We start from the raw sequence: 115,343 nt of genomic DNA, 5'->3' as shown, positions 1-115,343 counted from the left end.
CGATCATTTCCTTGCCCATGCTGCCCATAAGTCCATCGACCGCACGGATACATTCCTCAGAGGTATGAAAGCCACGAATGACCTCGACCGTTTTTTTGGTTGGCACCGGATTCATAAAATGAGTGCCGATAACCTGCGGCGCACGTGTGGTCACGGCGGCCAGCTTTGTAATGGAGATGCAGGATGTGTTAATCATAAAAATGCAATCTTGCTGGCAGATGCCATCAATAAGCTCGTAAATGCTGCGCTTGACGTCCCAATTTTCCGTAGCGTTCTCAATGACAAAGCTGACGTCGCTGAGATTATGATGCTCCATCGTAAATACGATGCGATCCATAATTTGCTCTGAAGCCTCCAAGTTTCCCGAGGAGCCGAACAGCCCACGGAATCGCAGCTGGGTGGCAATTTCCTCCCTCGCCTGTTCAAGCTTCGCTTGCTCAATGTCTACAAGCACCACCGATAAGCCTGATTGGGCGAGCGCTTGGGCAACCCCTCTTCCCATTACACCTGCTCCGATTACCCCGATTTTCACAGCGATCTCCACTTCTTTCTTCATTGGATTTTAATAGGTCTGCTCCCTAGCCAGCTAGCCGGCCAGCAAGATAGCAAGACAGCCTTCCTGCTGGCTAGCAAAATGTTGTCTAGTAAGTCGATTGGGTACCTTCCAGCTCAAACGTCTGGGGATGTATGCCCACAAGCTTTGCCGCATATTCGCGTTCCAGCGCGAGTGCCGAATCCAGCTGCTGGTTCAGCATAACGGCAGATTTGGCGCTTAATTTGGCGGCAAACACCGCTTTTGCCACTAGAGCCCGAATTTGCTTCCAAGCTTCCAGGCTCTCTTCAACCGCGCCTTGCAGCTCCATATACCCACCGGCTAATTTCTCATAGCGATATAGGTCTACGAGCTTGGCATTTACAATTTGATTAAGCGTATCAAGCAAGCTTTCGCCATAATCTTTGATCAGTTGCCCATCCCGCAGCGCTTGTTTAACCTTCTCTAGAAAGCTGTACAGCGACTGCATGCTGCTGTCTAGAAGCTGCTGGCGATGTGCCGCGGCGGAAGCAGTCGTTTCTACTAAGCTATCTGTTTGAGGCACTACATCATCGGAATGAATAGCTGAAAATTCATAATAAACAGGTATTTCGCTTCCAAAATGGTCCATAAAGCCAAGATGCCCCTGCAGCGCATCCTCGTAGCTCACCCATCTTTTCTCATAGGTCAGCCTTTCAATATGGTCATGCTCTATGACGCCGAACATCTGCCTGCTGTCATCAAAGCCGAATACGAGCCATGAATGCGGCCAATGCTGCTTTTTGTACGTTTCAGCCCGGTTTGAGGCGTAGTAGCAGTCAATTCGTACAATAACCGGCTTATTGCTGAGGACAGCTCGCTTGAGCTCCTCGATTACGGAATGTCCGACCGTTCTCGTTTCCGTCCGAATGCCTAATCCTAGCAAAAGCTGCTCTATTGGCCTTGCCGCTGCGTAATCTACCTGAAAGTGAACCGTATCCTCATCATATCGATAGATAACCGTATCATTGGCGAGAATCGGCAGCAGGCTTTGCTGGTAGTAGGACAGAATGGGAAACAGCGAGTGATAGAAGCACTCCTTGTAAAATAAATCGTTAAACGGTTGGATCCGTTCATCATGCTTGAGCGTCAGCAATGCCGCACTAGCAAATGATTCAGATTCAAATGCCGCTCGGCTTTTTGGCGAAAAGATTGCTGCTCCTGCTCCTTCGCCATTCATCCGCCGCAGAAAGCCCCTAATCGTCGGGTAGCGGTAAATCTCCTCGCTTTCGAAGGAAAATCCCGCTTTCTCCAGCTCTACCTCCAGCTTCAACGCTTTTAGCGAATGGCCGCCGACATTAAAGAAGTCGTCGGTTACGCCAATCGTCTCTACCTCCAGCACAGCCTTCCAAATGCGGAGCAGCTTCTCCTCCTGCTCATCTGCTGGCGGCTCGCCGATGGAAAGTCCGCTGACCTTTTCATAAGGGCTGGGCAGCTGCTTCCGGTCTATTTTCCCGTTTGGTGTATATGGAAGCTCGCTCAGCGGAATATAGAATGAGGGCAGCATATAATCAGGCAGCCGGGAAGCTATTGCGCTTCTTATGCCTTCCGCCAACAGAGCCGCCGTGGAAACATAGTAGGCGCAAAGAATGTGGCTTCCTTCACCATCCTCCTGTGCAATGCACACAGCCGCTTTAATCTGCTCTAGGCTTAATAGGGCAGATTCGATCTCGCCAAGCTCGACTCTAAACCCTCTAATTTTCACTTGATGATCCATGCGCCCCAGAAATTCAATATCCCCGCCGGGCAGCCTTCGTGCCAGATCGCCTGTCCGGTACATCTTCCCACCGTTTCCATAAGGACATGGTACGAATTTGTCAGCCGTCAGCTCCTCCCGCTTCCAGTAGCCCATCGCGACGCCGTCTCCGGCGATACAAAGCTCTCCAGCCACGCCTTCCGGCAGCAGACGCAGAAGCGGGTCGACAATATACATTTGCGTATTGGCGATAGGTGCCCCAAGCGTTATGCCGCTCGCATTCGTCACATCCTTGACAGAGGACCAAACCGTAGTCTCTGTTGGGCCGTACATATTGTAAATGCTTGCCCCGCCGCACCGTTCCCGAAGCTGGTGAAGCAGCTCATCGGGGAAGGCTTCCCCGCCTACCATAAGCGTCGTTATCTGCTCCAAGCCTGCTTCTGCCGAATTATCGTTCAGCAGCAGTTGAATCCGGGAAGGCGTCGCCTGCAGCAGCTCGATCCGATTGTGCGCAAGCCACCGCTGGAGCATGGCCGGATTATGCTGCTCCTCCTCGCCCGCAATAACAACAATTAGTCCCTGCGTCAGCGGCAGGAGTGTCTCCAGCACGAAAATATCGAAGCAGAGCGTCGTAACGGCAGCAATGGTTTTTCCTTCTGTGAAGGCAGGGATTCGGCCTGTAATGCCCGTTATAAAATTAACGACTGCCCTGTGCGGAACCAGCACCCCTTTCGGCAGGCCAGTAGAGCCGGACGTATAGATTAAATAAGCGGCATCCTCCGGGTCATTCACATTTGAAAGCAGAGGATCGAGCTCTCCATATACCCGATTGTCGTCGAGATTGACGGTTTCCCCCTGAAAATCAACATGGCTGATCAATCCATCCTGTGTAAGCAGGACGCCTGCGCCGCTATCGGCCAGCATATGCCTAATCCGGTCCGGCGGATAAGCCGGATCAATAGGCAAATAGGCGCCCCCAGCCTTCAACACCGCCAAAATCGCGATCATCATTTCCAAAGACCGATTCGTCATGACAGCGGCAACTCGGTGCCTTCCAATGCCCTTGCTGCGAAGCAGGCAAGCGAGCCGGTCCGAACGATCCTTAAGCTCCCCGTAAGTAAGCTCCATCCTGCCAAAACGCAGCGCGGTCCAATCCGCAGTATTCATCGCTTGGCTGTCAAACAGCTCATGTACCGTTTTATCCTTTGGATAACGTATAGCCGCCGGATTTAACCGCTCAAGCGACTCTATTTCCCCCTGTGAAAGCAAGCGTATCTGGTTCAGCGGAATATCCGTTTGCTGAATCACCTCTTCCAGAAAACCGACAAAATGATCAAACATCCGTTCCATATATCGCTGCGAATACATGGAACGTTCATAGAGCAGCTCCAGCTGCAGGCGATCGCCCTCCATAATGAAATAAAAGGTAACCGCAGCTTTCGAGTCCTGCATGTATAAAGGAGCATGCAGCGTATTCAGGGCAACGACCGTTTTGAAGGCAGGGACCGCTGCTTCGGGATTGTGCTTAAGCAGTCTGATAATGGCTTGGAAGGGAATGTGCTTGTACTTCCTTGCCTCCTGCACCGTTTGGCTAACTTGCTGTATATATTCTTTGAACGGCAATGCTTCATCGACATGCACCTGCAGGGCGATCAGCCGGTTGGGGGCAGTGTTTTCTACCGTTTGTTGTCCGGATGGCATGCCAGTGGTCACGATCCGTTCCCCCGTATATCGATGAAGCAAATAGAGTACACCTGAAAGCAAAAACGCATACAAGCCTTGCTGGGAGTACCTGCATAAGGGCAGCAGCCGTTCGGTCAATTCAGGCGGAATCGGGCCTTTGACCAAATCGACCGCTCCCGGGCGCAAGCCAGCATCCTTGAGGTCGCCCTCAAAAGCATTCGGCTCAGCGGAAGGATCAAGCTTGCTAAGCCAATACTCTCTCTCCTCCTGCCATTTGCCGCTCGTCAACAGCATATTTTCCGAATAGGAATCCATATCCATTCCCTCCCTTCTTTTCTACATGGTTGATGGGGATGGCCGCCTAAAAATTAAAGGAGATTTCCTCATCATCCTCATATAACGGCTCCTCGGTTCTACCGCTGGCCAGTTCAATGTTCTGCAGAAGGATATCGGGCTGCTTCGCGATAGCCTCAAGAATGCTCAAGTAATCCTTCAGCATTCGCTCCGCTGTCTGTCGATCATACAGCCGCATGTTGTACTCCAGCCTCAGGCGAAGCATCCCGCCCTGCTCCATAGCCTCCAGCGTCAGTTCATAATCGGTCAGATTATAAACTTCATCGATAGAATGGCCAATCGCCCTTTCATCAACAGGAACATTTTGATAAATAAACACCGTATCGAACAGCGGGTGGCGGTTTGCGCTTCGCTTTACATTCAAATGATGGATCAGCTCGTCAAGCGGGTAATCCTGATTGTCGAAAGCCTGCACTGCGCTTGCTTTTATATGTTCCAAACAGCTTAAGAAGGTCAGTTCCTTACGGGGAGCAAGCCGCATCGCCAGCATATTGATGAACATGCCGAGAATTTTGTCCATTTCCCGCTTTGGCCGTCCCGTAACCGGTGATCCGATGACCAGGTCGTCTTGCGCGGAATACTTGGACAGCAGCACGGCATAAGCGGCAAGCAGCAGCATATACATCGTCGCTCCAGATACGCTTGACTGCTGTTTCAGCTTTTCCGTCAGCTCACGGTCAACCAAGCTCATGACGATACCGCCCTCAAAAACAAAATGCTCGGGCCTTGGCTGATCTGTCGGCAGCCGCAGCACAGGGATTTCGCCCGTAAACGTCTCTTCCCAGAAAAGCTGCTGGCGCTTCATTTGCTCCGTCTGCATGAAGGAGAACTGCCATTCCACATAATCCTTGTATTGGTACGGCAGGGCCGGCGGCGATTCACCTTTGTACAGCTGAACAAGCTCCCGCATGAAAATTTCCATGGATACGCCATCTGTAATAATGTGGTGGGCATCGTAAAGCAGATAATATTTTTCCTCCTCGACCTTCACGAGGCCAAGCCGGAAAAACGGCGGTTCATTCAAATTAAACGGCTGCTTGAACCGATTAATAATGTCTTTCGCCTCAGCTTCATCTGCCTCCCAGTACCCCATCTCGAATGGGACTTGTTCCCTGATTACTTGGACAATTTCCCCATCCATGCTCGTAACAGCTGTTCGCAGCAACTCATGCCTATCAATCATGCGGCGCACAGCCAGCTCCATCCGCTCGGGCTCCACCCGGATGTTCAGCACCGAAACTCTGAACTGATTGGCGCTTGTCAGCTGCGGCTCCCGTTTAAAGCCAAGGAACATGCGTTTCTGGGCATGGGATGCTGGATAGTACGGCTTAATAGCTGCATTCTGCATAGGCGGATACTGGCTCGAGCGGATGGGGTCCCGACTGGCGGATTGCTTTTGCAGATGCTCCGCCAATTGAACGACAGTCGAATATTCGAATAGATCGCTGATCGTCACCATTTCGAACGTATGCGTCTCAATCTCGCCCTGGAGCTTCATTAATACGAGTGAATCTGCACCCATTTCAAAGAAATTGTCATAGATGTCGATCTCCTCATAGCCGAGGACAAGCTTGCAGCATAAGGCAAGCTTCTGCTCCAGCTCAGAGTAGCTGCCGGCCTCCCGGCCAAGCATGACAACGCCTTCCGCGCTGCGTTCCTTCTTCTGCACATTGCCGTCGCTTTGCTTCCGCTTGCTGTCTTTCTTCGCCGCAATCCGCTTCCGAATCGAATCGGAGCAAGATACACCGGAGCGTTCAAGCAGCATAGCACCTGCGCCATCGTAGTGGATTTGTCCTATTAGCGCTCTACTTGCACCGCTTTGCAGCAAAGAAGCGAAGCCTTCAAGCGCTAGCTCAGTCGGCAGCGTCCTGAAAATCGTATCGAATACGTGCCCGCCATCAAAGGCCATCCCAGTCTCTTTCCACGTCGTCCAGTTCACAGTAAGCGTACGCCCGCCTCTTCTTTGCCGATAAGGAGCATAAGCATCCAAATAGGCGTTGGCTGCCGCATAATCCCCTTGCCCGAAGGCACTGAATATGGTCGCGACTGACGAGAACATAATAAAGAAATCAAGTTTCTGGTCTTTCGTAAGCGCATCTAGCACCCATGTGCCATACACCTTCGGAGCGTAGATGGCATTGAACATATCATCGCCTCTGTCAGCAAGCGGCCCGTCATTCGAGACGCCCGCACCGTGCACGATGCCCCGTATTTGTCCATACTTGCTTTTCAAATCAGCAATAACCTTCTCCATAGCGCTATAGTCGGCTGCATCGGCACTGATGCATTCTACCGTCGCACCAAGCCTCTCCAGCTCCTTCACTATGCGAAGCCGCTTTCTAAGCTTGTCTGAAGCCTCGCTGCCTTCTAAAACAGCTTGCCATTCCGAGCTCGGCGGCAGCGGAGTGCGGCTAATCAAAGCCAAATTGACCTTGCTCTGAGCTGCAAACCACTTTGCCACTTCCAGCCCAATGCCGCCTAAGCCGCCTGTAATCAGGTATATCCCTTGCTCCTGCAATTCCAAGCGGCGGCTGGTTTCTAACTGAACGTCTCGCAGCTCAGCAAATATTTCGGTATATCTGTCACCGTTTCGAAGCGCGACACCATACACGTCATTGGCCTGAAGCTCTCCGATTATCTGTCCGAGCGGAACCGATTCCTCTATATCCATATATTTGCATGACACATTTGAGAGCTCCTTGGCCATAACCTTGCCCATGCCGTAAACAGAAGCATGATCGGGTATAAGCAGCTTCTCTGCGCCGGTAGCTTCTACAGCATTTCTAGTGAGGATATGCAGCGCAAGCGGCTGCTGAATTTCCGCCTGCACCAGCGCTTTTGTCAAATAAAACAGACTGTAGGCACCGCTTGCCTGCCGCCGCTTAAGCGTCTCCAGCGAATCGCTGACGTCATGTGCGTCCAGCGCCAATAGATGAATGATTTGGCCAAACGGCACATCCTTCAATGCTTGCATAAGCTGGAGATAGCTTGCCTTGGAACCGTCTATCTGGTAGCCTTCGCCGTTAGAATTTGCTGTGCAGCCAAAGGGCCCATCATCCTCTGCAAGCTTCACCTCGATAACGAGCCTGCCGCTTTCCCGCAAGGATGCAGAAATGGTCTGTCCGACTCCCGCCGCATCCATAAATACGACGGCTGCTCCGTCAATGCCGGATGGTTCGGGGCTTCTGCTGCACTTGCGCCACTGCATGGCGTAGTGCAGCGCAGCTTCAGCACCATCCTTTTCGCCCCGCTGCGGCATATTAAGATCAAGCCAGCAGCGCTGTTTCTCAAAGGCGTAGGTTGGCGCATACGTTTTGCAGCGGGCTTCGCCTTGATACAGCTCCTCCCAATTGACATCCGCGCCGCGGACATACAGGCTGCCAATGTCATGGAGCAGTTGCTTGTCCTTTTTTCCGGTGCCGATAAATTGCCGGACCTTCTCGGAAGCGGTGCGGGTCAGCTCCGCATGCTGCGGCTTTTTAATTTCATTTTCAGCCAGAACCTGCTTATTGCCGGAGACAACCTTATGCCTGCCGTAGCGGATATCATCGTGAATGGTTTCATCAAGAGAATGGTCTGCTAACAGAGCGACTTTGCGCATTAGGTCGGCGGCATCCTCGAAAATGATGGCAATGCGGTGCGCATAATGCCCCCGGCCGGTGTTAGCCGTATAGCACAAATCCCGCAGCGGGATTTGTGCTTCCCGGTTTAAGTACTGCTCGTAGCCAGATACGATTCCAAGCAGCGGCGCGATGCTTTTGGCCGATATCGCAAGGACATGAGGCAGCCCAGCGTATACATCGTCTGCGCGCTCCGACTGCTGCGGTGGAGCATACTCCTCTAGAACAATATGGCAATTGGTTCCACTCAGGCCGAAGGCGCTGATGCCCGCTCTGCGTGGATGCTCCCCAGCCTCCCACTCCCGCAATTGGGTGTTGACATAGACTGGCGAATCGCTAAAGCCAATCGTTGCATTAGGGCGGTTGAAATGGGCCGTAGCCGGTATTTTGCGATGCTTTAACGACATAGCGGCTTTGATAACACCGGCAATGCCGGCACATTCGTACAAGTGGCCCACGTTCGTCTTAACGGTGCTGACTGCGCAAAATTGCTTGCGGTTCGTATGCTTTCGGAACGCCCTGTACAACCCTTCTATTTCGAGCGGATCGCCAAGCCTTGTTGCTGTTCCATGCACCTCAATGTAAGACAACGTCTCTGGATCAATGCCTGCGTCCTGCCACGCCTTAAGCAGCACCTCAGCCTGGGCAGCCGAATTGGGAGCGGTTATACCGATGGAAGTGCCGTCCTGGTTAATGGCACTCCCTTTTATAACAGCATATATCCGGTCCCCATCCTTTACGGCCTGGCTAAGCGGTTTTAGCAAAACAGCAGCACTGCCCTCTCCCCAGCCAGCACCCTCGGCCTCAGCGTCAAACGTTCGCGTTCGTCCGTCCACCGCTTCAACTCCCAGCTTCAGGCCTGAGTTGTCGATCGGCAGAAGATTAAGCCTGATGCCGCCTGCAATCGCCATTTTGCAATCGCCGTTATGAATAGCTTTGCTGGCTAGATGAATCGCAACCGACGAGGAGGAGCAGGCTGTATCCAAAATGAGCGTCGGCCCCTTCAAATCAAGCATGTAGGAAATTCTCGTCGGAAGCATGGCGGCAATGTTGCCTGTTAATGCCGTTGCTGCTGATTCCGGCTCGGTTTCCAGTATCATGGAATGATAGCTCGAGCTGCTGGAATAGCCGACGTATACGCCTGTATGGCTTCCAACAAGCTTATTCCCGCCATAGCCAGCGTCCTCAATCGCTTCCCAGGCCGTTTGCAAAAAGATGCGCTGGGAAGGATCCATCAGAGCGGCCTCATTGGGCGTAATGCGGAAAAAGCTGTAGTCGAAGGAAGCTATATCGTGCATGTACGCGCCCGGCGAATATTTTAATTCCCAGCCCATTTCATCCAGCATATTGGTCAGGTAGCCGTCAATGTCAGCACTTCTCTCTTTCGGAAAAGCTCCTACTAAATCAACGCCGGAGGCGATTTGCCGCCAGAACTCCTCTGAGGAGTCAGTGCCCGCAATATGGGAGGCCATCCCGATAATGGCGATGTCCTCCTTGCGGCTCTCCTCTTGCACTGCCTGCGCCTGCCTAAGCAGCGTGACCATGCGGATGGCATCTTCTTTTTCGATTTTTCCTTCGGTAGCTCTCTTGAGAATATAGTGGTAAAGCTTATCCATAGCCTTTTACCCTCCGGGCGTCCAAAGTTGCTGCGCCAATTACTTTTTCCTCGTATCGCTGCTGTTCTGGCCGGTTTTCGTCAGCTGGTCAATCGCTTGTTCAATGGATAGTGTGCCATTGCCCAGTTCCTCCATTAGCCGCTTCGTATCTTCCTCCAGGCTTGCTCCTGCACTTACCTGCTGCAATACTTGCGACATCTCGCGGTCGTACGCAAGATGTTCCAGAGCTTCTGTGCCTGCTGCATTCTGCTCCTCTTCATCCTCCCGCATATACTGCTGCAGCTTGCTGACGGAAGTGTATTCAAACAAATCCAGCAATCTGACCTTGCCCGGATAATGCTTTTCCAGAGAAGCGTGAACTCTGCCAAGCAAAATCGAGTCGCCGCCAAGCTCGAAGAAATTATCGTCCATGTCGATTTCATTAAAGCCAAGAACCTGGCAATAGATTTCCGCCAGCTTCGTTTCCAGATCGGTGTAATCGCCGTCTTTTCCAGTAAGCTTGATTTCGCCCTCGAAGCGTCTTTGCGAAGCCAGCTGCCTGGCCTCCCACCGTTTCTGGGACCCCGTTATGGCAGCATCAATCGGCGCATCCAGGAGCTGCGGAACGAGACCAAGCTCCCACAGCAGATCCGAGCCGTAGTTAAGCTCCCCAATTAAAACGTTCGATACGCTCCGGTTCAAAGCTTCGTCCAAACCGCGCATAGCCACTGCTGTAGGAAGTGCCTTGAAGGCGCCGTCTGCATTGACGCCGAACTCCACCGCCATACCGGTTTCCTTCCACGCAACCCAGTTGATGGACAGCGCTTTTTGCTGGTTCAACGTTTTGTATTTGGCAAATGCATCCAAAAACGTATTAGCTGCACAGTAATCCCCTTGCCCCGGCACTGCGAAACGCGAGCTCATGGAGGAGAACATGAGGAAGAAATCAGGCCGATCCTGCTCGGTCAGCTTGTCGAGAATCCACGTTCCGAACACCTTCGGATGGACGACCTCGTTGAACACCTGCTCTTCCTTCAAATAAAGGAAGCCATCACCGCCTACACCGGCGCCATGGACAATGCCATTAATGCGTCCATAACGTGCGCGTAGCCCGCCGACCAACTCTTCCATTTGCTGCATATTAGCGATATCGAGACTGTAGCATTCGACATGTGCACCCATTGCTTCAATCTCACGTACCGCTTTTATTCTCTGGATAGCCTTGCGGTCGGTTCTGCTGTTGCGGTCGATCATATCATCCCATGTTGCTTTGTCTGGCAAAGGCGTACGGTTAATGAGCGCAATATTGACTTTCTTTCTCGCCGCCAAATATTTGGCTGTCTCAATGCCCATGCCGCCTGTCCCGCCTGTAATGAGGTAGATCCCTTCTTCCTTGACCTCGATCGGCTGCTCATTTGCCTCTTGCACGCGGTATTCCTTGAAAATTTCGGCATAGCGCTCATTGTCGCGAAAAGCGACCATATAATACGACGGTGCTGCCCCTATTTCGCGTATAATCGTATCCAAACTCGTTGCTTCATCGATATCAATAGCGCGGCACAGCATGCTCGGCAGCTCTTGCCTTGCGGATTTTCCGAGTGCCAGGAGCGGTGCATTCCACGGATTGACCCGGGGTTCACGTCCGCTTACAACATCGACATAATCAGAAATGATAACCGTATCGGTTACAGCGCTTAATCCTACTTGGGCTACCGCTTTGGACAAATAAAACAGGCTGTAGACGCCTCTATACTGCGTTTCATTAAAGCTGTTCCAGTCAACCGCCATGCCTTCCGGCACGATGCTGAACAGATGGATGATTTTGCTCCACGTTGTGCCCTTGTTATCTTTCAGCAGCAACACATAATCGTCCACTGTACCGCTTACGTGATAGCTGCCGTCATCGAGCTTGGCATATTGCTTTCGCAAATAAACTTGAACGGTCTTGGTTCCTCTCCGGTTCCACTCAGCAGCAAGCGATTGTCCCAAGCCCTTCTCATCCATAAAGATAAGAACTGGTCCGGCCTGGCTTGTCTGCTCTGCCATCAGCTGCTCCTGTCTTACCCACTGCCCCCCGTAATACAAGCCGCCAGCCGTTACTTCAGTCACAGCCTGCTCGTATTCAGGAATCTCAACCCAGCAGCGCTCTCTTTCGAACGGGTAGGTTGGGAGGCTGATTCGATGCAGCTCTTCACCGAAGTAGAAAGGTTCCCAATCGGTTTCCACCCCTTGTACGTAAAGCTCGCAAATGTTCGGCAGGCTGCTGGCATCAGTGCGTTCCCCATCTACATAACCGTCGACCAATTGTCCGAACTGCTTCGTCATGCTTATTCGCTGGCTTTCTGTAATTTCGCCTTCGGATTTTTTCGCTTTCGTTTCCGAGACGATTTTATGGAAGCCGTAGAACAACCAAGGCTGTTTTACGTTTTCGAAACCGTATTCGTCCACTTCCGCAAGCTTCCGGTTGAAATCCTCCGCGTCGTTTACGATAAGAACCAGCCTGTGCGCGTAGTGGCCGCGTCCCGTGTTTGCGGTATAACAGGCGTTGCGGAAGGCAGCCGCTGAACCGTCGCCAAAACGCTGCGATTTGTATTGGCTGACGAGGCGCCGAAGAGCGGTATCCGTCAGTGCGGAGAGCGTGAACAGCTGCGGACGTTGACTAAGCTCCTCTTCGCCTTGCAGATGCGAGGTTTCAGCGCCCAAATACTCTTCCATAACGACATGGCAGTTCGTTCCACTCATGCCAAAGCCGCTTACACCGCATCTTCGCGGATGGCCTTCCGGCTCCCACAATTTGCGGGTTGCATTGACATACACAGGCGAGTTCATAAAGTCGATTTTTCGGTTCGGACGGTTAAAATACAGATTTGGCGGCAGCTCTTTGTTTTTCAGCGTCAAAACCGCTTTAATGACGCCCGCGATGCCCGCAGCCTCTGATAAATGCGTTAAATTCGTTTTTGAAGATCCGACCGCGCAAAATTGTTTCTTCTGGGTATACCGTTTAAAAGCGCGCTGGATACCCTGAATTTCGATCGGGTCTCCCAACTGGGTGCCCGTTCCGTGCGTTTCAATGTACGTAACCGTTTCAGGATCAATCGCGGCATCTTCCCATGCCTGAATAATAACTTCCTCCTGAGCAGCCGGGTTCGGCGCAGTCAAGCCAGCGGAGCTTCCATCTTGGTTCGATGCGCTTCCCTTGATGACAGCGTAAATATTATCCCTGTCCTGTATCGCCTTCTGCAGCGGCTTGAGCAGTATCGCCCCAACCCCTTCGCCTGTTCCCGTCCCTTCGGAGAGCTCATCAAACGCCCTTGTTTTGCCGTCTGTCGACTCCATGCCGATGCCTCTTGGCGAGCCCTTGCGGAAAATAGGCATCATGTTCAGCCGTACCCCGCCGGCAATCGCCATTTCGCAGTCGCCCATGCGTATTGATTTGCAAGCCAAATGCACGGAGGTCAAGGAGGAAGAACAAGCCGTATCAACAACGACGCTCGGGCCCTTCAAATCGAACAGATATGAAACTCTGCCTGTCGCTACCGAAGCCGTATTGCCAACTAGCGAAGCGCCTTCCGACTGCGGCTCGACCTCGCTAATAATGCGGTGGAAATAGACCATATTGGACGCAAATCCGAGGTAAACCCCCGTTTTCGTGCCATAAATCTTTTTGCCTCCGTAGCCGGCATCTTCGATGGCATGCCATGCTGTCTGCAAAAATAAGCGATGGTTCGGATCGGTCGTGCTCGCTTCCTTCGGAGACATTCGGAAAAAGCGATAGTCGAACTTGTCGATTTCGTCCAAATAACTGCCCATCTCGTAATCGACCGCATTGAGCGGCCAACCTTTGAAGGCAACGTATTTTTCCATATCCTTTCTTCTAACATCCGGATAGCCGCTGCCGTTATCAACGCCAGCCTGCAGCGCTCCCCAAAATTCCTCGTTCGTGCTCGCCTTCGGGAACTGGAATGACATGCCGATTACTGCAATATCGCTGTCCGTTGACAAAGCTTCACGCGCAGCGATCGTCTGCTGAGGCATGCTGCTCTCCGTATCCTGCTCTACGATATATTCCGCCAGCTTGGAAATCGTCGAATGCTCGAACATGTCCGCAACCGATAACAAGCCGGTGTAGCGTTTATCCAGCTCCGCATGGATGCGCATCAGCAATATGGAGTCGGCTCCAAGCTCAAAGAAATTGTCGTTAATGTCGATCTCGGCATAGCCGAGCGCATTTTGGCAAACCGCAGCAATCGTTTTTTCGGTTTCGTTGTAGGCTGCCCCGTCACGGCCGGTCAGTTGTACTTCACTGCTCTTTGCCGCTCCCTTCGGCTTCGCAGCCTTATTGGAAGTGGAGCCAGCGCTGGCAAGCTGCTGCTTATGATAGTCGAGTCTGCGCTGCAGCGGCTCTGACAGCCTGACCGTAGCTTTTTCCAGCAATAAAATGCCCAACCGGTCATAGTTGAAGCTGCCGATTAACGCTCGGCGGCTTTGCTTGTTCAGCAATGCGGTAAACCCTTCAATGCCGCTGGCCGTTGGCAGCGTCTGGAAGATGGTGCTCACCGCCACTCCGCTATTTTTCGCCATGCCGGTTTCCTTCCACGTCGTCCAGTTAATCGTCAGCGTCTTCTTGCCCTGCTTGCTCCGATAATGAGTGAATGAGTCCATATAAGCGTTAGCTGCCACATAATCGCTTTGGGTCGAACCGTAATATATGGTAGCGACGGATGAGAACATGGCGAAGAAATCAAGCTGATCATCCTCCGTACATTTGTTCAGAAGCCACGTTCCGTTTACTTTAGGCAGCAGTACGTCGCGTATAACGTTTTCCTGCTTGTCCTTCAGCAGCTGGTCGATAGCCACGCCCGCGCTGTGAACGATACCGTCAATTTTTCCATACACGCTGCGAACATCCGAAAGCATTGCTCTAAGCTCCGGCTCATCAGAAATGTTTGCCTGATACAGCTTGACCTGTGCTCCAGCTGCTTCCAACTCGCGAATGGCGTTAATTTTGCTGATTAAAAGCAGATCCGTCCCGGTCTGGACAATCGCATCCCAGCGTTCCCGCTCAGGCATCGCCGACCGGTTCACGAGGATCAGATTAATGGAAGAGGCACTTGCAGCTAGCGACTTTGCCACCTCAAGACCGATTCCTCCTGTTCCTCCCGTTATGATGTAAACGCCCTGCTCCTTAATCGTTACAGGCTCATCCGCGATGCGATCGAGCTCCATTTGGGCAAATTGCTCCACGTAACGGCCATTTGCGCGGAAAGCGACCCCATACGGCGATGATCCTGCGCCATACATAATCTCCTCATTAAGCTGCACCGCATCCGTATCCTGATCCATATCAATGCTTCGGACATTGAATGGCGGATGCTCCTTCGTCACAACCTTGCCGAAGCCAATCGCGGTTGCGTGTTCCGGGCGAATGAGCGTTTCCACACCGCTCACCTCTTGGGCATTGTCTGTTAGAAGAACAACGTCAAGCGGCTGCTTTCCGTTCGTATGCAGCCAAGCCTTATATAGATAGAAAAGACTGTATAATCCGCGTTTTTGGCTCTCATCCAGCTGCTCTACGCGGTCGATTGGAGCGATAGTATCCAAACTGAGCATATGGACGATTTGCGTGAGCGTTTCGGCACCAATATTTTCAAAAAGTCTAATATAATCGTCCTGCGTGTTGCGAATTGTATAAGAACCGGAATGGTGCTGGATGTATTCCTCGCCTAGCGAGACATTAATAATGGCCCTTTGCTCCCGCGCACATGCTGCCTCCAAGCCTTCAGCGATTTGCTTATGGCAATCGCTTCTTCCGCCAAGGAGCAGGACAGCGCCAGCCAAATCTGCTCCGGTTTGGGACGAACGCTCCTCTGGCGTCCATACCGGCGCGAAGTAGAAGCCATCCTCCTGTGCTTCTGCTGACGTCTCCAGCTCGGGAAACTCCAGCCAGCATCGCGAATTTTGCAGGGCATAGGTCGGCAGGCTGACGCGCTGCCTCCGTTCTCCTTCATAGAGCCCGCTCCAGCTCACATCGCCGCCGCTTGCATAAGCGGAGCAAAGCAAATGCAGCGTATGCTCATCGGATTTTCCAGACGCAATCCAGCTCTCTAAATGCTGGTCTGCCTCGCTGCCAAGTCGGCGCTTCTCCTGCTCATCGATTTCGCCTAGTTTCGGCGTTGCGTTGGCACGTGCTACCCGGTGAACTCCATAGCAGGCCCAAGGGGCCGTGAAAGACTCCAGATCGGCTTCCAGGCAAGCACGGATTTTAACCTGCAAATCGTCCAAATCAGCAGCCATTAGCGCCAGGCGGTAAGCATACGTACTGCGGCCCGTATTGGCCGTGTAGCATATATCGGAAAGCGAAGAGTTCCCTCCACTTTGCTGCAAATATTCATTGTAAAGCTGCAGCATCTCCCGCAGCGCTTTACTGCTTCTCGCCGAAAGCGTAAACACCTCTGGCCCCGCAGATGCAAGCTCTGTAGCCACTTGCTCCGGCGCTTCCTCCAACACGAGATGGCAGTTGGTGCCGCTCATGCCAAAACCGCTCACTCCGCCCCTTCTTGGGTGCCCGTCCGTTTCCCAATCACGAAGCTTCGTATTGACATACAAAGGCGAATCCGTGAAAGCGATTGAAGAATGGGGCTTTTGAAAATAAATCGTTGGCGGCAGCTTTTTATATTTCAGCGACAGCGCCATTTTGACAATGCTCGCGATGCCTGCCGCCTCGCTTAAATGTCCGATATTCGTCTTGACAGAGCTGATTGCGCAAAACTGTTTCTTGTTCGTATATTTTTTAAAGGCGCCTTCAATGCCCCTAATTTCAATCGGATCACCGAGAATCGTGCCTGTTCCATGTGTTTCAATATAGTCAAGCGTCTCCGGGTCGATGTTCGCTTCCTCCCACGCCTGCTGGATGACCGAGGTTTGCGATGCCGGATTCGGCACAGTAATGCCTGCGGTCTGGCCGTCATGATTGGCTGCATTGCCTTTAATGACGGCATAAATATGATCGCCGTCTTTAAGCGCCTTCTTCAAAGGCTTGAGCAGCAACGCTCCTGCACCTTCGCCGACGCCGGAGCCGTCGGCCGTATCGTCGAACGCCCGGGTTCTCCAATCGCCCGACTCAATGCCAATGCGAATGTTCTCGTCATCGACTGGAATAATATTCAGCTTAATTCCGCCAGCGATAGCCTGGTCGCATTGTCCTTGCTTAATCGCTTGGCAAGCAAGCTCAATGGCCACTAATGCCGACGAGCAGGCCGTATCTACAACGAGCGCAGGCCCTTTCAAATTTAACAAATAGGAAATGCGGGTTGCCGCCATCGCCTGCATATTCCCCACCGTAGCAATTGGTATCAGCGTCGGATCGATATCCATAATCATTTTGCAATACAGATCCTTCGGGCTTTGCGTATAGCCGAGATAAACGCCGGTTTTGCTGCCTGTCAGTTTATCGCCACCGTAGCCGGCATCCTCAATCGCCTTCCACGCCTGCTCCAGAAAAATACGCTGATGCGGGTCGGTCAAGCTAGCTTCCCTTGGTGACATGCGGAAAAACTCATAGTCAAAGCCGTCAATATCCTCCAAATAGCCATATTCGGGATAAATGATTTTATCCTTGTCAAGCTGCTTAAATTTGATATAATCGTCGGTGTCATTTCTCCGGTTTTGCGGAATTTGCTTGACGGTGTCGATCCCATTTTCAATATTGCTCCAGTATTCATGGATATCACGGGCTCCTGGAAGTCTCGCAGACATGCCGATAATGGCGATGTCATCCTCTACCTTCGCTCCACCCTGCTTCAGCATGGCAATCATCTCGACAGCCGTTTCCTTGTCGATGTTGCCGCTTGTCGTCTGATTCACGATAAATGTAAAAATATTGTTCTGCACGATTTTCCCCTTTTCCTACAGATCTTCAATCACGTGAATGGCTTCTTCCAGACTCATATTGCCCTCTGCAAGCTTCCCGAATATGTCTCTTGCTTCCTGGCGAACGTCCTTGGCTGCAGCAACCAGCTGCTGCTCCTGCTCCTCTTTGTTAATATGCTGCGCTAGCCGCTGGACGGAAGGAAACTCAAACATGTCGGTAATCGTCACCTTGCCCGGATACTCCGTGTCAATCAATTTATGAATTCTCATCAGCAGCAGCGAGTCCCCGCCGAGCTCGAACAAAGTATCATGAATGTCAATTTCCGGATAGCCAAGAATGGTGCTGAAAATGTTGGCTACCTCCTGCTCGACCGCATTATAGCCATCTCCCTGCTTGCCCCGAAGCGCGGCTTTCGAAGGTTTTGTGCTGTTGTTCACAGGGCTGCTGCCTTTCGGTAAAATAATGAGTCTGCCTTGGTCGAGCATGGCGGCATCATAATTTCCATTGGAGATGATTTTATGCCCTTCCTGCTCGGTATTTCCGTTCAACAACCCGCTGACCCGATCATTCAGCTCTTCGGTTAAGTGAAATGGAAACGCCAAAAGCAAGGACAAATATTCCGGACTTTCGTTCATTTCTCCGATGAGCACCCTCGTCATATTCCGCTGCAGCGCCGTATCCATGCTTTCAATCGCTTGCACGGTAGGCAGCGCCTTATAGAAGGAATCGACGTTGATGCCGAAGCGGACGGACATGCCCGCCTCCTTCCAGGAAACCCAGTTTAACGCCAGCGCATGGCGCTCCTGCTTTCTCCTGTAGGCAGCAAATGCGTCCAAATAAGCGTTTCCAGACACGTAGTCGCCTTGTCCAGCCTCTCCAACCATCGAAACGCCAGAGGAGTGCATAATGAAAAAGTCGAGCTGGTCTTGCCGGGTAAGCCTGTCCAATATCCAGGTTCCCGCCACTTTCGGCTCCAGCACGTTTTTGAAAATGTTTAAATCCTTCTTGAACAAATAACCCGCACCAGCTATGCCAGCGCCATGAATGACGCCATTTATTCGTCCAAACTTCTCTCTCAGCCCGCCGATTAGCGCCGCCATTACTGCATAGTCCGCTATGTCCGCACTATGAAGCGTAATACGGCCGCCCATCGCTTCAATTTCTTGAAGCTTTTGTATTTTACGAATCGTATCCTCGTCCTCGCCGCCTGCAACAACGGCTGCCCACTCCTCCTTCGGAGGAAGCTGGGAACGGTTCACAAGGGCCACATTTACATTCGCCTTGGAAGCCAAATACTTGGCGTTTTCAAGCCCAATGCCTCCGGTGCCACCTGTTATGAGGTATACGCCAGTATCGTGAATGGCTGTTTCAGCTTCTTCAAGCTTGAGCGGATCAATCGGGCCGTACTCCTCCGTATGCCGGCAGCCTTCTCGATAAGCCACGTGATATTGCTTCGTAAAATGCTCCAATTCCAGCCATATGGCATCCACTGGCGTGGAATCATCAACATCAATCGCTTTGCATACGATTTGCGCAAACTCCTGTGGAATAACCTTCCCTAACCCAACGAGCGTTGCCCATTCTGGGCTTAATTCAGCTTCCCGCCCCGTTGCGGCATGCAGCAGCTTCGTAAACAGCAGCATATGCCGTTTGGACCTCGGGTCATGCCTCATGATGGACCTTGTTAAATAGAGCAGACTGTATATCCCGTACTGCTGGGTTTGCTCCAGCTCTTCCAGCGTTTCGGGAGCAGCACTTTTGGAAAGTCCGCTCATATGCAAAATATGGGTAACGGGACGCCCAACCAAGTCAACCATGAGCTTGTCATAATCGTCCTCACGGCTCGCAAGCGTATAGCGGCAATCGTCATGCCGCTTGAAGCGATGCCCAAGGGAAGCAACGATGACATTCCGCCCTTGTGCCCGCAGCTTGTCGATCATCGACTGCACGAATGGGGAACGGGCTTCGTCCTCGATAAGGAGCACATCGGCCATTGGTGCGTGGTCCGCGTCCTCTGACAGCGCTTCTGCTCTCCAATTAAACCCGTAGAATAGACCACGCTCTGCTTCTTCCGCTAAGGCTTGTACTGGCTGCTGCAGCGGCGCATCCATCCAGCATCTGCTCCGCTCGAAAGGGTAAGCAGGAAGCGAGGTCTTGGAGGGCTTCACTTCTCCAGCTAGCATTTCCCAATCCACATCTGCGCCTTTGACATACAGCTGTGCTACTTGCTCGATTAAGCTGCTGGACGCATCCGGCTCAGCCCAGTATGCAGCTATCAACACCGCCGCTTCTGCGCTTAACCGTTCTTGCTCCTTTGCAGGCAGATCGTTTGCTTCAAGCGCTTCCTTCGCGGAATCGATGAGCCGGTGAACCCCGTAATATACTGCGCCTTCGGCTTCATCAAGACGAGCGCTGACCAGCTTGTCCCGCAAATCCGCTACGCTTGTCGGAAGCAGCGCTAACCGATGCGAGTAATGGCCTCTGCCCGAATTCGCGGTATAGCAAACTTCCTCTAAATTCAGCTGGCTATTATGCGCCAAAAATTCCGAGTAAAGATGAATTAATTCAAGCAGTACCTGTTCTGACTTGGCAGATAACGTAAACAGATGAGGTGCCCCCGATTCCTGTACAGAAGCAGCTTGAGCTGGAGCCTCCTCCAACACGACATGGCAATTCGTTCCACTAATGCCGAAGGCGCTTACACCGCATCTGCGCGGCGCTACATCCGTTTCCCAAGCACGCAGCTTTGCGCTTACATACACCGGCGAGTCTTCAAACGGTATTGACCGGTTCGGATGATTAAAATGAATCGAAGGCGGCAGCTGCTTCGTCCGCAAAGCCATCACAGCTTTTATGACGCTTACGATGCCAGCAGCCTCGCTTAAATGACCGATATTCGTTTTCACGGAGCTGACCGCGCAAAACTGCTTTTTGCTCGTATGCTTGCGGAAAGCCGAATGTATACCTTGAATTTCAATCGGATCACCCAAATTGGTGCCCGTGCCGTGAGTCTCAATGTAAGCAATCGTTTCAGGGTCAATTCCAGCATTTTCCCACGCCTGCAAAATAACGTCCGTCTGCGCTTGCGGGTTTGGCGCGGTAAGTCCTGCGGACCTGCCATCCTGATTGGTGGCGCTCCCTTTAATGACCGCATAGATGACATCCTTATCTCTTAAGGCATCTTTCAGCGGCTTGAGAACGATTGCGCCAATGCCTTCCCCTACCCCAGAACCGTTCGAATGGTTGTCGAACGTTCTTGACACCCCGTCGGTCGATTCTATGCCCGTTTGCATATAATCTTTGCTGAGCGGCACCGTATTAATGTTGATGCCGCCGGCAATGGCCATTTCGCAAGTGCGGCTGCGCAGCGCCTGGCAGGCCGAATCTATTGCGACAAGCGATGAGGAGCAAGCTGTATCAATGACCATGCTAGTCCCCTTCAAATCGAGCAAATAAGAAATTCTGCCCGAGATGACGGCGTTCAAGTTTCCAACCAAACCTATCGAAAGAGCAGTCGGATCAATGTCCTCAATCATTTTGGCGTACATGTCCCTATAATTGCTGGCATATCCGACAAACACGCCTGTCTTCGAGCCCTCCAGCCTGCTTCCTCCGTAGCCCGCATCCTCAACAGCCTGCCAGCTTGTTTCCAGAAACATTCTCTGGCACGGGTCCATCAAGCTTGCTTCACGAGGGGAAAGCTTAAAAAACTTATAATCAAATTTATCGATTTCTGGCAAATAAGCGCTTTTGTTATAACGGATTTCCTCCTCGGGCACCCCCTTGAATCGAAGGTAGCGGCTAATATCGCCGCTGCGTGTATCTGGAAAGCCGGTAATGCAATCAACACCGCTCTCGACCACGTCCCAAAATTCCTCTATCGTACTCGCAGACGGGAGTTTGGCAGCCATGCCGATAATGGCGATATCACCCGCATCCGTTACGGCTTCTGTTTCCAGCAGCTTAATTAAATCAATGGCTACCTGCCTGTCTATCTTTTTGTCCTGAACACCCTGTACCAAATATTTGTACGCCTTATCCATATTCTCACCTCTCTTTGGAGCCAAGCTTGGAGAGCACCTGTTCAAGATCGAGATCCCCATTATCAAGCTCGTCAAACATCCGGTTTAATTCGTCATCCTGCAGTGCCGTCCGATTGCTTACTGGAGCAGCTGCTGCGACCACCCCTGCTTGTCGCCGTTCGATATGCTTAGCCAGCTTATGAACCGTCGGATACTCAAACATATCAGTAATGACAACCTCCTCGGTGTAAAGCTGTGAAAGCTTCTGATGAATCTGCCGAATCATTAGCGAGTCAGCACCCATTTCGAAAAAGCTTTCGTGGATGTCGATCTCGGAAAATCCGAGCACCCCTTTGCAAGTTTGAGCGACCTGCCGCTCGGTCTCGCTGAACGCATCATGCTCGCTTCCAATCAGCTTAACCGCTGCGTATCCGGCAGATTTGGATGATCTTTCCGGCGTTTGCGCCAAACGTTCGTTCAACGCATCCAGGCTTGCCGTAATGTCATCTGACAATTGAATTGCATAATTATGCAGCCATAACGCCATTCTGCTCTCCAAATTCAGCTCCCCGATCAGTACGTTGCTTTGTCGTGTTTGCCATACAGCATCCAGCAGCTCCATCGCACGGGCAGCCTGTATCGTCTTGAAAATGGTATCCGCCTGAAAATTGTGATCGGAAGCCATCCCCTTGCCTTGCCATGTCGTCCAATTGATCGTCAATCTTCTTCTTCCATCGCTTGATGGCGCCATACTATAGGCATCGAGGTAGGCGTTTGCCGCAAGATAGTCGCTTTGATAGCCAGTCTCGAACATCGTTGCAATAGAGGAATACATAAGGAAAAAATCAAGTTGATCTTGCAAAGTCAGCTGATCCAGCAGCCATGTGCCGTAGATTTTGGCACGAATGACTTGCTCAAATGTATCCAAGCTTTTCTCCATTATGGACTCGGTGCGGGCAATTCCTGCGCCGTGTACAATTCCTTTGATTTCCCCATGCGTTAGCCGGATGTGTTCCAGCATGGCTGCGGTTTCATCGTATTGGGATACATCACATCGGTACAAAATCACTTCTGAGCCGCCAGCTTCGATCTCCCGAATGCTCGCGATTTTCTCACATAGCTTACGATCCTCATTGTTCAGCAATATGCTATCCCATGTCGGCCGATCAGGCAGTTCAGAACGATTGATTAACACCAGTTTTATGCGGCCTTTGCGGCTTAGCCATTTTGCCGTTTCAAGGCCAATTCCGCCTGTACCGCCCGTTATCAAATAGACGCCTCCGGCTTGAACGGTTAGCTCTTCGCTGCTGGACTCATTCAGGCTGCTGCATGGTTCAAACAACTCGACATAGCGAACGCCGTTTCGAAAAGCTACAAGTCTGGCGTCTGAATTTATCGATAATTCAGATAAAATCTCCTCCAGCTGCACCTCTCCGTCCATGTCGATGCTGCGGCAGCGTATATTCGCATGCTCTTTGGAAAGGGCTTTGGCTAGCCCAAGCAGCGGTGCATTTTCCGGTCGGAGCTGACGTTCTTCCCCCGTAATGCGGCAGGCATTTTCAGTCAGTACAATGACTTCCGTATCGTGCTCGAAGCCGCAGGCTGCCCATGCCTTCATCAGCAGGAACAAGCTCATAGCGCCTCTTTGCTGACTTGCTTTCAGCTCATCTATGCTGGAAATGACGCTCCCCGCCAGGCTGCCGCAATGAATGATTTGAGCAATGCCTTGCTCCGCTTCCTCCTGCAATAGCTGACTATAACGGTCCAGCCATGTTGCTTCAATCGCACCCATCTCTTCTGTAGCGGACAAATCAGGAATCTCCGCTAACAGCACCTGCCTGCCCTGGTCTCTTAACGCGCTGGCCAAACGGTCTGCAAAGCCTTCGCTGTCCTTGACGATCACCGTCACACCAGCAGCAAGCTCTGCCGCAGAAACGGCTAACCGCTCCTGCTGTTTCCAGCTCATCGTAAAGGTGGCTGGCTGTTTTTTCATATCAGCGTCAGCGGAAGCTGCCTTGAGCAAAGTTTGCTTTGCAAACTTAGGGAACTCTGCCCAGCATTTCGTCCTCTCAAACGGATAAACTGGCAGTTGAACTTTGGCGTGGGTCTGTTCCGCATAGAGCTGTTCCCACGGGATATCTGCACCCTGTACATAAAGCTCGCATAGCTGCTGTAACGCTTCGGTATGGTCCAGTGCTGGCGCATTTTCCAATGCCAAGACGGCTTGTTCTCCTTCTCGACTGAGCTCGCTTTTTCTCGCCTCTGTAATGTCGCCTGGGTTCCGAATGCTGCGCTCGTCGCTTACCGCCCGGTATTCGCCGTAATAAACACCCTCCTTCGGAAGCGAGCTAAAGGTTTCCTGCTCGGCCAAAAGCTTCAGCTTTCTAGACAGGTCAGCCGCATCAGCGACGATCAGGGCGAGGCGGTGGGAATAATGTCCTCTTCCCGTATTCGCCGTATAGCAAATATCAGCAAGTGACCCGACGTTGCCATCCACAAAGCGACCGGCATACTGCCCTGCCAACCTTATAAGCGATCCTCTGCTAGCTGCGGACAAGGTCAATAATTGAACCGAAGCTTTCGGCTCATCTGCCTCTTCCGGTGCAGCGGCTTCCGGTCTGTACTCCTCAATAATCATGTGGCAGTTCGTGCCGCTTAGGCCAAAGGAGCTGATCGCGCCTCTCATCGGTTGCTCATCATTTTCCCATTTTCTTGATTGGGCGTTGATGAACAGAGGTGAATCCTGCAGATCGATTTTAGGATTCGGCGTTTGGAAGTACAGGGTCGGCGGTATTTCGCGATGCTTGAGCGCCATGACAGCTTTTATAATGGATGCCATTCCAGCCCCTTCATTCAGATGGCCGATGTTTGATTTAACCGAACCGATTGCACAAAACTGCTTTTTGTCCGTATAAGTCTCGATTGCCTGCTTCAGCCCGCTGAATTCGATTGGATCGCCAAGCGCAGTCCCTGTGCCATGCGCTTCGAAAAAGGCAATCGACTCCGGATGAATGCCCGCCTTCTCCCACGCCCGCGTAATAACGTCCGTCTGTGCAGCTGGATTTGGCGCGGTTATGCCCATCGATGCGCCGTCCTGATTGATGGCGCTCCCTTTAATAACGGCATGGATATGGTCACCATCTGCCTTGGCTTTGCTGAGCGGCTTGAGAATAATGGCCGCTGTCCCTTCGCCGCTGCCTGAGCCATCGGCGTAGGCGTCGAAGGCGCGTGTTTTTCCATCCGTAGATTCAATGCCGATTTTGTTATGCTCATGGTCGAGCGGAATGAGAAACAGCTTGACACCGCCAACTATCGCCATGTCGCAGTCGCCGCCCCGGATCGCATTGCTCGCCAGATGAACAGCAACTAAGGAGGAGGAGCAGGCGGTATCCACGACCATGGTTGGCCCCTTCAAATCCAGCAAATGGGAAATGCGGCTTGGAAGCATCGCTGATACGTTGCCGACAATGGCTTCCGACATCATGACGGGGTCCACATCGGTGAGCATCTTCTGATACGAATCGCGAATAATGTTGGCAAATCCGACATAAATGCCGGTTCGGCTGCCACGCAGCTTATCTCCCCCATACCCCGCATCCTCAATGGCATGCCAGGCCTTCTGCATAAACACCCTCTGGCACGGGTCCGTCAAATTAGCTTCCTTGGGCGATATTCGGAAAAATCGGTAATCAAACTCGTCGATACCTTCCACATAAGCGCAGTCCATATAGCCGGGATGTCCATCTGGAGCTTGCCCTATAGCTGCCAGATAATCGTCTGCGTATGAGCGCCGCTCTTGCGGGATAGGCCCCGTGCAATCTACGGCATTGCTGATGTTCGTCCAATATTGGTCAACCGTATCCGCTCCTGGAAACAGCGCGGACATTCCGATTATCGCGATATCATCATCATGCGCGGCAGGAACATCTGCAGCAGAGGTATTGCGCTTGACTACTTTGTTCACTGCTTTGTTATCTTCCTTAGTCAAAAATGACGCCAGCTTGGCTATTGAAGCGTATGCAAACAAATCAGCTATTGAGGTTTGTCCCGTGTACCGCTGATCTACAAGCTTATGCAGCCGGTGCAGCTGCACGGAATCTCCACCAAGTTCAAAGAAAGTATCGTTGATGCTCAGCTCCTCGTATCCGAGTACTTCGCGGTACAAGCCCGCCAGCGTCTGCTCCACTTCGGAGTAGGAGCCGTTTTTGCTGCCTAACAGCTTCACCTTCACTTCCTGCATGGGCAGCGGCTTGCTTTGAACAGCCTGCTCACTGCTGCTGTCACTAAACATGATAGCTCGCAGCTTTTCTGGCAAATGGAATACATCTTTGCTGAACAGTTCCAAACCGCTCGGGTTAGACGTGTTCACTTCCCCAATTAATACACGGGTGATAGCCTTGCTGATGACTTTATCGAAGCCTTGGAGCGCTAACGTTGCGGGCAGCGTTTTGAAAATGCTGTCGATCGTTTCACTCGTTCCTTCTCCCATTCGCGCCCCATCCCATACGACCCAGTTGATGGAAAGAGCGGGCTTGCCGAGCTTTCTTCTATAATCAGCAAAAGCATCAAGATAGCAGTTTGCAGCTGTATAATCGCCTTGACCCATTTCGCCAACAAGCGCCACGCCTGACGAAAATAATACAAAGAAGTCGAGGTCATCCTGCTCCGTTACTTTATCTAAAACCCAGGTGCCCATCACTTTCGGGTTCAGCACTTCCTCGAATACGGCTGTGTCCTTGCGGATGAGAAAGCCTCTGCCCGCTACGCCCGCCGCATGAATGACGCCGTTTATTTTTCCATAGGTTTGCCGCAGCCTCTCCATGGTGGCGCTCATTTCATCCAAGGAGGTGACGTTAAGCGAGATGCACTCCACCTGTGCTCCAGTGGCAGCTATTTCATGCAGCTTCTTAATGGTGTCATGCAGCCGTGATCCGCCATCCTGCTCCAAATACGTGGGCCAGTCCTCCTGCTTCGGCAGCGGGGAGCGGTTTAACAGCGCCACATTTATTTTTCCTTTGGACGCCAAATGCTTGGCCGTAAGCAGTCCGAGGTTGCCGGCGCCGCCTGTAATGACGTAAACGCCTTCCTCCTTAATGGAAACGGGATCATCAGGCAATTGCTCAACATCGGTCTCTTCCATTATTTCTGCAAAACGCTTGCCATCCCGATAGGCGATTTGATAAGTCGTTTTGTTGCGGCCCAGCTCCGAAATAACATCGCGGGCAGTTGTCAAGGCATCCATATCTATCGCTTTGCAAGTAATATGCGGGTATTCAATGCCAATGACTTTACCCAAGCCGAATAGTGGCGAGTTTTCTGGCTTCAAGCACGTTTCCTCACCGGTAACCCGGTTTACATAGTCGGCTGCGATAATGATTTCATGATTATGCCCAACGCCGGCATTCAGGAGTGCTTTAGTCAAGTGGAACAAGCTGTACACACCTAAGCTTTGTCTTTCACTTAGCTGCTCCGCCGACATCATCCCATCTGGTCCGTTGCAGCAAAGCAGATGCAGTATTTTCGTAAACTTCACATGTTTAAGTGCTTCCGTCAGTTTGTCGTAATCTTCCTCGTTCTCGCTGATCATGTAGGATTGCGGGCTAACCACCTGATAGTGTGTCCCCCGTTTAACCTGTATGCAATGAACGCCTTCCTCCTCTAGCTGCTGGGTAAGCTGCTGCCATTCGCCCAAAATAATGACCGTTTCTCCCCGCATAGCGCGGGTAAGTTGATCCGCCGCCTCCTCCATCCACTTCATCGTGTAATAGAGTGCGTTTGCGCGTTCAGCAGGCGCACGTTCGGGGATTTGCAGCCAGCTGCGCTTCCGCTCAAACGGGTAAACGGGTATATGCGCCCTTTTCGCCCGGCTTCCCCTGTACATCGCGGACCATCCAATGGCTGCCCCAGCCGTATACAGCTCTGCGATTTGATGAAGCAGCTCTGGGCGCTCAAGTTCGGCAGCGGTTTTCAACTGTTTGACAAGCTGCTCGGCTAGCTGTACGAAAGGAGTATGATCACCTGCCGGCTTCGCTGTGCCGTAAGAGAACCAGGAAGCATCCAATCCGGATAAATGCTGCTGCTGTGCGATTAGCTGCTTTAGCTTCCCTTTCAGATCCGCAATATTTGAAGCGACAATAGCTAAACGAATCGGATGGTGATCGCGTCCTGCTGCCAGCGTATAGCTAATATCCTTAAGGCTGGCCCGATGTTCCCCATCAAAATATTCGTCCATATGCAGAAGCAGCGTATGCAGCGCTTCCCCGCTTTTTGCCGATAGCGGAATGATATAAGGCTGCTCTGGCGCGCCAGCCACCTGATCAGCGTTCGCGGGCTGAGCGATATATTCTTCCAGCACGACATGGCAATTGGTACCGGACAAGCCGAATGAGCTGACACCGCAGCGCCTTGGCGCCTCTCCTTGAGCCCATGGCTTCTGCGACGTGTTTATGTATACTGGCGAATCAATAAACGGAATTTGTTTATTCGGCGTCTTAAAGTGAATGCTTGGCGGAAGCAGCTGGTGCTTTAGTGCCAGCGCGGCTTTAATGAGCCCCGCAATTCCTGCACAATCATACAGATGGCCGATATTCGTCTTCACGGACCCGATGGCGCAAAACTGTTTTTTGTCCGTATATTTTGCGAATGCTTTGCTTATTCCTTCGATCTCAATCGGGTCACCCAGCTTTGTCCCCGTACCGTGTGTTTCGATATAGGCAAGCGTTGCTGGATCAATGCCCGCTTCCTTCCAAGCCTTATTTAGAACGGCTGTTTGAGCGGACGGATTTGGAGCCGTAATTCCCATGGAAGCGCCATCCTGATTCACCGCGCTGCCCTTAATGACACAATAGATGGAATCGCCGTCCCGCTTAGCTTTGCTAAGGGGCTTAAGCAGAACAACGGCTGCGCCTTCCCCCATTCCCGATCCGTCGGCTCCGTCGTCAAAGGCGCGGGTTTCATCGTCCGTAGACTCGATACCCAGCTTCGCATGATTTTTGTTTTGCGGAAGCAGGTTAATGCGGACTGCGCCAGCAAGCGCCATTTCACAGTCTCCCTTGCGAAGCGCCTGGCAAGCCAGATCGACAGCAATAAGCGAGGAGGAGCACGCTGTGTCCACGGTCATGCTTGGCCCTTTAAGGTTAAGCAAATAGGAAATCCGGCTCGGAATGATGGAAGACAAATTTCCCGGCATCGCTGCCGATATCAGAGAGGGATCAACGGCTTCAATCATCTCCCGGTATACATAGCTTTCAACGTCTCCGATATGTCCGGCATACACCCCGATATTGCTGCCTGCCAGCTGCTGCGGCCCATATCCTGCATCTTCGAACACATTCCATGCTGCTTCCAGAAACACACGCTGGCGAGGATTCATCAATAGCGCTTCTTTGGGCGGAATGTTGAAGAAAGAATAGTCAAATGCGTCGATATCCTCGAGATAGGCGCCGTTGGAGTAGGGTATTTCCGATTTACCCGAAAATCGGACAAACCGATCAGCATCCTCCCGGCGCTTTTCCGGAAATTTCGTTACGCAGCTTACCCCATTTTTAATATTTTGCCAGAACGCCTCTGTATTGCGAGCATTTGGAAAACGCGTATAAATGCCGATGATGGCAATGTCATGGTTGCTCACTTCCTTTATAGCTGCCGTTGGCAGTTCGTCCTGGCTTCTTAGACGCAATTGCGTCAAATCCGGCGATTTCGTCTTCAACTTCATCCCCCTGTTCTTCAGCGGTTCGCTAGACCGAAACCTTATCGCTATTTTCCACGATGTCAGCGAGCAACAGCATGTATTGGGTAAAAAGCTCCTTTATTTTGTGCTCCTTCAGTTTTCGCGAGTTAAAGCCGCACAGCACCTCAACTTGCTCATCGTATTCTGCAAGCTCGATCACAAGATCAAACACTTCGAGCCATTGGCCTTGGGCGGATGAGCCATCAGCATGAATAACGAAGAGCGGCAAAATCCGAAGCTCCTCACTTTGCTGAATGCGATCCAAATCCTTAGCGGCATAGACGGATTCATCGCCGTCCCCATTGTCATCACCATTGCCGTTGCGGGCTTCCAGCTTCGTTGCAGCGAGCTCAATCAGCCTCTCAAAGGAATCCACCTCTGCAAAATCGATAGTCAGCGAGCGGAACTGATTTTCATCAGCCGCCACTTGAACATGAATAGTTTCCTCACCGGATGCCAGCTTTAGCAAATAGAGAAAACCGGACAACAGGATATGCTTGAGGTCCGTCCTTGCCTCATCGGCTATGGCTTGAAGCACCCTGCATGTTTCGTTATCCAGTTCAGCCTCAAAGGCTGAAACGACCTGGCTGCCCTCTTTGTTAAAGTAGGCTTCATCCATACTGACGGATGGCAGGCTTAGACTGCCGCCGCGGTCGATGAACGCGGTCAGCTTAGCAATCGTCGGATATTTGTACAGGTCAGGAACGGATACGCTGCAGCCATGCCATTTTTCCAGCTCATCGGAAAGCTGGGTGAGAATCAGCGAATTGCCTCCGCTCTCATTAAAATGGTCGTGAATACCGAGCTCCCGCCCGAGCAAGTCCTGGCAGAGCCTCAGCAGCATCTGCTCTGTATTTTCGAAGGCAGCCTGCTTGCTCTTGATGCTCTCCATATCATGAATGATGAAATCGAACTGCCCGCTTGCATATTGCTCGCCCAGCTTATAGCGCTGGATTTTTCCACTCGTTGTTTTAGGTATCGATTTCACAGGGATAACATGGTCGATAAATAGGCCCATCTTCCGGTGAATATGCTGCTTAACTCGGCTCGCAAGCTCGCAGAACGCCTCCAGATTTTTACCTCTGTAGAGTAGGAACAGGCACGCTTCCTCCGTATCCTTAGTCGTTCCACCCGTTCCACAGGCTGCCACATTCCAGAGCTCGACCCCGTCAACTTCCTCTGCTACTCTCTCAATGTCGTGGGAGAAAACATTTTGCCCGTTGACGAACAATATGTCCTTTGCCCTTCCGACAACGATTAGCCGCCCATTCTGCATAAATCCAATATCCGCTGTATTCAGCCACTCGTCTGCCTGCCTTTCAGCAGCTTCTGGTTCGTTGTAATACCCTCTGGTGACGCTCGGCCCTTTAATGAAAATGTAACCGACTGTGGACATCGGAAGCGGGCTGCCCTGCTCATCAGCAATCATGATTTCACAGCTTTCAATCGGACCGCCTACGTCCACATAAAGCAGGCTTCCCGGTTCACCTCGCTTAAGCAAACGAACGGTCTCTCCAATCCGGAGAAATCTCCGGTCTACAGCCACATACTTGAACGGCTCATTTTGCGGGGTAAAGCACACGCCAACCGTTCCCTCTGCAAGCCCGTATGCCGGCCTCATGGCCGTCTGCGGGAGATTATATTTGGCCAGCTGCTCCATAAAACGCTCGCTAATTTCCGTTGAAATGGGCTCGGCGCCGTTGCAGAGGCAGGAAAGGCCAGATAAATCCCAGCCGTAGTCATGCTCTTGATCATAAAAGGCCAAAAAATATTTATAGCCGAAATTAGGGCTGTACAGCCGATTAACGCGGTGCTTATTCGCCTTCTCTATCCAGAGCAGCGGGTTAAGAATAAACAGCTTCGTCCGCATAATAAACTGCGAGGATTGTGTATAGGCATGCAATAGATGCATCGCAATTAATCCCATGTCATGCGTAAGCGGCATCCAGCTTAAAACCCGTTCTCCAGCATCTATATGCCATATTTTCTGCATGGCAGCGACGTTGGCCATTACGTTGCTATGGGTCAGCACAACGCCCTTCGGGTCTCCCGTCGATCCAGAAGAGAACTGTATAAAGGCGATATCATCCGGCTCAGCCTCCATCAGATCTGCACTGCTCTCTCCTTTTAAGGATGCTATGTCTATAAATCTACCTTTTATGGCGTCCACGCTAGGAGCAAATTTTTGGCTTTCCTCTGCGAATGAAGTCATACCCTTCATCGTCGCTTCACTGCCCATAAAATGCGGGTTGCTTAATTTGCCCCACACCTTACAAACCTTCAGCTTCGTTTCGTCATTGGTCGCTACGGTTACCGGGACGGCGATAATCCGCCCCAGTATGCAAGCCCAGAAAACTTCAAGAAACAGCCGATTATCCTGTATTTGCAATAACAGCTCGTGTCCCGCTTGTACCCCGTAATGACGCAAATCATGAAGGAGACATAATGAACGCTCGTACAGCTGGCGGTAGGAGACAAACTCCTCCTCGTCTGCCTCGTTGATAAATGTGATTCCCCGGTCAACCATTTCACGGTTTGCTGCGAAAATATGATGCATGAGCCGGTGCTTGTCCATAACCGCTGGCTCACCCCCATTCGTTTTATAGGTTCAGCGCAAGGCTTTATGCTCTCGCTTCATGCACACTGCTAAGCAATGTGCGATTAATATGTTGAATGACCGTATCAAAGCTGTCATTAATATAAAAATGTCCGCCCATAAATTTATGAATTGAAAATTCACCCGTCGTGTGCTTGCCCCATTCAGCAAAATCCCGCTTATTGACATCCCAGTCTTTCACGCCTGTCATCGCATCAATAGCTGTGGACAACGGCTCTCTGCTGCTGTCATAAACATAGGACTCCATTGCATAAAAATCGGCTCGCAATATCGGAATAAAAGCATCCGCAAGCAGCGGGTTTTCAAACAGCTCCGGAGATGTTCCTCCAAGCTCCAGCAGACGCTCTTTCAGCTGCTCATCTGGCGTGCTTGGATTGACCAAATCCGGTCTCTGAATATGAGGAGCCCATCTGCCTGATACGAATATCATCGCAGGGTCATGGCGTTGCTGCTCCCTCAGCTTATGCGATAATTCAAAGGCCAGCATGCTTCCCATGCTGTGGCCAAAAAAAGCATAAGGCCCATCGTCAATAATGCTGTCGATTTGCTTATACACGTCTTCAATCGCCTCATCAAAGGTGTTGTACAAAGGATCTCTTGGCCGGGCGCCCCTGCCTGCAAGCTTCACAGGCACGAAATCGATTTGGTCAGAAATATGTTTTTTCCACTTGTAATAGTACATAGATGAGGCACCGGCAAAAGGAAAGGCAAGCAGCTTCAGCTTCTTCATCCTGCTGCCTTACAGCTTAGCCGAGAGGGCTGCTACGCGCTCGGATGGTCTAAGATGAACGAGACGGAGCGACCAAAGCTCAATAAAATGCTCTGCTATTTCCGGTTTCGTCAGCGTGGTGCCGCCCAGCTCATCGGCAAGCTCGTCCAGCGATTTTTGACCGTCTGAATGCTCGAGCATAAGGAATATTTCCTCCGGTATCGCTTTTTTGTACTTATCGCCAAAATGAAGTCGGACTTCATGAAGCGTGCGTTTCGTCCCGTCAGCGGAATAGCCGATCGATTTTTTTAATTCGGAATTGACCAGCCTCGTCGGTACCATATGCAAATAATCGGCCTTATCTACTTCCTTCTTGTCTACCATATAATCGCCGATAGCCAAGTAGTGGATATTCGTCGTCAGGAAGCTTGCGATGGCATCCTCCTCCGAGTCTACGATTGGCTCTACATTGTTATTGAACGACGTGTTCAGCAAAATCGGCACCCCGGTCAGCTTGCGGAATTCATTAATGAGCTCCCAATACCGTTCATTCGTTTCCTTGGAAACGGTTTGAATGCGTGCCGTGCCATCCACATGGGTAACCGCTCCAAGCAGCGGCTGCTTATCCTCTTTCGTCATCAGTACGAAATTCATATATGAATAAGGCGCTTTCGTCTGCGGCATCTCGTAGTAGTCGCCCACATGCTCTTCTAAAATAGATGGCGCAAACGGCCGATATCCCTCACGCTTTTTCACCATCTCGTTAATAATGCTCTTGTTCTCCGCTGGCCTTGGATCAGCAAGAATGCTGCGGTTTCCTAGCGCGCGCGGACCAAATTCGGCACGACCTTGAACCCAGCCGAAGACGGCCCCTTCCGCTATTCGCTTGGCTGTCTCTTCAGCGATATTGTCCACCTTGCGGAAGCTGACGAAACGTTCCCACCGTTTTAAAATGTGCTCCAAGCCCTCATTGCCTTGAATTTCGCTTCCCCAATAGAGATGCTTCAGCTTCTCCAGCGGCTTGTCAGGCGCAAATTTATTGGATACGAACAAGGCGCCGCCCAGCGCATTGCCCGCATCATGTGCAGCAGGCTGTACAAAAACCTCTTCGAAAAGCCCAGCATATAATACTTTTCCATTCATCGAACAGTTATGCGCTACACCGCCTGCCATGGCAAGCTTCGTATGTCCGGTTGCCTGCTGATAATGCGTCAGCATATGCATGACAATCGTTTCGAGCGCCTCCTGCAGGGAGGCGGCCAAATCCATATGCTCCTGAGTGATTGGCCCGCCCTTCTTTCTTGGCGTCATAAAATCGAAAAGCGCAGTAGACCAGGCCAAATTGATTTTGAACTTGCCTTCGGGAAGCAGGACATACGCTTTTCTGAGCATCCGTCTGAATTTGCTTGGATCGCCATACGGCGCGAGTCCCATTACTTTATATTCATCGTGCTGGTGATAGCCCAGCATGCGGATAACCGAAATATAGAAGGAGCCTAAGCTGTTGGCATTGGTGATGCGGTCAAGGATTTTGAAGCTCGTACCTTCGGAGCTTATAATATAGCCGGCATAGCCCTCCTGCGATTCTCCATCAATCGTAACCGTTAGACTTCGATCAAAGCCTGACATGAAATGTGCGCTGGCTGCATGGCAGATGTGGTGGTCAACAAAAACGATATTATTCGAATCGTATTTCGTTCCGTCAATCTGGTAAAAGAAATCTACCAGCAGCTCTCTCGTATTTTTATGCAGAGAATCACGATAGAAAAAATCATCCCGCACAAGCAGGTCGGTTTCCTGCTCTCTCGTCGTAATGACTACTTTGTCAATATCCGCAAACGTAATGCCTAGCCGCTTCAAGCATAAATAGATCGTCTGCAGCGGCGCCTTGCCGGTATGCTTCACTCGATTCAGCCTTTCTTCCTCTGAGGCGGCAATCACCACCCCGTCTTTAATAAGAACAGCAGCCGAGTCGTGTGCAATTCCGCCGTTTCCAAACACCTTCAAATCCTCATGCGGCAATTCTATGCCGCCATTAAGACCTAATACGAGCATATTCATCCTCCTACCTATTCACTTTACTTGGTTTGCCTTCCCCGCTTTTTAATGCAGCCTTTAAACGGTAGCCAGAGCAACGGTTTCAAATGGCCGTAAATAAATCAGCCGCAAAGACCATAATTCGATCACTTCGTCTACGATATCCTCTTCCGACTTCCCGCCGCATCCAGCAAGCTCAATCAGCTCTGCCAGCGTCTTCTCCCCGTCAGATTGCTCTAGCAGATCGTACATCTCTTCCGATAAAGCTGTCTTATATTTATCCCCAAAGTGGAGGCGTATTTCGTAAGCGGTTTCCTTGTTTCCTTCTGCTGTATAGCCGACCGACTGCTTCAGTTCTGAGCTGAATGGACGCTTTGGCACAAACTTCAAAAACTCTTCCTTGCCGACCGTTTTTTTATCGATGACGTAGTCTCCGATAATCAATGTGTTAATGTTGGTTGTCAGGAAGCTGACAATCGCATCCTCTTCCGAATCGACAATCGGTTCCGCATTGTTGTTAAACGATGTATTCAGCAGCACCGGCACACCCGTCAGCTTGCGGAATTCATCAATTAAGTGCCAGTACTTCTCGTTCGTTTCACGAGATACCGTTTGGATGCGCGCCGTGCCGTCAACGTGAGTAACCGCGCCAAGTAGCTCCTGCTTGTCCTCCCTCGTCTTGAGCACGAAATTCATGTAGGAGTAGGGGGCTTTCGTCTGTGGCAGCACATAATAATCGTCTGCATACTCTTCCAATATGGAAGGGGCAAACGGCCGGTAGCCCTCCCGTTTTTTCACCATTGCATTAATAATGCTTTTGTTTTCCGCTGGACGCGGATCAGCCAAGATGCTCCGGTTGCCTAGCGCCCGGGGGCCAAACTCCGAGCGTCCCTGCACCCAACCGATAACCGCTCCCTCCGCAATAAGCTTAGCCGCAACTTCGACAACACGATCCACTTTGCGATATGTAATGAATCGCTCCCACTGCTGCAAAATTTCGAGAACGCTGTCATTGCTCTGAATGGCGCTTCCCCAGTAGAGATGCCGCAGCGTTTCTGTCTGTGTGCTAGGAGCCAGCTTGCGGGACTGCAACAGTGCTCCTCCCAGCGCATTGCCCGCATCATGGGCGGCAGGCTGTACAAACACCTCGTCGAATAAGCCAGAGTACAAAATTTTCCCATTTAACGTACAGTTGTGCGCTACGCCGCCAGCCATGCACAGCTTCTTGCGCCCAGTCGCCTGCTGATAATGGACAAGCATATGCATGACGACGTTTTCGAGCGCTTCCTGTAGAGCAGCCGCGATGTCCTTGTGCTCCTGTGTAAACAACTCCCCCTTCATCCGCGGGCTTGACATTGAATCCATAAGCACATAATAGAAGCTTCTATTAAGCTGGAATTTTCCTTCAGGAAGCAAAGTGAAGGCTTTCTTGAACAGCCTTCTGAATTTGGAAGGATCTCCATATGGAGCGAGTCCCATTACTTTATATTCATCATGAGTCTTATAGCCGAGAAATTCGATAATCTGCGTATAAAAAGAACCTAAGCTGTCATCGTTGGAAATATGGCCGAGCGGTTTGAGCGAATCTCCATCAGCATCAAGCACAATTCCAGCATTTCCTTCCAATGAAGCACCATCTATTGTAACGATGAGCGCTTCTTCAAACCCAGACATATAATAGGCGCTTGCAGCATGGCAGTAGTGGTGATTTTCAAACACCACATTCTCTTTTTTAAAATCCGTATCAAAAAATTGCTTTAGTCGCTCGACCACCCACGCCTGCGGATCGCTGTAAGGAAATTGCCGATACTCATGTCGGTGGGTTGTCATCTCGTATTTAAACTGGGTTTCCGAGTAAAAATAGACGATTTTGTCCACATCGTCCAAACGTATTCCACCCAGCTCCAGACAACGGCGAATTGATAAAATAGGCATCTTCCCTGTGTGCTTAATCCGATTCAGACGCTCTTCCTCATAGGCGGCAACAACTTGCCCATTTTCAATTAATACGGCTGAAGCATCATGAACCTCTGAATTCAATATGGTCGTTATAAACCCGTCCTCATGAGGGAAATCGATCCCCCCGCTAATGCCAAGTATCCTCATTATTTCACCTTCCTTATTTCTTCAACATTTTGTGAGCGGCCACGTTGGCGCCAGCTCCTAGCACTCAAGCTTCTTGCTGAAGTTCCTGTGGAATCCACTCCTGGGTTCGCTTCTGCGTGTGATGCAGGCGGCTGTATGCGCCTCCAGCTGCCAGGAGCTCGTCATGCTTGCCCTGCTCCATAATCCTTCCACGGTCAACGACTACAATCGTGTCCGCTTGCTCAATGGTGGACAGCCGGTGGGCGATGGCAATCGTCGTTTTCCCTTCCATCAGCCGCTCGATTCCTTGCTGGACCGCTAGCTCTGAATCGCTGTCCAGTGCCGATGTTGCCTCGTCAAGCAGCAAAATAGGGGCATTTTTCAATATGGCTCGGGCAATGGCTATTCGCTGCTTTTGACCACCGGACAGCCTCACGCCTCTTTCACCAACCACAGTGTTGTAGCCATCTGCCTGTTCCGTAATAAAATCATGGGCAAATGCTGCACGCGCTGCCTCTATAACCTCGTCAGTCGTGGCGTCCATTTTTCCGTAGCGGATATTTTGCTCAATCGTTCCTTCGAACAGATACGGGTCCTGGGAAACGTAGGCCATCTTATTCCTAAGCTCCTCAAGCGAATAATCTGCAAAGCTTTTGCCCGCAATTTGAATATCGCCTTCCGAGAACGGATAAAAGCCGAGCAGCAGCTTCATTATGGTGCTTTTGCCGCCCCCGCTGGGCCCTACAAGCGCGACAAGCTGTCCTTTGTCCACCTGAAGATTCAAGCGGTTTAGCACATTTTCGTCTTTGTGGTAGGCAAACGATACGTTTTTGAAATTCAGCATATTGTCTTCGTTTGAGCTTGCGACAGCAGCTTCCTTCGAGACAGCTGCGTATCGCCCAGGTTCTTCTGCCACATCCAGCAGGTCAAATACCCGGTCAGCCCCCGCCAGCGAGGATTGCAAATTGGCCCAGAAAACACCTAAATTGCGGAAGAGATTCGTTACGTTCTCCAGCAGTAAAATAACCCCCAGCAAGCTGCCGATTGTCAGCTGGCCGTTAATCAGCATAAAGGCTCCAATAATAAAGGCACCGCCATTATTGATCCAAAGCAGAAAATAATTGGTGCTTGTTAAATAGGCGCTTTTTTTCGCTCGCATTAAAAACAAGTCGGCAAGCCGAGTCGTCGTCTCCTTGTACTTGCGATTCATCCCATCGACCATCTGAAACGTTCTGCTCACCTGCGTGCCAGCAACGAGATTCGTTAACCGCTCAAGCTGAACACCGGACTGCTCCTGAATTTCGGTGCTGATCGTTCTAAACGGCTTTGCGTATCTTGCATTCACAAACGTAGACAGCAGTCCTAAAAAAATCATGGCAACAGCGAATCTCCAGTCCAGATAAAACATAATAACGGCTGATATTGTCCCGGTAGCCATTAAGGAAAGAAGCGTAAGTGCTTCTCCAGAGAAGGCATTTTCCATTGTCTGCAAATCATTTGTAATTCTAGACAGGCTGTCACCGCTATGGCTGTTCTCGTAATAAGTAACAGGAAGCTTCTCCATATGATGAAAGACGCGAAGCCGCATGCTGTTCATGATCGTCTTGACCGTTTTACCGTACCAATATTGGAAAAGTGGCGTTAGGATGCACATAGCAACGACGATGAGCATGAACTGGATGCTAAGCGTCATAACCGCATCCATATTCTTCTCCGTTATCGCATCGAGAAAAGTAGAGACCAGCATGGCTGTAATAATCGATACGCTTGAGCTCATGAGACCGAAACCCAGAAAACTGAGAATAAAAGATAGTTTACGCCGACCAAGCAATCGGGCAAGTCTCGCGATTTGTTGTTTATTGCTTTTTTCCAAGCAACTACGCCCCCTCTTGACCAAGCCCGTACGGCTGGTCTCCACGATTGCTTGCCTGATTGTTGTATAGACGATAATAAGTGCCGTTTTTGGCAAGCAGCTCTTCATGTGTGCCGCTTTCTTCAATTCGCCCCTCGTTCAGTACAAAAATGTGGTCTGCATTCATGACCGTAGACAAGCGATGTGCGACGACCAAAACCGTTTTGTTTCGCATAATCCGGTTAATGGATTGTTGAACAAGCTGTTCGGATTCGGAATCAAGTGCCGAAGTCGCCTCATCCAGCAGCAAAATGGGAGCATCCTTTAATATGGCCCTGGCAATCGCTATCCGCTGCTTTTGTCCGCCTGATAGCTTTACTCCCCGTTCACCGACAAGCGTATCGTACCCTTGTGGAAGTACCCGTATAAATTCATGGATATTAGCAAGCTTAGCTGCGCTTTCTACGTCTTCCATGCTGTAGCCGTCATCCGTGCACGCAATATTTTCAGCGATGGAGCCTGGAAAAAGGAATGTATCCTGCGAAACATGTGAAATGAGCGCCCTTGCGGATGATAGCTTCCAATCAGTGAGCGGCTCGTTGTACAGCTTGATTTGTCCACCCTTATAATCATAAAAGCCGGTGATAAGTTTAAAGATGGTCGATTTGCCTGAACCGCTTGGCCCAACTAGGGCGACCGTTTTACCTTGCGGCAATGTAAAGCTGACCTCGTCAAGCACCTTCGAATGTTCGTCATAGGAAAAAGTAACCTGTTCAAATTCAAGCGCAGGAGCTGACGACGAGAGGTTTTCCGGCTGCTTGCCATCCATCCGTTCTGTTTCAGCATCGAGCAATTCAAACAGATGATCGACAACGCCAGCTGTTATTTTGAATCGGCTAATCTGATTTGGAATTTCTCCCATCCCGGACACGAGATAATTGATGAACTGCACAAACGCGATTAAAGCGCCTATTAAAAGCTGTCCTTGGCTAACCAAATATCCACCGAACAGAAAGAACACAACCAGCGGAGCCGTTCGGACAAATACACTGAGTGCCCCAATAGCAGCAACGCGTTTCTCGATTTTCAAAAAATGTTCAAGCAGCTTGTCAAGCAGCAGCTGGCACTTTTGATACACAACCTGTACCAGATTGTAAGACTTGATCATATAGATCCCGCCAATTGTATCTTGAACAACTGTGCTCATCTGAGCCATGCTTTGCTGCACATCTGCCGCATATTGATTTAACGGGCGGCTGATTTTTTCACTCAAAAAGGTCATAAACAGCAACATGCCGAAGCAAAACAGCGTAAGCTGCCAATTCATATAAAACATAGCCGCTATACAGGCAACGACCCTGACAATATGAAAAATAAGAGCGGCAAAATCATTGTAAATATATCCTTCAATTTGATTGATGCTGTTCGTCATTCTGGAGCTAAAGTCACCCGAGTGGCGAGCTTCCATATACGAAATAGGGAGTTTATTAATATGCTCGCTAACTTTATTTTTCAAATCTCGGGTTACAAAGGCGCTGTAGCGTCCCGATGAATAAACGCTGAAAAAATTCACAATGATGCCTGTCACTATAAAAAGGAGGATTAATTTTACAGCCTGCATCACACCATCCATATCACCCGTCTGGGTGGACGAAAATAAAAGGTTAATAATGTAGATGAGCAAAATATCATTTGCCGCTATGATGATCGTGCTTATCAGCTTGAGCGCTATCCAAAACCGATAGGGCTTAAGAAAAACAAACAACCGGCGCATCGAGACGAAAGCAGAGTTACGACTTGCTATTTGCATAATTGCCCTCCACTATAGGGTAATATCGCCGCACAGAGCCCCGCGAGCGGAGAAAATTAATGATCTTGCCCTTCTACTAGCTTTTGTACGCCGTCCTTAAAGTGGCCCAAGGTAGCAAAATGGTCGATAATTAAAATTTCATTTTCAAACTCGACATCAAATTCATTTTCCAATGCGACGATTAATTTAACAAAGGAAATCGAGTTTAGGCCCACTGTTTCTAAATCTGATTGCAATACACTCTCATCAATAGTCAACAGCTCAATATTTTTTTGCAAAATTTCATTAAACCTCGCATTAAAATCCGCTACTTTTACTTCTCCACTCATCATTTAACCTCCCTAAAATCGTTCATTTTCACTTACAAGGCTGCCTTAAATCATTCCTCCATCGACAATAATCGTCTGTCCATATATGTAGCTTGCATCGTCAGAAGCTAGAAATAAGGCTACCTTTGCAATTTCATCAGCCTCGCCTAACCGGCCGCAGGCAATTTTATCGACAAAATGACGGCGCACGCGATCGGGAACTTTCCCGAGCATATCCGTAACGATGTATCCTGGTGCAATGGCGTTCACACGGATGTTTTTTCCAGAAACTTCTCTTGATAGTGATCGAGTCAAGCCAATAAGGCCCGCCTTGGACGCGCTATAATTCGTCTGACTTGAGGCACCCGCCAATGCGGAAACGGAGGAAATATTCACGATGACTCCGCGCCTCTTGCTGATCATCGAAGGCAGCACTGCTTTGCAGCAATTGTAGGCTCCCTTCAAATTTGTATTAATGACCTTATCCCAAGAGGCTTCCTCCATCAGCATCAGAAAACCATCTTCCGTTACGCCGGCATTGTTGACCAGCACATCAATTTTCCCAAACTCCTGAACAGCCTCCTCGATTACAGCAAGCGTATTCATATGATCGGACACGTCTAGCGCAAACGCCTTCGCCTTGCCCCCATTTTCCTGCAAGGAAGCTTCCAGCTCCGCAGCTTCGTCCTCACTGCTTTTATAGGTAAAGAGAACGGTAGCCCCTTCGCTAGCAAAAGCTTGTACGATGGCGTATCCGATTCCTCTTGCTCCTCCGGTAATAAAGACGACTTTATCGGCAAATTTCAATGGCTCACCTCCGGACCGTTCCAAGGATGACGCTGTGCAAGCATCCGTTGACATCATATCCATTTACTAATAAATATTCGTAATCGCCTATACGCGGCTCATGATGGACGATATCCAGCTCTAAAGCGGCATCCGGCTCGGTGCAGCCTGCGGTTAAAGGCATGCTCCCTTTGGCAATGGCAAGAGCCCCTGCTGCAACATTCAGCATAAACGAGGCGCCGAGCGTTTCACCCGTTGCTCCCTTAATCGAAGAAACCGGTATGGAAGCGGCACGCTGCCCAAAAACTTCATGAATGGCTTTGGCTTCTGCCCTGTCGGTATAACGTCCGCCTCCGGCAGCCAGCAAAATGCCATCAATAACGCTCGGAGAAATCGAGGCATGCTTGAGCGCCATATCCATCACACGAGCGAATTGCTTAAAATCTGCATCGGCACGGTCTTTACCTAGGTATCCGCTGCCGATTAAACTTGCATATCCAATAACCTCGCACACGATGCGTTCTGGACTGCGAACCAAGACGCTCTCGGTCTCAAGCAGCAATGCAGCGGCACCCTCGGTCATTCTCGTACCGCTTCTATTCCTGTCCAGAGGCTGGCACAAATAGTTTTCATCCTTAGTTGTATAATCCTGCTGTTGAAAGGAGTCAAGCAGCTCTTGGCAATATTCCTCTACTCCGCCGCATAATATCGCATCCGCCTTGCCGCTTTTGAGCAGATCAGAGGCATAGGCAATCGCATTGCTGCCCGTTAACACGGTGCTCGCGCCCTTTAGCTTTAAACTCAAGCAAACATGTCCGATTCCCGAGTTGTATACCGTACTAGCGAATACGGTCGGACTAACCATATCGACGCCACCTGACAAAATTTGATTGCTGAGGGCCAGGTTAGATACCAATGGACCGTATCCCGTTGTAAAAACAGTACCAATTCGGTTATGATCCAGTTGCTCCTGCTCGATCAAAGCTTCATCCAGCACTTGTTTCGAAGCGCTCATGGTCAACCGGGAAAACCGATCCATCCGTCTAGCGACCCGGTTTTCAATATTTTGCGGAATATCCACGGGCAGCTTAAGCTCATCCGGCCTGATTCCCGCCTGTGCGTTTATGCCTTCCCAATATTCATCTGCACCGGACCCTGCACAGCTTATCGCTCCTACAGCCGTAACAAATATTTTATGCATATGGATTCTCCCAAATTTATGAAATTATGCTCCAAGCAGCTAAACACCGCTTGTTTTAATCGGAATAGCTTAAGGTCAGCATCCCGGAGGCGACAACTTTATCTCCGACTGAAGCCGTACATTTGATCTGGTGAAAGGTATGGAAAGACTCGACTAACTCTGCTTCTACCGCAAATGTATCGCCTGGCACAACTGGCTGTAGAAACTTGATTTGGTTAACTGCACTTAAATAAAATTTGCGGGCTGCCCCGCTCTCCCCGTTGTAAAAAATAAATCCGCCGACCTGCGCCATCGTCTCAATCATGAGAACGCCTGGATAAATAGGTTCATCCGGGAAATGTCCAACTGTCCAAGGCTCGTTATAGCTTATGTTTTTGTAGCCTTTGGAGCGCTTCATATAAAGGGCCTCGGTAATTCGGTCTACCATCACAAACGGGTAGCGATGAGGCAAGCCTTTTGCAATATCAATGGTTTCCATCCATGACAGCTCCCAGCATGTGGTGTGTATAAGGAAAATTCAAGCCGATAGATGCTTAGACCTTTCCAACAACTATACTTGCAGAATGGCCGAAGAAAGCGTATGAGTTGGACATCGCATATTGGATCGACCGTTCCTCATAGTTCCCTTTAACAATCTGGAGTTCCTGAAAAGGTTCAGGCTGCTCCTTCAGAAATGCAGTTGGAGGCACAATCCCGCGATCTATAGCGAGCAAGGTTGCCGCCAGCTCAACGCTTCCCGCAGCTCCCAAACAATGTCCGGTAACCGCCTTCGTTGAAGATATCATAACCTGGGACTGCTTCTCCTCGGTTCCAAAAACTTTGGACAGCGCTCGCATTTCCATTAAGTCATTCAGCTCCGTCGCTGTTCCATGGGCATTAACATAATCAATGTCACCTGGCTCTAAACCGGCATCCTCCAGAGCCATCAGCATCGTCCGCACAGCCCCTTCCCCTTCGGGATCGGGACTTGTAATATGATAGGCATCATTGCTTAAGCCGTATCCCAGCAGCTCGCCGTAAATATGGGCTCCTCTTGCCTTCGCTCCATCAAGCGTTTCCAAAATAAAGACAGCCGCTCCTTCTCCCAGTGACATGCCATCCCTGTTCTTATCAAACGGCACACAGCCACCCAGGCTCATGGACTGGAGACTGTGAAACCCGGCAATATAGTTGTCCGATAAGGGCTCTGCCCCAACAACGACCATTAAATCCGCTATTCCGTTGCGAATGGCGTCAAGAGCTATTCCTGCTCCCGCAGTTCCAGCGGCGCAGGCCGACATCGTTGTGTAGGCTTGGCCCCTTATATCTATATACGAAACAATATGTGAGAGCAAAGATGGAATTTCGATCAGTCCATCGGGATCATTCCACTTCTGCTCCCGGTTATTTTGAATGTATCTCATCGTTTTAATATGGCCGGGCACAGATTCTGAAAGGGACAAGCCCGCTCTAGTTTCCAGCTTGCTGATGTCCTCCTTCGTCAGCCCGCTGTCTGCCAAAGCTTCATCAAGTGCGGCATACGTCATTTGAACGGCCCGCTCATCCTCTTCCATCTCTCGATACAGCTCGTCAACGCTGCCAGCGACCTCGCCACTAACGCCAAGCTTTTTCAGCTTTTCATGAGCCCGAAGCCCGCTGGCACCATTCACAATCGACTGGAAGAAGGCTTCTCTGTTAGAGCCGCCTGGCGCAATGATGCCAATTCCGGTTACTACGGCTTGCGGTCTGCTCATCGATTAATCCCCGATCGTGCTGCGGATAATATTCGCTATGGAACGAACGCTTTTGAAAACGGACATATCGCTGCTTTGCGGCTTAACGCCAAAAAGCTCCTTCAGTCCAACCGCAAGCTCCAAAGCATCAACGGAATCCAGGTCTAGCCCTTCTCCCTGTTCATTAACATCAAAAAGCGGATCATCATCGTTGATTTCTTCCGGGGAGATATCCAGTCCAAACTTAGTAACAATCATGTTTTTAATTTGATTTTCAATCGATAGCTGTACGTTTTCCATTGTTTCAGCTCCTTTATTGGATAAAAGATTGCATGTCATTCCAGAGGCAGCATAAATAGCCGTCAAAATATAAAGCGCTTTCATTGTCTAGGGATAGACATTGCTCGGCACTCACTCCTCAAATGGAAATGACATAGGCAGTGCAGCTTAAAACAGCAGGCTTCAATTGTACAAACTCATCTGGATGAATGTGCGTTAGAAAGGAAAACAATAGGTGTGGGTGGGTTGAGAGAAGATCATTCATAGTTGAATGTGTCGCTAAAGGAGTAGACGACTATATCTCTTGAGGAATGCTGCTTAACGAAGATGCGGTCGTCGATGCAACCAATAGCGCCGTTAATAAAGTTATACCATAATTCTATGTTTTTTTACAATATTTATTTTTATGTACATATTTAGATTTAAGTTACAAATCATGTAACTTTTATTTGTCGCTGATGCTGTCATCACGTTCTAATTTTGGCGAATAAACGCCGATGTTTAAATGAAATCGCTCTAAAAATTGCTGATACTAGTCGTTCCGCACTTAATAAGCGTGCAAAAATTTTGAAACCCATTTCATTTTACAAGAGATACTATCGGACCTTGGAGTGATATGCTTAGCTGCGTGAAGGCAAAAAGACGCTCTAGAGGGGGCGGAATATGCCTAGGGGCATGCCCACTTACGGTGGAAAAAACGGAACTATTCCCAATATACCACAAACACCATCCACATAATACCATAAAAATACGTCATTAAATCACCCAAAAATTGGACATTTCAAGCGAGTTTCAGGGGTTACTCCCTGCATAATGATAGACTTGGTGGACACAGCAGCCGCTATTCCTACCAAATCACGGGTTTGGCACATTCTACGGACTCAGGAGCCGCTAATGCGCTGCCAAAAGCCATTTTGACTAGATTATAGGGCAATAGCGGCTTTCCTGTCCGCCTGCGGCCTGAAAATGGATCAAAAGCTAAAATTGCGGAACCTCAGTCCGCCAAAAAAGGAGCGAGCGTCTCAGGCTGCTCCGCCTCTTGTGGAAGATCGCTGGGATGTCTGCGTTTCAGGCTCCTTTATATGCTCGCCTCTCCTCTGTCCGGATCCTCAATCCGCTGAATATACCCCTTTTAAATATCTTTTTGTGTGGAAGGCACCACCTTCTTCAGCCCGTAAGGCAGCATGTGCTTCTCGAGCTAATATTCTAACCGTATGACCTGATCAGTGCACTTTTATAATGATGAACGCCGCCTAGCGGCACAGCAAAAAGGACGACATTTCCCCGTCATCCACTCGCAGCGGGTTATCGCCCTTTTTCGATAAAATCCAACATAAGGCTGACCTCACGGATGTGAGGCCAACCTTCCAGTTGTTTTTCCAATTACTTACTTATTTATGACTACGCATTTCCTATTCGTTGTTTTCCATCCATTGGAAATGGAAGCTGCCTTGTTGATCGAGACGCTCAAACGTATGCGCTCCGAAATAATCACGCTGTGCTTGCAGCAGGTTAGCCGGCAGTCTTTCTGTACGGTAGCTGTCATAATAAGCTAGTGCCGATGCGAAAGCAGGAACTGGAATCCCTCTTGTTACGGCAATGGCAATCACTTTTCTCCAAGCCTCTTGGTAGTTATCTACGATGCCGCCGAAATAATCATCAAGGAACAAGTTTTTCAGTTCCGGATCACGGTCATACGCATCTTTAATGTTTTGCAGGAAGCCGGCACGAATAATGCAGCCGCCACGGAAAATCATTGCAATACTGCCGTAGTTCAGGTTCCAGTTGTACTGGTCAGAAGCAGCGCGCATTTGCGCGAAGCCTTGGGCGTACGAAGCGATTTTGCTCGCGAATAGCGCTTTGCGGACCGCTTCAATAAACTCTTGCGAATCGCCGTCATAGCTCGATACCGCAGGGCCGTTCAGCTTCTTGCTTGCCGCTATGCGCTCCTCTTTCATCGCAGAAATAAAGCGCGAGAATACGGACTCGGTAATGATCGACAATGGAACGCCGAGATCAAGAGCGCTTTGGCTCGTCCATTTGCCAGTTCCTTTTTGGCCTGCGGAATCGAGAATTACATCGACCATCGGCTTGCCTGTAGCCGGGTCTGTTTTCGAGAAAATGTCAGCTGTAATTTCGATCAAATAGCTGTCCAGCTCGCCATTATTCCACTCGGTGAAAATGTTATGCAGCTCGGACGTGTTTACACCGAGTACATCTTTCAACAAATGGTATGCTTCGCCAATCAGCTGCATGTCGCCATACTCGATGCCGTTGTGCACCATTTTCACATAGTGTCCAGCGCCGCCTTCACCAATGTAAGTAGAGCAAGCATCGCCATTCACTTTCGCCGAAATAGCTGTCAAGATCGGCTCAACGAGCTCATAAGCGTCTTTTTGACCGCCTGGCATAATTGCCGGACCTTTAAGCGCGCCCTCTTCGCCGCCGGAAACGCCCGCACCGATAAAGCGGAAGCCTTTAGCTGAAAGCTCTTCATTTCTTCTTTGCGTATCAGGGAAATAAGCGTTGCCGCCGTCAATCAAAATGTCCCCTTGGTCTAGAAAAGGTACAAGCTGATTAATCGTATCGTCAGTTGGCGCGCCTGCTTTGACCATTATTAAAATTCTGCGCGGCGTTTCAAGCGAGTTTACAAATTCTTCGACGCTGTATGCACCTACAAAATTTTTGCCTTTTGCTTCTTCCAGAAGCTCATTTGTTTTTTCTGGGGAACGGTTGTATAGCGCAACCGAGAACCCTCTGCTTTCAATGTTTAAAGCGAGGTTTTTGCCCATAACGGCAAGACCAACGACACCAATTTGCTGTTTGCTCACGGAAATCTGCCTCCCAATCCTATTCAAGCTCTTTTTATATAAGCGTAAACGGCTGTCGCCATTTTCAAAATAAATGCCATATTACATATTACTTATCGCTTCAAACTCCCCTTCTTACAGGGAAGTTTTTTTCCAGTCAGCAGCAAATTTCTCCATGCCTTGATCGGTAAGCGGGTGCTTCGAAATTTGCTCGATAACCGCGAATGGCACAGTTGCAATATGCGCGCCAGCCATCGCTACGCGAGTAACGTGATCCGGGTGGCGAACCGAAGCTGCAATAATTTGCGCATCCAGCTGGTGCGTGCGGAACAATTCAGCAATTTTAGAAACCAATAGAACGCCATCTTCGGAAATATCGTCCAGACGACCAAGGAACGGGGAAACATAGGTTGCGCCAGCACGAGCAGCCAACAGCGCTTGGTTCACTGTGAAAATAAGCGTTACGTTCGTTTTTACGCCTTTTTTCGTCAGGTAACGGCAAGTTTCTAGTCCAGCAAGGTTCATCGGAAGCTTGATTGTAATGTTTTTATCGTTGTTGTTGATTTTGATTAGCTCGTCCGCTTCAGCGATCATTTCTTCAGCTGTAATCGCGTTAGGCGTTACTTCTGCAGAAACGGATTCAACCTCAGGCACGATTTGCAAAATTTCAGCAATACGGTCTTCAAATTTCACGCCTTCTTTAGCAACTAAAGACGGGTTAGTGGTAACACCGGACAAAACTCCAATTTTATAAGCTTTCTTAATATCTTCCACATTAGCCGTATCGATAAAAAATTTCATAGTCAATTACCTCCGTTTTTTGGGTTCATTTTTGATTTACATTTTAATTTTAAATTTGATTGCCCTGCATTTCAATTATTTCAATAATTCTTTTGCCAGGCTAACGACATTTTCCGTTGAGAAGCCAAAGTATTCCATCACCTGGTTGCCCGGGCCTGACGCCCCAAACGTATCAATGGACAACACTTTGCCGCTTGGCCCTGCATAACGCTCCCAGCCGAGCGAAATACCCGCTTCAATGGCGATACGGTTCGATACGGCATCAGGGAGAACGCTTTGCTTGTAAGCTGCTGGCTGACGCTCAAACAGCTCTCTGCTCGGCATAGCCACGACGCGAACGGATACGTTATCGTTCTCCAGCTCGGTTTTAGCACTTACGGCAAGCGATACCTCAGAACCTGTAGCGATCAAAATGACGTCAGGCTTCTCATTCGTTTCTGTCAGCACATAAGCGCCTTTAGCTACTTCTGCAACGTTAGCTTTCGTCGCTTCATAGATCGGCAGATTTTGTCTGCTCAGCACGAGCGCAACCGGACCATCATTTTGCTGCAAAGCATAAGCCCAAGCACTTGCCGTTTCATTGGCATCCGTTGGACGAATGACAGTGAGCCCTGGAATGGTGCGAAGCGCAGCCAAATGCTCAACTGGCTCATGCGTAGGACCATCTTCGCCGACTGCGATGGAATCATGCGTGAATACATACGTAACAGGCAGCTTCTGCAAGGCAGCCAGACGAATCGACGGGCGCAAATAATCGCTGAATACGAAGAAGGTGCTCACAAATGGTTTTACGCCGCCATGCAGCGCCATGCCATTGCCCGCCGCGCCCATTGCATGCTCGCGAACGCCGAAATAAATATTGCGTCCTGCATACGATTTAACCGCGAACGTCTCTTCGCCTTTAATGTCCGTCATCGTGGAATGCGATAGATCTGCACTGCCTCCGAAGATGGAAGGAACGGTCTTCACATAATGATTGATGGCTTCACCGCTCGCTACGCGAGTTGAAAGTGTTTTGGAGGCATCGAAGGTCAAAATGTCAGCCGCATCAATCGTTACGGAACCATCGATGACTTGAGCCAGTTCCTTGCCTTGCGCCGGATATTGTGCAGTGTAGGAAGCAAGCTGTTTGTTCCATTCCGCCTCTTTAGCTGCACCCGCAAGCTTCAACTGCTCGTAATGCGCTTTGACCTCAGCCGGAACGGTGAACTCTTCTTCATACTGCCAGCCATAAGCGGCTTTCGTTGCGATTGCTTCTTCCTTGCCAAGCGGATTGCCATGCGCTTTATTCGTGCCCGCTACTTTGCTTCCGTAACCGATAATCGTCCGGATTTCAATAAGCGTTGGCTGTGAATCGTTGTGCTTGGCAGCTGCAATTGCCTCAGCGATGGCCGAAGTGTCATTGCCATCTTCCACGCGGAGATATTGCCAATTCGCAGATTCCGCTCTTTTTTGAATATTCTCCCCAAAAGAAAGGTTTAATTCTCCGTCGAGGGAAATATCGTTTGAATCATAGAGCACGATCAATTTGTCCAGCTTCATATGGCCAGCCATCGACATAGCCTCGTAGGAAATCCCTTCCATCAAGCAGCCGTCGCCAACGAGCGCATACGTATAATGGTCGATGATTGGGAAACCATCCTGATTGAATTTTGCAGCCAGATGCGCCTCTGCCATTGCCATGCCGACAGCCATTGCAACCCCTTGGCCTAGAGGGCCAGTCGTCGCATCTACGCCATCCGTATGTCCAAACTCAGGATGGCCTGGCGTCTTGCTGTTCAGCTTGCGGAATTGCTTCAAATCGTCAAGCGACACTTCATAGCCGGATAAGTGCAGCAGGCTGTAAAGCAGCGCTGAACCATGGCCCGCCGAAAGCACGAAACGGTCGCGGTTGAACCATTTGGCATGACCGGGATTGTGGCTTAAAAATTTGGACCATAACGTGTACGCCATTGGTGCTGCCCCCATAGGAAGGCCCGGATGACCGGAATTGGCGCTGTTAATGGCGTCAATCGATAAAGTACGAATCGTGTCAATCGCTAACTGATCAATGGTTTGTGTGATAGGCATATTGTTGTCCTTTCTCTGTTTCAGATTGTTGTTCCAGCTTGGAATCGAACCACCAGTGGTAGCCATCCTGCGCTAGCAAAGCATCGGATTCCGCTGGCCCATAAGTACCAGCCGCATAATGATGAAGAGGAACCTGATTTTCTGCGAAAGCTTCCAAAATAGGCTGAACCCAGGCCCACGACATTTCAACTTCATCCCAATGCGCAAAAAACGTAGGGTTGCCGTTCAAAGCATCGTGAATCAAATTTTCATAAGCTTCTGGAAGCTCTTCCTTGTTCGGGTGAAAATCGATTTGAATCGGCTTGAATTCACCATTTTGCTGCGAATCCTTGGAATTGAGCTGAAGCGTAATGCTTTCATTAGGGCTCATTTCAATGACGAGCAGATTCGGAGCCACCCCTTCTTCGTTTACGGAAGGAGCTTGTTTTAACGGCTCTTTAAATTCAATGACGATTCGCGTCGATTTTTCCTTCATTCTTTTGCCGGTACGAATGTAGAAAGGAACGCCCCGCCAAAAGAAATCATCAATCTGCAATTTTGCTGCGATAAAGGTGTCATTCATCGAAGTTTCGGCAATCCCCGGCTCAGACTTATAGCCGACAACCGGCTTGCCCTGAATGCTGCCAGCGCTGTATTGTCCGCGAACGATGCTGAGGGCAACATCTTTCTTTTGCAGCGGTTCAAGAGCTTCCATCACCTGTTTCTTCTTAGAACGAACCTTTTCAGGGTCGCTCTTCTGAGGAAGCTGGATCGCCGTCATCATAAGCAATTGCAGCAAATGGTTTTGGAACATGTCTCTTAGTGCGCCGACATGATCGTAATAACCGGCTCTTTCCTCTACGCCGACCGTTTCATTCGCTGTAATTTGCACATTGGCAATGTAATGATTGTTCCACAGCGCCTGAATGACCGGGTTCGTCTGCTGCAAAGCCTCAAGACGCTGCACCATCGGCTTGCCGAGATAATGATCGATCCGAAAAACTTCTTTTTCCTCAAAAGACCGGCTAAGGCTTTCATTCAAATCGCGTGCAGATTGCAAATCATGGCCGAAAGGCTTCTCAATGACGAGACGCTTCCAGCCCTGCGCAGAGCCAAGCCCGCTAGCCTGAATGTTGGAGGCAATCGTTTCGAAAAATTCAGGCCCAACCGATAAATAAAACAGGCGATTCGGGGCAAGATTTAAAGCTTCCTCCCGCTGTTCAATCATGTGAAGCAGCTTCTGGTAATCTTCCTTATGGTCTATGTTCAGAACTTGGTAACGGAAAGCTTTTAAAAAAGCTTTTACGCTCGCCTCGTCCTTTATTTCCCGTCTGGAAAAATCACGGAGAGATTGCTCGACATTTGCCTGAAAGGTTTCATGCGTCAGCTCTCTTCGTCCAAGGCCAATCAAGGAGAATGCTTGCGGCAGTTTCTGCTCGATGAACAAATTATACAAAGCGGGGTAGATTTTTCTTTTCGCTAAATCCCCTGTCGCTCCAAACAACACAAAAGTGGTTGGCTCCATCTTCCGTTCTCCTTCCAATTCGTTAGCTATGGTTTCTTTTTCTTAGTTACACTATAATACGTTTAAGAGCCATACAAGTAATTAATATATTTAAGAGGAGGTATAGACCACATCTATGATCAATAATTACGAATTATATAAGGTTTTTTATTGGGCCGCTAAAACAGGCAGCTTAACGAAAGCTGCTAATGCGCTGTACCTCACGCAACCGAGTGTCAGCCACGCCATTAAGCAGCTGGAAAACAGCTTCGGCATCACTTTGTTTTATCGAAATTCCAAAGGAGTTGCGCTAACGCAGGAAGGTACGATCTTGTACTCCTACATCGAGCAGTCGCAAATATTGATAACCCTTGCAGAGGAAAAAATGGCTGCACTGAAAAATCTAGAGAGCGGCGAGCTGCGTATTGGCGGCAGCGATTCGCTGTTCAAGCATTATTTGCTGCCGTATTTGGAAAACTTTCATTATATGTATCCCGAAATTAGGCTTCATCTTAATCACGGCACGACGCCGGAAGTGATTTCTTTCCTGAAGGAAGGCAAAATAGACCTTGGAGTCGTTCGCATGCCGATTGTCGATTCCCAGCTGGAAGTGCGTGAAAGCATTCAGCTGAAGGATTGTTTTGTTGCAGGGGAGCGCTACGCGAAGCTGAAAAATGAAGTTTTGACGCTGGACCAATTGTTACAGCATCCCGTCATTCTTTTCTCCCGCAATAGCCGGGCGCGAATGGCCATTACAGAGCTTTTTCAAAGCTTCGGTTATATGCTGAAGCCTGAAATCGAGGTCGGCAGCGTCGATTTGCTGATCGAATTTGCCCGGAGAGGACTCGGCATTTCGTATGTAACGCGGGAATTTGTATCGAAGGAGCTAGAGGAAGGCTCGCTCTTCGAAATTCAATTGGATGTGCAGCTGCCTCCCTCCCATGTTGGCATAATGAAAATGCGGAATTTGCCGCTGTCGAGTACAGCTAGCCGATTTATTGAGCTTGTGCATTAAAGCTTTGTATATAAAATAAAAAGAGAAGAATTGAAAGTTAACTTTCGCTCCTTCTCTTTTTGAGTCCTCTTGCAAATTTAATTTGTTCCTTTTTTGCCTGATCATTTAAAAGCCCGATGGATTTATAAGATAACTCCCGCAGCGACTCTTCGTCCATTTTGGCAAGTACTCGCATAGCCGTGTCCATAATGTCGCTTTCCTCATGAGCAAGTTCGTTTTCTTTCATGAATTTTTCTAAATCATTGCGATTAATTGGATTTTCAAATTTCAGTCCAAAATGTTGGGCGGCGTATACAAAATCTTTATCGTTATTACTATAAAGCTGTGCATCTAAATCAATGCTTGTGGCTGCAATAATAGCGTCAGGCGATGGAAGCTTTTTGCCTTCTGACTCGAACCACAATATACGAATATCAGCTGCATTTTTAGCAACATTATCATTAATATGAACCATCAAACCCTCAGACTTTGGGTATTCAATATATTCTTCAATAACATCCTTATACGATAAATCTTTTTGTGTTCTGGGAATGGACAATAGTTCTACTTGGACGATTGTAGGCATTAAAAGCTCTATATCAAAGCGAAGTTCGTTAATAAGTTGAACAGCAGGTTGATATCCCCATGAAGCATAGATATAAATATTCGTGTCACAAATAACCTTCTGCTTATTTGACATCAAGTTCCTCCATGTCCGCATCTTCATCACTGATAGGATAAAGATCCTCGTCTTTCTCGGCCGGTTTTACTTTACTAAGCGCTTCTTTGGTTCGACGTACTGCTTCAATTTGTTTTTGATATTTGGGCACAGCAAATTGAGAGCGCACAATTAAATTTTTGCTGCTTCCAGGTGTCTCAAGCTTCTCAGTATCTATCTTCCCAAGCTTGATCCATTTGTAAACACCTTGGACGCTAATTCCGAACATCTCGGCGACTTCATCGGCACTGACATATTTGCTATTCTTCTCTTGATGCTCTAACGGGACGGCTAGTACATTTCGAGCTTGAATATAATCTTGTGCCTTCCTGATTCGAATAATCGCAGCGGCTCTTCGTAACGTTTCAAGTTCTTCTTCAACTAAAGTAACACTCGTTGTGAATACTTCAATCTCTTGAGCCAGCTCTTCACTTGTTTTTGCCATGCTGTTCACCTCCCATTCATTTTACTATACTTTTCAATCAATATAAATATTAAACCAAACAAACGAATTAAACTTATTAAACCAGCACTTTAAAGATCAAATATACCGAATTTGGCTTTGTTTCTAATCTTCCCCTCGATTAATCGCCCAAATATCCTCCACCATTACTTTGTATTTCAAGCAATCCCGCCCTCTTAAGCTCCTCGGCGTGAATTTCTGACAATGCTTCCAATAAACCCATGCCACGCTCAGTCACCTTTATAAAGATGCTTCTTTTATCCTCAGAATTCGGGAACCGGCTTACGAGCTCTAAATCTTCACAGCGCTTAATGAGCTCCAGGCAGGCATGCGGCGTAATTTGCAAACGCTCGGCCAGCTCTTTCGGCGTCGCATAGTCCCTCTCTGGAAATCCCATGATAGCTAACATAAGTTGATGGTATTGGGGAGTTAAACCTTTGCTTCTCGCTGCCTCTTCACTAAACCGAATAAACTTGCGAATGCGATATCGAAATAAAGCCAATTCTTCATAAACCTGCTTGGACAAACGGTTATTGGTCATATAAGGGCTCCTGCTTTTCTTCTAGTCTATCCCATAGCTGTCATTCATTCAATCACAACGATGAAGTGAAAATCATACCCTGATAAAGTCAAGTTTCCTCACCCAATGTAGAGTCAAACAAACAAAATTAAAATAAAAACGTTTTCATGTTATATAACATAACACAAACTCATTGACTTAGATCGTAGTGCGATATATATTGAGCATATCTAGTTATAATCCGTTAAGTTTGAAATCAAAAACTCACTTCTTTATCACACTCCTATTAACTTCTAACGCTGGTGGTGAACCTGCTTGCCTACTGAAAAAATAAAAAGCGTCTGCCCTTATTGCGGTGTTGGATGCGGCATTATACTTGAGGTATCGGAAAATCGTGTCATTAAAGTAACGGGAGACAAAGAGCATCCTACCAATTTCGGGCGATTGTGCACGAAAGGCAACACGTGCGCCGAAGCGATTTCGGAGTCAGGACGAATGGAATACGCTTATGAACGCCTCTCGCGCAAGGGCGAGCTGCAAAAATTAGCTATTGACGAAGCGATAAGCAAAACAGCAGCACAGCTGCGTTCCATACTTGACGAGCATGGGCCAAATGCCCTTTCCTTTTATGTATCCGGCCAGATGTCACTGGAGTCGCAGTATTTAATTAATAAGCTCGCCAAAGGCTTCGTGGGCACGAACAATATTGAATCCAATTCCAGGCTCTGTATGGCAAGCGCCGGCAGCGGTTATAAGCTGTCTCTTGGAGCGGATGGTCCGCCAGGCTCCTATCAGGATTTTGACCAAAGCGATCTTTTTTTCGTCATTGGCGCAAATATGGCTGACTGCCACCCTATTTTGTTTCTGCGAATGATGGATCGAATAAAAGCGGGTGCGAGGCTCATTGTCGTTGACCCGCGCCGCAATGCTACGGCCGATAAAGCATCCCTATATATGCAAATAAAACCGGGAACCGACCTGGCTCTGCTAAACGGACTTTTGCATCTACTGGTGAAAAATAATGATATTGACGAAGCATTTATTGCTGACTTTACTTCCGGCTGGGAACCGATGATTGCGTTTTTAGACGATTACCCTCCGGATAAAGTAGCTGAAATAACGGGCATCCCGGAGGAACATATTCGCAAGGCCGCGGCTTGGATCGGCGAATCGCCGAATTGGATGAGCTGCTGGACGATGGGCCTCAATCAAAGCACACACGGTACTTGGCACACGAATGCAATTTGTAATTTGCATTTGGCTACCGGCAAAATATGTCGTCCAGGCAGCGGCCCCTTCTCCCTCACCGGTCAACCCAACGCAATGGGCGGCCGCGAGATGGGCTATATGGGACCCGGCTTGCCCGGCCAGCGTTCCGTCCTCGTAGAAAAGGAACGTGATTTTATCGAGAGCCTGTGGAGGCTGCCATCAGGAACCCTTACAACCGAGGTAGGTACAGGAACCGTCTCGATGTTTGAGCAAATGCAAGCTGGTCAAATTAAGGCATGCTGGATTATTTGCACGAATCCCGTAGTGACGGTTCCCAATCGAAGAAACATCATTGCCGGTTTAGAGAAAGCCGAGCTTGTCATTACACAGGATGCTTTCCTTGAAACGGAAACGAATGCCTATGCGGATATTATGCTGCCCGGCGCGTTATGGTCTGAGGCTGAAGGCGTGATGATCAACTCCGAGCGTAATTTGACGTTGATGCAGAAGGCGGTAAAGCCGCCCGGCGAGGTGCTGCCCGATTGGCAGATCATCGCTCGTGTAGCATGTGAAATGGGCTTTGCCGACGCTTTTTCATATAGCAGCTCCGAGGAGGTTTATCAGGAAATTCAACAGGCTTGGAATCCCAAGACCGGCTACGATATTCGCGGCGCATCCTATGAGCGGCTACGCAGTACACCGCTGCAATGGCCGTGCGCTCCTGAAAGCGAAGCGGATCGCAACCCTATCCGCTATATCAACAATGGAATCAGCCAAACGTTGAAGCTCAAGGAAGATGGCAGTCTGCCGAGACTTGTATTTCCGACCGAAAGCGGCAAAGGCATCTTTCTCGCCCGCCCCTTTTTGCCTCCGGCTGAGCTTCCCGATATGGAATTCCCCTTTATCTTGAACACGGGACGCGTACAGCATCAATGGCACACAATGACGAAAACCGGTAAAATAGCCAAGCTGAATAAACTGAACCCAGGTCCCTTCGTGGAAATTCATCCCGAGGATGCGGCCACTCTTGGCATTACAGCTGATAATCAAGTCGAGATTCGCTCTAAGCGGGGGGTTGCTATTTTACCAGCTGTCATAACCGATCGGGTTCGTCCCGGCAATTGCTTTGCCCCGTTTCATTGGAATGATATTTTCGGCAAAAATCTGGCTATTAATGATGTGACCAACGATGCTATTGATCCGATCTCCTTTCAACCTGAATTTAAATTTTGCGCAGTGTCTCTTATTCGAGTCGCCGCTTCCGCAGAGGCTGCGCCGATTATTCATTCTGATGAGGAAATAACAGCCTCCCACTCGGCATTCCGCAGTGCGAGCAACGTTTATGAGGAGGAGATTTACATGTCTAAAGTCGATACGCTCGCCAGTATGCTTGGCATTGAATCAACATCTGTTATGACGCTGGAAAACCATGAAAAAACGTATGTGACCGGTTTTATTGCCAGCCTAAAAACGAGCGAGCTCCAGAGCGCGCCTGGCATCCCTGTTCTTCCTCCATCCGCGCCGCTGGAAGCCTCCAAAAAGCTATTTCTCGATGGGCTGCTCGCAGGCATGTTCTCCCGCACTTACTTGTCGGAATCCGGCGCAGCCTTGAGCGCTGCGGCAAGTACCGGGCAAGCGACGCTAGAACCGCCTGCACCATTTGTCCACATAAAAGATGCAGAAGCTTTGCGGATTACGATTGTATGGGCGTCTCAAACCGGAAATGCCGAGGAAGCCGCTCAAGCTTGCGCCAAGCAATTACTGGCAGCGGGTCATCATGTCCAGCTGTTAAACATGGATGACTACGATATGAAGAATCTTGCTAATGAACAGTATGTGCTATGCATCGCGAGTACATTTGGGGCAGGCGACCCGCCTGACAATGGCACCGGCTTCTGGCACTCCCTTCAAGCTGACGATGCGCCTAAGCTGCCGGGAGTGACATTCGCTGTACTCGGCTTCGGTGATTCCAGCTATGACTTATTTTGCGGGTTTGGACAACAATTGGATGCCCGATTCGAGCATTTAGGAGCCAAGCGCCTAATGCCGCGAACAGATTGCGATACTGATTTTCAAGAGCAGGTATCTGCATGGATCATATCGCTTGAAACAGCTTTGCAAAAAGCTCAGAAGGGCACCAGAACAAATGGCGCTGCGTCTTCTTCTGCACATGAGACTGCCATACAGGTTCACTATGATCGGAACCAGCCGCTTACAACCATCTTGCTCGCCAACAAGCCGTTAAGCAAGGAAGGCTCTGAGAAAGATACCCGCCATTATATTTTTGATTTAAAAAATACCGGGCTGCACTATGAGTCCGGTGACGCTTTAGGCGTTTGGCCAACTAATGCTCCTGCACTTGTGGATGAGGTATTGGAAGCTGTAAAGCTGAGCCCTTCCGAGAAAGTGTCCATAAAAGATATCGGAGAAATTTCATTGAGCCTCGCCCTTACCCAGCATTACGATATTACCCGAATCACTCCGAGCATTTTGCAAGCCGTATGCGAACGCACAAATAACGATGTTTTATCCCGGCTTTTAAGGAAGGAAAATCAGGAAGAATTAAAGCAATGGCTGTGGGGACGTCAGCTCGCCGATCTGCTGCAGGAATTCCCTTTCCCGATTCAAGCAGCTGAGCTTGTTCAACTGCTGAAGCCGTTGCAGCCGCGACTCTATTCCATTTCTTCCAGTTCAAAAATGAATCCGGATGAAGTTCATATTACCGTATCCACCGTTCGTTATCCGTTCAATGGCAAGCAGCGAAATGGCTTATGCTCCACCTTTCTGGCTGACCATGCGGAGAAAGCAGCTGGCGTACCCATCTTTGTTCAGAAAACCTCCCATTTCCGCCTGCCAAGCGATACTGATAAACCCGTCATCATGGTTGGCCCCGGAACAGGCATCGGCCCCTTCCGCGGTTTTTTGCAGGAGCGTCAAGCGACAGGCGCCAAAGGGAAAAACTGGCTGATCTTCGGAGAACAGCGCGCGGAATGCGACTTTTATTATAAGGAGGAGCTGGAAGCGATGCAGCAACGCGGCATTCTCCATCGTTTGGATACCGCCTTCTCACGAGATCAAGCAGAAAAAATATATGTACAGCATCGCATGATTGAGCACGGCGCTGAATTATGGTCCTGGCTGCAGGCAGGTGCCTATTTCTATGTATGTGGGGATGCCAGCAAAATGGCAAAGGACGTAGACACCGCACTGAAACAAGTCATTGAGCAGCACGGCGGAAAATCGGCGGCTGAAGCGGAGCAATATGTGAAGGAAATGGCCAAAGAGCAACGATATGCCCGCGATGTTTATTGAGCTAGTGCATACAGGGAGAGACGACCGCAACTATTGGCGGTCGTCTTTATTTTTCACACCTCCTATACTCTATCAAAATTACAAAAACTAGAATACTTGAATTAGAGTATAAATTTCTGGTATATTTGTAAATAACAATGGTAATTTGAATTGACCTGATGACTCTCTATTCCAGCAGCCTTACTATTGCGATGAATCAAAATCGTACAACAGTTTTCACCGCAGCGACTAAAGGAGGAATATGCAATGAATAACCATGTCATTTCTTTAGCTGATATTACGAGCTTTCAGTCTAAAGAAGAAGAGTTCAGCCCTTATAGTTGGTATCGCCGCATGTTGAATCAAGACCCGGTCATTTTTAATGAAGGATCAAATGCCTACCATGTATTCAAGTACGATTATGTGAAAACGGTGCTTAGTGATTTCAAAAACTTTTCCAGCGTTAGAACACGCAGCATCGTCCAGGTCGGTTATCAGAGCAATGACGACAAAGATAAAGAAATGGTCAAAACGTTTCCCGATCAGCTTGATATTCACAATGTTGATCCGCCAGAGCATCGTAAACGGAGATCCCTGCTCGCCGCTGCTTTCACACCAAGAAGCCTGCGGTTATGGGAACCGCGCATTCAGGCTGCTGTCGATGAATTAGTGGCCCAATTTGCCGATCAATCACAGGTGGATATCGTTGAAGCCTACACAAGCGTATTGCCAGTTGTCGTCATGTCCGACCTGCTTGGCGTCCCTTCCAAGGACCGCCTCTTATTCAAAGCATGGGTAGACAAGCTGTTTTTGCCGACAACTCATGAAAACTTCGATGAGATTAATGAATTGAAAAAGAAGGCCGGCGACGAATATTATCAATACCTTTACCCGCTCGTTGTAGCGAAGAGATCCCATTTAGAAGATGATATTATATCCGACTTAATTAGAGTAGAAGTAGATGGCGGGCATTTTACAGATGATGAGATTGTACGCACGACGATGTTTTTACTTGGGGCGGGGATTGAAACAACGAGCAATCTGCTGGCTAATTCCTTTTATGCTTTTTTATACGACCAGCCCGAGCTGTATCAGGAACTCAGAAATAATCCCGAGCTTGTTTCTGACGCGGTTGAAGAGCTGCTCCGGTTTCGGTTTCACATTAGCAAAATGGACCGGACTGTGAAGGAGGATAATGATGTGCTAGGGGTTCCGCTCAAAAAAGGGGATACCATCGTGGCTTGGATGAGCGCAGCGAATATGGATGAAAGCATGTTTGAAGATCCTTTTACATTGAACATTCACCGGGAAAATAACAATAAGCAGCTCGCATTTGGCTATGGCGCCCACTTTTGTCTAGGAGCACCTCTAGCAAGGCTGGAAGCCACTCTCGTTCTTACTACCTTTTTAAAAACATTTTCCAAAATTGAGCCCGATACAACCTTTATTTTGGAAGACAGCCTTGTTCCTAGTGCTGCCGGACAAAGCTTGACTCGATTGCCTATCCAGCTTTTTAAATAAAAAATACCGTTTGATGCTGCTTCATTCGTTTCATGCAAAAAAACTGCCTAAGCAAGCTGCCTTCGATATGGAATCGGAGTCAGCTTGTCCACGCAAACCTATACATAAACCTCTTCATCGAGTGAAGATAAAATGCCTTCATCAAACAATTCAATTAAAACATTGGCAATTTGTGGATCGAAATGCATGCCGCTTTGCTTTTTCACCTCTTCAATCGTTTCCTGAATCGTCCAGGCTCTCTTATAGGGACGTTCATGTGTAAGCGCATCATAAAAATCGGCAAGCGCTACAATTCGTGCTTCCAGAGGTATTTCTTCCCCATTCAGACCAAACGGATAGCCGGAACCATCCCATTTTTCGTGATGGGATTTCGCTATAATCCCCGCCAGCTTCAGGATAGAAAATGTGCTTCCTTCCAAAATGCTGGACCCAATAATCGTATGAGCCTTCATTTGCTCAAATTCATGAGGCTCAAAACGCCCGGGCTTCAGCAAAATCTCATCGGGAATACCGATTTTTCCGATATCATGCAGCGGTGCCGCTTTGCGAATACGATCAGCGTCCTCTTCCGAAAGCCCCAAACGGCTGGCAATAAGCTCCGCAAGCCGTCCGACCCGCAGCGTATGCCTGCCCGTCATATCATCGCGATATTCTCCCGCGCGCCCAAGCAGCAGCAACATTTCCAGCTTTGCCTTTTGCAGCTCCTCCGTCCGCTCCAACACTCTCATTTCCAACGTATTTTTATGCTGTTGAATCTGATTGTGCAGCTGACGGGTTTTGAGCAAATTATTAATTCGCAAAATGACCTCGGTCCGGTCATACGGTTTAGTCAAAAAGTCATTCACTCCCGCCTCCAGGCAGCGCCTCTTCACTTCAGGAGTGACATCAGCGGTAAGCATCAAAACGGGCAAATAACTGTCGGCCGAAAGCTGCTCACGAATGAGTGTCAATACCTGCAGTCCATCCATGCCCGGCATATGCATGTCCAACAGGATAATGTCCGGCTCAATTTCCAATAGCTTTTGCTGAATCTGGAGAGGATCCATTATACTATATATATGAGTAAACCCTGAGCGGACCAGAATCCGTTCTAAAAGCGTAATGTTGAGCTCCTGGTCGTCCACGATTAATATTTTTGCGCGTGAAATGTCCTCCATCGTTCTTCTCCATTCTGTATTCGTGAAATGCCTGCTTACGCTTTTTCTTTCTCCAAAGCAGCCTTCATCTTCTCTAGCAGCCGCTCAAGCACAACCGGTTTCGTATCAAAATCGTCACAGCCCGCCTGATAGGCCTTATCCTCATCGTTCGTCATCGCATGAGCGGTCAAGGCGATAACGGGAATATGCTTCGTAAGAGCTGAGCTTTTGAGCATGCGGGTTGCCTCCCATCCATCAAGCACCGGCAAGCTCAAATCCATCAATATTAAATCCGGAACCATCTCTTCAGCGAGATCTACCCCTTGCCTGCCATCTTCAGCCGTTATGATGCGATACCCTTTGCGCTCCAGCCGCCGGGATAACATATCGCGATTCATCTCATTATCTTCAATCAGCAGAACGGTGTTCATCGTTTAGCAGCCTCCCCATTACACCATTTGATTAAGCACTTTAGCCTGCTCTCCCAGCTTGCCTGCGGCCTCACTAATTCCTGTAAAGTCCCCTACAGCCTGCTCGATTTCATGCTTGCTGCTTATAATCGCTTCTCTGGAGCTTTTTGAGCTACCGCTAACCTTGTCCACCTGCTTTGAAATTCCTTCCAGCGAATTTTGAATTTCGCTAGCAGCCCCTTGAACATGCTGGGCAAGCTTTTTGACTTCCATCGCTACAATATTAAACCCGCGGCCATGCTCCCCTGCGTGCGCAGCTTCAATCGCTGCATTCAAGGCAAGCAAATTCGTCTGTGACGCAAAATCCCGAATCGTCTGGACAATCCCTCGCACAGCTTGCGTTTGCTGCTCCAGCGTTTGCAGAAAATCGATTTGAATCGCATTATCGCTCACAACATGCTCAATAACCGAGGCGACTTGCTCGCTGCGATTGATGCCTCTTTGGGTCCGCTCCAGCAAATCCGCTGCCATCTGCTGCAATTCGTCGGTCATTTTGACTACGGCCTGCTCGCGCGCAGAAATATCTGTTGCAACCTTTACGACGGCAAATGGAACGCCCTCTTCATCACAAACAGGCATATAGGTCGCTTCAAGCCAAATACTCGCTCCGTCCTTTGCCAACCGAACAATTTTCTCTTGAAAGGCTGTGCCTTTGCGCAAATTTTCCCAGAACTGCTTGTATTCAGCACTATTGGCAAACTCGGGCCTGCAAAACTGCCGATGATTTTTCCCTGGCAATTCATGAGCTGCATAACCCATCGCCTTGGCAAACTGCTCATTTGCCCACAGCACCTCTCCTTGCAAATTAAATTCGATCATCGCCAGCGACTGCTCTAATGCGGATAGAACCGCCTTCCCATCAAGCACCTGCGTACTTTGGGAAACTAATTTCACAACGTCATTCACTTGCTATTCCTCCTATTAAAATTATCTATCAGGTTGATTCATGATTCGCTTGCGGTGCAGCCTCTGTTTTATTCTCCTTGGCAAGAGCCATCAATCGGCGAATTTCCGAAAGCAGCGAATGGTATTCGAGTTTTTCTTTTTGGATAATATTTTTGGCATAGCTGTTTAATTTTTGCCGTTCTTCCTGTGTAATCGACTTAGCTGTCACAACGACAACCGGAATCTCGTTCCATTCCCCGTGCTTGCGCAGCTCCGAAATAAATTGAAAACCATCCATTTCCGGCATCATAAGATCTAGTAAAATAAGGGAAGGCATTTCTCTTGCCATATGCTCTAGTGCGAGCCTCCCATTACGGGCTTGCGCAACGACATATCCTTCTCTCTGTAAAAGCTTGGTCATCAGCTCGCTTGTCGTCGCATCATCCTCAATGACGAGAATTTGGTGATCGTCGCTTTGCTTAATATATTTGTCCATCACCCGGATCATCCGTTCCCGTTCAACCGGCTTGGTTAAATACTCGGAAACGCCCAGCGTGTAGCCCTGCTGTCTGTCGCTAGTCATCGACCAGATAACGACGGGTATATCGGCAAGTTCGGCATCATTTTTAAGGGCATTAAGCACACTCCAGCCATCCATATTGGGCATAAGAATATCTAAGCAAATGACTTTTGGCCGCAGTTTTTTGGCCAGCCGCAGCCCCTCTGAACCATTATTCGCAAATGCTAGCGTCCACCCTGTTTTGGCTAGGTAACGCTCCATCAGCTCCCGATTGAACACCTCGTCATCAATTAGCAAAATGCTCGTTTGTCCATGCTCATCTACCGTATGTACAGGTAGTTCAGCTATAGGATAAGACAAATGAACGAGGGTATCCTCCATCGTATTCGGCAGCCAGCAAATAAACGTTGTCCCTACGCCAAAGCTGCTTTCTACCTGAATATCGCCGCCCATAATTTGGCTAAACCGCTGGCTTATAGCTAGTCCAAGCCCTGTGCCGCCATATTTGCGGGTAGTAGAAGCATCGGCTTGGGTGAAGGGTTGAAACAGCTTTTTCAGTTGATCTGGGGTCATGCCTATTCCCGTATCCTGAACGCTAAAGCTGTAGCCTTCTCGCTGATTGCGCGTTTCCTTCCGCACCTCAAAGGTAATAAACCCCGATTCCGTAAACTTGTTGGCATTGCTCAGCAAATTAAAGAGAATTTGCCGCAGCTTTGTAATGTCGGCGGTAATGTTGCCATTTTCTCCGCAATTCATTTGCAGCTTATTTCCCTTCCCAATCGCAAGCGGACGTATCGTAGTCAGTACATCCTGCATTAAGCTCGGTAGGCTGCAGGTCTCCGGGTGCAGTTCCATTTTGCCGGCTTCAATTTTAGAAATATCTAAAATATCGTTAATGAGCGCCAGCAGATGGTTGCCAGCCTTGCTGATTTTAGAGAGGTCCTCGACGAAAACAGACTCGCCAAGCTCCTCCGCTTCTTCCTGAAGCATCTCGCTGTAGCCAATGATCGCGTTCAGTGGAGTACGAAGCTCGTGACTCATATTGGCCAAAAACTGGCTTTTAATCAAGCTCGCTTCAATCGCCTCGTCATGCGCTTTGGCAAGCTGTTCCGTTCGTTCGGCAAGCGCAGTTTCTGCCTTGACCCGATCGGTAATATCGGTACGAATGGAGATGAACTGATGAGGAATGCCATCTTCACCGAGAAAAGGCACAATCGTCGTATTCATCCAATATTCACTGCCGTCCTTAGCGCGGTTTTTGACCTCGCCTTTCCATACATGGCCTTGTTTAATCGTTTCCCACATCACTTTGAAAAAAGCTTTCGGATGAAAACCCGAATTAATGACCCGATGCGTTTTCCCGATTAATTCTTCTCGTTCATACTTGGAAATGACACAAAACTTCTCATTTACGTAAGTAATAACTCCCTTATTGTCCGTAATGGCAACAATTGAGGATTCATCCAATGCATTTTCAATATCGCGCAAGCTTTCCATGTTTTGCATTAATTTCAGTTCATTGTGTTTGCGTGTCGTGATATCGCTGCCAATCGCCATATATTTATAAACAATGCCGTCATCATCAGTGAACGGCAGAATCGTCATATTCACCCAATATACGCTGCCATCCTTGGCCCGATTTTTCACTTCTCCCTTCCACACTTGCCCGTCGCTGATCGTTGCCCACAGCTCTTTAAAAAACGCTTGTGAATGAAAGTCGGCATTTAAGACCTTATGGCTGGAGCCGATCATTTCATCTCTCGTATATTTTGAAATCTCACAAAAATAATCATTGGCAAAATGGATGATACCTTGTGCATCCGTTATCGAAACGATCGAGGATTGTTCTAGAGCAGATAAAGCGTAGTTTATATCTTTTATGTCTTTGAGTTCTTTTAACATCTGTGTTTCTCCCATCCTACGCAAGTAAGTCTACTCATTACTATACGACAATATTTTGAAACATTTTTGAAAGATGAGAATCGCCCTGCTTTTTTTATAGGAGAGGCCTGATTATTAGAGCTTTTCCTGTCTCAGTCCATCTGTTCATACGCTTCTCCAACGATCAAACCACAACCGGATGGAGTCGTGCGGCTCCATATCCAGCTCCTGTAGCAGCATTTTTCGCAATAGCTCATACTGGGCTTCGACCGAACGCCGATCCTCAAGAGAATCATAAATGCGCATCAGCTCAAAATAAAGACTTTCTTCCGTTGGAAGCACACTTTGCATTTCTAAATAATGTTCGGCAGCCGCTGGGAGATTATTGCTTTCAATAAAATAATTCGCAATTTGTTTGGCATGCGACAGCCATTTCATCCGGAGCCGCTGCTTCTCGGTCTCTGCCCACAAGTAAGCATATTCTGCGAGATAATCGCCTTTATACTGGGCGGACAATTGCTTATGCTGCTCCAGCGATTCGCTCGTCAAAGGCGGAGCAGCATCCATTTGCCGCTCCCATTCCTCAATATCAAGCGGGAAGCCGTTTAAATCCAGCCGGTAGCCTTCATCGACGTTTTCAATGCGAATGTTCAACTGCTCATCCTGTAGCAATTTGCGAATTTGATAAATCGCCGTATATAATTGCGTAATTCCTTTTTTCCAATCAATATCCGACCATAATTGGTCGACCAGCGTCTGTTTGCGGATAGGCTTTCCGCGCAAATGCAGCAGCAAGCTGAATAGTTCCTGAGCCTTTAACGTCTTCCAGCGCAGCGTTGCCGAGCCGCCCGTCGCCCGCTCAAACTGCAAAGAACGAAAGCATTGAACCCGGACCCAGTCCTGACGGGGCGCAGCGGGCAGCTGACTGCCTGCTCTTTGCAGCAGCCGTTCGGTTGTTTGAGCTAGGCGCTTCAGCTGAATGGGCTTCAATAGATAGTCTACAGCGTTAAGATCAAATGCCTTAACCGCATATTCTTCATATACGGTTACAAATACAATTTGCGTATGCGGGCGCTGCTGCAAAATTTTCTCCGCCAGCGCTATGCCGCTCATCTCCGGCATTTCAATATCCAGAAAGACAGCATCCGGTGCCAGTCTGCTGATATCGGCAAGCGCCAGCCTTGGATTGCGATAGGAGCCGATCATTTCAAGCTCTGCAAAGCACGCAAGCTCCTCGGCCAAATGACTTAATGCTAGCGGTTCATCATCAACCAGTATAACTTTCATGTATACCTACCTTCTCCATGGGCAATCGGATGCATATTTCCGTACCTTCTCCCGGACGGCTGGAAATCGTTAATCCGTAACCAAATAATTGTTTCATCCTGCGGTCAATATTGGCCAGGCCAATTCCACCAGTTAGGGGCGCTGCTTCCGCATGGGGCGGCAACTCAGCTGGCATGCCAACCCCATTATCCTTCACCGTAATCAGGATGTCTCCGCCTTCCTGCCAGACACAAATTTCAAGATGCCCGCCATCCGCTCTGCGCATAATGCCATGCCGAACCGCATTTTCCACCAAAGGCTGAATCGTCAAGGGCGGAATCCAGAAAGACAGCTCTGTCATCACTTGAATATCAAACGTCAGCCAATCCTCGAAACGAACCTTCTCAATATGCAGGTATGATTTCACCAGCTTCAGCTCACGCTCAAAAGGCACCAGCGGCTCGGAGCTGTCAAAACGAAAGCTTTCCCGCAAATAATGCCCGAATTCCGTCAATAAATCCGTCATTTTCTCCGGCTGTTTTTTACTTAAAGCGGCAATCGAATTTAACGTATTAAATAAAAAATGAGGCTTGATTTGCGCCTGTAAAAAGGCCAGCTCCATCTGAATACGCGCGCCGACCGAGCGCTTCAATTGCACCAGCGTCAAAATCCGCACTCGAAGCTCTGACCACTCGACAGGCTTCACCAGAAAATCATTCGCTCCCGCTTGGCTCGCCGCTATCGCGTGATCGGAATAGCCAGCGGACGTCATGAGAAGAATGGGAAGCTCAAAGCTGGTAAAATGCTCACGGATATTCCGGCATACGTCAAGCCCCGACATATCCTGCAAGATGCGTTCTACAATTACGAGATCCGTATCCCGCATATGGTGAAGTCGCTTAAGCGCTTCTCTGCCTTTTTTAACAATGGTTACTCGGTATTGATCCATGGCAAGCAGCTTCACCAAAACATTGATGTTTAATGAATCGTCGCTTACGATCAGAATTTCAGCTCTTTCTGTTTCCTGACTCTCATATAGCTTGCGACTTCTTAATCGCTGATCCACTAGCCCCTGTGCCTGCAAGGACAGATCCACACTGTTTCCATGAAATTCAGGAAAGCTGCCGGCACTGGATCCTGCCAATAGCTCTATAGCAATCGGAAGCGATAGACCGATGACAACCTCCTGGGCCAAGCCAGAGGCGACGCTGATTCTCCCTTGATGCAGCTTAACCAGCGCATGGACAAGGAATAGTCCCAGATGCTCATCATAGGGCAGCGGTCTGCTCGCTTCGTCCTCCAGATGCAGCATTTTCACAAGAGTCGCGGCTGTATCGTCCGTTATCCCCGTTCCCTGCATGATGATTTCAAGTTCCATCCGATTGCTAAGCACGCTTGCCTTCGTTGTAATTGTACCTTCAATGGTCAACTTCAGAGCGGACTGTATAAGTCCGGTCAATATTTGCTGCAAACGCTGCTCATCCGCTACAATTGGCGGCAAGCCCTGTGGAATCGTATTCATTAATGTAATCGAATCGCTAAATACCAAGTAGCGGGTACGTTCAATGACTTCACCTACAACAGATGGCAAATGAATCGGACGAACCGTAAGCGCAATGCCCGCTTCAAGCAAACGGGCAAAATCCATCATATCGTCTACCAGCCTTCTCATCGTCCAGCCTACTGAAGTAATCAGCCGCAAATCATGAATTTGCTCCATGGACAAGCTCTCATCCGCATGCAGACGCGCTTCTGCAACGCCAATCATGGCATTTAAAGGCGTAATCATCTGTTCGGAAATACCCGTCATAAATTCAGACTTAAACCGATTCACCCGATGGAGTTCCAAAGTAAGCGCCTCATTTTTTTGATAAGCCCGAAAAAACTGGTGCAAAAACAAATACGAAATTGCGATGCTAAACCCGATCATTTGCACAAAATACCATAGGGTTAACTCACCAAAGCCAAACAGCACTAGCGAATTAAGCAAGGCTTGTGCCGAAAAGAGGCAAAACGACCAAAACTCATAGCGATTTTGCTCGTCCCCGCTGCGTAAGTTTCGTAAAACTACGAGAAGGATATATATATGTACAATAAAAGAGACCATTAGCCACAGAGGCAGCAAGCGGGTAGAAATAGCCGTCGGCATGACGAGTATACAGGCAGCCATTGCGGAGGAGATGACGAGCAAACCTCTCTTGAACAGGCGGTTGACGCGCTGCTCATGTCGTACAGCTAAGTACATGAACATGCCTACCAATATGGAGATTGAACATAGCCAATATACGGTGACCGTCATTCGGTAAGGCATTTCCGGCCAAATGGCCAGCAGCCACCTCGTCCCTTGAACAGAGTTTAATAGCGCCGTACATAAGAAAAAGAAGGATAAATAGATCCAGCCGCTGCCCCGGTCCTGTAGATGCAGCACACCAAAATAAAGGCCAAACACGATAAAAAAAGCAATGGTGCCAAATTCGAAAGCGGCAAATTGCTGCTGCTCCTGAACGATTAAATCTGGCGGCCCCATCCGAATCGCTTGAATGATACCCCCACTTGTTGCATGATCGAAATTAGCTACCTGTACGAAAATATCTATGCTATCCGTTCTAATTTGCGTATAGGCAATATACGGCTTGATTTTCCCCTTATACTGCTTTAAACCATCATCAAGGGCGCCGCTCGCTCCAATTTCTTCTCCATTGATCAACAACCGATGCGCGCTGCGGATAAGCGGTACCTGAAAGGCTTGAAGCTCTGGCTGATGCTCGCCAAATTGTATGCGAAGATGATAGGTGCCATATCCGAAAGCTTGACTATCGTACATATTCAAGAGCATATTGCTCCAATTTCCAGGAACATGCGCCTGTTTGGATAACGGGCCTGTCTTTGCTTCTGCCATGTCCCCCCACAGCTGCTCCGGATAAAAGTCCCACTCCCCCTTCAGCTTAATGACCTTCTGACCGAACCCGTCCCATTTACTTAAGTCGAGCACGCCATTTCTAGCTTCCGGCTGTTCATCCCACTTCAATTGAGAGGCAACATTAGCCCCAATAAGCAATAGCAGAATAAATCCTAACATGCCAAATAATGCTTTGTTTTTCATATTTCAATTTCTCCATATATAAAGTTCCTTGTTTATGTTTCATCATAACATGATTAATGTGATAACACACCGCCATACTATAGCATTAAAAAAGCATCTGATCCGCAGATCAAATGCTTGAATTCAACCATCGTTACGGAAAGATTCCATGCTTCATTGCAGCTTAAAAGCACTTCTCCAGCACAGCCCGATTTTCCCGGCTTGCTTCGCTTTGTACAGCACAAACGTCCCGCCTTCCAGCCTTCCCGCAACGACTTCTCCCTGCCTTCCCATAACCGAAAGCAAATCGGCGATATACTGAAGACAGGAGTCACCCACGTTAAAGCCCTGCAGGGCATTATAAATACGCAGATCATCCATATCAACCATTAAAAGGGCCACCGAATAGCCGCGCTCTGCGCCTTCTCTCACATCGTCAGCCAGCTCCTTATAAAAGGCTTGGCGATTAGGCAGTTCGGTTAAAGGATCCGTTGTCGTGAGCGATTGCAGCTGCGTTAACATGTCGGAATACACATTTTCCATATTGGCATCTGTTTGATGTTCCCGGGCAATGGCCATGATGGAGTTCTCGCCTCCATACACGACTGATACGAGCATGAACTCAAGAACGATCATTTGACCATCCGACTTGTTTATCCGGCCGATAACGGTTGTTATGTTTAAAGGGTCCTGTTCCAATTCTTGAAACTGCGCCTCAAACTCGGCCTGGGAGCTGTCATGCACGAAGGACATAAACGGGCGTCCCATAAGCGTTTTGGCAGCGACTTCTCCGAGCAGTCTCGCCGCCTGGCTGTTCGCGTAAACAAATGCACGATTGGTTAAGGTGAAAAAGGGTACAGACGAGGCTTCCATGAGCTGAATATAGCGTTGTTCGTTTTTGCGGACAATGGCGGAATTGTGCATAGCTAAATATTGGGCTTGACGAAGCTGCTCCTCCGTATGCCTCATGACGATGCTCTTAAGCTCAGGCAGCATTCGCAGCTCTTGATCCGACCAGGATAGCGCCGTTGACTCAACGACCTGTCTCCATTTCTCGAAAGATTTACGCGGTGACAGACGAATGCCGTCATCGCCTTGAATAACCGCTTTTGCCGGATCGCCAGCCCAGTGAACGACTTGTACTTGCTCGGGCCGGAACCACATAATAAAGTTTTCATGTCCTGGAGACAACGCCAAATATAGTACGCCCGAAGCAAGCTCTTTGTAGCTTTTCGCCAAATCAAGCACCACACTAAGACTTGAAGTCTGATACACATGATCTAACGATTGCTCGGCCAGCCATTGTGCCAGCTTCTCCACCTGCGCTTCCGTCGGCGTCTCCCCAAGCAGCAGCAGCTTTTCCTGGTAACAGACCGCCGCTCCTGTTGCGCTCATCAAATTCAGCAGGTTCGATTCCTCTTGCTTCAACTGGTCCATAAGGCGAATGGGATTATTATCCCCCACAAAAATACTGGCAAGATGGGAAGCCCATTTCCGCAATCTCGCTTCACGCTCATATTCGTCAAGCTGCTGCCGCTGAAACCATTCACTGGAGAAAAAAGAACCGAGAAAATTACACAAATTGCGGACCCGATGAGAAATATATTTACGCGAATAATGATGGCAAGTAATTAATCCCCACAGCTGATTATCATGAATCAACGATATGGTCATCGTTGCCCCACACCCATGTTTTGCAAATATTCAATAAGCATGGGCGATACGCTGCGAAGCACCGACAGGCTAAGGTTAAGTGATTTGCCCGTGAGCGGTTGAACGGCAGGCACAATTTCTACCGGATCATAAGCTACATCTACGATGACGCGAAGCCAGTTGCGCAAATACAGCTCCCTCGCCTGCTTGGGAATATCCGATGCGGGATAATGGTGGCCGAAAAAAGATTCAAGTCCCTCATCCTTGGACTCGGCGATCACCTTGCCGTTCCATTCCTTATCGAACTCATAGACCATGACCCGGTTATAATCCAATATTTTGCGGATTTCCTCAGCAGCTACCTGGCTCGCTTCAGCCCGATTCTCTGCATGCTTTAGTTTTCCGAAAAAATGGCGAATCCAGCCAAAATCATCATGATCCGGCCCCTGATCTTCCGATACCGGCTCTAGTTCCACGATAATGAGCCCTTCGCTTTCGTGGACAACACAGAAAAAGTCGGACGGTTTCCCGCCGACTTCAATTGTAACATTCAAATAATTTAAGTCAGATGTGTTAGATGCTGCCAGTTCGCGATCCGAAATCTCCTTAACCGACTGCTCTCCAATGAGCTCTGCCAAGGAGCGCCCCAACAACCCCTCCGAAGATATGCCCAGTAATTCGCTTGTATTGCGGCTGCATTGCACAATCTCGTTAGGAGCATCCATTCTAGCTGCCAGCAGCACGCCATGCTTTGAATATAGCCTGGAATATGTATCGGTTCCTTATCGCAATTCGTCATGTCAATGCTGTCTTGGGTGACAAAATCTTCTCCTGTCAATAACGTGCGGTTCAAGGCAGGATTGTCTAGCTTTCGGTTAAACATTAAACCAAACCTCCAGAGTCAGAAACGTTTGCTTCGCCGTCTCAACGACCTGAGTAGCCTCTTCTTCCGTTAATACAGACTCGCTTACAAATTGGCTGAATTCCGCCCATTTCGCTCTCGTTTCGGTACCATAAGCGTTAAAATACGCCGTGCCTTCGCTTGCGTTGTCCGTAAGCGGCAGAAATTTGCGAACCTGCTTCGTAATAATTTGCCCACCCATTGTGGAGCCTTCAATCACATACATATAACCAAGCATCTGGGCCACTGTAGCTAGTTTAGGAAGCTGCTGGCATTCCGGTAGCTGCTGCAGCTGCTCTTCGCTTAAACCAAGTGCCAGCAAATCGCGTTCCAATAGCGGGGATTTGGCCCGGTTTTGAATAAACTCGCCAAGCTCGTGCTCGTTTTGCGCTTCTGATAGCGCGGCAATATGGCGTTCCACCGGCTTAATAAAACCGTAAAACTTCTGTAAGTAAAGGGAATAGTCCGTTACGTTCAAAGTTTGATTCATAATGGCTTTGGCAAAGCGGTTGTCCTCGATCTGCTTGTGATTCACAGCAGTCTCTTCCTTCAATCGAGCCATGACGTTCATATGGGCGTTCACTCCTATCCATTTATAGGCTTTTCGCCTTAAAGAAGAAACACTTGTCTGCATAAACATCGCTGTGCTTCACGCTGAAAATATGATTTTTCACCTTATAATCAATACATAATTATAACTGAGAAAATTAATATAATCAAAGTGTTTCTCCATGGATTTTTGTAACAAGGCCTACTCGCTAGCCGTTATAACATCCTTTTTCGAACGGGTTAAATAGACAATCATGCCTAAGATGCAAACCAGGAAAATCGCGCTTGTTCCTACAGTTCCAAAGCCTAATCCGCCGTCATCCGTTGACTGGGACAAATAATCGCCAAGCGATGCTCCTAATGGCCGCGTAACAATATAGGCGATCCAAAATGCCAACACCGCATTGCATTGATAACGGTAATAGGCAGACGTTACAGCGCCAATAATGGCTGCGAATATAAGTGCCGAAGTCAAATAGCCAAGCTGCGTCCAAGCATTTTTTTCTTAGCATAGGTAAAGCTAATTAATTATTAGTTAACCGGTTATTAAATTTCTATATATTAAAAAATAAAAAAAGCCTGGAAAACCAGACTTTTTCGTCAAACATTTTTATACATTGGGGTGTGTATGCATACGTGAGTCGGCCAGTTGTTCCTGGCTTAGCGCTTATTCGCGGCCAATCTCTTCTGACGATTCAAGGCTTAAGGAACCACAGCATCCGGTTGTGGCTGGGACCACTGATGCTGAAGCTACTGTTGCTGAGACTGCTGATGAATCCACTGTTGCTGAAATCACACAGCTCCGGGCTTTCCCTCCTCCTTTGGAGGACTGAGGTTCCGCTATTTTGGCTTTTCCTTCGATTTCAGGCCGCACGCGGACAGGAAAGCCGCTATTGCCCTCATCATCCCCTCAAAATGGCGATAGGCAGTGTAATAGCGGCTCCTGTGTCCGCCGCCGGTGCCATAATCCACGATTCGGTGAAAATAGCGGCTGCTGTGTCCACCAAATCTGCCTTGGTGCCTTGGTGCCTTGGTGCCTTGGTGCCTTGGTGTCTTGGTGTCTTGGTGTCTTGGTAGGATTTGCTCACGGAGCAAACCCCTGAAACGAGGAGCACAACGTAACTTTTCGGGTAAGCAGGTTCACATTCTTGAGGAGAGATATTCCTTTTCACTCAGAATTTGGATCTGGATTTGGATCTGGAACTGGATTGTTTACTTTTGCACACACGCTCAAGTGGAATCCTATTACTTGAACACCGTTACACCTTATAAATATCTATCGTATGCAAAATGATACTGGCCAGAGCCCAGCTCCAGCGTAACGCTTCCCGCTTCTTCATGAATCGCGGTGATGCCCGCCGCTTGCGATAGTGCAATGCCATTTTCCAGCACATCGGCTGCCGCATGCGCTTCTGGAAGCTTTAGCGTCGCACGGGCATTGCCCGGCACCGTCACTTGAATTTCCATTCGCCCTGCTTCCATACGGCGCCAAGAGGAAACGACTACCCCATACATCGTTGTAAGCCTTGCTTCCGCCCATGTTAAACCTGGTCCCGGCTGCGGGCTGATTTTCACATGCTTGAATCCCGGCTCCTCCTCGTCTGGCTGAATGCCAGCCACGTAGCTGTACAGCCATTCTCCGATTGCACCGTAGGCATAATGATTGAAGGAATTCATATCCTCGCTCCAGAAGCTGCCGTCTTCCTTGATGCCATCCCAATGCTCCCAAATAGTCGTCGCGCCTTTCGTAATTTGATAGAGCCAGGAAGGATAATCCTCCTGCAGCAGCAAACGGTAAGCTAGATCATTGCGCCCAGCTTCGCTAAGCACTGGATTCAAATAAGGCGTACCGACAAATCCTGTCGTCAAATGGTCATCTTGTTCCTTTAGCAGCTCGGCAAGCTTCTGCTCGGCCCTCTCTTTCGCCGCCCCTGACACGAGGCCGAAGCGCAGCGCCAGCACCTGCGCCGTTTGTGTCGGTACAGACAGCCGCCCGGACGGGGTCAGAAACTCATGCTGGAATGCGGCAATAATTTGTTTATGCCAAGCAGCAAGATGCTCCACTTCCGTTTCTTTCCCTAATGCTTTCGCCGCTTTAGCGACAAGCGATACCGAATAAGCGTAATAGGCCGTTGCAATAAAATCTCTGTCCGTGGCCCCGACGTAGCTGTTCGGCTTGGAATCAAGCCCGAGCCAATCGCCAAAGTGGAATCCCGTGTTCCACAAATAAGGGTTGCTCCCCTGCTCATAAATGTACTGAATCCATTGGTTCATGCTGTCATATTGCGCCTCCAGCAGCCTAGCATCGCCATACGCTTCATACATCGTCCATGGACAAATAACCGCCGCATCGCCCCAAGCCGCAGAGGAATGGCTTGTGTCTCCCCAGCCTTCGGAAAACTCAGGCTTCAGATTAGGGATGTAGAACGGAATGCCCCCTTCCGGCGTCTGATCCGCTTTCAAATCTTGCAGCCATTTAGTGAAAAATGGGGCAACATTCATCACATAGGAAGCCGTTCGAATGAACATTTGCGCGTCGCCCGTCCAGCCTAGCCGCTCATCGCGCTGCGGGCAGTCGGTCGGCACATCGACAAAATTGCCCTTTTGCCCCCAGACGATATTATGATGCAGCTGGTTCACCTTGGCATCCGAGCATTCGAAAAACCCTGTACGCTCCATATCCGAATGCAGCACAATTCCACGGAAAGCTTCGAGCTCAATCGGCGCTTTAAACCCCGTCAGCTTCACATAACGGAAGCCTTGAAAGGTGAAATGCGGCTCAAACGATTCCTTCCCATTCCCTTTCAACGTATATTGGATACGCTGCTCGGCCCGGCGAATATTGCCCATATAGAAGTTTCCATTCTGATCTAGCACCTCCGCATGCTGCAATTCAACCCTATGTCCAGCGGCGCCTTCGACTTCGAATTTTACCCAGCCGACCATGATTTGGCCAAAATCAATCACCGTATCGCCCTCTGGCGTTTGGATTACAGCAATCGGCTTCAGTGTTTCGGCGGGGCGAACAGGCTCATTTACCTGCTGGGTTATGATCGACTTAGGATGTATAATCGTTTCAACTGGCTGCCATACGTCTGAATCCGCCGTTTGGCTGCTATGCCAGTCCAATTCCAGACGGGCGTCATAACGCTCGCCATGATACATTTCGGACATTAGAATCGCGCTTCCAGCCGCTTGCCAATCATTATTCGAAACGACAACATCCTCCGTATCGTCCTCATTGACAATATGCAGTTGGAAGAGCAGCGCCGCGCGTGAACCATAAGTCTCCTTCTCCTGCTTCCAGCCGAGCTCCCCTTTGTACCAGCCATTGCCGAGCAGTGCGCCAATCGCATGCGTGCCAACGGTCAACTGGTCTGTTACATCGTAAACCTGATATTGCAGCCGCTTGCCATAGCTGGTCCAGCCCGGTGTAAAATAGTCGTCGCCAATGCGATTGCCATTCCATTGCAGCTCATACATGCCTAGTGCCGTAGCGTAAATCCGGGCGCTTTTGACCGTTTTTTCAACGGTGACAAAGGTTCGGAGCAGCGGAAGGCGCTCCGCGTCCTCTTCCGTCGCAGCGAAATCGGAAGGCGCGCTAATCCACTCCGCTGTCCACTCGCTGTAATCCATGAGACCGGTTTCAAAATAGGCCGTTTCCGACCAAGCGCTGCCTTCCAAAGACAACTCGGTAGTCCACACCTTGACCCGATAATAATATCGCGTACGCGCTTGCAGCTCGATTTGATCCAGCACAACATGAACGGATTGACCAGAAGCGTTCCGGCCAGAATCCCATAAAATTTGTCCAAACTTTGGCTCCAATGAAACTTGCAGCTGGTAGGCCTGCTGCTGAATGCCTCTTTCCTCTGATTGGATTTGCCAGCTGATTCTAGGATGCGGCACATCAATGCCAAGCGGATTTTTCAAATATTCACATCTGACTTTTGCGATCTGGACCATGGGACGACCTCCTCTAATCAGGAAAAGCTGCTGTTCATCACTTACCCTGTTATCGTATAATTATAGCGTCCATTTTCGGCAAAAATCCTTGTAAAAAGGCCAACATATCCCGGTCATTCAGCCAACTATTTAAGGGGGAGCATACGATGAAAAAACCTGTGCAATGGTATAAAGGCGATCATTTTTTTGGCAATCAGCTTCCGATTTTCGTCAATCGCTACCAGGAGGATTTCAAGGTTCCCCTCCATGCGCATGATTTTATAGAGTTCAACTTTGTTGCCGAAGGGAGAGGCTTTCATCATATTGGAGATGATATTGTAGCCGTGAGCAAAGGGCTGTTTTTCACAATACCAGTCGGCATTCCACATGTGTTCAGGCCTACCTCTACGGATCCCTCCCAGCATCCGCTCATCGTATATAATTGCTTATTTGCACCTCAGCTGCTGCTTTCAATGTCCGCCTTGTTTACCGATCCGCTGCTGGAGCAATATTTAGCTGAGCTGCAAAATGGTCAAGCCACCTATCATTCGATTCAGGATCACGATGGTTCAATTGAAAAACTGCTCGTGGCGATGTATCAGGAGTTTTCTTTCTCGGCAGCAGGAGCGGACACTTATCTATACACGCTATTCCTGCAACTGGTCATAACCATTCACCGACTGCGAAGCGACAACCGCCCGTTGAAAATAAAAGATGTGTCGCACTTCAACATGCTCATTCAGTTTATGGAGCAGCATGTTCATGAAGAGCTGACACTCGCGAAGCTGGCTAGAAGATCCGGCTGGAGCATTCGGCATTTGCAGCGGCTGTTCCTACAGCACACCGGACAAACGTTTGGCAACTATTTGAACCAACTGCGCATACAAAAAAGCTGTGAGCATTTACGCTTAACACAGCTTAAAATTAGTACGATTGCCGAAATGGTCGGCTATAGCCACATTGATTCGTTTAATGCGCTTTTCAAGAAAAGAGTCGGCCAGACGCCTGGCCAATATCGCAAGCAGTTTAGATGAAACTGCGCGATTCAAGCAAGCTTTTAAGGTTTGGCAGCGGCTTTACTGGATCGCCATACGTGTCACTCGTCGTCGTAATGACGATTTTCTCAGAGGGTACAACGCCAATATACGGCTATGGTATCGGCAGTTTATTGTCCCCTCTCTTGCTTCATTCCTTCGAAAGCGCCCGTTATTAATTGCTTAATCACGCTTTCCTCCAGCCCATCTCCTGTAACTAACAAGCGATAAAAAATCGGCCCATAAAGCAAATCAATACTCAATTCAATATCTAGCTCCCGTTTCAGTTCCCCCCGCTCTACCCCTCGCATGAGCAGCTGCCTTGCTTCCAATCGGCGAGGACGGACATACTCCTCCCGCAATGCAGCAGCAAGCTTCGCATCAAATTGCCCCTCTCCGATAATTTCCGTAATCACCTCTCCTTCACGGCTCGTTAAAAATCGGGATAAATTAGTCGCATGAAGCAAAATATCTTCATATACAGCGCCCGTATCCGGTATTGGCAGCCTTGCAGTGATGGCATACATAAAACCAGCCATTACAACGGCTCCTTTATTAGGCCACCATTTGTAGATCGTCGCTTTGCTCACCTGTGCCTGCTCGGCAATTTTCTCAACGGTAACGCCGCCAAATCCGATTTCAAGCAGCAAGTTGTAGGAGGCCGTTAAAATAGCACGCTCCGCTTCAACGTTGCGAGGTCGCCCTCTTTTTATATTCAATGGTCATAGCTCCTTTTGTGGACTTTCTTTACATTATATAAAATTTTGGGCGCGTTGAAAAAAAACATTTTAAATACTGTACGTTTAGTATATAATATAGCCATAATTAAAAAAAGGATTCGCACCACCCATTTGAGCAGAAAGAAGGCATGATGTTATGAACAACTTACAGTCCAAGGAGAAATCCATTCCGAACTGGCTTATGTTTCTTTTAGCCGCTGCTTGCGGTCTTATTGTAGCTAATCTTTATTATGCCCAGACGTTAATCGGGCCGATCAGTTCCTCCATCGGAATACCCTTAGGAGCAGCAGGACTAATTGTAACGCTAACTCAAGTAGGCTATGTGGTCGGTTTATTATTTATCGTCCCACTCAGTGATTTGATCGAAAACCGCCGATTGGTTACCGCCTCACTAGTTGTCGTCATTATCGCGCTAATCGGAACGATATTCGCCCCTAATACAGCCACCTTCCTCATCTCCGCTTTATTTATAGGAATAGGCTCGGTTGCTGCGCAAATTCTTGTCCCCTATGCCACTTTCCTTGCAGCGGATGAACAGCGCGGTCGTGTTGTAGGCAATGTAATGAGCGGTCTGCTGCTAGGCATTATGTTTGCTCGGCCATTAGCCAGCCTCATAACGGAATATTGGGGATGGCGGGCGGTATTTATTTTATCTGCTATCGTGATCATATTGCTCGCAATTGTTCTATCCCGTGCGCTTCCACAGCGGAAACCAACACCGTCCCTCCAATATGGGGCATTGATCCGTTCTTTAGGCTCGCTTTTGAAAGCAACGCCTATTTTGCGCCGCCGCGCCTTTTATCAAGCTTGTTTATTTGGCTCCTTTAGTTTGTTTTGGACCGTCATTCCACTGCGTTTAACCGAATATTTTCATTTGACGCAGCAAGGCATCGCTTTATTCGCTCTCGCTGGTGTAGCAGGAGCCGTAGCGGCGCCTATTGCCGGCAGATTGGCTGATCGTGGTTTGACTAAATTGCTGAGCGGCATCGCGATTGCCGTTTCTGCCCTTGCTTTTTTGACAGCCTATCTCGTCCGAGGGGATTCTTTCGCCGCTTTGACGTTACTGCTGGTTGCTGCTATCGTTTTGGATATGGGGGTGTCAGGAAATCTTGTGTTGGGCCAGCGCGTTATCTATTCGCTAGGCAGTGAGATGCGCGGACGCCTTAATGGCCTATTCATGGCTATTTTCTTCATCGGCGGAGCCGTGGGGTCTTTTTTGGGAGGATGGGCCTATGCTTATGGGGGATGGGCTTTAGCTTCCCTGATCGGTATCGCTCTGCCGGTACTTGCCTTTCTATATTACTTAACCGAGGCAAAGCAGCCATCAGGGAATGCATAAAACCTTCGTGCTTGGTAAAAAGAAATTTCTTACAGCGGAATTAAAAAATAAGGGGAAGCGCTGCTTGAACCAGTCTTGTATTGGCAAGTCCAGCGCTTCCTTTTTGTGAACCTATAACAACTCACCCTCCGGTGGATGCTATAGCAGTTCCCCTTCATAGGCGGTTACAGCTTTTTCTCATATAAATTTGCGCTCCAGCCCTCTGCATCGTATCTGCCGCATAAGCTCAAGCCTTGGCTAACATAAAAAGCGTTAAGCGACGGATTTTCCGCCATGCAATCAAGGCGCATCCAGGTTTTTCCACGCCCGCGAATATATGCTTCCGACCACGCAAGCACTTGACCGCCAAGACCTTGCCCTTTGAAACTGCGAGATACAGCCAGCCGATGCACATAACCGGCATCCGTATGAAAATGCTCTCCCCAGATCGGCTCGTAGCCCCACTCGACCGAAAAACAGCCCGCAAGCTCGCCCCGCAAGTAAGCGACGAACACTTCTTTTTCCCTAATGAATTTCTCTAAATATTCCATTGTAAAAGAATCCTCGCTCCACTGGCGCAAGCCTTTCGCCTCATATATCCAGCGGGCTGCTTCCTTGTATAAACGAAGCATCGCTTCCAGATCATCAGATGCGGCGCGTTTAATTTCAAGCTCGGCTTTCGATGCAGACACTGCCAAGTGGAGGCTGTTTTGTACTTTCTCTTCATGCCAATCATATTCAATAGTAGCTGCTGTTTGCTCAGCCCGCTCCTGACCGTGCAGCCTTGCCACGACATAAAGTGCAGCATCCATGCCAGCCGTCACTCCTGCGGACATGACGATTTTTCCGTTATCCACATAGCGCACGTTCTCAACAATCGTCACACTGGAAGGCGCAAGCTCACGCAGCAGATCAAGTGCCCGGCGATTCGTTGTAATCTGGAGTCCATCCAGCAAATTCGCTTTGGCCAGCAGCAGCGCACCTGTACATACAGATAAAATAAGTTCAGCATGCTGTGCCGTTTGGCGAATCCAGCTCGTAAGCTTCTCATTATGAATCTCCGTACGCGATCCCATGCCACCAGGAACGATTAATATATCAGGCATAGGACAATCGTCGAAGCTATGCGCTGGTGTAATCGCAATTCCGCTAAGCGTATGCAAAGCTTCCTTCGTCTCTCCAACCGTGTATACGTTAAAATCCCTATCCTTGCCGCTCGAGATGGCGAATATATCAAACGGACCAGCAAAATCAAGTGTATCCACTCTCTCATAAACTAACACCGCTACATTTCTCGTCTGCTTCAATTCGACCTCTCCTTAAAATAGAAAAGTATTTGGTCATTTGACCAAATACTTTGCCCAGGCGAACGGCTGCTATGACATATGCGCTCCACCGCAGTGCTCTGCGTTTTCGCCAGTTACGCATACCAAATAATTAATGCTAGTATAGCGGAAAGCCGTTATTTGTCAACAACTAATTCCGACTTTTTAAATCGGCATTGCATTACCTTCATGATCGACGAACATAAAGCGACCGTCCGGCGTGCGGCGCTGCTCCAATAGCTCAATAATGCCGCGCGCGCTGTGGCTCGCATCCAGCGGCGCTTCTCCACCGCCCATATCCGTCCGCATCCAGCCAGGATGAATACTGAGCACCTGAATGCCCCGCTTTTGCAAATATACATGAAGCTGCTGCGTGAACATATTGAGCGCTGTTTTGGATATCGCATAAGGATAATCGCCTGGATAAGCATGCGTGATGCTGCCCGCTTCAGAAGAAATATTAAAAATGGCAGCGTCCTTCTCCGTTAATAAAGGCAGCAAATGCTTCACGACACGCATAGGCCCATATACATTAATATCCATCGTCAGCGCAACTTCCTTAAAATCCAGCTGTTCGATGTGTGTATTTCGAGAATTGAGAATCGCTGCATTATTAATGATTGCTCCAAGGCTCACGTTCTGCTCCTTCAATTGTGAAGCGAGCGCTGCAATGCCTTCCTCATTCGTGACATCCAGCTCCACAATCGACAGCCGCTCACCATACTTCTCAGTAAGTGCCGATAGCTTTTCATTAGTCTCATTAGGTGATCGAACTCCCGCCACAACCGCATGTCCGCGCTCCAGCGCCTCACTCGTCAACTCGTAGCCAAGTCCTCGCCCTGCACCTGTAATTAAAATGTTCATGCTCCCAGCTCCCTCTATTTAATTTCTTTCCCGAAGGAAGCTTCCGCTTCCTTAAGCGACTGCTCCAATCTGCTACGCAGCTGCACCATCCACTCCGACTCATTGTCCCACGTTTCCGCTATCGCCCTCCTTACACGAGCGTAGCTGTACACGCTGTTAAAGCCTTGGCAGCCAGGCAACATCTCCTCATCGGAATCATAATGTATGAGACCAAAATGCTTATCAGAAACCGACCACGTCTGAAAATAGCTCCTTAGCTGCTGCACTTCAAAAAGCATTGCTGCTTTAACCAGCTCAGTCTCTTGCTTTAATGCAATCGCTTCCAGAACAATGAAGCCATTGTCCTTCAAATAGGCGCTAAATGCAAGCTCCGCTCACATATTTCCCTTATTTTTCTGACGAAAGAAAATATACGGGGATCACGATTTAAGCTTGACACGTTTCGTTTACACTTGTAAACTTTAAATATCGTTTACAAGTGTAAACGAATAAAATCAAGAAGGGTGAATACGATGCACGAGTCCCCACACATTACCGAGGCCGAAAGCGAAGTGATGAAGCTACTCTGGCAAAAGGAGCCTTTGTCCGCCAGTGAGATTATTTTCAAACTAACCCAACAAATGCATTGGTCGGATCAGACGATTAAGACCTTCCTGAATAGGCTTCACAAGAAAAAAGCGATTCGATTCGAAAAGTCCGGCCGGAACTACCTCTACTATCCGCTGGTTTCGCATGATGAATACTTAAAGGCCGAGAATCGTTCATTTCTGAATAGAGTTTATAAAGGAGCAGTAGGGATAATGTGCGCGAAATTTCTCGAAGAAGAGACACTATCGGATAAAGATATTGAGGAACTTCAACAAATTTTGGAGAACAAGAAGAAGCTATGAAGTATCTGGAAACGGTCTTTTCTCTTCTGTTCACTGCGTCAGCCGCATCGACGGTAATTCTATTAATATTACTCTTGATTCGGAAGCTGTTCCAAAAGCACCTTAAACCTAGAGTTATCCATATATTGTGGTTTCTTGTGTTAATTAAGCTGCTGGTTCCCATTGCTCCACAGAGTCAGTTAAGCTTGTTTAATGTGCTGCCGCAAACGTTCCCGCTGGAATGGAATTCAGATCAGAAGAGTAAGCAGCTCACTCCCTTTACTAAGATCGGTTCCAACTTGGAAATTCAATCCAATTATATGGATATAAAAAAGCAGCCTCCCGAGTTCATCACGAACCAAGCAGACGAAACAGGAACTTCAGTCGCCACACGTTCTTCTCAAGACCATATTCCAGAAAGCACAGATGGAATGACCTGGCTATCGATTGGCTCGCTGGTATGGCTTATAGGGCTTCTATGCTTGGGTGGATATTATCTGTTTAGCGCGCTGATTTTCAGAAAAACAGTCGGAAACTCAGTGAAAATTGAGGATGCTGAAGTACTCATGGCTCTTGAGGCATGCAAACAGAAGCTGAACATTAAAAAAAGAGTATACGTCTATGAAACTAGCCATCTTCGCAGCCCTTGTCTTTATGGTTTATGGAAGCCGCGGATTTATTTGCCCGAGGATATCAGCACGATCGCCGATTCAAACCAGCTAACGCATATCCTGATGCATGAACTCATTCACTACAAACGCAAGGACTTATGGTTCAACTCCCTGTGGGCTCTTTCCGTAGGGATGCATTGGTACAACCCTTTGGTGTGGCTTTCCGTAAGAAAGATGAAAGCCGATCAGGAGGTGGCCTGCGACGCTCGTGTTCTTGAAGCGCTGGGCGAGCGTGAAGCTTTGTCCTATGGCAGAACCTTACTTATGCTGTCGCGTTTATTTGCCCATCCCCCCTCTTCTCAGGTCAACCTATCGTATTTTGGGGACAACAAAAATGAAGCAAAACGGAGAATGATAATGATTACCAAGTTTAAAAAAGGTTCGTACAAGCTCTCGGCCGCCGCTATTCTCTTGGTTATTGCCTTGAGCGCCATCTTGCTCACCAATGCGTCGGATTCAGAGAATGGTACCGAGCTCGATATGGTTGCCCAAGCAGCAAACCCTAGTTTGGATCTATATCCTATATACAACGATTCATTCAGATGGTTTCATAGTCTCGATCGGGCACTCGATTTTCCGAAATATAACTTTAAAATACCGGATTATCTTCCTGAAGGTTATCAGTTCGAGAATGTATTATATTATAAAAATTTCACCAGCGCCAACGATGACGATCTTATTGATGTAGCATCCATTACTTTTGTATCTAACTTTGGCAAAAAAAACAAACAAATTATAGAAGTCAAAGCTTCTATGGGAAATGGCAATTTGTTGGAGCACAATCAATTACGGGGGGCGGCTCACTATCCCCAAAGTGCAAACGAGACTCCTCAGTACCGACAGGAAACTATGACGATCGGCGATGTCAAAGGCACTTTATTCACGGATAAGAGACGCGACAAACAAAGGCCAGAAACGGGCACAAGCTTCTACTGGCAGGATGACAATATATGGTACGCAATCGATTATTATAGCGAGTATTTTTCGCAAGAAGAGCTCGCAAAAATGGTGAAATCCTTTGTTTTACCGCAGAAAGTTCAGCATGTCCGCTACGACGGAGCTGGAAATTCGTTTCCCCTTTATGATGGAAAGGATTTGCTTGCGGCGGAAAACATTCTTGACTTTACGGTGAAAATTCCTTTGGAATTGCCGGGGCTTAAGCTGAGCGGTTCAATATTACTTAGGGCCGGCGATCAGAATACTGAGTATGCGTTTAAACAAGCGACCGACGCTCTATGGACGACCTATCGAGCATCGTACGATTCCTCAACCTATAATATAGAGGATACTTTCTCGCTTTATCAGAGCAAGGAGCCGCTTTTCGACACATCTAAGCTCACATTCACTCGGAAACTGGAGATTAACGGCGTCGAAATTTCGGCTTATAATGACCAGAACCAAATCTACGTATCACCCACCATGCCTTATTACTTGTGGAAGCAGGACAATATTTATTATACTGCCGTTTTCTCTGGTATGGACAAGTACCAAGAAGACAACCTGAAAGCTATGATTTCGGCTCCCGAGAAATAGACCCGAGGGCGAGAGGGGATGCTTCTGGATATCTGCTTTATTTTTAGGAAAGAATCGCTTCTCCTTCTAGCTTTACCGGCCTGTCTGGGCGGGGCTCCAACTGCTTGCGCCTTGCCGTAAAACCGGCAAATGCAATAAAGCATAGGCTGAACATAAGCAAATACAGCTTATTGACACCCCAATGTGAAATGACCACGCCGCCCAAGGCACTGCCGATAATTCCGCCAATGCCGGAAGTAAGCGCCACAAACAAGGTCTGATACGTCGCTTTCGCATAGCTCGGCGCATAGCGGTTAATCACCTCAACCGAGGCGCTTGCCATGAACGCAAAGGCTATGCCATCAAACAGCTGCACAGCAAGCACCAGTCCCACTTGAGTGGAGAAAGCCATAACGAGACATTTCACGCTGTAGCATAAGGCCGCCAGCATCATCATCGGAATTAAGCCAAAGCGTCTATGCAGCTTAACCGCAAGCCAGAACATCGGCACTTCAATAATGGCGGCAATGCTGTAAGCTGTTCCTATCCAGCCTTTATTAAAGCCTGCTTCCTTGAAGTAAATCGGGAGAAAGTTAAAATTAATTGCAATCGAAGTGGCGATGAGAAAGCTAAACAGCACGAAGGTTAAAAAGCTTTGATGCCGCAAGATTTGCGCAGTATGCTGCTTCAACGACACTTTAGCTCTCGTCACAGCCTTATTAAATCGCAAATGAACTCGCCATAAAACAGGAAAAGAGCCGGCCCCGGAGGCCAGCTCTTATATCCCGCGCAATATTAGATTCGTTCATACAAATGAATTAGGACGTGTAGTTTTTGCCTAAACCCAGCTCTGTCAACAGCTGGCGATAAGCGATAGAGGTACGGTCAGCCGGAATATGGGCCTCAGCTTGAAGATCAAGCGGCAAATCCTCCGGCGTCTGCGCTTCGACCATTTCAGCATCCTCTTGGAACACCTTTAAGTTAAAATCTATCGTATCTTGAATCGGAGCGTTCTTATCGAAATTACGCGATATTGGGCAGAAAAGTCTTGTATATCGGGCCGATACTGGAGATGCGCAGTTTAAAATATTCAATCTCCCCTCATCTGGAAAATAAACGGTGAGCGATGCAGCGAATGGCGGAAACACGCGGAATTCGCGCAGCCACATAAAGTCATCAGGAGCCGGATTCTCCTGTCCCTTGCCATAGTTGCTGACCGTGCTCCAATATTCCGCAAGCAGCTCCTGTCCTTCCCGCTTCACCTTATATTGCGGCACCTCGGTGTTGTTGCGGTCGCCGAACGTTTCCGTATGCACATATGCAAAATGAGATACGTCCAAGAAACCTTCCATTTGGCGGCCAGCAGAGCCGGCAATATCAAAGCTCGGCGGCAAAACGTTCAAGTAATCGGGATCTTCCCAGCCGGGGAACGGCGGAATATTTTCCTCCAAGGACATCAGTGACGTCCAGATCAAGCCGTAACGCTCTATGGCCGGATACGTGATGAGCTTTAGTTTAGGCGAGATGCGCGAATCGGGATGCGCAGGCACCGCCGTGCATTTGCCTTCGCAATTGTAGCGGAAACCGTGATACGGGCATACGATTTCGCCATTTTCAATCCAGCCCTTGCTGAGCGGGGCTCCGCGGTGAAAGCAAAGGTCACGGGCGACGACGACCCGGTCGCTGCTGCGGTAGCAGACAAGCTTCATATCCAGCAGGGTTACCGCCACCGGCTTATCTGCAATCTCGCTTGCAATCGCGATCGGATACCAATATTGCGCCAATACATGCCAATCCTCAGCAGAAAAGGTACAGTTCCGCGGCAGCTCGCTCTCTTCTCTTTTTTTAGCTGCCGTCCTTGTGTTTTGCTCCATAATCGTCATATTGTCCACCTCTTTATCGTAGTTAACCGCTTTGACTTAAGCGTATATGGGCTATGTTTGTCGTTTTTTGCATTTAAACCTGGCTAAGAATGCGCACCGGAACGTTCAAGTCTTCCTCCAGCTTGCGGTAATGCTCGCCTTTGGCAATGATCGCCTGCACGCCGACAAGCTTTACCCCCATCTCTTCCATCTGCACAGCAATCGAGCGGATCGTTGCACCGGAGCTGATTACATCATCAACGAGCAGAACACGATCACCTTTCTGAAAGCCGTCAAAGCAAATGCGATTTTCGTTGTATGCCGTTTCGCGCTTGGCCTCCAGATGAATATCTTTATACAAATCCGTGCTCAGCCTTAAAATGTTAATCGGCTTCAGCAGCTTATACGCCGCAAGCATCCCCCATGTGTGGCCACCAGGCTCTGGCGATACGATATAATCGTAATTGTGAAAATGGTCCTCGATGCTCACCGCCAAATTATCGGTAATTTCATTGATAAGCTCTGGAGCGATATAGGTTCCCCGCTCGCCGAACGGATATAGTTTAAAGTCATAAAAGGTATCATTTGGTTTCTGAATTTTGACTGTTCTGGCATTAGCAATGGAATCGGAAAGTCTGGTGTTTGTGAGGCTCATATGCTTCTCTCCCTTAAATTTCTCTATTGTCGCCCTAAGTGTGAAACTTATAAGCTCTTATATTTCAAAAAACCCAGACTTAAGAGACTTCAGCTTCATTTCCCTGCTGCGATCAGCCCTAGGGCATCGCTAAACAGGAAAAATGCGTCGCTTTCAGTCTCTTGTAGCCTGGGGCAATTCACGGTTGCCTGTAGAAACGCCCATCCCTTATTAATGGGCTTATACAAGAATAACGCTTTTATAATTTAATGTTAACTTATCTAACATTAAAGGTTTTAATTATAATAGCACCACCCTTTTTCACTGTCAACAACGAATTCAGTGTCACTTTATCTATCATTAAAATACTAGAACTATTTTAGCAATAAAAAATAGCGGCAGCCTTGGACAAGTCAATACCGTCCTAGACTACCGCTATTTAAACATCTATCGCGCCTTGCGAGCTTTCGCGTTTGTATTTTTCATCTTACATCTCAAAGCATATATGGCTGAAGGTTCCCATTTCATATCCTCTGTAGATGATTTTGGGCTGTTCCACCCCAGACGAACTTCCTAAAGCATGAAGGATCGGAACGAAATGCTCCGCTCTCGGGACAGCCCGCTTGGCATGTGGCGCTAATGTTTCATATTGCAAAAATGCGGCTATGTCTCGTTGAACGATCTTATCCGCTATCCAATCATCAAATTCAACCGCCCACGCTTCAGGATACGCTTGATTCATTTTGATTTCATTAAAATTGTGGACGGTCGTTCCGCTGCCAATAACCAAAATATTTTCCTCGCCCAAGCCTTTAAGCGCTTCGCCTATTTGGAGCTGTTCATTCGCAGATAGAAAAGGGTTTACCGATATCGTCACAATTGGAATATTTGCCTCTGGATACATGTATCTTAGGAAAATCCAAGAGCCGTGATCTAATCCCCGTTCATCATCCCTATCAACCGTTATGCCATTTCGTCTAAAACGATCTTCTAATTTTGCAGCCAGCTCAGGCGAACCTGGGGCAGGATAAGTCAATTGATACAATTCATCCGGAAAGCCATAAAAATCATAGATCGTGTTTAATGTCCCCTCAGCGAACGAAATCGTCGTATTCCGCTCCTCCCAGTGGGCACTGAACAGCACGATCGCTTGCGGTTTATACTTTTTCCCAATATCGGATAAAAACCGGGTGTAATCCGATTCAGCCATCGCGGACAACGGTGAGCCGTGGCAAATAAAAAGGGATGGCAGCATGCTTTTTCGCCTCCTTATTGTCTGTTATTGGCAAGCAGCTTTATCTGGCCAAAAAGCACGATCAAAGCTAAAACCAGCAAAATCAATGGCATGCCTGCTACTTCAAAGCCTTGGCCTGCCTTTAAATGTGTAAATACAGCTCCAGCCATTACAACCGCTAATACTCCGCTAAAAATAGGAATCAGCTTATTTCTCCAATAACCAATCAATAACCCGACAGCCCCCAAAATCTCAACAATCCCCACAACGTACATGAACGCTGTGCCATATCCATAAATGTCATTAAAGGCTTCCACTTGGGTAGGATCTCCACTAACCTTCATAAACCCAAACATTAAAAATCCAAGCACTAGCAGTCCTTGCAATATTCGCACAAGCCATTTCACTGTAACGATTCCTCCTTGAGTATGTTTAAATCATAGATGTATAATAAGCTCTAGAGTTATTTATTAGAAGTAGGAACTTTAATTAAACCTAGTATACAAAAAGATACCATAGGAAACGAAAGGGGAAAACGATCAAATGCCTGAGGAATGCAAAGTGGAAACGGCTTTAGAAATTTTAGTTGGCAAATGGAAGCCTATTATTTTATATCAGCTTTTTTCGCAAGGTACGATGAGATTCAGCGAATTGCAAAAATCATTGCCGGACATCACCAAAAAAATGCTTACCTCCCAATTGCGGGAATTAGAATATCATGACATCGTTCATCGTGAAATTTATTTGCAAATCCCCCCTAAGGTCGAATACTCCATTACGGAATACGGCATGAGAATGGCGCCTTTATTGCAGGCCATGAATGAATGGGGAATGTCTCATATTGAGCATCTCAATGAGCTATATGGAGAGGAAAGCAAGTCAAACGATCTGTAAGTGTAAACAAACAACCGACCTTTGAGGTCGGTTGTTTGTTTCGTCCGGTTAATTCAGATACGTACCGCCATTTAAATTGATCGCTTCGCCGGTAATAAAATCAGACATGGACGAAGCGAGGAATAATACGGCAATGCAGCCCGGCAAAAGTATAATGTGCTGTTTAAATTGACATCCATTACCTCCTGCCAGTCATCAATCCCCATCTCAATCATAGAGCTGCGGTTATTGATGCCAGCATTATTGACGAGATTGTCAATTTTGCCGAAATGACTTACGGCTGCCTCAATAACACAGCTTGCTACCCTCTGTCTTATGCCATATTTCATAGCAGCTCTGATTCGTTTGCCTTTATTCCGCAATATAAGGCTCAGTTAGAACAACGTATTTAATCGCTTGCCGGAAATAAGTGTAAGCGATATGAAGCTTGCCATCCTTCGATTGCTTTATCGTCGGATACGAATATTCACGATTTAGACGCTCCTTGGAATTGTTCGTCATCGCATACCCATCGCCCACTTCAATATTGCGTTTAATCGGCCAAGTCAAGCCATTATCCTTGGAAATTGCCAGCGTCATTGGCGCACGAGGTGCGCCCCAAAATGCTTGCCGTTCCTCGCCGGAAGGAATCTCTGTCAGGATAGGCGCTGCAGCCTCCAGTTCATCCGCTTCCTCGTCTTCTATTTCATCGTACAGCGAAGCACGGCGCTCCATTGAATCGCTTGCGCTTTTATGATTGTATACTAGCGCCAAATCGCCATTCGCAAGCTTCGTGAATTGAATGGAGGAATTGTTGTTAGGCAGCGATGTCGGCACAGGCTCGCTCCACGTTCTGCCGTGATCTGCCGAAGCGCTTCTATAAATATAATCCGCCCAGCGGCTGCGATAGAGCGCAAGAAGCGTGCCATCATCCAGCTTCTCGATATTCATATGCACGCAGCCAACACTGCCCGGCACCGTTACTTCCTCCCATGTTTTCCCTTGATCGGACGAAATTTTCACGGCGCTCCCATCTTTGTTCCCTGTCCATTTCTCGCCCGGATTCGTGCAGCAGTACCAGATCGGCAGCAGCCAATCGCCATTGTCCAACACCGTAATTGGCTGTCTGATAAAGATGCCTGGCGTATCGAACAGCGTATCAATGTCGCTCCACGTATAGCCATTATCGTCCGATATGCGGCGTCTAATGATCGCCGTATCCTGATTGCCAGATTTTTGCGCGGTATAGAGCAGCCACAGCTTGCCGTCTGGGAGGGAAAACAATACCGGGTTTTGCTCTGAGCGTGTCGGATCATCCGATAGCTTGACCGGCTCCGTCCAAGCCGTTGCTCCTTTATTTAGTCGGGACAAATAAATGGAGATGTCCGGAATGCCTTCCTGTGTTCCTGCAAACCAGACGCAGAGCACATCGCCATTATCTAAAATATGAAGAAAGGAAGCATGATTTTGCACCTGATGGGATGGAATATAAGCATCGGAGCGATACGGTTCTCCCGGTGTTGCTGTCATTTCATGGTGGAAAGCAGAATGTTGTTCACTCATTGGCAATAACCCTCCTAAAAGCAATATAAGTTTGAATTCATGTAAGCTTATTTATTCGACCCAGCTGCAGCTTTGCTGATCCAGCGGTCAATAACCACAACAATGTAAGGCGCGACGACTGCAATATACATATTATCAATGCCGAATGGACCATCCAGTAAATACCATACCGTTGTGCCTAGTGTTGTAGATAAAGCTACAGTGGAAACCCCGACAAAAATTGAAGCGACCAGCGATGTAGCGACAATGGCACTGAGAATCGGGTGCATATGCTGCATAAACACCGGGAACGCATAAAGCGGATCTATATCCGGGTACAAATAGCGCGCGCAAACGCCGATGATCGCTACAGCAACAGCAAGCAGCAGAAACAGCAGTCCAGCATAAATCGTAGCGCGTTTAGCCGCCTTCGCATCTTTTGTGGAAGTAATGGCCTGGATAATGAACGGTGTGGAGAAAAGCGCAATAAAGGCTGTCAGCAAAATTCAGCTTCGGATACCATCATTATGCAGGATAACGCTTACATTTCAACTCGAAGGGGACCGAACGAAGCCGATCATCCCTTCTCTCAAGCTCATTGGCAAGGGCCGCGCTTATTTCGGCGACAGCTCGACAGCAGATGCAAGGGCGGCAAGCATGCTTCTCTCATCGGCTATATTTTTCCCTGCGATATCAAAGGCCGTGCCGTGATCCACAGAAGTGCGGATAAATCCGCCTTTTAAGCCAACCGTAATGTTGACGCCTTCCTCCAGCCCCAGCACTTTGATCGGCACATGGCCTTGATCATGGTAGCAGGCAATGACGATATCAAAGTCTCCGCGCACCGCCCGGTAAAACAGCGTATCGGCCGGATAAGGACCGCTTGCGTTAATGCCCTCTTCAATCGCTTGACGAATGCCGGGAATAAGCTTTTCTTCCTCTTCCCCTTCACCAAACAAGCCATTCTCCCCCGCATGCGGATTTATGCCGCATACCGCAATCCGCGGACGGTCATAACCCGCTCTAGTCAACGTAGCATGAGCGAGGCGAAGAACGGTGAGCGTTCTCTCTGGCGTTATATTGTCAATCGCTTTTCTCAGCCCGACATGCGTCGTGAGATGAATCACCTTCAGCTTCGGCGACGATAGCATCATCGAATAATTTTGCGTATCGGTCAGCTCGGCGAAAATTTCCGTATGCCCCGGGTACAAATGTCCGCCCTTGTGCAGCGCTTCTTTATTCAATGGAGCGGTACATACGCCTTGCAGCTCGCCGGCCTGCGCCAGCTCAACCGCTTTTTGAATAAACTGGAATGCAGCATCACCCGCAACCGCCGATACTTCGCCCTGCTTTAAATCCGCTGGCAGCAAATTTAGATCAAAGCAGTCAATGACGCCTGGCTTAAATTCGCATTCCGCTGTGCTGCTTACCGTGTGAACCGTAAATGCTGCACCGGTTTGTTCGATAGCCCTCTGCATGCTCTTCGCATCACCGATTACGACTGGGCGGCATTTATTCAGCACTTCCTCATGCTGCAGCGCCTTCACAATAATTTCCGGACCGACGCCAGCGGCATCCCCCATTGTAATACCGATAATCGGCTTGCTCATGTCCATTCGCCTCCATGCAATTTTTTGATGACATGCTCCATCGTTCGATCTGAACCAAAATTTCCAGCCTTCGTCACCATATAAAGGCCGCGAGCTTCATATTTGCCTAGCAGCACGCCCGGCTCCAGCTCCTCCATAAGCTCGACCGCCGTTATGCCAAGCTGCTCCAACACCTGATAAGCGGTATCGCCGCCTGTCAAAAACAGCTTATGGATTGCTAGCTTGTCGAAAAGCTTAACGGTTATGCTGCCAAGAGCGGCAGAAATGGCATCGCTAATTTGGATCGGTGTCATGCCTAGCCATTGGCCTGCCGCTTGTGTGTCGGCGATATTGTCTGAGGCGACGATAACGGTATCGCGACCGTCTGCCAAAGCACGATTCGCCTCGTCGATGACGCGATCCAATTCCCCCTGCTTACCAGCCTCGTCAGCGAGCAGCTTCTCGGAACGGGCAATGATTTGCACTGCCAGATTCTGATTCATTAAATTGCGCAGCTGCTCGCGCCCCATCTTGCTCACGCTGCCTACGACGAGCAGAACGGGATCATAACTAACTGGCAGCGGAATATGCAGCGGCTTGTCATTTTCAGCCACAGCATATGCTTTCGGAAGATGGTTCATCAGGCCAGCTGAGCCAACCCAGACAAATTTATAGGACAGCTGCGCCAATGCATTCGCCAGCCTCTCCAAATCCCCCTCTGTAACTGAATCTGCGACAATATAGGTCATATTTTGTATTTTGCATGCTTTAAGCCTGTCAGCTAGATGCGCCTTTCCTTGGTCAATATCTGATACGGAAAGATGGGCAACTGCCCGTCCCGTCTGGCTAGCTACCAGCTCTACCACATCGGACTGGAGCACCGACGTCTTCGGATCACGGCTTACCTCGGTCTCATGCAGCAGCTTGCCATTCAAATGATGAATACGTTCAATAATTTGCCGACCGTTCTGCGGATAACCTGGGGCGATAATCGTAAAGTCCGGCTGAATGACATCGGACATCGCATTTAGCTCAGCACCGATATTTCCACGAAGCGTGCTATCTATTTTTTTATAAATCAGGTCAAAGGGCTGCTCATTAATATATTGGCTAATCTGTTTGACGATTGACGAAGCTTCATTCGCAGGCAAGGAGCGGCTTACCGTGTTGAATACAACAGCATCATAATGCGGCTCCTCCGCCATAACCGGATTAATTCGAACCGATACGCGCATGCCATAACGCACCAGCTGCCCTCCGCAATCGCATGCGCCCGTCAAATCGTCGGCGACAATCGCAATTTTCACGGTAATCCTCCCTTATTTCACAATCAGGCTGCGATAAATCATTTTCATATCGTCCAGGCTTAGCACCTTCGGGTTGTTGTTTAACAGTCTCGTAACCTGCGAAGCAGCTTGCGCTAAGGCCTCGACATTTTCCTCCTGTACGCCATAGGCGGTTAAATCCTGCGGTATTTCCAGCTTCTCTGTCCACTCGCGAATTTTCTCGATGACACGGTATGCTGCTGCCTCTGGCGAAAGCCCTTCTGTCTCAATGCCCATTGGCCCAGCAACGAGATGGAGCCGATCTACACAATGATCCATATTAAACGCCATCACACCAGGCAGCAGCATCGAATTGGCGACGCCATGAGGAATGCCATATTTGCCGCCAAGCGGATAAGCGAGCGCATGAACCGCCGCCGTTCCCGCTGCCGTAAGCGCCATTCCGCCATACGTTGAACCAAGCAGCATTTTCTCACGCGCCTCTAGTGACGAACCATTCTCGTAAGCTTCAATAATGCTTGAAGATATGAGACGGATGGACTCCAAAGCGAACATGTCACTGAAATAATTAGCTTTGTTCGAAATAAAAGATTCCAGCGCATGCGTGAACGCATCCATGCCTGTTGCAGCCGTTATCGGCTTCGGCAGCTCCAGCGTCAGAACCGGATCAAGAATAACAAGCTTCGGCAGCAGATAAGGGCTGACAATTCCGATTTTCAGCTCCTGATCAGGGAAAGTAACGATCGCATTCGGCGTCACTTCTGAGCCCGTGCCAGATGTCGTCGGGATCAATACGGTGGCCACTCCTGACTTAGCCACTACATTTGTGCCAAGCATGTCAGCGATTTTTTGCTCATTCGTCATCAGCACCGATAAAATTTTAGCCGCGTCCAGCACGCTGCCGCCGCCAAGGCCGATGATGATTTCATAGTGATTACCGTGATATGCCGCGAACGTTTCTTCTATGTTTTGCACCGTCGGCTCTGGTAAAATCGCTGTGCATACGTCAAAGGCGATGCCTTGCTCCGTTAACTGCTGCTCGATGACGCCAGAGTAGCCCTTGCGCTGAACCGTTGGCTGCGTAACAATCAAGGCGCGCTGAATGCGAGGATGAACAGCAGGCAAATGCTCCTTCAGCTGCGACAAGGTGTTCGCACCGGCAATGATACGGTCTGCTGTCTGAAAGTGATAAACATTCAGCATTCGTTATCCCTCCTGATTCGTTTTATAAAATTGAACGGCTGTTTCAATCTGCTTGAACGCTTCGCCTGTCGGCTCTTGAATCGGCGCTCTGGCAGGGCCGACCGGAACACCAGCTTTCCAGTTGTTATAAATCGCAACAACCGTTTCCGGGAGCAAATTCGCCGTTGCAGCGACAGCACCACTACCGCCAGCTTGAAGCGTTTTCAAAATAAGCGAGTCAGTACCCGCAATAACGGAAAAATGCTCGCCGCGTGTATGCGCTATATATTGCTCAATGTTGCTAAAATCCCCACTACTATCCTTAATGCCGGCGATATTCGGCAGTTTAGCCAAACGCCCCACCGTCTCAAGCGCAAGGGAAAGTCCTGTTTGCGACGGGATATTGTACAGCACGACCAGAATCGATACAGCCTCCGCTACTTTACGGTAATGCTCTTCAGCTTCCTCCTGCGTTGGCGGAATAAAATATGGCGTTATAACCGACAGCGCATCGACACCAAGCTTCTCTATCGCTTGCGAAAGCTCAATGACCTCGCGTGTGCTGTTTCCACCGCTGCCCACCATGACTGGTACACGGCCTGCGTTTCCTCGACAACGATTTTGGTTATGTTTAATTTTTCCTCGCGGGACAGAACATGAAATTCCCCATTCGTTCCTAATGCGAAGATACCGTTCACTTTTGCAACAATCAATCGATTGACAAGCTGTTTTAATGCAGCCTCATTTACCTCTTCATCTTTTGTAAAAGGAGTCAATAATGCGGGATAAATTCCCTCAATTGCTAGTGGCATCTCGTGGCATCTCGTATCCTCCCAAACTTTTCATCCGTATAATGCGAAGCGTTTACATTAGTGAGTGTAAATCAATATGACCTTTTTAGCAACATTTATTTTAATAAACTCAGAAAATTCGACTAATTAGTTGCATTTTAAAACACTTTTTATAAAAGGAAATGGTTTGAACGTATTTTTTCGCATCACTTAGTTTTAGACAGCGTAAAAAAGAGCATTCTCATTTGCGAGAATGCCCTTTAATGACGCAGCTTATATTTTTAATAAACATACATTCAGCTGCACAAGTTAGTTACAGCCGTTGAAAGTCTTATCTTACTATTTCTCCGATACCATTTGGCGAATGCGTTCGCCGGCCTCTTCGATCGTAATGAGCTCTTTCTGATTGTCCTTGCGCTGAACAAATTCGACTTTCCCCTGCTCCGCGTCTTTGCCAATAACCACTCGCAGTGGAATGCCGATCAGATCCGAATCCTTGAATTTTATGCCTGGCCGCTCTTCCCGGTCATCAAGCAATACTTCCACCCCGCTGCTTTGCAGCTCATTGTAAAGCTGCTGGGCTACCTTCATATGCGTTTCATCCTTCACGGATATCGGAATCAGATGTACGTGGTACGGAGCAAGTGCCAGCGGCCATACTATTCCTGCCGCATCATGATGCTGTTCTATCGCAGCGGATAACATGCGCGATACGCCAATCCCGTAGCAGCCCATAATCATCGGCATGCTTTTGCCTGCTTGATCGAGAAAAACAGCGCCAAGCTTTTCGCTGTATTTGGTGCCCAGCTTGAACACATGCCCCACTTCAATGCCGCGGAAAAATTGCAGCTTCCCTTCGTCACAGCGCGGACAGCCGTCTCCTTCGGCCGCGCTCCGGAAGTCGCCAATATGCTGGGGAGCGAAATCCCGCGCAGGAACGATGTGACGATGGTGGTAGTCCCGTTCATTCGCCCCGGCGATGGCAGCCGTCATTTTCATAACCGCATCATCAATGAGCAATGGAAGATCGAGACCGATCGGGCCAATAAAACCTACAGGCGCTCCTGTCAGCCGCTGAATGGTATCGGCATCGGCAATAGCTGCGTTTTCGGCGTCAAGCGCATTTTTCACTTTAATATCGTTCATTTCATGATCGCCTCGAATGAGAACTGCAACTAAGCGATCATCGACGAGACAAATTAGGGTCTTGATGATATCAGCTGCTTTAACGTCCAATTGTTGAACCAATTCATCAATCGTCTTCATATTAGGGGTATGAAATTTTTCCACTGGCTGCTCGCTATTCGTAGTCTCGGCTTCTCGCTTCGCCTCAAACGACGCTGCCGCCGACTCCGCCTTTTCTAAATTGGCAGCATAAGCGCAGCTGTCGCACACCGCAATCGTATCTTCGCCAATATCCGCAAGCGCCATAAACTCATGCGTGCCGCCTTCTCCTCCGATGGCTCCAGCATCCGCCTCCACTGCACGGAAATTAACGCCGCAACGATTGAAAATTCGTTCATAAGCACGGTACATTTTCCAATAGGAAGCGTCCAGTCCCTCCCAATCGGTATCAAAGGAATAAGCATCCTTCATTAGAAATTCCCGGCTGCGCAGCAGGCCGAAGCGCGGACGCCGCTCATCCCGGAACTTCGTCTGAATTTGATACAAGGTGACGGGCAGCCTCCGGTAAGAGCTGATTTCGTTGCTTACTAAGGAAGTAATAACCTCCTCATGTGTTGGTCCTAATACAAATTCACGCTCGTGGCGGTCCTTCAATCGAGTCAGCTCTGGGCCGTAGGCGGTGTAGCGCCCGGATTTCTGCCATAAATCAGCCGGCTGCATCGCAGGCATAAGCAGCTCCTGAGCTTCTTCCCTGTCCATTTCCTCCCGCACAATCGTCTCTACTTTGCGCAGCACACGCCTTCCAAGCGGCAAATACGTATAAATTCCCGCAGCAAGCTGGCGAATGTATCCGGCGCGCAGCATCAGCTGATGGCTCATCACCTCGGCGTCCGCAGGTGAATCTCGTAAAGTATGAAGCAATAATTGACTTTGGCGCATGAGCCGCACTCCCCTTTTTTCGACCATCATTTAGTATGAAAAAACAAAAAAGACACATCGTCAGGGACGAATGTGTCGTGATACCACCCTAGTTTGACCACAAAGCCAACAGCAAGCCTGGCGATCCTCAAACATGATAACGGCATGTACCGGCAACGGTTGAATTCCCGTCACAGCTCGCAAGGCAGGAGAAGGCTCGTTCGCAGCGAGAAACCTTGCAGCCGGTGGGTTTCTTCTCTGGACAGCGAAGCTGGAGCGCTTCTTTCTTGGTCAACGCTATTGCATGATGTTTATGATAAAAGCTTTATAATTTACATTACAATAACTGAAATGATTACACGAGTCAAGAGGTTGGCTTTTTTAAAAAAACTTTATTAAGACAAGCGTTTAAGAAAAAAGGAGTGGCCCTCAGGCCCTCACCAGGACCGCTCCTTTTGCTTTAGACATTTAAATTGCCCAGTTGCCACCCCGGAAAATAGGCTCTGCCGATCCATCCTGCGTGATGCCGTCAATGTTCATCTCAGCTGAACCGATCATAAAATCTTCATGCACCAAGCTGCGATTCGCTCCATGTGCAAGCAATTCTTCCGGTGACATGGTCGTGCCGCCGCTAAGATTAACCGGATAAGCCTGCCCCAGCGCCAAATGGCAGGAAGCATTTTCATCATAGAGGGTATTAAAGAAAATAACATTAGAATTGGAAATGGGCGAGTTATGTGGCACAAGCGCCACTTCACCGAGCTTCGCCGCCCCTTCATCCGTTCCGACCAAATGCGATAACGCCTCATAGCCCTTCTCAGCCGAATATTCCGTCACCTTGCCATCCTTGAACGTCAAGGAGAAGCCGTCAATAACCTGGCCGTTGTAATTGAGCGGTTTTGTGCTGCGAACCGTGCCATTCACGCCATCCTTATGCGGCATCGTAAATACTTCCTCAGTAGGCATATTCGGATTGAACAGCACGCCTTTGGCATTCGCCTTTGCTCCGCCTAGCCAAATGTGGCCTTCCGGCAAATCTATCGTTAAGTCCGTACCCGGCGCCTGATAGCGCAGCTGACGATAACGCTTGCCATTAAGCAGCTCCACCACTTGCAGCAGCTTGGCATTATGCTCGCTCCAAGCCTGAATCGGGTTTTCCAGGCCAATGCGTGTCGCCTCAATAATTCTTTCCCACAGCTTCTGCACCGCCTCCTCCGGCGATACATCCGGGAACACTTTAGCTGCCCACTCTGGTGTCGCGTAGGAAATAAGCGTCCATGCGTTCGAATGATTCATCAGTGCACCGCGATAGCCGCTGAGCGCAGTCGATGCGGCTTTCGTTGCTGTCGCCACCCGATTGGCATCCACTCCCGTGAGCAGATCAGGATTCGGCGAATAAATAGTAATAAACGCCGCCCCTTGCTCCACATACCCTTCCCACGCCTTGGCGCGCCACATTGGGTATTCGCCAAAAGCCTCTTCTGGCGCCAGCTTATACTTAATGCGAGCTAGCTCCTCATCGTTATACTCCACTTGTACATGCTTCGCTCCTGCTTCATAAGCCTTCATGGCAATCAGCCGAGCCAGCGGAGCTGCGCTTATTGGCGTCATCAGGACAACCGTCTGTCCTTGTTGGACATTGACGCCCGTTCTAACGGCCAGTGCCGCATAATTTTCTAATTGCTGCTGTGTAGGATACATATGTAAATTCCCCTTTTCATTTGGATAATTGTGTAAAGCACATTTGTAAAACAATCGCGAACTTACTTTCATTATAATCATCTTTACGGATGATCTCAAATGCGGCCAGCCTACGGCCGTTCCGCAAGCATTAGAAGCTTATGCGCAAGCTGGGACGTCGAACAGTCGGCAAATACCTCAACTGAAAAGGAGCGATTATTAATCGTGATGCTGCGAATGTCTTTCTTGACAATTCCCATCCATAAAGGCGAGTGCCACGTTTTACGGCAAACTAAATAACTGTTCCCATTAGCGACAACCTTCCACTTCATACGCGAACCCCCAGCCCCTTCCCTTATCACAAGCGTAAACGGCTGTCGCCGTCCTCTGGCGGCAAAGCCACCGTTTCGCGTAGAAATATAGAGAAAAGATGGGAACATCATATCCTTTCTCTATATTTTAAAAAAAGAGATCGAGGTACAAGTCTCATCCCCCAATCTCCTGCTGATTTATGCTTTTATTCGTTGCTTGTACCAAAACGTTTGGCCGATTTGGCGCGGGCGCGCTCCATCTCGATTTCACGATTGCGCGGCTCGGCATTCGTCACAAGCGAACTCATCAGCTTCTCTGCCGCAGCCGCCACTTCTGCAACAGCGATGCGGAAGGCTTCTTCATTCGCTTTCGAGGGTGCGTTATAGCCGGATATTTTGCGGACAAATTGCAGCGAGGCTGCCATAATTTCATATTCCGTTGCTGGAGGGTCAAAATTAAACAAAGGCTTAATGTTTCGGCACATTTTCATTCTCCTCCTGTCATTGATTGCATACTAGCTTTGGCAATAAGCAACAACCTGCTCGTAAGGCAAGGCACCACCATAAATATCCAATGCGCTGCCGATTGTAATATCCAGCTTGCCGCCAGATAGGCTCTCGAACAGCTCTAGGTCAGCCAGCGAACGAGCGCCCCCCGCATAAGTACAAGGGATTGTCACCCATTGCGCCAATGCCTTCACCAAGCTTTGCTGGATGCCGCTCTGCTTGCCTTCCACATCAACGGCATGAATGAGAAACTCATCGCAAAATTGCTCCAGCATGCGAATGTTAGCTTCATTCACTTCAAAATCACTGAACTGCGTCCATTGGTTCGTCACCACATACCACTTGCCGTCACGCTCTTTGCAGCTCAAATCAATGACTAATCTGTCTTTGCCAACTTCAGCGACGATCGTCTCCAGATTGTCTTTATTAAGCTGCCCATTGCTGAAAATGTAAGAGGTCACAATGACATGCGAAGCGCCTTGCGCAAGGTAGTGCTGGGCATTGCCTGCATTAATGCCTCCGCCAATTTGCAAGCCGCCCGGATACGCCTGAAGGGCGCGAACCGCTTCCTCTTCGTTGCCGCCTCCCAGCATAATGACATGCCCACCAACGAGCTCGTCCTTCTTGAACATTTCGGCATAATAAACGGAATGATGGCTGGAAACGAAATTTTCCACGACCGCATGATTGTCCGTACTGAGCGTCTCGCCCACAATTTGCTTCACTTTTCCATCATGCATATCTATACAAGGTCTGAATTTCAATGTGATTCCCCCAAAGTTGAGACGAATTATAAATTCGTATTATTTTTCATTGCACATGCCTTAAAGCTGTTATTCCTTCCAGTAACCATCGTTTTTGATCGTATCGATGCTGATTTGCGCGCGATTGTTAAGCGACCTCTTGTCTCTCAGCTGAAAAAGGGACAGCTCATGCCCCGGATCAACGACCAGCGGCTTTTTCATAATATCCTCTAGCAAATGAAGCACTGCTTCATAAGCCTCAAAGCGGACGGAATCGGAAATCGTTTGGCGCATCGCCTTAATCATTTCAATGATATGCTCGGCGTACATCAGCTTGACGATGCTGTCCGCACTCATTAATTGCTTCGTAACGAAGGCGACCACATTTTTTATGATTTGCTCATTATTGTGTACCTTCACAATGACCAGCAGCGATGCAGCCGCATCCCAGTCTCGAATCGACAATTGATTCGTGCAGCTGTCTATACATTCGTTATACCACTCGATTTCTACTTCCCTATCAATCTCGAACTGCTTGTACGCTTCATAAACGCCTGCCTGGCGCATGCTCATAAAGCTGCCGAAATGCAGAAGGAACAGCTCCTTCGCTCTTTCCATCATTCATTTCCTCCTACATGTATAGAGGCGCTTGCCTTGTCCCTTCCATTATAAATTTTATTGGACGGGATTCCAACCGACTAATCCGAATTATTCCGCTTTTATGGCCAATTATTTGAATAAAACGGTAACCTTTTGGCCTAAATTACGTCTAGTAATTATTGGAATTATTTAAACTGAAAGTGAGGATAACTTATGAAACGACGTTTCTTGCACGTAACCAAGCTTGCTGGTCTGACGTTAGTCGCCACTGTAACCGCATTCACCGCTGTGTCTGACGTTTCTGCCAGCATGTCCAGCCCATGGACGGACGATACCGCTTCTGAAAATAATACGGCGCGCTCGCAAGTTTCCGTCTCTTTTCAAAATACGACTGTCAGCCTTCCTTTTCCTCCGCGAATGATAGAAGGAACAATAATGGTTCCCGGAAAAGCCGTTCTGGAAGGATACGGCTACAAGCTCACCTGGCATGCTGGTGAGAAGCGGTTAACCGCCGAACATCCGAGCAAGCTGGGGCTCGTATTTTGGGCGGATCGCAAGGAAATGGAGATCGGTGGCAAACGGATAAACCATTTGAAAACAGCCCCTTATTTGGACAAAAAAATGATTTGGCTGCCGCTGAGGCTCGTTGCAGAAGCATCTGGCCTCAGCGTCACCTGGGACGCCTTCCATCGAACGGCATTTGTGAGCGATCCGCATGCTCTCCCGCAATTTAGCGTGATGACAAAGCCAAATGACGGCACGGTAGCCTCACCTATGCCGCTGCTTAAATATATGCAGGAAAATATGAATGTCGATGTGCGGCTGCAATTGGCTGATCCGGAATTTTATAAGGAAAAAACAACCGTCCTGTTCGCTGCGGGTGATCCCGCTTCTATCATGCTGCTTGAAGATCCGTACCAGTACAACGATGAGCTGCTGGAGAGCCTTGCGGTTGATTTGACGAAGCAGCTGGATGCTTATCCGCGGTTAAAGGCGCTTGCGGGCAATAACGCCTTGGGCGGCCGAGTCATTAATGGCAAGCTTTATGGCATTGCCCGCCCTGGCGATCAGCATGACGCGCCCTTCCCAGCCATTAGGCAGGATTGGCTGGATAAGCTGAATTTAGCCCAGCCCAAAACGATGGATGAACTATATGAGGTATTAAAGCAATTTACGTTTAACGATCCGGATGGCAATGGCAAACAGGATACAATCGGATTATCGGGCTATACCTTTGCCGCCGGACTAGGTACGCTAACTTGGGTCGAGCAAGCTTTTACAGGAAGCCCTGACCGTTTCTCCATGAAAGACGGCAAGCTGATTGATCATGCCGCTGCGCCTGAACAAGCACAGGCGCTGAAATGGCTCGCTCACGCTTACCGCGATGGGCTGGTGGACAAAGAATTCGCCGTTAGAACTGGGGAACAGACGCAAGACCGCTTGAGTGAAAATCTCACTGGCCTTGCTGCCATGAGCGTCACCGAAGCAGCCCAGCTTTCTGCTGGACAAGCGGTGTGGGTGCCGCTTTCCGGCATTCAGGCTACTTCAGCAAGCCCAGCGATTGCCCCATGGAAGCTGGAGGGAAATGGGATGTATATCATTAGCGCCATGACGAGAACCGAACCTGGGCTGATGCTGAACTGGCTGAATCGCGGCTATGAAATGACGGAGAAAAACGAATGGGGAGCGATTGCCGAGCTTGGTGCCGCGGACTATTCTGCCATCAATCATCTGTTCGGACAAACCGATATGCTGAAAGGCAATCAAAGTGTAGCAGCGTTGCCTGCCAATGTAAGGAGCACTTATGAAGCTGCCGTTGCCGAGTGGCGTAAAACCTCTTATGCCGACACGACGCTGCCTCAGCTTAACAGCTTCTGGAGCCAAGGCAAATATGCCGATCTAAACAATAAGCTGGTGATGTTTAAAATTAAAGTGATTATGGGGGCAGCAACGATTGAGGAATGGGAGCGTTATATCGCCACTCTTGTAGCGAGCGAAGAATATAAGCTAATGATCGCCGATATCCATACCCATCTTGCAGTCCCAGCCAAGTGAGCGGCTGGCTAGCCGCATTTTCACAGGCAGCTAGTCTTGCCGAGCATTAACCTATTTACACGTCTGGGCATATAGTGGAGCATCTTAGTCTGAGAGGGATATGAAGATGAATGCTACTTATGCAAGCTATAATCGCGATCCTTATCGCACGTATCCGATGAATGGCTGGCAAGCCCAGCCTCATCATGCCGCGATGCATATGAAAGTACAAACAGCCGAACCACAGCAGCCGCTTACCTTTGTGCTTATTCACGGCTCTTGGGCGGATGCCAGTTTTTGGGACGAATCAGCTGCTGAGCTGCGCAAAATGGGCCACACCGTGTATACGCCAGAGTATCCCGGACACGGCAAGGATTCGAACAAAGCCGTGACCCACGGGATGTTATCGCGCTCGATTGCAGATTTCATTATCGCCCATCATTTGCAGCAAATTGTCCTAGTGGGACATAGCTTTGGCGGCTCTTTAGTTCAAAAAGTGGCAGAGCTTGTTCCGGACCGCCTGAAACGGCTCGTATTTTTCAATGCCTTCGTGCTGAATGACGGGGAAATGGTCGCGGACGAGTTTCAGCCGGCTGCCCAGGTCTTTTTTCAACAGCTGAGAGAAAGCTCCAAGGATAATACAATTATGCTGCCATTTCCCTTTTTTCGAGAAACCTTCGTCAATCTTGCAGGCCTCGGTTTTGCCAAACATGTGTACAGCCAAATTACACCGGAGCCCGCTGGCCCATTTTATGAAAAGCTGGATCTCAAAAAATTTTACAGCCTGACTACCCCCAGAAGCTATCTGTACTTCACGGTAGACAACGTTATGCCGCAATATAATCAAATGTATGGCTGGCATCCTCACATGTCGAGCAGACTGGGCTTATTCCGACTAATTTATGGGCATGGCGATCATTTTTCTACCGCAAAAACCGAGCCGCGCATGCTGGCGCAAAAGCTATATGAGGCGGGAAGAGACTAACCTGTACCAAAGAAAAAAGGCAGCCATCCGGCTGCCCTTCCCTCCATACTTTATTAATAATTTTCCTGCTTTAAATGAATGGAGAACAAGCGTCTCCCGCTATCATCAGCTTCCCTATACTGAACGATCTGCCACTGCCGATGGATAAGAGCTTGCAGCTCATTTGCTGCGTGCTCATCCAGTACAAAACCCCGCACTCCATCATCCACGCTTCTGTAATCCCGCTCCGCTTGAAGGCCGAAGCGGAAACGAAGCAGCTTCTTCAAACCATTTAAATGCAAAAAACCGAATTCATAGCCGCTGCGGAAAGCTTCCTCCAAATCAATATGCAGCTCCTCTGCAAGCTGGACCCGCTCTACGAATGCCATTGAAGGCTCTGCCGTTCGATCGATAATGGAGGAGAAATCCTTGCTTCGTATACAAGCCGCAATATGCGCATCCGATTCGCCGCTAGTCCGGCAGTTTTCAATGAGCAACGCAATCGGCAGCGGCAATTGCATTTTATGCTTCATCTGGCGCGCCCCCTGTTTGAGCAGTTGCGGCAAGATGCTTGCAAAGCCAAGCGTTTACTTCACGGAGTGCCTCCACGCGATAAGAGGGCTTGCCGCTTTTAAGGAAGGCGTGATTAGAGCCTGGATAGCGAATGAGCTTCGTTTGCTTGCCTAACCGCTTAAGTGCGGTGTACCACTCGTCAGATTGGCCGACTGGACAGCGAAAATCCTGCTCACCATGCATAATAAGCACCGGAGCCTTCACTTGGCTCACATAGGTCAGTGGCGATTTTTCCAACAGCAAGCCCTGCTGCTCCCATGGGTTCCCACCTACGATGCCTTCTGTGTAGGAAATGCCAATATCGCTTGTCCCGTAGAAGGAAAGCCAATTTGAGATGCAGCGCTGTGACACAGCCGCTTGGAAACGGTTATTTTGGGTAATGATCCAGTTGGTCATTAGCCCTCCATAGCTTCCACCCATGACACCCAAGTGCTCAGGATCGATAAAATCAAAGCGTTCAAGCGCCGCATCGACGGCGTCCATTAAATTGCGGTAGTCTCCGCCACCGAAATCTCCTCGGCAGCTTTGCGCGAAGCGCTGGCCATAACCGAAGCTTCCGCGCGGATTTACATAAAGAACCGCATATCCTGCGGAAGCTAGTGTTTGAAGTTCATGGCTATAGGTTGGCGCATACATCGCATGCGGGCCGCCATGAATGACGAGCACCAGCGGCGCCTTTCCGCCTTGAGGGAGTGCTGGCGGGCGCATCATCCAGCCTTGGATACGGTCGCCATCCGTGGAATCGAACCAGAACGTCTCAGGAATGCTGATGTCCAGCTCCTCCATTGCCGCCTTATTCCATGACGTCAACCGCAGCTCCTCTCCGCTCAGTCGATCCAAACGGTAAAGCTCGCCTGATCCATGGGCATCCATAGACAGCATAATAAAGTAACGGCCATCTATGGTTTCCTCTAGCTGGTAAATGTCGCGTTCCCCCGATGAGACCGGCTCTGGTGCTCCAGCTTCTCTGAACCGATATAGCTGGGCTTGTCCATGATGCGTACCTAATGCGAATACACTCGTTCCATCCTTAGCAAACAACGGGCCGGGCATAACCGCAGCCGTGCGCATGTCGTTCAAAATATAATTGCCGACCTGAACATCCGTCTCCTGCCATGCGACAGGAGCTCCACCGCTACTTGGCACTGTATAAATGTTGCTTTGAGTGCCACTGCCATACTTGCGGTCTTCGGCAATTAACGCAATCATGCTGCCGTCCGGCGAATAGCTGAACTGGCTGATGCTCAGTGAACGATCCGTAATCCGGCAAAGCTCTCCGCCAACTGCCCTGACTGTAAACAAATCCTGATAGGCGATTAAATCCGGGTCAAGCTCGGGATCATCTATTTTTTTGCTTAAAAAAGCAAGCTTGCTCCCATACTCCGTCCACACGGGCTGTGATACATTAAACCTGCCTGACGTAAGCTGCGTCACTTCTCCGCTCGTTACCTCAACCCGAAACAGCTGGCTGTATCTGCCATCCCACCAGCCTGATCCTTCCGCTTTCGGAATCGTCCGCTCGTAGCTTCGGCCGCGGCGGCTTTCCTGCTTGACGATTTCTTCCTTTGTGAGCTTTCCCTGCGCCTCTTCCTCGCTTATTCGGCTCGTATAGGCGATTGCGCTCCCATCTGGCGACCAGACGAAAGCAGCAACGCCATGCTTTGCCGAAGTAAGCTGGGCAGCAGTACCTGCGCTCACATCTGCCAGCCACAGCTGCTTGCCGTTTTCGTTCACCCGCAGAAAGCCCAGCTTCAGCCCATCCGGCGACCAGCTCGGTGCGAAATCCTTGGAACCATCCGTTAATGAAGCATCCTCTTGGCCATCTATCGTTACGACGCGGATATGCGTCTTATAATCATTTTTATCTTGATCGATTTCTTTGTACACATAAGCGACTGAAGATGTCACCGGATGAATGGACGGATCGCTGATCCAACTGTAATGGTATAAATCCTCAGGCTCGATTAAGCGTTTAGGCTCAGGCATATAAGCGCCTCCTCTTGATCTTAGCTTTAGTCTAGTTAAGCGGAAAATGGCAGGCCGCCATATGTCTGGAGCCGGAAGGCTCCAAGGCAGGCGCTTCAATTTTACATATAGGCTGCACATAAGGGCAGCGAGGATGAAAGGCACAGCCAGTCGGCGGATTAACAGCGCTCGGAAGTTCGCCAGACAACACAATCCGCTCCTTGCGGATCGTCGGATCAGGTACAGGAACGGCCGACAGCAAAGCCTGCGTGTACGGATGCTTTGGCCGCGCAAACAAGTCGTCACGGTCAGCAAGCTCCACAATCCGCCCTAAATACATGACCGCAATGCGATCGCTAATATGCTTCACGGAAGGCAAGCCGTGGGCGATGAAAATATAAGTGAGTGAAAACTGCTGCTGCAGCGATTTCAGCAAATTTAAAATTTGCGCTTGAATCGATACATCCAGCGCCGATACGGGCTCATCGCAGACGATCAGCTTCGGCTTAAGCGCGAGCGCTCTTGCAATACCGATTCGCTGGCGCTGTCCGCCGCTGAACTCATGGGGATAACGGTCCAACTGATGGGCACCAAGGCCCACAGTCTCCAGCAGCTGGACTACCTCGCTTTGCAGCTCGCGCCCTTTCGCCAGACCATGAATTTTGAGCGGCTCACCAACGATATCTTTAACGGTCATTCTTGGATTCAGCGAGGCGTATGGATCTTGGAAAACAATTTGCAGCTCTCGCCTTACCTGTCGGATGTCCTGCTCATTCATTCCCGTAAGACGCCTGCCCTCAAACCAAATCTCGCCAGACGACGGCTCAAGCAACTGCGCTACCATCTCGCCCGTTGTTGATTTGCCGCAGCCGGATTCGCCGACGATGCCCAGTGTTTCCCCTTGATTAATCGTGAAATTGAGGCCATCTACTGCTCGGACATACTCATTGCCTCGGGCAAACAAGCCCCGCTTCAAGGGGTAATGCTTTCGCAAATCTTTCACTTCCAGCAGGGGCGCCGCATTAAAGCCACTCTGGTTCATCATGACACCTCCTCGCTTTTCAGGCATCTCGCATAATGACCATTGCCAACTCGCTCAAGCTCCGGTTTTATGACCATGCATTCGCTGCCTGCATAGGAGCAGCGAGGGTGGAAAGGACAACCGCTTGGCATGTCCAGCAAATTAGGTACCATGCCGGGTATTGACGCTAGCTGCTCCCTCTGCTCATCCATTCTCGGCAAAGAACCGAGCAGACCGACTGTATAGGGATGCTTCGGAGCAGCAAACAGATCGATGACCGATGCTTCTTCGACAACCTCCCCTGCATACATAACGACGACCCGATCCGCCATTTCCGCAACAATGCCTAAATCATGCGTAATTAAAATAACGCCCGTCTGCTGTTCCTTGCTGAGCTTTGAAATTAAATCTAAAATTTGCGCCTGAATCGTCACATCCAGCGCCGTTGTCGGCTCATCAGCAATAAGCAGCTTCGGCTCACAGGCGAGCGCCATCGCAATCATAACCCGCTGCCGCATCCCTCCCGACAGCTGATGGGGAAATTGGCGAACCAGCTTGGAAGCATTAGCTATGCCTACACGCTGCAGCATATCTATACTTTTCTGCTTGGCCTCCGCTTTGCTTGTGCCTTGGTGGACGCGGAATACTTCCGCCAGCTGATTGCCAATTGTAAATACAGGATTAAGCGATGTCATCGGCTCTTGAAAAATCATCGACATTTCGTTGCCGCGCAGCTTTCGCAGCTCCTTGCGAGAGAGCTTTACCAGATCGCGCCCTTGGAATGTAATTTCCCCGCCCGTTATAGTACCTGGAGATGCGATAAGACCCATAATGGAAAGCGACGTAACGCTTTTTCCACAGCCTGATTCCCCTACTATAGCTAGCGTTTCCCCCGCTTCGACGGAGAAGGAAACGCCGTTCACTGAAGGGATAACGCCCTTGTCCGTTTTAAAGCTCGTTTGCAAATGTTTAACTTCCAGCAAAGGTGTCGGCATATTGCTCCCTCATTTCCCTTCTTATTCCTTCGATTTCATGCGAGGGTCCAGCATATCGCGAAGCCAATCTCCGAAAAAGATAACGCCTAGAACCGTAATCGTAATGGCAAGCCCCGGAAAAGTAGCAACCCACCAGCTAGTAGCCAAATATTGGCGACCATCGCTCAGCATCCCGCCCCAGGAAACTGCAGGCGGCTTAATGCCAAGCCCTAGAAAGCTAAGTGACGCTTCCATAATAATCGTTGTAGCCACGCTCATCGTGGAAATAATGATGAAGGATGACAATACATTCGGCAAAATATGGGTAAAAATAATCCGCCCATTCCGTGCGCCTAGCGCTCTCGCAGCTTTTACAAAATCCCGTTCCTTCACGCTGAGCACTTCCCCGCGGACAACCCGCGCATAGGAGACCCAGTTAGTTACGCCAATAACGAAGATTAGCGTTCCAAGTCCCGGTCCAAGTACGGCCAGTACAACGAGCATAAACAAAATCGCCGGAATAGCAATAAAGGCATCGGCGACCCTCATAATAATGGCATTTACCCATTTGCCATAAAAGCCTGCAAGCAAGCCCAGAAGCGCTCCGATTGCGCCAGACAGCATAACGGCACCAATGCCGACGATTAAAGATACTTGCGAGCCATAAACAATTCGGCTCCAAATATCTCTGCCCAAATTATCCGTCCCCAGAAAATGCTCATGCGTGCCGCCCTCCAGCCACATCGGCGGAAGCAGCCGCTGCGCCGGGCTGATCTTCGCTGGCTCATGGGTGGCAAACAACGGAGCGCCAATGGCAATGATACACACGGCGAGTACGATCAGAATACCGAGCGTACCGGTCTTGCTTTTTAAAAGCGACTTTATGCCTTGCCGCCACCGGCTTTCCGTTTCCTCGGGCCGCTTGCCCAGCAAGCCATCCGCTTGCGATTTGGATAATAACGACATCTGCCTCACCTCTGGCTTTAACTGTATTTAATGCGTGGGTCCAGATACCGGTATACAATATCCGTTAATAAATTCACAACCAATACGATGATGGCAATGACGAATACGGCTGCCTGTACAATCGACATATCATGCGTATTGACGGCCGACACGAGCAGTTGTCCAAGCCCCGGCCATGAGAACACGGTCTCGGTTACGAGCGTCCCGCCGATCAGGCTTGTAAATTGCAGGCCCATGATTGTAACGACGGGAATAAGTCCATTGCGCAGCGCATGCTTGAAAATAACGATCGTCTCCAGCAGCCCCTTGCTTCTCGCCGTACGAATATACTCCTGATTCAAAATCTCCAGCATACTTGCTCGAATGAGCCTCGTCATTTGCGCCGCAATGCCGGCTCCAAGCGTTATGGCCGGAAGGACAAGATGCTCCGGCCCGCCCTTACCGGAAACGGGGAAAATGCCCAATATGACCGAAAATAATAAAATCAGCATAATGCCCGTCCAGAAATTCGGCATCCCTTTGCCAAGCGCAGACAAGCCTGAAATGAATAGATCCAAATAAGTGTTGCGCTTCAGCGCCGAAATAATGCCCAGTGGAATCGCAATCAGCGTGGCAATCAGCATTCCCGCTCCAGCAAGCTGGAAACTTGCAGGCAGCCTTTCCAGCACAAGCGGCAAAGCTGATTGTCCGTAATGGAAGGAATGTCCGAAATCTCCCTGGATTGCATTAAAGAGAAATAGGCCGAATTGAACATATAGAGGCCGGTCCAGACCCAGCGCCTCAGACAGAACGGCCCGATCCTCCGCTGTTGCCGTTTCCGGCAGCATCAGATTGACCGGGTCACCCGTCACATGCACAAGCACAAAAACGATGGCGGATATGAGAAATAGAACCGGCACCATTTGCAGCAAAGATTTGATCAAGTATTTGCCCACTGAACGGCCCCTCTCCCTGTAATAGATTAAAGCAAAAGGAAGGGAATAGAACGCTATTCCCCCCTTTATAGTTGATGCTATTTTAGCGTAATGTCTTCCGCATAATACATTTCATCGAGCCTTGGCGTATAGCTGATGCCTGCTCCGACGCCGTAAATGCCTTTCATTTGATACAAATAAATAGTAGGACGGTCAACTGTAAATTGCTGTTGAACCTTCTGGTATTGCTTCTCACGGTCAGCTAAATCCATGTTTTGCAGCGCCGATTGCAGCAGCTCTTCTACTTCTGGATTGTTATAATCCGTCTCGCCAGCCGCATTTTCTTTCTTGAAGCGATTGTAATTGTTCGAGGCATCAAACAAGGAGTTTCCTACGCCCAGCAGGAACAGCTCGTTAAACTTCTTCGAGTTCAGCTTCTCGCTGAAGCTGCTGGCTTCCAAAATTTCCAAATTAACTTCAAAGCCTACATCCGTAAGCATCGCTGCTACGACCTCGGCCACCTCTTTGTATTGTACGGAAGCTGAGAACGATACTTTCGCGCCATTTTCATAACCAGCTTCTTTCAATAAAGCTCTCGCACGCTCTTGGTCGTACTCAAACGTATCATACAAGCTCGGATCTGAACCGAAGTTGCCAGGGGTAACCGACGTTCTAGTTGGAATGCCTGCGCCGCCAGCAATGCTGTCGATAATAACCTGATTGTCGATCGCAAGATCAATCGCCTCGCGAACCTTCGGATCAGCAGTAATCGAACCTTCCGTCATGCGCATAATGATATGAAGCACACGCTGAATTTTCGCTTGTTCTACACTCAGGCCATCGACGCCGTCAATACGGGCAATGTCCGTTGCTGGAACGCCAGCAGCAATATCAACGCCGCCTGTCAGCAGCTCGGATACACGAGTGGACGCTTCAGGAATGGAGCGGAAAACAACATTTTCCCATTTCGGTGTTCCACCGAAATAATCGGCATTTTTCACCAGCTCAATGCGGTCATCTTTCGTCCATTTGGAAAATTTATAAGGGCCTGTGCCTACCGGAGCTTTCAAGAAAGCTTCCATGCCGTTCTCCTCAATATATTTGGAAGGCAAAATGCCTGCACCCATACGGGACAAACGATTAAGCATAATCGGGTCTGGCGTTTCAGTGATAATATCAACCGTAAAATCGTCAATAACATTGACTTCTTTAATATGCTTGTAATAGGTGTTTTGCTTCAAAGTGGTATCCTTTGCGACACGCTCAAGCGAGAACTTTACATCCGCCGCTGTGAATGGATCGCCGTTGTGGAACTTGACGCCTTCTCGCAGCTTCAATCTCCATGTTGTATCATTGACCTGCTCCCACGAAGTGGCAAGCACGGGCACTTTGTTTTGCTCGTCGTCATTTTTCAGCAAATAATCAAACACATTGACGAGTACCGCTTCGCTCATCGTATTGTTGTTGTTGTGGGTATCGAAGCTTTCGATATCCGTCGAGTTAGCGATCGTTAAAGTCGTTTTGTCTGCGCCAGCTGGAGCGCTAGCCGTCCCGCCATTCGTTTGCGTCTCATTTTTCGTCTCTGCGGCATTGCCGCATCCTGTAACAACCAGCATAACCGCTATTATTGCTGCAAAGCCCTGTACATACCATCTTTTCAAATCGCACAGCCTCCTGAAATTCGTTTTAGTTTGTTTGTTCTAATATAAGAATTTATAAGTTTCACCTTGCCATTCACAATTGCGGATCAGCCAAATAGTTAAGTGCAAGGGCCGACAGCATTGCAGCTCCATAAGGGAGAGCAGCTTCATCCAAATCAAATTGGGGATGATGCAGCGGGTAGGATGTATATGCCTCTCCGCTTCCAACCCCCAAGCGGAAAAACACGCTTGGCACAGCCTCTGAATAAAAAGCAAAGTCCTCGCCGCCCATCGACGGCTTTACATAAATCCATTTTTTCCCGCCGAGTACCTGCTCGCTTGTCGAGGTAAGAAAATCAACCATCGCTTCATCGTTTTGCACAACCGGATAGCCCATCTGGTAGTTCAATTCGTAATCCGCGCCAAAGGATGAGGTCACGCCGCGAATGATGTCCTCAAGCAGCTGCGGCATCCGATCGCGTACTGCCGGTGTCAGTGTCCTAACTGTGCCGACCATCTCCACTTCGGGTGCAATCGCTGCTCCCATGTAGCCTCCGTTGATTTTGCCAATGGTCACGACCACCGGCTCAAGCGGATCAACCAGACGGCTCGCTACATGCTGCAAGGCTGATATCACCTGTGCCGCTACCGTAATCGCATCTACTCCCTCATGAGGACGGGCAGCGTGACCGCCTTTGCCGATCACCTTGATCTTAATGCTGTCCGCTGAAGCGAAGGCAACTCCCTTCGTTACTGAAATGGAGCCTGTCGGCAGCGCAGGAAAGACATGAAGCCCTGCCATTACGTCCACAGCGGGATTTTGCAGCACACCGTCGTCCATCATCGCTTTCGCTCCAGCAAGCCCTTCTTCGGCAGGCTGAAATACAAATTTGATATTTCCGCTTACCGGCTTCCCTAAACCTGCTAGCAGCTGGGCTGCGCCCATAAGCATGCTCGTATGAGCATCATGGCCGCATAAATGTGCTTTTCCCGGTATTTTCGATTTATAAGGAACGCTCTTCAAATCCTCGATCGGCAAGGCATCCATATCTGCCCGAAGCGCGATGGTGGGACCAGGCTTTTCGCCGCGAAGCAGTGCGACAACGCCTGTTTTCCCAATATTCGTCTGAACCTCCAAGCCTAGCTGCCGCAAATGCTCGGCGACGATTCCCGAAGTTCTTACTTCCTCAAATCCAGTTTCAGGGTATTGATGGAGATCTCTGCGCCATGCTACTAGTTGTTCCTTCTGCTGATTTGCAAGAGCAAGAAGCTCATTTAATTTCAATTTGTTCACCCTCCTACAGTGCCGGTTGACCAGTTAACTGTCTCCTTCGACAACGACACGCGCATAAATCGCATGTACGGTTTCGTCGATATGCTGATTCATCGCTTCTTTCGCGCCGTTTCCATTGCCGGCTTGAAGCGCTTCGAGCAGCAGCATATGCTTGTCATAACTTGTCCGTCTGACGTTCTCGTTATAGGGCATCAGATCCAGTGCAGGATTAATTTTGGTGCGAATTTTCCTGACTGCCTTCTCGAAATAATCGTTGCCGGAAGCTTTCGCAATCGACAAGTGAAATTTGACGTCCAAGGAACGGAACATTTCACGCGTGCAATCCTCCTCCATGCTCGTTTCAATAAAACCCCGCAGCAGTTCGAGCTCTGCCGTGCTTATCCGCTTAGCAGCAAGGTAAGCCGCTTCCGGCTCTATAATGGAGCGATATTCGAATACTTTCAGCATATCGTCCCAGCCGCCGCGCACCTCCTCGCGTGTTCTCTGGTGCGAGTTTATCGTTAAAGGAAGAACGAATGTGCCGCCCTTGGCTCCAATCCGCTTCTCGATTAGCCCTTTGCCTTCAAGGTCGGATAATGCTTCCCTGACCGCAAGCCTGCTAGCCTTGAATACTGCTGCAAGCTCACGTTCCGTTGGCAGTTGCTCCTCCGCCAGAAAATCTTTAAGGATAATCGCTTCCTCTAGCTGCTCCAAAATAAAATCGCTAACTTTTTTAGCGGATACTTTTTCGAACTGCATTTGACCCCTCCAAATCAACAGAAAAACATTAAGGTTCAAACCTTAGACCAAAACTACCATATCAATCCCTATCTGTCAACTTGGTATTTGAATTTTCTTCGACAACGGCTCCCTTTATCCGACAAAATCCACCTGGCTCAAGCGTAAACGGCTGTAGCCGTCCTCTGGTGGCAAAGCTACCGTTTCGCGTAGAAATATAGAGAATGGATGGAATAATCATATCCTTTCCTATATTTCAAGCGTAAACGGCTGTAGCCGTCCTCTGGTGGCAAAGCTACCGTTTCGCGTAGAAATATAGAGAATGGATGGAATAATCATATCCTTTCCTATATTTCAAGCGTAAACG

At 49.0% G+C, this 115,343-nt stretch carries 75 protein-coding genes, 3 pseudogenes and 2 riboswitches (1 of these 80 running past the window's edge); of the genes and pseudogenes, 10 read left to right on the top strand and 68 right to left on the bottom strand.

All coding sequences use genetic code 11. The annotated features are described in order from the left end of the window. The 22 genes from AC6B99_RS11690 to zwf form a co-directional block, all read right to left on the bottom strand. A protein-coding gene (locus tag AC6B99_RS11690) for a 3-hydroxyacyl-CoA dehydrogenase family protein (RefSeq protein WP_496663402.1) crosses the window boundary here: on the bottom strand, positions 1-556 show its 5' portion. It extends 311 nt beyond the left edge of the window; 556 of the gene's 867 nt are visible here — the first part of the coding sequence; its start codon is at positions 554-556; the stop codon falls past the left edge of the window. Between the two features lie 85 nt (positions 557-641). Next, positions 642-4,265: a non-ribosomal peptide synthetase gene (locus AC6B99_RS11685; RefSeq protein WP_496663401.1), complete on the bottom strand. Its 3,624-nt coding sequence runs from the start codon at positions 4,263-4,265 to the stop codon at positions 642-644. Positions 4,266-4,311: 46 nt separating this feature from the next. Further along, entirely contained in the window at positions 4,312-9,540 is a 5,229-nt protein-coding gene (locus AC6B99_RS11680; protein ID WP_496663400.1) for an SDR family NAD(P)-dependent oxidoreductase, read from the bottom strand. A 39-nt stretch (positions 9,541-9,579) separates the two neighbouring features. Next, entirely contained in the window at positions 9,580-17,409 is a 7,830-nt protein-coding gene (locus tag AC6B99_RS11675) for an SDR family NAD(P)-dependent oxidoreductase (protein WP_496663399.1), read from the bottom strand. A 15-nt stretch (positions 17,410-17,424) separates the two neighbouring features. After that, positions 17,425-21,432 (bottom strand): SDR family NAD(P)-dependent oxidoreductase, encoded by a 4,008-nt coding sequence (locus AC6B99_RS11670; RefSeq protein WP_496663398.1) that lies wholly within the window; start codon positions 21,430-21,432, stop codon positions 17,425-17,427. A gap of 4 nt (positions 21,433-21,436) precedes the next feature. Then, positions 21,437-29,119 carry an SDR family NAD(P)-dependent oxidoreductase gene (locus tag AC6B99_RS11665; RefSeq protein ID WP_496663397.1) on the bottom strand — a complete coding sequence of 2,561 codons (7,683 nt, stop codon included), beginning with the start codon at positions 29,117-29,119 and terminating at the stop codon, positions 21,437-21,439. A gap of 28 nt (positions 29,120-29,147) precedes the next feature. Beyond that, positions 29,148-31,715 carry a non-ribosomal peptide synthetase gene (locus AC6B99_RS11660; RefSeq protein ID WP_496663396.1) on the bottom strand — a complete coding sequence of 856 codons (2,568 nt, stop codon included), beginning with the start codon at positions 31,713-31,715 and terminating at the stop codon, positions 29,148-29,150. Between the two features lie 46 nt (positions 31,716-31,761). Beyond that, positions 31,762-32,487: a thioesterase II family protein gene (locus AC6B99_RS11655; protein ID WP_056040179.1), complete on the bottom strand. Its 726-nt coding sequence runs from the start codon at positions 32,485-32,487 to the stop codon at positions 31,762-31,764. 9 nt (positions 32,488-32,496) lie between these two features. Next, positions 32,497-34,521, bottom strand: coding sequence for a carbamoyltransferase family protein (locus tag AC6B99_RS11650; RefSeq protein ID WP_056040177.1), 2,025 nt, complete (start codon positions 34,519-34,521; stop codon positions 32,497-32,499). Positions 34,522-34,581: 60 nt separating this feature from the next. Continuing rightward, complete coding sequence (locus AC6B99_RS11645; protein ID WP_496663395.1) at positions 34,582-36,609, bottom strand: carbamoyltransferase family protein; 2,028 nt, start codon at positions 36,607-36,609, stop codon at positions 34,582-34,584. Positions 36,610-36,673: 64 nt separating this feature from the next. Then, a complete protein-coding gene (locus tag AC6B99_RS11640) occupies positions 36,674-38,461 on the bottom strand; it encodes an ABC transporter ATP-binding protein (RefSeq protein ID WP_496663394.1) in 1,788 nt (595 codons plus the stop codon). Positions 38,462-38,465: 4 nt separating this feature from the next. Continuing rightward, complete coding sequence (locus tag AC6B99_RS11635; RefSeq protein ID WP_056040172.1) at positions 38,466-40,250, bottom strand: ABC transporter ATP-binding protein; 1,785 nt, start codon at positions 40,248-40,250, stop codon at positions 38,466-38,468. 56 nt (positions 40,251-40,306) lie between these two features. Beyond that, a complete protein-coding gene (locus AC6B99_RS11630) occupies positions 40,307-40,579 on the bottom strand; it encodes a phosphopantetheine-binding protein (protein WP_056040170.1) in 273 nt (90 codons plus the stop codon). A gap of 45 nt (positions 40,580-40,624) precedes the next feature. Next, on the bottom strand, positions 40,625-41,365 hold the full coding sequence (gene fabG, locus AC6B99_RS11625) for a 3-oxoacyl-[acyl-carrier-protein] reductase (RefSeq protein ID WP_494860545.1): 741 nt from the start codon (positions 41,363-41,365) through the stop codon (positions 40,625-40,627). A 4-nt stretch (positions 41,366-41,369) separates the two neighbouring features. After that, the gene (locus tag AC6B99_RS11620) at positions 41,370-42,545 is read right to left on the bottom strand and encodes a beta-ketoacyl synthase N-terminal-like domain-containing protein (RefSeq protein WP_494860550.1); all 1,176 of its coding nucleotides are present in this window, start codon (positions 42,543-42,545) and stop codon (positions 41,370-41,372) included. 55 nt (positions 42,546-42,600) lie between these two features. After that, entirely contained in the window at positions 42,601-43,023 is a 423-nt protein-coding gene (gene fabZ, locus AC6B99_RS11615; RefSeq protein ID WP_496663393.1) for a 3-hydroxyacyl-ACP dehydratase FabZ, read from the bottom strand. Between the two features lie 55 nt (positions 43,024-43,078). Next, the gene (locus tag AC6B99_RS11610) at positions 43,079-44,278 is read right to left on the bottom strand and encodes a beta-ketoacyl-[acyl-carrier-protein] synthase family protein (protein WP_056040164.1); all 1,200 of its coding nucleotides are present in this window, start codon (positions 44,276-44,278) and stop codon (positions 43,079-43,081) included. A 3-nt stretch (positions 44,279-44,281) separates the two neighbouring features. Continuing rightward, entirely contained in the window at positions 44,282-44,557 is a 276-nt protein-coding gene (locus AC6B99_RS11605; protein WP_056040811.1) for an acyl carrier protein, read from the bottom strand. 1,391 nt (positions 44,558-45,948) lie between these two features. Beyond that, the gene (gene gnd / locus AC6B99_RS11600) at positions 45,949-47,367 is read right to left on the bottom strand and encodes an NADP-dependent phosphogluconate dehydrogenase (RefSeq protein ID WP_056035689.1); all 1,419 of its coding nucleotides are present in this window, start codon (positions 47,365-47,367) and stop codon (positions 45,949-45,951) included. 114 nt (positions 47,368-47,481) lie between these two features. Then, the gene (fsa, locus tag AC6B99_RS11595) at positions 47,482-48,147 is read right to left on the bottom strand and encodes a fructose-6-phosphate aldolase (RefSeq protein WP_046230868.1); all 666 of its coding nucleotides are present in this window, start codon (positions 48,145-48,147) and stop codon (positions 47,482-47,484) included. 75 nt (positions 48,148-48,222) lie between these two features. Continuing rightward, positions 48,223-50,211 carry a transketolase gene (tkt, locus tag AC6B99_RS11590; RefSeq protein WP_496663486.1) on the bottom strand — a complete coding sequence of 663 codons (1,989 nt, stop codon included), beginning with the start codon at positions 50,209-50,211 and terminating at the stop codon, positions 48,223-48,225. Further along, positions 50,195-51,721, bottom strand: coding sequence for a glucose-6-phosphate dehydrogenase (gene zwf, locus AC6B99_RS11585; RefSeq protein ID WP_056035685.1), 1,527 nt, complete (start codon positions 51,719-51,721; stop codon positions 50,195-50,197). The genes tkt and zwf overlap by 17 nt, the downstream gene beginning before the upstream one ends. A gap of 115 nt (positions 51,722-51,836) precedes the next feature. Between zwf and AC6B99_RS11580 the strand changes: the two genes are divergently transcribed. Beyond that, positions 51,837-52,715, top strand: coding sequence for a LysR family transcriptional regulator (locus tag AC6B99_RS11580; RefSeq protein ID WP_056035684.1), 879 nt, complete (start codon positions 51,837-51,839; stop codon positions 52,713-52,715). 37 nt (positions 52,716-52,752) lie between these two features. Here AC6B99_RS11580 and AC6B99_RS11575 read toward each other — a convergent pair whose 3' ends face one another. The 3 genes from AC6B99_RS11575 to AC6B99_RS11565 all read right to left on the bottom strand — a co-directional run bounded on the left by AC6B99_RS11575 (position 52,753) and on the right by AC6B99_RS11565 (position 54,416). Then, positions 52,753-53,394 (bottom strand): type II toxin-antitoxin system VapC family toxin, encoded by a 642-nt coding sequence (locus AC6B99_RS11575; RefSeq protein WP_056035681.1) that lies wholly within the window; start codon positions 53,392-53,394, stop codon positions 52,753-52,755. Further along, the gene (locus tag AC6B99_RS11570) at positions 53,384-53,857 is read right to left on the bottom strand and encodes a helix-turn-helix domain-containing protein (RefSeq protein ID WP_494860562.1); all 474 of its coding nucleotides are present in this window, start codon (positions 53,855-53,857) and stop codon (positions 53,384-53,386) included. The genes AC6B99_RS11575 and AC6B99_RS11570 overlap by 11 nt, the downstream gene beginning before the upstream one ends. Positions 53,858-53,996: 139 nt before the next feature. After that, positions 53,997-54,416 carry a MarR family winged helix-turn-helix transcriptional regulator gene (locus tag AC6B99_RS11565; protein WP_056035674.1) on the bottom strand — a complete coding sequence of 140 codons (420 nt, stop codon included), beginning with the start codon at positions 54,414-54,416 and terminating at the stop codon, positions 53,997-53,999. Between the two features lie 294 nt (positions 54,417-54,710). On the opposite strand from AC6B99_RS11565, the gene AC6B99_RS11560 reads away from it, so the two are divergent. Further along, the gene (locus AC6B99_RS11560; RefSeq protein ID WP_496663392.1) at positions 54,711-58,916 is read left to right on the top strand and encodes a sulfite reductase subunit alpha; all 4,206 of its coding nucleotides are present in this window, start codon (positions 54,711-54,713) and stop codon (positions 58,914-58,916) included. Between the two features lie 246 nt (positions 58,917-59,162). Beyond that, positions 59,163-60,416 carry a cytochrome P450 gene (locus AC6B99_RS11555; RefSeq protein WP_496663391.1) on the top strand — a complete coding sequence of 418 codons (1,254 nt, stop codon included), beginning with the start codon at positions 59,163-59,165 and terminating at the stop codon, positions 60,414-60,416. A gap of 98 nt (positions 60,417-60,514) precedes the next feature. Here AC6B99_RS11555 and AC6B99_RS11550 read toward each other — a convergent pair whose 3' ends face one another. The 12 genes and pseudogenes from AC6B99_RS11550 to AC6B99_RS11495 all read right to left on the bottom strand — a co-directional run bounded on the left by AC6B99_RS11550 (position 60,515) and on the right by AC6B99_RS11495 (position 76,725). Next, positions 60,515-61,573 carry an HD domain-containing phosphohydrolase gene (locus AC6B99_RS11550; RefSeq protein ID WP_496663390.1) on the bottom strand — a complete coding sequence of 353 codons (1,059 nt, stop codon included), beginning with the start codon at positions 61,571-61,573 and terminating at the stop codon, positions 60,515-60,517. A 35-nt stretch (positions 61,574-61,608) separates the two neighbouring features. After that, a complete protein-coding gene (locus AC6B99_RS11545; protein WP_496663389.1) occupies positions 61,609-61,983 on the bottom strand; it encodes a response regulator in 375 nt (124 codons plus the stop codon). An 18-nt stretch (positions 61,984-62,001) separates the two neighbouring features. Beyond that, positions 62,002-62,928 (bottom strand): methyl-accepting chemotaxis protein, encoded by a 927-nt coding sequence (locus tag AC6B99_RS11540; protein WP_496663388.1) that lies wholly within the window; start codon positions 62,926-62,928, stop codon positions 62,002-62,004. A gap of 28 nt (positions 62,929-62,956) precedes the next feature. Continuing rightward, the gene (locus AC6B99_RS11535) at positions 62,957-65,329 is read right to left on the bottom strand and encodes a hybrid sensor histidine kinase/response regulator (protein WP_496663387.1); all 2,373 of its coding nucleotides are present in this window, start codon (positions 65,327-65,329) and stop codon (positions 62,957-62,959) included. Between the two features lie 144 nt (positions 65,330-65,473). Beyond that, positions 65,474-66,595, bottom strand: a complete 1,122-nt coding sequence (locus tag AC6B99_RS11530) for a response regulator (RefSeq protein ID WP_056035653.1) — start codon at positions 66,593-66,595, stop codon at positions 65,474-65,476. Further along, positions 66,576-69,677 carry a hybrid sensor histidine kinase/response regulator gene (locus tag AC6B99_RS11525; RefSeq protein WP_496663386.1) on the bottom strand — a complete coding sequence of 1,034 codons (3,102 nt, stop codon included), beginning with the start codon at positions 69,675-69,677 and terminating at the stop codon, positions 66,576-66,578. Before AC6B99_RS11525 ends, AC6B99_RS11530 begins: the two co-directional genes overlap by 20 nt. A 153-nt stretch (positions 69,678-69,830) precedes the next feature. Further along, on the bottom strand, positions 69,831-71,330 hold the full coding sequence (locus AC6B99_RS11520) for a diguanylate cyclase domain-containing protein (RefSeq protein ID WP_496663385.1): 1,500 nt from the start codon (positions 71,328-71,330) through the stop codon (positions 69,831-69,833). Continuing rightward, on the bottom strand, positions 71,327-72,052 hold the full coding sequence (locus tag AC6B99_RS11515; RefSeq protein ID WP_496663384.1) for a hypothetical protein: 726 nt from the start codon (positions 72,050-72,052) through the stop codon (positions 71,327-71,329). Before AC6B99_RS11515 ends, AC6B99_RS11520 begins: the two co-directional genes overlap by 4 nt. Positions 72,053-72,184: 132 nt before the next feature. Further along, positions 72,185-72,781, bottom strand: a complete 597-nt coding sequence (locus AC6B99_RS11510; RefSeq protein ID WP_496663383.1) for a biliverdin-producing heme oxygenase — start codon at positions 72,779-72,781, stop codon at positions 72,185-72,187. Between the two features lie 180 nt (positions 72,782-72,961). After that, a pseudogene (locus tag AC6B99_RS11505) lies at positions 72,962-73,243 on the bottom strand (COG4705 family protein); the annotation flags it as partial. A gap of 418 nt (positions 73,244-73,661) precedes the next feature. Further along, positions 73,662-73,847 carry a hypothetical protein gene (locus AC6B99_RS11500; RefSeq protein ID WP_496663382.1) on the bottom strand — a complete coding sequence of 62 codons (186 nt, stop codon included), beginning with the start codon at positions 73,845-73,847 and terminating at the stop codon, positions 73,662-73,664. Between the two features lie 178 nt (positions 73,848-74,025). Further along, positions 74,026-76,725 (bottom strand): family 78 glycoside hydrolase catalytic domain, encoded by a 2,700-nt coding sequence (locus tag AC6B99_RS11495; RefSeq protein ID WP_496663381.1) that lies wholly within the window; start codon positions 76,723-76,725, stop codon positions 74,026-74,028. Between the two features lie 146 nt (positions 76,726-76,871). Between AC6B99_RS11495 and AC6B99_RS11490 the strand changes: the two genes are divergently transcribed. After that, on the top strand, positions 76,872-77,738 hold the full coding sequence (locus AC6B99_RS11490; protein ID WP_496663380.1) for a helix-turn-helix domain-containing protein: 867 nt from the start codon (positions 76,872-76,874) through the stop codon (positions 77,736-77,738). 131 nt (positions 77,739-77,869) lie between these two features. Here AC6B99_RS11490 and AC6B99_RS11485 read toward each other — a convergent pair whose 3' ends face one another. Beyond that, positions 77,870-78,457 (bottom strand): TetR/AcrR family transcriptional regulator, encoded by a 588-nt coding sequence (locus AC6B99_RS11485; RefSeq protein WP_056035627.1) that lies wholly within the window; start codon positions 78,455-78,457, stop codon positions 77,870-77,872. A gap of 157 nt (positions 78,458-78,614) precedes the next feature. On the opposite strand from AC6B99_RS11485, the gene AC6B99_RS11480 reads away from it, so the two are divergent. Beyond that, positions 78,615-79,817, top strand: coding sequence for an MFS transporter (locus AC6B99_RS11480; protein ID WP_056035622.1), 1,203 nt, complete (start codon positions 78,615-78,617; stop codon positions 79,815-79,817). Between the two features lie 164 nt (positions 79,818-79,981). Here the strand turns inward: AC6B99_RS11480 and AC6B99_RS11475 are convergent, their stop codons facing one another. The 3 genes from AC6B99_RS11475 to AC6B99_RS11465 form a co-directional block, all read right to left on the bottom strand. Next, positions 79,982-81,103, bottom strand: a complete 1,122-nt coding sequence (locus tag AC6B99_RS11475; RefSeq protein WP_063892563.1) for a GNAT family N-acetyltransferase — start codon at positions 81,101-81,103, stop codon at positions 79,982-79,984. Between the two features lie 45 nt (positions 81,104-81,148). After that, a riboswitch (ZMP/ZTP riboswitch) is annotated at positions 81,149-81,230 on the bottom strand. A gap of 56 nt (positions 81,231-81,286) precedes the next feature. Next, the gene (locus tag AC6B99_RS11470; RefSeq protein WP_494860590.1) at positions 81,287-81,985 is read right to left on the bottom strand and encodes an SDR family NAD(P)-dependent oxidoreductase; all 699 of its coding nucleotides are present in this window, start codon (positions 81,983-81,985) and stop codon (positions 81,287-81,289) included. 14 nt (positions 81,986-81,999) lie between these two features. Further along, a complete protein-coding gene (locus tag AC6B99_RS11465) occupies positions 82,000-82,335 on the bottom strand; it encodes a hypothetical protein (protein ID WP_494860592.1) in 336 nt (111 codons plus the stop codon). Positions 82,336-82,497: 162 nt separating this feature from the next. On the opposite strand from AC6B99_RS11465, the gene AC6B99_RS11460 reads away from it, so the two are divergent. Then, the gene (locus AC6B99_RS11460) at positions 82,498-82,875 is read left to right on the top strand and encodes a BlaI/MecI/CopY family transcriptional regulator (protein WP_056035614.1); all 378 of its coding nucleotides are present in this window, start codon (positions 82,498-82,500) and stop codon (positions 82,873-82,875) included. Beyond that, positions 82,872-85,058: a M56 family metallopeptidase gene (locus AC6B99_RS11455; RefSeq protein ID WP_496663379.1), complete on the top strand. Its 2,187-nt coding sequence runs from the start codon at positions 82,872-82,874 to the stop codon at positions 85,056-85,058. Before AC6B99_RS11460 ends, AC6B99_RS11455 begins: the two co-directional genes overlap by 4 nt. 43 nt (positions 85,059-85,101) lie before the next feature. Here AC6B99_RS11455 and AC6B99_RS11450 read toward each other — a convergent pair whose 3' ends face one another. The 5 genes from AC6B99_RS11450 to AC6B99_RS11430 all read right to left on the bottom strand — a co-directional run bounded on the left by AC6B99_RS11450 (position 85,102) and on the right by AC6B99_RS11430 (position 89,174). Continuing rightward, the gene (locus tag AC6B99_RS11450; RefSeq protein ID WP_494860735.1) at positions 85,102-85,749 is read right to left on the bottom strand and encodes an MFS transporter; all 648 of its coding nucleotides are present in this window, start codon (positions 85,747-85,749) and stop codon (positions 85,102-85,104) included. 106 nt (positions 85,750-85,855) lie between these two features. Next, on the bottom strand, positions 85,856-86,911 hold the full coding sequence (locus tag AC6B99_RS11445) for a Rieske 2Fe-2S domain-containing protein (RefSeq protein WP_494860737.1): 1,056 nt from the start codon (positions 86,909-86,911) through the stop codon (positions 85,856-85,858). 82 nt (positions 86,912-86,993) lie between these two features. Continuing rightward, entirely contained in the window at positions 86,994-87,554 is a 561-nt protein-coding gene (locus tag AC6B99_RS11440; RefSeq protein WP_056035602.1) for a phosphoribosyltransferase, read from the bottom strand. A 144-nt stretch (positions 87,555-87,698) separates the two neighbouring features. Then, a riboswitch (purine riboswitch) is annotated at positions 87,699-87,801 on the bottom strand. Positions 87,802-88,020: 219 nt separating this feature from the next. Next, on the bottom strand, positions 88,021-88,788 hold the full coding sequence (locus tag AC6B99_RS11435) for a DODA-type extradiol aromatic ring-opening family dioxygenase (protein ID WP_056035598.1): 768 nt from the start codon (positions 88,786-88,788) through the stop codon (positions 88,021-88,023). A gap of 14 nt (positions 88,789-88,802) precedes the next feature. Beyond that, a complete protein-coding gene (locus AC6B99_RS11430) occupies positions 88,803-89,174 on the bottom strand; it encodes a DoxX family protein (RefSeq protein WP_056035594.1) in 372 nt (123 codons plus the stop codon). A gap of 136 nt (positions 89,175-89,310) precedes the next feature. Between AC6B99_RS11430 and AC6B99_RS11425 the strand changes: the two genes are divergently transcribed. After that, on the top strand, positions 89,311-89,661 hold the full coding sequence (locus tag AC6B99_RS11425) for a winged helix-turn-helix transcriptional regulator (RefSeq protein ID WP_056035591.1): 351 nt from the start codon (positions 89,311-89,313) through the stop codon (positions 89,659-89,661). 71 nt (positions 89,662-89,732) lie between these two features. Here the strand turns inward: AC6B99_RS11425 and AC6B99_RS11420 are convergent, their stop codons facing one another. The 13 genes and pseudogenes from AC6B99_RS11420 to AC6B99_RS11360 form a co-directional block, all read right to left on the bottom strand. Beyond that, the gene (locus AC6B99_RS11420) at positions 89,733-89,990 is read right to left on the bottom strand and encodes an SDR family NAD(P)-dependent oxidoreductase (protein WP_235533161.1); all 258 of its coding nucleotides are present in this window, start codon (positions 89,988-89,990) and stop codon (positions 89,733-89,735) included. Positions 89,991-90,012: 22 nt separating this feature from the next. Continuing rightward, on the bottom strand, positions 90,013-91,203 hold the full coding sequence (locus AC6B99_RS11415; RefSeq protein WP_056035584.1) for a sialidase family protein: 1,191 nt from the start codon (positions 91,201-91,203) through the stop codon (positions 90,013-90,015). 47 nt (positions 91,204-91,250) lie between these two features. Beyond that, positions 91,251-91,667: pseudogene (locus AC6B99_RS11410) on the bottom strand (sodium:solute symporter family protein); the annotation flags it as partial. A 129-nt stretch (positions 91,668-91,796) separates the two neighbouring features. Beyond that, a complete protein-coding gene (gene pdxA, locus AC6B99_RS11405; RefSeq protein WP_056035579.1) occupies positions 91,797-92,792 on the bottom strand; it encodes a 4-hydroxythreonine-4-phosphate dehydrogenase PdxA in 996 nt (331 codons plus the stop codon). Beyond that, positions 92,789-94,078: a four-carbon acid sugar kinase family protein gene (locus AC6B99_RS11400; protein ID WP_496663378.1), complete on the bottom strand. Its 1,290-nt coding sequence runs from the start codon at positions 94,076-94,078 to the stop codon at positions 92,789-92,791. The genes pdxA and AC6B99_RS11400 overlap by 4 nt, the downstream gene beginning before the upstream one ends. Before the next feature lie 12 nt (positions 94,079-94,090). Further along, positions 94,091-95,260, bottom strand: a complete 1,170-nt coding sequence (locus AC6B99_RS11395) for an iron-containing alcohol dehydrogenase (RefSeq protein WP_494881948.1) — start codon at positions 95,258-95,260, stop codon at positions 94,091-94,093. A 3-nt stretch (positions 95,261-95,263) separates the two neighbouring features. Continuing rightward, a pseudogene (gene dapA, locus AC6B99_RS11390) lies at positions 95,264-96,051 on the bottom strand (4-hydroxy-tetrahydrodipicolinate synthase). Between the two features lie 318 nt (positions 96,052-96,369). Beyond that, complete coding sequence (locus tag AC6B99_RS11385; protein WP_496663377.1) at positions 96,370-98,094, bottom strand: proline--tRNA ligase; 1,725 nt, start codon at positions 98,092-98,094, stop codon at positions 96,370-96,372. A 447-nt stretch (positions 98,095-98,541) separates the two neighbouring features. Next, a complete protein-coding gene (locus AC6B99_RS11380) occupies positions 98,542-99,774 on the bottom strand; it encodes an aminopeptidase (protein ID WP_056035566.1) in 1,233 nt (410 codons plus the stop codon). 110 nt (positions 99,775-99,884) lie between these two features. Then, entirely contained in the window at positions 99,885-100,085 is a 201-nt protein-coding gene (locus AC6B99_RS11375; protein WP_056035559.1) for a hypothetical protein, read from the bottom strand. A gap of 185 nt (positions 100,086-100,270) precedes the next feature. Beyond that, complete coding sequence (locus AC6B99_RS11370; RefSeq protein ID WP_056035556.1) at positions 100,271-100,549, bottom strand: DUF2277 domain-containing protein; 279 nt, start codon at positions 100,547-100,549, stop codon at positions 100,271-100,273. Between the two features lie 30 nt (positions 100,550-100,579). Further along, the gene (gene hisA / locus AC6B99_RS11365) at positions 100,580-101,335 is read right to left on the bottom strand and encodes a phosphoribosylformimino-5-aminoimidazole carboxamide ribotide isomerase (protein ID WP_056035553.1); all 756 of its coding nucleotides are present in this window, start codon (positions 101,333-101,335) and stop codon (positions 100,580-100,582) included. A gap of 69 nt (positions 101,336-101,404) precedes the next feature. Further along, a complete protein-coding gene (locus tag AC6B99_RS11360) occupies positions 101,405-101,935 on the bottom strand; it encodes a hypothetical protein (RefSeq protein ID WP_155973152.1) in 531 nt (176 codons plus the stop codon). A gap of 192 nt (positions 101,936-102,127) precedes the next feature. Between AC6B99_RS11360 and AC6B99_RS11355 the strand changes: the two genes are divergently transcribed. Then, on the top strand, positions 102,128-103,969 hold the full coding sequence (locus AC6B99_RS11355; protein WP_081418811.1) for an extracellular solute-binding protein: 1,842 nt from the start codon (positions 102,128-102,130) through the stop codon (positions 103,967-103,969). A gap of 106 nt (positions 103,970-104,075) precedes the next feature. Continuing rightward, the gene (locus tag AC6B99_RS11350; protein ID WP_496663376.1) at positions 104,076-104,933 is read left to right on the top strand and encodes an alpha/beta hydrolase; all 858 of its coding nucleotides are present in this window, start codon (positions 104,076-104,078) and stop codon (positions 104,931-104,933) included. 53 nt (positions 104,934-104,986) lie between these two features. On the opposite strand, the gene AC6B99_RS11345 is transcribed toward AC6B99_RS11350, so the two are convergent. The 9 genes from AC6B99_RS11345 to AC6B99_RS11305 all read right to left on the bottom strand — a co-directional run bounded on the left by AC6B99_RS11345 (position 104,987) and on the right by AC6B99_RS11305 (position 114,997). Then, on the bottom strand, positions 104,987-105,445 hold the full coding sequence (locus AC6B99_RS11345; RefSeq protein WP_496663375.1) for a hypothetical protein: 459 nt from the start codon (positions 105,443-105,445) through the stop codon (positions 104,987-104,989). Then, complete coding sequence (locus AC6B99_RS11340) at positions 105,435-107,471, bottom strand: S9 family peptidase (RefSeq protein ID WP_496663374.1); 2,037 nt, start codon at positions 107,469-107,471, stop codon at positions 105,435-105,437. The genes AC6B99_RS11345 and AC6B99_RS11340 overlap by 11 nt, the downstream gene beginning before the upstream one ends. 31 nt (positions 107,472-107,502) lie before the next feature. Then, positions 107,503-108,492 carry an ABC transporter ATP-binding protein gene (locus tag AC6B99_RS11335; RefSeq protein WP_056035535.1) on the bottom strand — a complete coding sequence of 330 codons (990 nt, stop codon included), beginning with the start codon at positions 108,490-108,492 and terminating at the stop codon, positions 107,503-107,505. Beyond that, on the bottom strand, positions 108,492-109,466 hold the full coding sequence (locus AC6B99_RS11330) for an ABC transporter ATP-binding protein (RefSeq protein WP_056035532.1): 975 nt from the start codon (positions 109,464-109,466) through the stop codon (positions 108,492-108,494). Before AC6B99_RS11330 ends, AC6B99_RS11335 begins: the two co-directional genes overlap by 1 nt. A 21-nt stretch (positions 109,467-109,487) precedes the next feature. Next, positions 109,488-110,411 (bottom strand): ABC transporter permease, encoded by a 924-nt coding sequence (locus tag AC6B99_RS11325; protein WP_496663373.1) that lies wholly within the window; start codon positions 110,409-110,411, stop codon positions 109,488-109,490. Between the two features lie 17 nt (positions 110,412-110,428). Further along, positions 110,429-111,346 (bottom strand): ABC transporter permease, encoded by a 918-nt coding sequence (locus tag AC6B99_RS11320; RefSeq protein WP_099520528.1) that lies wholly within the window; start codon positions 111,344-111,346, stop codon positions 110,429-110,431. A 77-nt stretch (positions 111,347-111,423) separates the two neighbouring features. Next, positions 111,424-112,941: an ABC transporter substrate-binding protein gene (locus AC6B99_RS11315; protein WP_494882023.1), complete on the bottom strand. Its 1,518-nt coding sequence runs from the start codon at positions 112,939-112,941 to the stop codon at positions 111,424-111,426. A 118-nt stretch (positions 112,942-113,059) separates the two neighbouring features. Next, positions 113,060-114,250, bottom strand: coding sequence for a M20 metallopeptidase family protein (locus AC6B99_RS11310; protein WP_056035526.1), 1,191 nt, complete (start codon positions 114,248-114,250; stop codon positions 113,060-113,062). 33 nt (positions 114,251-114,283) lie between these two features. After that, positions 114,284-114,997, bottom strand: a complete 714-nt coding sequence (locus AC6B99_RS11305; protein ID WP_056035523.1) for a FadR/GntR family transcriptional regulator — start codon at positions 114,995-114,997, stop codon at positions 114,284-114,286. Positions 114,998-115,343: the final 346 nt, after the last annotated feature.

The sequence above is a fragment of the Paenibacillus liaoningensis genome, from assembly GCF_059609455.1.
This window is presented reverse-complemented; position numbering and strand designations above follow the sequence as displayed.

Coding starts and splice junctions, on each gene's coding strand:
- AC6B99_RS11685 (WP_496663401.1), bottom strand. CDS start 4,265: ATGGATTCCTATTCGGAAAATATGCTGTTGACGAGCGGCAAATGGCAG.
- AC6B99_RS11680 (WP_496663400.1), bottom strand. CDS start 9,540: ATGGATAAGCTTTACCACTATATTCTCAAGAGAGCTACCGAAGGAAAA.
- AC6B99_RS11670 (WP_496663398.1), bottom strand. CDS start 21,432: ATGGATAAGGCGTACAAATATTTGGTACAGGGTGTTCAGGACAAAAAG.
- AC6B99_RS11660 (WP_496663396.1), bottom strand. CDS start 31,715: ATGGACAAGCACCGGCTCATGCATCATATTTTCGCAGCAAACCGTGAA.
- AC6B99_RS11655 (WP_056040179.1), bottom strand. CDS start 32,487: ATGAAGAAGCTGAAGCTGCTTGCCTTTCCTTTTGCCGGTGCCTCATCT.
- AC6B99_RS11650 (WP_056040177.1), bottom strand. CDS start 34,521: ATGCTCGTATTAGGTCTTAATGGCGGCATAGAATTGCCGCATGAGGAT.
- AC6B99_RS11645 (WP_496663395.1), bottom strand. CDS start 36,609: ATGAGGATACTTGGCATTAGCGGGGGGATCGATTTCCCTCATGAGGAC.
- AC6B99_RS11635 (WP_056040172.1), bottom strand. CDS start 40,250: ATGCAAATAGCAAGTCGTAACTCTGCTTTCGTCTCGATGCGCCGGTTG.
- AC6B99_RS11630 (WP_056040170.1), bottom strand. CDS start 40,579: ATGAGTGGAGAAGTAAAAGTAGCGGATTTTAATGCGAGGTTTAATGAA.
- AC6B99_RS11620 (WP_494860550.1), bottom strand. CDS start 42,545: ATGCATAAAATATTTGTTACGGCTGTAGGAGCGATAAGCTGTGCAGGG.
- fabZ (WP_496663393.1), bottom strand. CDS start 43,023: ATGGAAACCATTGATATTGCAAAAGGCTTGCCTCATCGCTACCCGTTT.
- AC6B99_RS11610 (WP_056040164.1), bottom strand. CDS start 44,278: ATGAGCAGACCGCAAGCCGTAGTAACCGGAATTGGCATCATTGCGCCA.
- AC6B99_RS11605 (WP_056040811.1), bottom strand. CDS start 44,557: ATGGAAAACGTACAGCTATCGATTGAAAATCAAATTAAAAACATGATT.
- fsa (WP_046230868.1), bottom strand. CDS start 48,147: ATGAAATTTTTTATCGATACGGCTAATGTGGAAGATATTAAGAAAGCT.
- zwf (WP_056035685.1), bottom strand. CDS start 51,721: ATGGAGCCAACCACTTTTGTGTTGTTTGGAGCGACAGGGGATTTAGCG.
- AC6B99_RS11580 (WP_056035684.1), top strand. CDS start 51,837: ATGATCAATAATTACGAATTATATAAGGTTTTTTATTGGGCCGCTAAA.
- AC6B99_RS11575 (WP_056035681.1), bottom strand. CDS start 53,394: ATGTCAAATAAGCAGAAGGTTATTTGTGACACGAATATTTATATCTAT.
- AC6B99_RS11570 (WP_494860562.1), bottom strand. CDS start 53,857: ATGGCAAAAACAAGTGAAGAGCTGGCTCAAGAGATTGAAGTATTCACA.
- AC6B99_RS11565 (WP_056035674.1), bottom strand. CDS start 54,416: ATGACCAATAACCGTTTGTCCAAGCAGGTTTATGAAGAATTGGCTTTA.
- AC6B99_RS11555 (WP_496663391.1), top strand. CDS start 59,163: ATGAATAACCATGTCATTTCTTTAGCTGATATTACGAGCTTTCAGTCT.
- AC6B99_RS11550 (WP_496663390.1), bottom strand. CDS start 61,573: ATGGAGGACATTTCACGCGCAAAAATATTAATCGTGGACGACCAGGAG.
- AC6B99_RS11545 (WP_496663389.1), bottom strand. CDS start 61,983: ATGAACACCGTTCTGCTGATTGAAGATAATGAGATGAATCGCGATATG.
- AC6B99_RS11535 (WP_496663387.1), bottom strand. CDS start 65,329: ATGTTAAAAGAACTCAAAGACATAAAAGATATAAACTACGCTTTATCT.
- AC6B99_RS11530 (WP_056035653.1), bottom strand. CDS start 66,595: ATGAAAGTTATACTGGTTGATGATGAACCGCTAGCATTAAGTCATTTG.
- AC6B99_RS11525 (WP_496663386.1), bottom strand. CDS start 69,677: ATGAAAAACAAAGCATTATTTGGCATGTTAGGATTTATTCTGCTATTG.
- AC6B99_RS11520 (WP_496663385.1), bottom strand. CDS start 71,330: ATGACCATATCGTTGATTCATGATAATCAGCTGTGGGGATTAATTACT.
- AC6B99_RS11510 (WP_496663383.1), bottom strand. CDS start 72,781: ATGAACGTCATGGCTCGATTGAAGGAAGAGACTGCTGTGAATCACAAG.
- AC6B99_RS11495 (WP_496663381.1), bottom strand. CDS start 76,725: ATGGTCCAGATCGCAAAAGTCAGATGTGAATATTTGAAAAATCCGCTT.
- AC6B99_RS11490 (WP_496663380.1), top strand. CDS start 76,872: ATGAAAAAACCTGTGCAATGGTATAAAGGCGATCATTTTTTTGGCAAT.
- AC6B99_RS11480 (WP_056035622.1), top strand. CDS start 78,615: ATGAACAACTTACAGTCCAAGGAGAAATCCATTCCGAACTGGCTTATG.
- AC6B99_RS11470 (WP_494860590.1), bottom strand. CDS start 81,985: ATGAACATTTTAATTACAGGTGCAGGGCGAGGACTTGGCTACGAGTTG.
- AC6B99_RS11460 (WP_056035614.1), top strand. CDS start 82,498: ATGCACGAGTCCCCACACATTACCGAGGCCGAAAGCGAAGTGATGAAG.
- AC6B99_RS11455 (WP_496663379.1), top strand. CDS start 82,872: ATGAAGTATCTGGAAACGGTCTTTTCTCTTCTGTTCACTGCGTCAGCC.
- AC6B99_RS11445 (WP_494860737.1), bottom strand. CDS start 86,911: ATGGAGCAAAACACAAGGACGGCAGCTAAAAAAAGAGAAGAGAGCGAG.
- AC6B99_RS11440 (WP_056035602.1), bottom strand. CDS start 87,554: ATGAGCCTCACAAACACCAGACTTTCCGATTCCATTGCTAATGCCAGA.
- AC6B99_RS11435 (WP_056035598.1), bottom strand. CDS start 88,788: ATGCTGCCATCCCTTTTTATTTGCCACGGCTCACCGTTGTCCGCGATG.
- AC6B99_RS11425 (WP_056035591.1), top strand. CDS start 89,311: ATGCCTGAGGAATGCAAAGTGGAAACGGCTTTAGAAATTTTAGTTGGC.
- AC6B99_RS11420 (WP_235533161.1), bottom strand. CDS start 89,990: ATGAAATATGGCATAAGACAGAGGGTAGCAAGCTGTGTTATTGAGGCA.
- AC6B99_RS11415 (WP_056035584.1), bottom strand. CDS start 91,203: ATGAGTGAACAACATTCTGCTTTCCACCATGAAATGACAGCAACACCG.
- pdxA (WP_056035579.1), bottom strand. CDS start 92,792: ATGAGCAAGCCGATTATCGGTATTACAATGGGGGATGCCGCTGGCGTC.
- AC6B99_RS11395 (WP_494881948.1), bottom strand. CDS start 95,260: ATGCTGAATGTTTATCACTTTCAGACAGCAGACCGTATCATTGCCGGT.
- AC6B99_RS11385 (WP_496663377.1), bottom strand. CDS start 98,094: ATGCGCCAAAGTCAATTATTGCTTCATACTTTACGAGATTCACCTGCG.
- AC6B99_RS11380 (WP_056035566.1), bottom strand. CDS start 99,774: ATGTATCCTACACAGCAGCAATTAGAAAATTATGCGGCACTGGCCGTT.
- AC6B99_RS11375 (WP_056035559.1), bottom strand. CDS start 100,085: ATGAAGTGGAAGGTTGTCGCTAATGGGAACAGTTATTTAGTTTGCCGT.
- AC6B99_RS11370 (WP_056035556.1), bottom strand. CDS start 100,549: ATGTGCCGAAACATTAAGCCTTTGTTTAATTTTGACCCTCCAGCAACG.
- AC6B99_RS11360 (WP_155973152.1), bottom strand. CDS start 101,935: ATGATGGAAAGAGCGAAGGAGCTGTTCCTTCTGCATTTCGGCAGCTTT.
- AC6B99_RS11355 (WP_081418811.1), top strand. CDS start 102,128: ATGAAACGACGTTTCTTGCACGTAACCAAGCTTGCTGGTCTGACGTTA.
- AC6B99_RS11350 (WP_496663376.1), top strand. CDS start 104,076: ATGAATGCTACTTATGCAAGCTATAATCGCGATCCTTATCGCACGTAT.
- AC6B99_RS11345 (WP_496663375.1), bottom strand. CDS start 105,445: ATGAAGCATAAAATGCAATTGCCGCTGCCGATTGCGTTGCTCATTGAA.
- AC6B99_RS11340 (WP_496663374.1), bottom strand. CDS start 107,471: ATGCCTGAGCCTAAACGCTTAATCGAGCCTGAGGATTTATACCATTAC.
- AC6B99_RS11335 (WP_056035535.1), bottom strand. CDS start 108,492: ATGAACCAGAGTGGCTTTAATGCGGCGCCCCTGCTGGAAGTGAAAGAT.
- AC6B99_RS11330 (WP_056035532.1), bottom strand. CDS start 109,466: ATGCCGACACCTTTGCTGGAAGTTAAACATTTGCAAACGAGCTTTAAA.
- AC6B99_RS11325 (WP_496663373.1), bottom strand. CDS start 110,411: ATGTCGTTATTATCCAAATCGCAAGCGGATGGCTTGCTGGGCAAGCGG.
- AC6B99_RS11315 (WP_494882023.1), bottom strand. CDS start 112,941: ATGCTGGTTGTTACAGGATGCGGCAATGCCGCAGAGACGAAAAATGAG.
- AC6B99_RS11305 (WP_056035523.1), bottom strand. CDS start 114,997: ATGCAGTTCGAAAAAGTATCCGCTAAAAAAGTTAGCGATTTTATTTTG.